Below are 106,592 nucleotides of genomic sequence, written 5' to 3' on the forward strand. Positions count from 1 at the left end.
GCGCTCCTCGCGGAACGAGACCGTCGATAGCTCGCCGCTGCGGGCGTAGCGGTTCCAGTCAACCCGCGAGAGCGGGTCGCCCCGGCGATACTCCCGGGTGGAGTGGAACTCCAGTCCCGAGCCAGCGACGTCCGTGGCGACCCGGCCCGCGTACGGCGTCGTCAGCCCGCGCAGCGGCAGGTCGCTGCTGGCCGCGAGTTCGGGGAGACAGCGCAGCGTCGTCCCCTGTTCGATTTCGACCGTTCGCTCCCGGGAGCCGCTGGCGTTGCGGACCACCGCCGTCATCGGTTCCCATTCGTGGGTGCCCCGCGTTGCGGTGACGGTGTAGCTGTACGTCGCGCGCTTGCCCGGCCGGAGCGCGGTGCCGAGTCGGGCGGTGCCGTCGGTGACCGAGAGCCCCGGCGGCACGCCGTCGATGAGGCGGAGATCCGGCAGGGTCGCCGACCCCGTGTTCTCGACGGTGATCGAGACCGTTACCTCGTCGTCGGGGGCCGGCGAGGACTCCGAGAGATCGTACTCGACGGTCAGATCGGGCTCCGGCGCGTCGCCGAGGCGGGCGTAGGCGGCGAAACCGACGCCGACCAGCGCGACGAGGAACAGGCCGGGGCGCTGGAACGGCAGGCCGAGCGCGAACGCCGCGAACGCCAGCCCGCCGATCCCGGCCCAGTGGCCGGTGTCGAGCGCGTCGGTGTAGCTCATCGCTCCCCCCCGTGATCGCTCAGTCGCGCTATCTCCCGAACAGTCCGGTCGAGCGAGGCCTTGAACTGCGAGAACGGCGCCGCGGCGAACAGGCGCGCCCGCGCGGCTGGCGGGAGGCCGACCTCCTCGCCGAGGAACCACGCCGCGACCGGGTCGTCGGTCCACTCGCCCGTACGGACGTGTTCCGCTGCCTCGTCCATCGAGCAGCCTGCCGCGTCGGCCACGGCCGCGGCAGCGGTCTCGGCGACGCGCTCTCGAACGCGGTCACGCGGCCGGTCGCCCGCACGGGAGCGCCGGCGCGCGAACGCGAGCGTCTCCGCGAGGTCGTCGCCGGGCGTCGGCGCCTCGTAGCGTCGCTCGGGGTCGCCGGTCTCGGCCGCCTGAATCGGCGTTCGTCGCCGGGAGAAGACGGTGCTGACGGTCTGGAGGCCCGCGACGACGGCGACGAGCAGCACGAACGCCCAGCTCGCCGGAATCGCGCCGGCGAGCCCCTGTTGGAACGAGACCGCCAAGCCGACGAGTACCGCGACGGCGCCGACCGCCGCCGAGAGCCGCAGCCTCATTCCTCACCCTCCGCGTAGCTCTCCTCGATCCGGCGGAGGGCGTCGGCGGCACGGCGCTCTCGCTCCGCAGTCACCGCGCGGTCGCCGTAGCGCACTTCTTCGAACAGGTCCGTGAGTTCGCGCACGTCATCGGGCGCCATCCCGGCGTCGACGGCCGCGGCCGCGAACTCGGCCGGTGTCGAGGACTCCGGGTGCTCGACGGCGAGATGCTCAGTCATCTCTGTCCACGCACGGTACACTTCGTTCCCGAACGCCTCGTCGCCCTCGATGCGGTCGGCTGCCTCGCCGGCCACGCGCCCGACCGCGGCGATATCTGTCTCCTCGTGGTGCTCCGGAACCGGGTCCTCTTCGACGGCGTCGACGACGTCGTCCGCGGAGGCCACGTAGACCAGAATCACTGCCGCGATGATCAGGACGGCCAGTACGACCGCCAGCAGCACCGATGGCTGGCTGGTCGCCGACTCCGCGGCGGCGCCGAGCGACCCGCCGCCAGCCTCACCCGTCGGCGTCTGGGTCCGGTTCGCCGGCTGGCGCGACTGGGGCACCGCCTCCCGGAGCGTCTGACAGCCCGCGAGCGCGAACCAGACGAGGTAGACCAGCGGGCCGTAGAGAATGGCCGTCAGGACGCCGAATCCGAGCGAGTCGGTGCGCCACCAGACGTAGCCCGAAACGGCGGCGACGAGCCCGATCAGCAGGAGTTTCGCCGGGAGGGTCTGCAGGATCTGCATACAGGCGCCGCTGAGTTCGCCGGTCCACTGCATCCCGCCGCCGCTGCTCGCGCTGCCGTTCTGACCGCCGCCGCCGCCGCTCCCGAGGCCGCCGCCGCTCCCGGCGCCGAACCCGGAGCCGGCGTCCGCGTCGGCCGGGTTCTCGAGCGTGGCGCCCGCGGCGCCGATTGCGAGGAGGGCGAGGAGGGCAAGGACGACTGCCACCGCGGTGTCCCGCTGCACGGGGTATGCTAGTCACAACCGAGGTATAGTGGTTTCGTTGACGGGTCTCAGAACGTGAGGATCTCGATGCCGTCGGTCTCGTAGGTGGACATCGCCGCCAGCCGGTCGGAGACATCCGCGAGCCCCACTTCCCGGCCCACGAGCGCGCCCGGGTCCAGCGTGCCGTCGTCAACCATCGCCAGCAGTTCGCCGAAGCGCGCCGGCGGCATCCCGCGGGAGCCGAGCCAGTCGATCTCCCAGCGGGTCATCCAGTCGGTCGGCAGCGAGATTTCGCCCTTCTCGGCGTCGGTGGTCAGCCCGACCTGCACGTGGGTTCCCCGAGAGCGCAGGCACTCCACGGAGTTCCGAGCGGTCTCGGCCCGGCCGAGGGCGTCGAGGCTGACCGCGGCCCCACCGTCGGTGATCTCGTGGATCCGGTCGACAACGGGGTCGACGGCGCTCTGTCGGCCGTCGTCGACCACGTCGGCTTCGCTCCCGTCGACGACTTCACTGGCGCCCACGTCCGCCGCGCGGGCGAGCGCGTCGGCGTTCACGTCGACGGCGATGGGCCGGGCACCCAGCGCGTCGGCGATCTGGACCGCCGAGAGGCCGACGCCCCCGCAGCCGTGGACCGCGACCCAGTCGCCGCCCCCGACTTTGGCACGGTGAGCCAGCGCGTGGAACGCGGTCATGTACCGGCAGCCGACCGCGGCCACGTCGCGGAAGCTCACGCCGGCGGGGAGTTGTTGGAGGTTGTGGTCGGCGTGGGGGACGCCGACCTGCTCGGCGAACGCGCCCGGCACGTCGGCCTCGAACCCCAGCGCGTGGCCGTCCTCGCAGGTGTTGCCGTGACCAGTTCGGCACTCCCCGCAGACCCCGCAGCCGAGGCTGAACGGGACGACCACGCGGTCGCCGACCGCGAAGCGATCCACGTCCTCGCCGACCTCGACGACCCGGCCCGCTGGCTCGTGGCCGAGCACGTAGTTCAGCGGCACCTGATCGTCGGCCCACTCGCCGTGACCCTGCCAGGCGTGCCAGTCGCTCCGACAGATGCCGCAGGCCTCGACGTTGACGACGGCGCCGTCCGGTGCCGGATTCGGCTCTGGCACCTCGGTCACGTCGAGCGGTTCGCCGTACTCGCGGAGCACTGCAGCGCGCATTGTCTGGCCGTTCGGGTGGAGTGTGGGTAGAGTTGTCGGTGGGGGTCACGAGCCTTTAACCGACAGCGGGCGAACAGGGCCACCATGTACGACGGCGTCCTCGCCGAGTACGCCACGGAGCGCGGCGCCGACACGCTCGTCGCCGGCGCACACAAGAAACGTGCGCTCGACCGGTTCCCCACCGGAACGCCGTCGAGCGCGTGGTCCGGACCGCCGACTGCCCCGTGCTGACGGTGCCGGAGCCGAACGGCGACTGAGGCGACCGGCCCCCCCGTCACAGTTTTCAGCGATACGTTCTCCGTCAAAACCCTTAAACCAGATAGCGATCCAACGGGTTCTAACCCCACCATGTCCGCCCCCAAACCCCGGTTCGACCGCGCGCCGGCGCCAACGCCGCCCCAGGACGGCGACGCGTGGTACGCGCCCGAGACGCTGGCCCAGTACGAGAGCGCACCCGGCGTCGTCGCCGCCGTCTCGCGGCGCGGTAGTGACGGCGACAGTCACGACCGCACAACCGAGTTCGCCTACGACGCCCGCGAACCGCCGCTCTCGCCGAGTGAACGGGCGGATCTCGACCGCGTCCGCGAGCACTTCGCCGACACCCAGCGCCGCCGGCCGATCACGCGGCAGGGCGCCGTCGAGCGCGCCGAAGCGGGGTTCTCGCCCAAGTACGAGCGCACCCTCGACCGCCTGCTCTCCGGCGGCCCGGGCGCGCGTCGACGGCTGAACTACCACGCGCTCCGGGAACTCAGACTGCTCGGCGACGCGACGCCGCTGGCGCTGGACGACGACGTGGGCGTCGCCGACAGCGAGGCCGCCGCGGACGGGAGCCTGGTCGTCCACACCACCGATTTCGCGCCCGCGATCACGGATCTCGACGCCGACAGCGCGTTCGTCGACCGCGTGGCCGCCGAACGCCTGCGGCGCTACGAGGTCGAGTTCGCGGGCTACCCGGTTCCGGTGGTGGTCTACCGCGACGGCCTGCTGGGGAGCGACCGGTTCGCGACGCGCTACGCGGTCCTGGAACCGGATCTGCTCCCCGGCGACGACCAGCTAATCGCCGAGTGCAAGAAGCGCGTCTGGGAGGCCAGCACCGAGGACGTGATCGGCGGCGGCACGGACCGCCACGCGTTCGTCGCTGACCGGGCTAGACAGCTCCTCTCCCGGCGACTCGCCGGCCGGAACACCCGCGAGTGGCTGGCCTCGACGCGCTACCGCCTGCGCTCTGCGCTGGCGGATCTCGGCGTGGGGCTGCCGCCCATCGACGACCGCTACGCGGAGGACCGACTGGACGACCTCGTCTACCACGTGCTCCGGGACTACGTCGGCGAGGGGCCGCTGACAGTGCCGATCCGGGACCCGAACCTGGAGGACATCGAGGCCAACCGCGTCGGCGAGCGCGTGAAGGTGGTCCCGCGGGACGATATCGTCGACGGCGGGCGCGTGCCGACAAACCTCGCGTTCGACGCCGAGCGCTCGTTCGTCAACGTCGTCACGCAGTTGGCGGCGGGCGACGGCGTCGAACTCAACGCCTCGAACCCCAGCGCGAAGGTAAACCTCGACCCACCGGGCGTCGCCGAAACGGTGCGTTGTGCGGTCGCGCTCCCGACGATCAGCGAGGGCGGGCCCCACGTCTCGATCCGCAAGCAGGCCGCTGAGGCGATGACGCCCGTGGATCTGCTGCGTTCGGGGACGCTCTCGACGGATCTGGTGGCGCTGCTGTGGCTCTGCTACGAGCACCGCGGTATCGTGCTGTTCTCCGGCCCGACAGGGGTGGGGAAAACGACGCTCATGAACGCGCATATGCCCTTTGTCCCGTTCGACGACCGCCCGGTCTCCATCGACGAGGGCTCGCGCGAGGTCCGCCTGCCCCACGAGACCGGCGTCTCGCTCACTACCCGCGACCACGAGAGCGAGTACAAACGGGTCACGATGGCGGACCTGATGACCGAATCGAACTACCTCAACCCCGATGTCGAGGTGATCGCGGAGATCAACACGCCCGAGAGCTTCGAGACGTTCGCCGAGATCGTGAATACGGGCCACGGCGTCGTCGGCACCACCCACGCCGAGGACGTGCGCACGCTCGTGAACCGGGTCGTCGAGCAGGACCTCCCCGCCTACCTGCTCGAGGAGATCGACCTCGTGGTGTTCCCGCACCGCGCGGACGGTCAGCGCTACGTCGCCCGCGCGGTGGAGTTCCTCTCGCCGGAGCAGGCCGAGCGACTCCCGCCCGGATCGGGCGAGACCATCGAGAAAGGTGACACCGAGATCCACTTCAACGAGGTGTTCAGCCGCGACATCGACGGCTCGTTCTCGCTCTCCGGGCCGGCCGACCCAGCCAGCCCGGACGACCGCGGGTTCAGGCTGCTCCACCGGATCGCCACCGCGACTGACCGCTCGCCCGAGAGCGTCGAGCGGGAGTTCCGGCGCAAGCGCCGCTACGTGGAGTTCCTCGACACCGAGGGCGTCACCGACTTCGACGCGCTGTTCGACCTGCTGGCGGACCTCCGAACCGACGAGGCCGCGACCGTCGAGCGTCTCCAGCGCACCGCAGTCGCCGACGGCGGGGACGAGGGGGAGCAATGAGCACCGAAACGGGAGCGGACCCACGCCCCACGGGCGACGGCAATCCAAGCTCCCGACTATCGGTGCTCGACCGGACGCTGTACACGTTGTTCGCCAGCGAGGCCGACGCCGCGCGCCACGGCGCCCACCGCGAGCAGTACCGCGGCACGGACCTCGGCGTCGGCTTCGACGTGTACGTCGCGCGACTCCACGGTCTGGCCTGGCTCGCGGCGCTGCTGGCGGTGCTGCCGACGCTCACGCTGGCGATGGCGATGCCCGCCGGCGCGTACGACGCGCTCGCGCGCCTGCTCTCCCGGGTCGCGCCCATCGCCGCCGTCCCCCGCCCGCCCCGACTCCTCGTCGGCGTCGCCGTCGGGAGCGTCGTGGGGTTCGCCACGCGGCGTGGCGTGGTCGCGCTGGGTGGGCGTTATCTCGGCTGGCTGGCCGACGCCCGGCAGGCCGACATCGAGCGCACGCTCCCCGGCGCAGTCCGCTACCTCCACGCACTCTCCTCGGGCGCCGATGGGCCCCGAGAGATGCTCCGGAAAGTCGCCGAGAACGACGCCTACGGCGAGACGGCCGTGGCCGCGCGGAAGGTACTCAACACTGCCGCGCTCACCGGGAGTCTCGGCGAGGGACTGCGGCGTGTCGCCCGCGACACGCCCTCCCGGGACACGCTCGCGCCGTTCCTGCTGAAGTTCCGCGAGCACGGCCAGCAGGGCGGTGACGCGCTGGCGAACTACCTCGGCCTCGAGGCGCGGATGCTCGGCCACCAGCGCTCACAGGCTCAGCGTCGTAACGAGGGGTTTCTCGAACTGATCGCGGAACTGTTCGTGGTGCTGCTAGTGATGCCGGCGCTGCTGGTGGTGGTGCTCACCGTGATGAGCGTGCTCGCGCCGGGGCTCTCGACGCCTACCGCGACGCCGTTGGGATCGATCACCCCGCGGGCGGCGCTGATCTACGGTGCCGCTGGGTTCGTGCTTCTCGTCGGCGCCGGCGCGGCGTCGACGGTCGGCCGCCTGCGCCCGACCGAGCGGCAGGTGACCTATAACTGCCCAGACAGTGTGCTGGGAACGCTCCGGAGCGCTCTCACCAACCCCGCGAGCGCCGCCGTCGTGCTGGCGCCGCTGGCGGTTTTGGGAACCACTGTGGGCCACGTTTCGGGGCTCCACCCGCTAGCATCGCTGCTCGCGGGGTACGTCACATGGGGTGTCCCCGTCGGCGCTGTCGCGATCCGCCGGGCGCGCATCGACGACGCGAAAGATCGGGAGATTCAGGAGTTCGTCCACGCTGTCTCGGGCCACGTGGGGCTGGGGAAGCCGTTCGGCGAGGCCGTCGAGTTGGTTGCCGAGGACGTGGATCTGGGGCCGCTCGGGCCCGACGTGGCGTCGCTGGCGTTCGATCTTTCCTTATCCGACAGCCCGGGCGGGACCGACCGCCGGACGGCGGCGCTGGATCGCTTCGTCGACCGCGTCGGGACGCCGCTGGCGGCCCAGACGATGGGGCTCGTGACGGGCGCACTCGACGCCGGCAGCGACACCGAGGCGGTGTTCGAGACGCTCCAGACCGAGGTCGGGCAGCTCTACCACGAGAAGCAGGCGCTGCGCAGCGATCTGGCGGTGTACGTCGCGGTGGGGTGGGTGACCGCGCTGCTTGTAGTCGCCATCGTCGTCGCCGTCGACGTGTACGTCCTCGACGGGTTCAGCCAGCTATCGGCGATGCCCGGCTCCGCGGGGTTCGCACTCGCCCCGGACGCGATTCAGCCGGCCCGCGAGCGGTTCCGTTTCGCCGTCGTCGCCGTTGCCACCGCTATCGCCGCGGGCTGGTTCGCCGGAATGGCCAGCCGCGGCCCCTACGATGCGCTGCTGCACTCCAGCCTGCTGGGTGCGCTGGCCGCCGCGGTGTTCGCGGGGGTGGGCCTGGCGTGAGCGAGACCACCTGCCGTCGCGCGCAATCGCACCGCGACGGCGACAGCACCACCTGCCGTCGCGCGCAATCGCACCGCGACGGCGACAGCACCACCTGCCGTCGCGCGCAGTCGCACGTCGTCGGCGTCGCGCTCCTCCTCGCCATCACGACCATCTCGATGGGCGCACTCACCGCGGGCGTCGGCACCGTCGTCGAGGGGAACGCCGCGGCCGCCGACGCCGACCGTGTCGCAGACTCGCTGGCGGCAATCGAACCATCGGAGGCGACGGGCGTCGAGCGCCACGAACTCGCGTTCGGCGACGGGCGCCTCACTGTCGAACCGCGGACCGTCCGCCTACTCGACGACGAGGGCGTCGTCGCCAGCCACCGCGCCGACGCGCTGGTGTTCGAGGCCGACGACCGGCGGGTGACCTACCTCGCCGGCGGCGTCGCCCGCGGCGCCGGGAACGCCTCGCTGCTGAGCGAGACGCCACCCATCGCGACCGGCGATGGCCTGCTGCTGGTCGGTCTCCCCGTGCTGAACGCCAGCGGCACGGCCTCCGTCGGGGGGCAGAGCGTGACTGCGACGCTGCGGACCGACACCAGCCACGAGCGACGCGAACTCGGCGATGGCGAGTACCGACTCGCCGTCGAGACGGCGACGCCCGGCGCGTGGGAAGCGTACTTCGTCGACGAGAACGCGAGCGTCAGCCGCCGGACGTTCGCCGGCGACGACCACGCGAGCGTCGTGGCCGCGTTCCCCGGCGAACGGACGGGCTATCTGGTCGTTCACGACGCGCGACTGGAGGTGGAAACGTGAGCCGAGCACCCGGCCTCCGGGATGATGACCGGGCGCTCACCCCCGCCGTGGGGAAGGCGCTGGAGGTCGGCCTCGTCGTGCTGTTCCTCGGCGCGCTCACGACCGCGCTCTACGGCGGCGCCGTCCCCGACTACCGCGACGCCGTCGGCGGCGAAGTGGGCGACCGTGCCGTCGTCGCCGCGGTTGAGCGCGTCGAGAACGCCGTTCCACCGAGCGCGACGCAGGTCCGGAGCGCCCACGCCGTCGACCTCCCGCGGTCGATCCGGGGCGAGAACTACCGGCTCCGGGTCGAGGACCGGACGCTCGTCCTCGACCACCCGTCGCCAGCCATCGGCGCCGAGACCGCCCTCGCGCTGCCGGATCGCGTCGCGACAGTGGAGGGCGAGTGGCGAAGCAGCGACGACGCGGTTGTGCTGGTGACGGGCGACGACGATGGGCTTCGGGTCGAACTCACCAGCCGGAACGAACTCGGAGGGGGACGATGACGGCCGCCCGCGCGCAGGCGAACCTGCTCTCGCTGGCCGTCGCGCTGACGGCGCTGGTGTCGGCGACGGCGCTCGGCCTCGTCGTCGCCGATGGCGCGCTGGCGAGCGCCGACCGGGAGCCGGGCGAGCGTCGGGCGGCCGGCGCCGCCGCGGAACGGCTGGTGAGCGCCGAGGCAACGGCCGTCCGACAGAACGTGCTCGACCAGTCGGCGGTCACCGGGCTCTCCGCGGCCGACCTCGATTCGCTCGCGCCACCAGTCGCGAACCGCTCGGTGCGGGTCCGACTCGGCGGCGAGACGCTGCTTCGACGCGGCGACCCGACCGGCGGCGCCACCGTCGAACGAGTAGTGCTGGTCGCCGAGCGGACGACCCGCTCGCGCTCCGAAGCCGTCGGCGACGGGGACCAACTCACGCTGCCGCGCCGGACTGACCGCGTGAAGTTGACGTTCGGCTCCGAGTCGGGCATCGAGACGGTTCGGGCCAACGACCGGGTCGTACTCCACGACCCCGGCGGACTAACGGGGCAGTTCGTGGTCGAACCCTCGCGCTACGAGACCACGACGCTCTCGTTCGCTGGCGGGACGGCGCGCGTGGTCGTCGAGTCGACGCCGCTGCGGACCGAGAAGGCGACGCTTCGGGTGACCGTCGATGGCTGAAGGGGATCGTGGGCAGCTATCGCTCACGCTGGTCGAGGCCGGTATCGGCGTGCTGTTGCTGTTCGCGGCGACGGCGACGTTCGCGCTTGGCCTGCCGGCTGTCGGCGCCGACGAGGCGCAGTTGGACGCCTACGCCGAGGACGCCGGGACGGTGCTCTCCCGTGAGCCGCCGCGTCACGAGGGGCTGACCCGGCTCTCGGAGGTGACTCGCTCGGGGAGTGCGTTCGAGCGCGAGCGGGCGGCGCTGGCCCACCGCGTCGAACGCATCCTGCCGGGGAACCTGATGTACCGAGTGGTGACGCCACACGGCGCCGTCGGCTTCCCGCGGCCGACAGACGCGCCGACGGGGCGGGCGACGGTGCCGACCGTCGGCGGCCGAGTGACCATCTGGGTGTGGTACGCATGACTCGGACCGACCGGGGGCAGATGGTGCTCGTCGCGGCGGCGATGCTGGCGCTGGCGCTCGTGCCGCTTGGGTTCGCCTATCTCCAACTGGGGTACAACGCGGACGTGGCGGCGACGAGCGAAGCCGAACGCCCCGGCAGCGAGACGATCCGGCTGCTGGAGCGCGCGGTGTACGACGCCGGCGGCGAGACGACCGGCCACCCGTGGGCGGGCCGGGAGGGCGCGGCGCGACAGGTCGACGCCGCACTGGCGCCGCGAGAGCGAGAAATCGAGGCCGCACAGGTCGAGCGCGGCGTCGCCGCCCGGATCGAGCGCAACGAGAGCGCCGCCGCGGCGTGGCCGGCGTCGAACTGCCCGCGCGGCCCGGGTCGAATGTTCGGGGACTGCGAGGCGATTGGCGGCATCGTGGTGCAGGAGCGCGCCGACGAGACCCACCTGCTCGCGGTCGCCTACGACGTGCGGGTCGTCGACGACCGCGGGGAGACGGCGCTGACAGTGGTCGTTCGGGCGTAAAAACGGCGGTCGGTGGCGGGGCGGCTACTCGTCGTCGATCTCGTCGACCACACCCGTCGTCTCTTGCTTGGTCTCTGCGATCTCCTTGCGTTCGGTCTCGGCGGGCTTCGCGTGCTTGCCCTCGCCGAGTTCCTCGAGGATCGCCTCGCGGGCGGTCTGAGGGTCGTCGTACTCGTCGTCGAGACGGTCGAGCACGCTCCCGAGTGACTCCTCCTCGCCGACGACCTCGTTGGGGGCGTCGTGGTACTCCGCGGCGATCTCGGCGGAGTGGACCGGGAACTTCACGTCCTCGACGGTCTCCTCGAACTCCTGGATGATCTCGTCCTGTCGCTGCTGGCGGTCGCGCTGGCGGCGCTCTGCCTGCTCGTCAGGGGGGATATCCTCGGCCATACAGAACGCTTCGGGGCCGACCGTCAAGGGAGTGGCGGCCGGCGAGAACGGGAGCGGTGCTGAGCGGTGGCGGCTTAGTTCACTTTCCGGGCGAACACGAGGTTGCCCGAGACGTTGTTGACGCGGGCGCGGACGGTCTCGCCCTCCTCGGCGCCGGTGACGAACATGGTGTAGTCGCCGCGCTTGGCGACGCCGTCGCCCTTCCGGCCGGTGTCGGTGATCTCGACTTCGTAGGTCTCGCCCTCCTCGATCTCCGTGGTGGGCTGCTGGCTGGTGGAGGTGGACTGCTTGGTGACCGGGCGGAACGCCCCACAGGCCTCACAGCGCAGCATCATCGTGCCGTCCTCGTTGACCAGCCGGGTGTCGGGCAGGCCACACTCCGAACAGCGCACGAACTCCTCGATGTAGCTGTCGATGGCGCCCTGCAGGTCGCGCTGGGAGAAACTGCCGTTGTAACGCGAACGGCCCTCGCCGAGCTGGCCGGCAGTCCCGAGTTCGCTCTGGATCTCCCGGTGGAGGTGCTCCTCCTCCCGGGAGAGCGCGTCGGCGATCTCCTTGAGGTTGGTGAGTCGGGTGAACGCCCCGTCTTTCTGTACCGTCGGGTCGGGGACGCTGAGACGCTCGTCGCTCCCGCCGAGTTCGGGCACGAGCTCCAGCGCCCGATCGAGTTTCGTCTCGTACTCCATACGTCCAGTAACCGGTGCAGGGGGTTTAGGGCTTCCGAGGAGGCGCCGTTATTTCTCCGCGTACGCGGGCGCGACGTAAACGCCCGAAGGGGCGGTGCTGGGCCGTTCTGGGGCCGTTCTGAGGGCGTTCTGGGGAAATTACTTATAGGTCCCGCCCTACAGTCCCGTGTGAGCAAGATCACCTTCCGCGCCGACGACGCGCTCGTCGAGCGCTTGGACGGTCTCGACGCCTCGAAGAGCGAGGTGATGCGCGAGGCGCTTCGGGAGTTCCTCGACCGACACCCGTCGGTCGACCAGGAGCGGGAGGTGGCGGCAGCCGACGGCGGCGCGCAGGGCGCCGAAGTGAGCGTCGAGGGCGGCGAGGATGCCCGCTCCGGCCTCACCGTCAACATCAACTTCGACGGCGTCGCCGACGCCGCCGACGCGGTCGCCGACACGGCTGCCGACGCCGACGAGGAGAGCACGTGTAAACAGTGCGGAGCGGACGTGAGCGCCGATCATTCCTTCTGCCCCAACTGCGGGGAGGAACACCGGCAACCCCCCCACTGTGAGTGTGGCGAGGAAATCCGGCCGGACTGGGCGTTCTGCCCGGGTTGTGGGCGACGGAGCCCCACCTCCGAGGTGTTCGACCGTGCGTAGCCGCTGTTAGACACTCCCCGGCAAAACGTCTTACACCGGGTCGGGGGCGCCGGTAATTTTTTAATGGATAGCTACGTTGGTCTGCGTGCGTAAGACGGTCGTCTTACAGAGCCGGACGGGGCGGGGACCCCGACCGGTCGGAGCTGTGGGCGACGGCTCGCGCCGGTTCGTCTTACCGGGGGAAACCAACCATGGAGCGTGTCACACTGCGAATACCACGACAGCAGGTCGAAGAGGTCGAACAGATGGTCGAGACCGGGGAGTTCCCGAACCGGAGCGAGGCGATCCGCTCGGCTGTCCGCGAAATGATCGACGAGAGCGACGCGACCGACGGCACGGGGCGTCGTGACCGCAGCTGGGCCAAGGTGTAATACATGCAGGACATCGTTCAAGACGCATTAGACAACGCGGAGGCCGAGCAGCGATCGATGCAGGACGTCGACACTGACGACGACGAGTTCGGGGATCCCCGGATCGTCATCGTCGGGGCGGGTGGTGCCGGGAACAACACCATCAATCGACTGTACAACATCGGCGTCGACGGCGCGGAGACCGTCGCGATCAACACGGACAAGCAGCACCTCAAGATGATCGAGGCCGACACGAAGATCCTCGTCGGCAAATCCCTGACCCAGGGGCTCGGTGCGGGTGGCGACCCCGAGATGGGCGAGCGCGCGACCGAGATGGCCCAGGGGACGATCAAGGAAGTGCTGGGCGACGCGGACCTCGTGTTCGTCACCGCCGGGATGGGCGGCGGGACGGGCACCGGTGCCGCACCCGTCGTCTCCAGCATCGCCAAGGAGCAGGGTGCCATCGTCGTCGGCATGGTCTCGACGCCGTTCAACGTCGAGCGTGCCCGCACGGTGAAAGCCGAAGAGGGGCTGGAGAAGCTCCGCAACGAGGCCGACTCGATCATCGTACTCGACAACAACCGCCTGCTGGACTACGTCCCGAACCTCCCGATCGGGAAGGCGTTCTCCGTGATGGACCAGATCATCGCGGAGACGGTGAAGGGGATCTCGGAGACGATCACCCAGCCGTCCCTGATCAACCTGGACTACGCGGACATGTCCACGATCATGAATCAGGGCGGCGTCGCGGTGATGCTCGTCGGCGAGACCCAGGACTCGAACAAGACCGACGAGGTGGTCAACGACGCGATGAACCACCCGCTGCTCGACGTCGACTACCGCGGCGCCAGCGGCGGCCTGGTCCACATCACCGGCGGCCCCGACCTCACGTTGAAAGAGGCCGAGGGTATCGCCGACAGCATCACCGAGCGCCTCGAGGCCTCGGCGAACGTGATCTGGGGCGCGCGGATCCAGGAGAACTACAAGGGGAAGGTGCGGGTCATGGCCATCATGACCGGCGTCCAGTCCGCGCAGGTGCTCGGCCCGAGCACCCAGAAGCAGGCCAACGCCTCCAAGGAGGCGCTCGGCCAGGACTTCGACGAGACGGACTTCGACGCGAAGAGCAACGCGAAGACGGGGTCGCCCGCCCGCGACGGTGGGAGCCAGTACGACGACAGCGACAACGACCTCGACGTCATCCGCTAAGTCGTCCCCGTTTCTTCCGTTCTTTTTCGACCGCGAGCCGTGGCTATACGACGTCGCCGCGAACCGTCACGCCGGTCTGTTCGGCACGGCGTTCGTTCACCGCTTCCGCAGCGACCCGCGCGTCCGCCTCGTCAGCGCCGAGCATCCCCAGCGCCTCCGACAGCGTCGGGAAGGCGAGGTCGCCGGCCCGGAGTTTCTCGAGCGTCTCGGCATCGCGCTCGCCGTCCTCCCAGAGACAGGCCCCACGCGGGTCGAGCACCTGTTCGTAGGCCTCACGGTCCAGCGCACCCCGGAGTCGCTGGGTGACGTTGTCGCCGAAGGAGGCGTTACAGACTTCGAGGTGGATCGGTTCGTCGGTGTCGGTGAGGTGGGCGCCGAGACATTTCTCGGGGGCAGCGTAGCCGTTCTCGCTAGCCCGGAGGGAGTCGGGAAACTGCTCGGCCCACTCGGCGCGGACGGTGCTGCCCACGCCTTTCACGCCGTACTCGCGCTCGAAGCGCTCGGCGGCCTCGTCGTCGCTCTCGAGGAGGATGTCCTTGGTGAGGTAGATGTCGAGGCGCTCGACCGGGTCGAGGCCGAGCGCGGCGTCGCCGTAGAGCCAGACCTCCCGGACGGGGACGGGCATGGGTTCGGTCTCGATGGTGTCGAGCAGGGCTTCGACGCGGTCCAGCGCGGCGGCACGCTCCATGGGTGAGCGGAGCGGGGCTGGGAGCAAGAGGGTGTCGCAGGTGTCGACGGCGATGGACGGCCGTCGTCGACGAAGGTGGCACCGGCGATGGACAGCCGTCGTCGACGAAGGTGTCGACGGCGATGGACGGCCGTCGTCGACGCAGGTGTCGCCGGCGACGGTCGGCCGGCGCCGACGCAGGTGTCGCCGGCGACGGTCGGCCGGCGCCGACGAAGGTGCCTCCTCGGGAGCCGTTACTCGCCCACGAGATCCAGCACCGCTCCAACGTCGGCGGCGACCGACTCCGGCTTCCCGCCCGCGGCCGCGGCGGCCTCGGGGTCCTTGAGCAGGTGGCCGGTCGTGAGACAGACGACGCGTTCGTCGGCGTCGATCTCGTCGCGCTCGCGGAGTTCCCGCAGGCCGGCGATGGAAGCGGCGGAGGCGGGTTCGACGCCGATCCCCTCGCGAGCGAGGTTGCGCTGGGCCTGCGTGATCGCCTCGTCCTCGACGGCGACGGCGGTGCCGCCGGTCTCGCGCACGCCGGGGAGCGATTTGGGCGCGTTCACGGGTTCGCCGATCCGGATCGCGGTCGCGACCGTCTCGACGGAGTCCCAGCGCTGGACGGACTCGGCGCCGGACTCGATGGCCTCGACGAACGGCGCGGCGCCCGCCGCTTGGACACCGGTGAGTTTCGGGACCTCGTCGCGGTCGAGCGCGCCGGCCTGCACGAGTTCGCGGAAACACTTGTACAGCGCCGAGGTGTTTCCCGCGTTCCCGACCGGGAGCACGATGCGGTCCGGGAAGCCCCCCTCCTTGTCGCGGAACTGTTCGAGGATTTCGAGGCCGATGGTCTTCTGGCCCTCCAGACGGAACGGGTTGAGCGAGTTCAGGAGGTACGCCTTTCCGCGGTCCGCGAGGTCCTGCACGATATCGAGACAGTCGTCGAAGTTGCCGTCGACTTCGAGAATCCGGGCGTCGTGGAGCGCGGCCTGTGCGACCTTGCCGGCGGCGACCTTCCCCGCAGGGAGGAGCACGAGCGTCTCGAGACCCGCGCGGGCGCCGTACGCGGCGAGCGCGGCGGAGGTGTTGCCCGTCGACGCGCAGGCGAGTCGGTCGACCCCGACCGCGGCGGCGGCGCCGACGCCGACGGTCATGCCGCGGTCCTTGAAGCTCCCGGTGGGGTTCATCCCCTCGTGTTTCACGCGCAGGCGGTCGAGGCCGAGTTCGTCCTCGATTCGCGGGACTTCGTAGAGCGGGGTGTCGCCCTCGGGGAGGCTGACGCCGGAGGGGTCGGCGGCGCGCTGTCGGCCGCCGTCGCCGCAGGGGTCGGCGGCGCGCTGTCGGCCGCCGTCGCCGCATGGGTCGGCGGCGCGCTGTCGGCCGCCGTCGCCGCAGGGGTCGGCGGCGCGCTGTCGGCCGCCGTCGCCGGAGGACTCGTCCGTGTCCAGCGGGCCGGTTCGGCCCGTCTCGAAGGGGAGCGCGGCGGCGTAGCGCCAGACGCCGCGGCCGGAGAACTCGTCCCAGTCCGGCAGGTCGGCGTAGCGGACCTCCAGCAGGCCACCGCAGTCGTCGCAGTCGTACCGCACCGCGGCGAACGGCGCGTAGGTGGCGCCACAGTCGATACAGGCCAGCCAGCAGTCGTTGTCGATCCCCTCGGGCCGGGTGGGCGCGGGGGCGTCGAGCGAGAGCCCGTCAGTCATCGACCGTGGCTGGGAGCGCGGGGCAGAAAAGTGGGCCGGGCCGTCACTCGGTGCCGAACGCGTCGATGCGGCCGTGGACCGTGTCGACCCACTCATCGAGCGCCTCGTGGAGCATCTCCTTGGCCTCGGGAAGCGGGACGGCGGTGTACTCGTAGACGTAGCCGCCGGGGTCGAGCAGGCGTCGACGCCGCTCGACGAGGCCTTTATCGAGTAGCGTGGTCAGCGAGCGGTTCACGTTGCTGCGGTCACGGTCGAGGGCCTCGGCGAGTTCGGCGACGGTGCTGTCCGGGCGGTCCAGCAGTGCGAGATACGTGCGGCTCTCGTGGTCCTGTACGCCGAACACACAGGATAGCACCTGCCGGAAGTCCGGGTGCTCGGTCTCGAGCAGGTCGGATATCGCTGGCCGGTCGGCGGTGTGGCTCATACCTCCCTCTGGGTGGCCGAGCGCTAAAAGCCGGGTGCCCGCGGCATCGCCCTGTGTACCCTGAGAACACGGACTGCGGGGACTTATGTATCGTCACACCATTCGTTCCGGCGAGATGGAAGAGAGCATCGCCGGCTTCAAGCAGCGCGGGTCGTGGGGCGACATCGTCGAACACGGCGAGCGCATCAGCCGCGCGCTGCGCGACGCCGGCGTCGAGGACGAGGCGTTCGAGGAGTGGGACGAGTGGCGTCCCAAAGCCCACGAGACCCTCGACGAGGACGTCGAAGAGAAGACCGCGGCGCAGGCGAGCATCCAGGAGGGCCCCGGCGAGCGCGAGGGGAAGGATCCCGAGGACGACATCAAGTCCGCCGGCGAGAAGCTGAGCGAGTCCTACGAGAAAGTCGAGGAGGGGGACAACGACGGCGCCATCGAGCGCTGGCAGGACTCCATCAACTACGCCACCCGCGCGGCGGACTCGGCGGGCCGGAAGGCGATCCGGACCGTCGAGGACACCGTCTACCGGAAGGTGATGACCCAACTCGCGCCGTACTACTTCGACAACGAACTCGTCAGCGCGAACGTCCAGCAGAGCTCCCGGGGCGACGAGTCGGAGTTCGTCTTCGAGGTGAACATCAACGACGACGAACTCAAAGGGGAGGTCAGCGACCGACTGGCCTCGTACGACGACGAGGTCGACCGCTGGCACGTCGACACCGAGAAACAGGTCGAGACCGCCGAGGTCGCGGAGGGCGCCGAGTTCTCCTCCCCCGACAACGAGGGGGAGTCGAAGTCGACGACGAACTGAGGCTGCGACGGCGACCGTGATTTCTGAGACCGCTTCGCCCCCGAGCGCCCGCGAGGCCCCTGCGGACGGCCGTTCGAACGGATGGACAGCGTTTTACGTCGAGCGGCGGAACTCTCGGCCACTATGGGGAAGAAGTCGAAAGCACAGAAGAAGCGACTCGGGAAGAAGGAGAAACAGAACTCGCGTGTGCCCGCGTGGGTCATGATGAAGACCGACATGGAAGTCACCCGCAACCCGAAGCGGCGCAACTGGCGGCGCTCTAACATCGACGAATAATGAGCGCGAGCGACTTCGAGGAGCGGGTCGTCACCATCCCGCTCCGCGACGCGAAGAACGCACCGAAGCAGGAGCGCGCCGACGCCGCACTCGCCATCGTCCGCGAGCACCTCGCGAACGCGTTCTCCGTCGAGGAGGACGAGGTCCGTCTGGACCCGGCGGTCAACGAGACTGTCTGGGAGCGCGGGCGCAGCAAGCCCCCGAGCTCCGTTCGCGTTCGAGCCGCACGGTTCGACGAGGACGGCGAGACGGTCGTCGAGGCCGAGCCGGCGGAGTAACACGCCGTGTTCCGCGCGGCTTTCGCCGGCTCCTCGTACGTCGGGGTGTTCGCGCGAGCGACTGACGACTGTCTGCTGATCCGTCCCGACGCCGAGGAGGACGTGATCGAGGGGATGGCCGACGAGCTGTCGGTCGACGCCCTGCCGACCACCGTCGCCGGCTCCAACACCGTCGGCGCGCTGGCGGTCGGCAACGAGAACGGCCTGCTGGTCTCCGGTCGAGTCACCGAGCGCGAGCGAGACCGGATCGAGTCCGCGACCGACCAGTCCGTCTACGGGCTGCCGGGGAGGATCAACGCCGCCGGCAACGTCGTGCTGGCAAACGACTACGGCGCCTACGTCCACCCGGACCTGACCGACGAACAGGTCGACGTGGTCGAGCAGGCGCTGTCGGTTCCCGTCGAGCGCGGCTCGCTGGGGGACGTCGACACGGTCGGCACCGCCGCGGTGGCGACCAACGATGGCGTGCTCTGCCAGCCCGGCTCCCGGGAGGCCGAACTGGAAGCCGTCGAGGAACTGCTCGACGTGTACGCCGACGTGGGGACGATCAACTACGGCGCCCCCCTCGTCGGCTCGGGGCTCGTCGCCAACGACGACGGCTACGTCGTCGGGCGCGACACCACCGGGCCGGAGCTGGGGCGTATCGAGGACACGCTGGGCTACCTGGAGTAAGCCACGGCGCGTGACCGGGAGTGACCGTCGTGTCACTCCACGGAGCTCGATGCCGTGGCTGTACTGAGCCCACTTCTCGACCGAGAACCCTTTCGGAAGCTACTTCCCGCTCGCCCGGCGTTTTTCGGGTATGAGTCAGTTTACTGTGAGCGGTACGTTCGAGGCCCGCGACGGGCGACAGGCCTTCGAGCGGAGCCTCGACGCGGAGAACGAATCGGTCGCACAGGAGCACGTGCTCTCCCAGTTCGGTGCCGAGCACAACCTCAAGCGGACGCAGATCGAGATCAGCGAGGTGACCGCCGCATGATGGGTGGTGGCCAGCAGCAGCTGCAGCAGCTCTCCCAGGAGCTCGAGGAGATCGACCTCGAGATCGAGGAGAAAGAGGAAGAAATCGCGGAGTTCCAGGAGGAGAAGTCCGGCGTCGACGACGCCATCGAGGCGATCAACACGCTCGAGAGCGGCGACACGGTGCAGGTCCCCCTCGGCGGCGGCGCGTACGTTCGTGCCGAGATCGAGGACATGGACGAGATCATCGTCGGCCTCGGCGGTGGCTACGCGGCCGAGCAGGAGGGCGACGACGCCGTCGACGCCCTCGAGTCCCGAAAGGACCTGCTCGACGACCGCATCAGCGAGGTTCGCTCGGAGATCTCCGACCTCGAGGAGGAGAGCGCCGAGATCGAGCAGCGCGCCCAGCAGATGCAGCAGCAGATGCAGCAACAGCAGATGCAGCAGATGCAGCAGCAGGGCGAAGAAGGCGGTCAGTAAGGTCCCATGTTCGACGGACTGAAGGAGAAACTCGGCTCGTTCCGCGAGGACGTCGAGGAGGAGGTCGAGGAGAAGGAGGCCGACGCCGACGCTGCGGCGGACGCCGAAGCGGCTGAGTCGGCCGACGACGAAGCCGAGCCCTCGACGCCCGCCGCGGCACCGGAACGCGAGTCGAGCGACGAGGACGGCGAGAAGCCGGGGCGCCTGCGGCAGGCAGCCGCGATGGCCACCGGCCGCGTGATTATCGAGGAGGACGACCTCGAAGAGCCGCTCTGGTCCCTGGAGATGGCCCTCTTAGAGAGCGACGTGGAGATGAGCGTCGCCGAGGAGATCCTCGATTCCGTCCGGGAGAAACTGATCGGCGAGAGCCGCAAGCAGGTCGACACCACCGCCGAACTCGTCGAGGACGCGCTCCACGACGCGCTGGTGGAGGTCATCTCGGTTGGCCAGTTCGACTTCGAGCAGCGCGTCGCCGAGGCCGAAAAGCCGGTGACGGTCGTGTTCACGGGCGTCAACGGCGTCGGCAAGACCACCTCCATCGCCAAGATGAGTGAGTGGCTCGGCGAGCGCGGCTACAGTTCGGTGCTGGCAAACGGCGACACCTACCGCGCCGGCGCGAACGAGCAGATCCAGAAACACGCCGAGAACGTGGGTCGGAAGCTGATCTCCCACGAGCAGGGCGGCGACCCCGCGGCGGTCATCTACGACGGTGTGGAGTACGCCGAGGCCAACGACGTCGACGTGGTGCTTGGCGACACGGCCGGTCGCCTCCACACCTCGAACGACCTGATGACCCAACTGGAGAAGATCCACCGCGTGGTCGACCCCGAGATGACGCTGTTCGTCGACGAGGCCGTCGCCGGCCAGGACGCCGTCGAGCGAGCCAAGGAGTTCAACGACGCCGCCGAGATCGACGGCACGGTCCTGACGAAGGCCGACGCCGACTCCTCGGGCGGCGCCGCCATCTCCATCGCCCACGTGACGGGCAAGCCGGTCCTCTTCCTCGGCACCGGGCAGGGGTACGAGGACCTGCAGGAGTTCGACCCCGAGGAACTGGTCGAGGACCTGCTCTCGGAGTAGCGCGCCGTTTCTCCGTTTTTCAACGCCGTTGTTCAGCGGCGCGACCAACGCCGACAGGGGCGGAGCGTTTTCCGTCGCCGCGCCCAACGTGACCCCATGCCTACTGTTGTCGCGTTCGAGACGGACGGAGGCGCCGTCGTCGCCGCCGACCGACTGGTCGTCGCCGACGGCACCGTCAGCAGCAAACACGCCGAGCGGATCGCCGACTTCGGCGAGTGCGGCGGCGCGGCCGTCTCCGATTCCGACCAGTTCCGGCGCGAACTCGACGGGAAGCGCCGGGCCTACGAGACAGACCACGGCGAGATCCCCGCTATCGAGCCGTTCACTCGCATGGCGACCGAAGTGGCAAGCGACGTTGGGACCGACGCCGCCGTCGCCGCGCGGGACGAGAGCGGCGAGGCGCTGGTCCGGGCGGTGTACGCCGACGGGAGCGTCATCGAGGACTCGCCCGTGGCGCTCGGGACCGGCGCGGAGTTGGCGTTCGGTCGGCTGGAGAACGGGGTACCGGCGGACCTCGACGAGGCCGCGGCGTTCGCTCGGGACCTGATCGAGGGCGTCGGCGGGCGGGACACCCGGACCGGCGACGAGGCGGACGTGTGGACGCTGCCCGACGAGTGAACCCGGCCGAAACACTGTTGCGCACCTGACTGGTTCTCTCGGCATGGACGACGGCCGAGTTGGGCAGTCGGTGAGTCGGCGGGGCGAACTTAGCTACCGCCGGACTGAGCGGGAGAGCGACTGCGATGGGGGCGAGGACGTGGCGGCGACGTTCGTCCGGGTGCCGGCCCGCTTCGAGCAGGTGACGCGGTTCGGGTTCGGCGTGTCGTAGCCTCGTTCGGACGGACAAGGGTTTATGGGTCCATCGCCAAGGATGGGGTAAGATGGTACTCGACAATCTCGGGAGCTCCCTCCGGAGCACGATGGACACGCTCCGGGGCAAGTCCCGCCTGGACGAGGAGGACGTCCAGGAGATCGTCAAGGAGATCCAGCGCTCGCTGCTGCAGGCCGACGTCGAAGTCGGCCTCGTGATGGATCTCTCCTCGAACATCGAGGAGCGCGCGCTCAACGAGGAGCCGCCGGGGGGCACCTCCGCGCGCGACCACATCCTCAAGATCGTCTACGAGGAGATGATCGAGGTCGTCGGCGAGTCGACCGAGCTCCCGCTGGAGTCCCAGACGATCATGCTCTCGGGGCTGCAGGGCTCCGGGAAGACGACGACCGCCGCCAAGATCGCCTGGTGGTTCTCGAAGAAGGGCCTGCGCCCGGCGGTCATCCAGACCGACACGTTCCGGCCCGGCTCCTACCAGCAGGCAAAGCAGATGGCCGAGAACGCCGAGGTGCAGTTCTACGGCGACCCCGACGCCGAGGACCCCGTCAAGATCGCCCGCGACGGCCTCGAAGCCACGGAGGACGCCGACGTGCACATCGTCGACACCGCGGGGCGGCACGCACTGGAGACCGAACTCATCGACGAGATCGAGGAGATCGAGGAGACGGTCGACCCCGACCGGAACCTGCTCGTCCTCGACGCCGCCATCGGACAGGGCGCCAAGGAGCAGGCCCGGGAGTTCGACGACGCCATCGGCGTCGACGGCGTCACGATCACCAAACTCGACGGGACCGCCAAGGGTGGCGGGGCGCTGACGGCTGTCAACGAGACCGACTCCTCCATCGCCTTCCTCGGGACCGGCGAGACCGTCCAGGACATCGAGCGCTTCGAGCCCGACGGCTTCATCTCCCGGCTGCTCGGGATGGGCGACCTCAAACAGCTCTCCGAGCGCGTCGAGCGCGCGATGCAGGAGACGGGCGAGGAAGAGGAGGACTGGGAGCCCGAGGACATGCTGCAGGGGAGTTTCACCCTGAAGGACATGCAGCGCCAGATGGACGCGATGAGCAAGATGGGGCCCCTCGACCAGGTAATGGACATGATACCCGGCATGGGCGGCGGGATGATGGACCAGCTTCCCGACGACGCGATGGACGTGACCCAGGACCGGATGCGCAACTTCGAGGTCATCATGGACTCGATGACCGACGAGGAACTGGAGGAGCCCCGCTCCATCGGCGCCCAGCAGGTCCAGCGCATCGCCCGCGGCTCGGGCACCGACGAGGAGACGGTGCAGGAGCTGCTCCAGCAGCACAAGATGATGGACCAGACCCTGAACCAGTTCCAGGGGATGGGCGACGGCGACATGCAGCGCATGATGAAGAAGATGCAGGGCGGCGACGGCGGCGGCGGGATGGGCGGCATGGGCCCGTTCGGGTAGACTCGCCGCATCCGCGCCGTTTTTCCCCAGTCGGGGGGTAGCCCGCACCGAATGGAGCTTCGCCGCCTCGCGCGCTACGACGCGCTGATTCTCACGTCGCTGCTGTGGTTCATGGCGAAGTTCGTCCGCTACCTGTTCCCGCCGCTGTTCGAGCCGTTTCAGGCGATCTACGGCGTCTCGAACACCGCGACCGGGCTGGCGTTTTCCGCGCTGATGACCGTCTACGCGCTGATGCAGTTCCCCTCCGGCGTCATCGCCGACCGGCAGGGACCGGTCAGGGTCATCGCCGGCGGCGCCGTCGTCGCCGCCGCGGGCGCGTTCGCGCTGGTGGTCCCAGTGCCGCTCCCGGACCTCTCGCTGCCGCTCGGCGGCGTCGACGCGGTACCGGGTGAGTTCCTCGCTATCGTCGCCGGGATGCTCCTGATCGGGCTCGGAACCGGCGCGCACAAAACCGTCGCCGTGCGCCTGCTCGCTGCGGTCCACGAGGAGCGAACGGGCCGGGCGCTGGGCGTGCTCGACACCGTCGCAGCCTTCGGCGGCGTCGTCGCGCCGCTGGCGGTTACCTACGCGCTGCCGGACTGGCGCGGTCTGTTTCTCGCCACCGGCATCGTCGTCGCGGCGCTGACCGTGCTGTTCGTCCGCCGGACCCCTCGCCACCTCGCGGGCACCGGCGCCGTCGCCAAACCCAGCGGCGACGACGATAGCGGGATCGACGGCTCGCTGCTCGGCTACCTCGGCTTGATGAAGGCGCCGCGAGTCGCGCTGTTCGTCGGCGTCACCGTCGCCTTCGCCTTCGGCTACAACGGCGTGGTCGCGTTCCTGCCGAGCTATCTCGCCGCCGACGCGGGGCTGGGACTGGAGACGAGCGTCGCCAACACCATCTACTCCGGGCTGTTCGTCGTTTCGCTGGTCCAGTTGGGCACCGGCGAACTCACCGACCGCGTGGGTCGCCTGCCGATGCTCTTTGTCACCGTCGGCGCCGCCGTCGCCGGCGCGGCGGCGCTGCTCTCGGTGCAGGGCGTCGCCGCCGTCGCCGCCGCCGTCGCGCTGTTCGGGCTGGGCTGTCACGGCTTCCGGCCCGTCCGGAGCGCCTTTTTGATGTCGCTGCTGCCCGACGAGGCCGCCGGCGGGGGGTTGGGTGTCGTACGGACCGTGCTGATGACTGCCGGCGCGGTTGCGCCGGGGGTGACGGGGTTCCTGATCGACACACAGGGGTACACCGTCGCGTTCGGGGCGCTCGGGGGCGCACTCGCCGTGGGGCTGGCGCTGCTCGGCCTGATCGCGGTACTGGGCGGCGAGGAGTGATCCCCGCTCGCGGTCTTTTTCACGCCCCCGACTGTTGGCTCCGGTAATGAGCGTTATCGGCGTCGCGCGCGAGGCCTACGAGGCGGCGCTGCCCGCGCTGTCGGCCAGCCTCGTCGGGGGGCTGATCGCCGGCGTCGTCCTCGGCGGGATGGAGGCCGAACTCCGGGCGGTGCCGGGGCTGCTGGTCGCCGTCCCCGCGTTGCTGGCGACGCGCGGGAACGTCTACGGCAGCCTCGGCGCGCGACTCTCGACTGGGCTCCACCAGGGGCTGATCGAACCGTACGTCGACGCCGGCGACCCGCGCCTTCGGGGGGCTGCGGCGGCCGCGCTGGTCAACGGCCTGCTGGCGTGTGCCGTCGCCGCCGTCGCGGTGTTCCTGATCCTGACTGCGCTGGGTGATACGGTCGCGCCGCTTTCGACGCTGGTCGCGATCAGCCTTCTCTCAGGGCTGCTCTCGGGCATCGCGCTGACGGCCGTGGTCGTGGTCGTCGTCTTCACGGGCTACCGCCGCGGGCACGACCCCGACTCGCTGGTCGGACCCGTGGTGACGACGACCGGTGACGTGTTCGGCGTCGCCTTCCTGCTGCTCTCGGTGCGACTGGTGCTGGCTGCGGGAGGTGGTGGATGACGGCCGACTGGTCGGTCCGGGGGATCACTCGGGCGATGCTGCCCGTGTTGCTCGTGATGACGATGGTCGAAGTCGGCTCGGGGCTGGTGCTGGGGGGGTTCGAGGCCCAACTCTACCAGTACCCGACGCTGCTGGTGCTCGTGCCCGTCACCATCGGCACCGCGGGGAACCTCGGAAGCATCCTCGCCTCCCGGCTCTCGACGGCGTTCCACCTCGGGACGTTCGCGTTCGAACCGACCGACGAGACGCTGGCTGGCAACGCCGTCGCGACCGTGGCGCTTGCGGTGACGCTGTTCCCCGTCGTCGGCGCCGGCGCGTGGCTGCTCCGACTGCTGCTCGGCGGCGTGCAGTTGACGGTCGGGACGGTGGTCTGGATCTCGCTGCTCAGTGGGGTGGTGCTCGCGGTGCTCGCGGTGGTGCTTACGATTCTTGCGACCTACGGCGCCTACCGGTTCGGTCTTGATCCGGACGACGTGGTGATCCCGGTGGTCACCAACACCTGCGACGTGCTGGGGGTGGTGGTGCTGTTCGCGGTGGTGCAGGTCACGCTCTAGTCGCCCGCACCGTCCTCGCTGTTCCCCTCGTCAAGCGCGAACAACGGCCCCTCCTGCTCGCGGCGGGGCTCCTCAGTCCCGACGAAGCCGACCGAGGGGCCGACGACGAACGAGGCGAGGCTCCCGAGGAACACCGGGACGATAGCCGCGCCGTTGGTCAACGAGATGGCGATCAGCGCGGAGGACAGCGGCGTCCCCGTGACCGTCGCGTTGAACGCCGCCATCCCCACCAGCATCGCGATGGGGGCGGGCAGGCCGGGGACGACCAGCGAGAGCGCCTGTCCGATCACCGCGCCCATGAACATGTGGGGGATGATGAGGCCGCCGTGCCAGTTCCCCTGAATCGTGAGTGCCGCAGCGACCATCTCTCCGCCCAGTACCGCGACCAGCAGGCCGAGCGAGTGCTGGCCGTTGAGGACGGCGTTGATCTGGGTGCCGCCGTAGAAGTAGGTCAGCGGGAGCGCGTAGCCCAACAGGCCGATTCCGAACCCGGCGACCGTCGTGCGGACGATCAGCCGGGGGGAGTAGCGATTGAGTATTCGCCCCACCGCCGAGAACACGCGGTCGTAGATGTGGGCAAGCGGGACGACGGCGACCCCGACCAGCAACGCTGCTGCGAGGTGCCACGGCGCGTACTGGTAGAGGAGGTCCGCCTCCCAGACGGTGAACAGCGAGAGCCCGCTGAGCGAGACCATCACCAGATAGCCCGAAAAGCTCGCGACCAGTGTCGGCACGATGGCCTCGTAGTACTCGATACCGCGGCGGTGGGGGAGTTCAAGCCAGAGCAGCGAGCCACCGATTGGCGCGCCGAGGATCGTCCCGAAGCCCGCACCCATCCCCGCGAGCGTGAGCAGTTTGCGCCCGCCGGCGTCGAGGCGGTCGCCGACACGCGTCCCCAGCGAGCCGCCGACGACGCTCATCATCCCCTCCGGGCCGGCGCCCTGCCCGGCGATCAGGCCGAGAAAGTTCGAGGGGACGACGGGGATGTTGTCGCGGGCAGGGATCGCCCCGTGCTCGTGGAAATCCCGGACGACAGCGGCGAGCGAACCGGGGTAGTGGCTCAGCGTTCCGATGGCGCCGATGAGGACGCCGGCGACGGTGCTGACGACGATCCGGTGCCACGGGACGACAGTTCCACCCCAGAGCAGATCGAGGCCGGCCTTCCACGCGAGTCGGAACCCCGTGGCGAACAGGCCGACGCCGATGCCGACGACGGCTGCGAGAACGAGGGTGCGGTGGTACCGACCGAGGCGCATCTATCGGTCCGATGCGTCGCTAGCGGGGCCGTGGTAGTCGTCAGTGTCCCGCCGGCTCGTACCGGATTCGACCGGGCGCCCCTCCTCGGTCTCCGGGGCGACGTAGTCGATGAACGACTCCACGTCGGGTTCGCGCACGTCGACGCGGACGTGGATATCGCCGAGTTCGTCCTCGGAGCCGACCGCGAAGTTGACGACGCCCTCGAAGGCGGGCTGTTTCTTCAGCGAGAACTCGAAGCCGCCCTCGTCAACATCGTCAGACTCCGTCTGACTGGCCGACGAGCTTCGCTCGTCGACGCCGTTGTAGAACTGTCGACGGGCGGTGTCGAGGATCTCCTGTTCGTGGAGCACGTCCGAGAACGCGTCGAGCGAGTGGGTCTCGGCGACGAAGCGGTCTGGTTCGCGGTGGAACTCCGCCTCCGGGAAGAGGTTCGTCACCGCGTCCTCGACGCGGTCGGCGACCTCCGTGTTCTGTACCGGTGCCTCGATCGTGACATCGATGCTGTAGATCATTCGTGCTCACCTCCGGCGTGTTGCTCGTCGACGGCGTCGGCACCGGCTTCCAGCACCGCCCGGACCTGCTCGCGGAACGCCTCGAGGCTGTCGTCGTTGTGGATGGTGAGGTCGGCAGCGTCAATCACCTCGCCCATCCCGAAGCCGAGTTCGCGCTCCTCGCGTTCGCGGAGTTTCTCGCGGTCGAGATCCGTCGCCTCGCGCCCGCGGGCGCCCAGCCGTTTCGCCCGGAGGTCGAAGGGCGCCTCGATGGAGACCAGCAGGAAGTCCTCGCCGAAGGCGTCGACGAACCGCTCGACTTCGGCCATCGAGCGCAGGCCGTCGACGAGCACGACCGGTTCGCCCGACTGGTCCTCGGCGGCCTCCCGGACCATCGGGATACAGCGGTCGGCGATGGCGGTCTCGCCCTCCTCCTCGCGGAGTTTCCCCGCGATCTCACCGTGGTTCTCGGTCGGGTCGAGCCCTCGCCGGCGGGTTTCGGCCCGGATTACGTCGCCCATCGTGACGACCGGGATGTCCTCTTCCCGGGCGACGGCGGCCGCCTCGCCCTTGCCGCTTCCCGGAAGCCCGACGGTGCCGATGATTCGCATCGGATCGGGCTTCTCGGCTTGCGGGGTTAAGGGCTACGGGACGAACCCGACCGCTTTTGCGCTCGGAGGCAAACAGTTGGGTGAGGGCGCGTAGCTCAGTTGGACAGAGCGTCGGACTTCTAACCCCGGTGGGTCCCTCGGGGGGAGCCATCCGGTGGTCGTGGGTTCGAATCCCACCGTGCCCGTACGACCGTCGAGCGACAGCGAGACGTGTCGTTCGACGCACGCAGGGGATTCGAAGCAGGGAGCGGGAGGTGAGCGAGCGATAGCGAGCGAACGGGAGCGACCGTGGTTCGAATCCCACAATGACCACCCTGAAGTCTGATTTCGAGTTTTGGTGAAAACGAACCTAGACAGCCGTTCTGAATGTCTCCCGACGCCGCAGTAGATCGCACGCTTTCGGGCCGAACGTACCGCAGTGCGATTGCTCCCCTTACAGGGCTTCATTCCGAGAGATCGTCAACTGTCACTGCATAACTCTAGGGACCTCCTCAGTGGCGACTGTACTGGGCAGTGATTATCATACCAGATGGCTAATGCTATCAAAGTGGCGCTGTTAATTATGAAGGGTTACTGACTAGCCAATCACCAGTTAAGAATTGAGAACTCTCCTAGATAAATGCCAAAAATATAATCAACGTGGGCAGTAAGCAAACATCATGGACGGAACACCCGATGATAATTTTTCACTTTCGTCAGTGTTTAGCCAGTCGTATTTCGTAATTCCCGACTATCAGCGGGATTATGCCTGGGAAAAGTCAAACGTCAAGGACCTTCTCGATGACGTCGGGTTTGTCTACCGACAGAACAATAAAAAGGACAAAAAGGTAGACCATTACTTTGGAACGCTCGTGTTCGAAGAACGAGGGTCAGTTGAACCAAGTGATTTTGAAGACTATGATGTCTATGGGATTGTTGACGGCCAACAACGATTAGCAACGGTCGCAATCGTTGTGTCCGCAATTGTCGAAGAAATGTCAACAATCGAAAATAGTGATGAGGTTAGCGGTGACATTTCTTCTACGATAAGCGACAGGAGGGAGGATATTGAAGAGAAGTATATTCAGTATGAAGGTGTAGAAAGAATCCGATTAGGTGGCCTAGCAGAAGATGCCTATACAAGTGTGATTCTGGAAGGGAACAACCCAGAAGATTACTTGGAAAGTGATGATCGGGTAGAAGCTGAGAGAAAGATTGCTGGCGCTAAGCAGGCTACGATTGAGCGACTTCGAAAGTGGAAGACAGAAAAATATCAAAACGGTTCAACTGATCATGCGGGTTATTATAAATTCCTAAATAACATAGTAAAGATCCTAACTCAACGTTTTGAGGTGAATATCAAAGTTGTCGAAGACGTTGACGAGGCAGCTCGAATGTTCAAGGTTATAAACGATCGTGGTCGAGATTTAAGATTACATGATAAGGTTCGGAGCCATCTTGTCTACTGTGCTTCTCAGTCAGATGAACTGGAGTCTGAGGACATATATGAACAGTTCAATAGGATTGTTCGAAATATAACAATACATGACGGCCTTTCTGACTCAGAAGTTGATGACTTGATTAGGATTCACTGGGAGGTATTTACAAGTGAGCGATCAGATTCACGAGCTAAGCGTCACGGACCATCCGAGATACATCGACGCCTTTCTGATCTAAATGATTTTGCGAGTGTGCAACGTGACGACTTTGAAGTCTTCATTACACCATATTTAAACTCTCTCGAGAAATTCTCAGAGCGATACCCCTATCTTACAGATAGGGATAAATTTGCAGAGAGATATTTTGAGCCAAATAACGATCACAATTCAACAGTTAACGAGACAGTGAGAAAGGTTCAATTATTGTTCTTACACGCAGGAAGCCAATCCTCAACCACTCCCTTACTGATAGCCACTGCAGAAAAATTCGGTGTCCGATCCGAAGAGTTCGCAGAGATTGTGTCAGAACTAGAAAAATTAGTTTTCCGATTTAGTTTAGTTATGTCTCATGGTGCCCAGGGGTATGCAAACGCCCTCTCGTCAATTGCAAATGACCTTTACTGGTCCGATATTGATGAAGATGAGATTCATGAGATATTCAATTCAAAATCGGACCGATATGTCGGATGGCAGTCAAAGGAACTAGGTATAAAAGAGGCAGTTGAGAGAGTCAAAGAAAAACGTGACCGCATCGCACCGATCGATGAAGTCGTCTCTGATTTCCTAAGTACGCCAGATGTGCTGGATGGGAACTTTACGTCTGGATGGGGCGGGGTAAGAAAAAGCGAAGTGGTGAAATATGTTATGTATGAGTATGAACGTTCCCTTAGAGGCCCGTCCGGTCTGCTTTCACTAGCTCCCTACCATGAATTCCGGAAGAACTTCCAAGTTGAGCATCTCGTTCCAAAAAACGCTGAAGAAGGTAATAAGCTGCATAATCATCTTCAGAACCGCAATCGTATCGGCAACCTAGCAGTCTTAAGTACAGAAGAGAACCAATCGAAAGGAAATACATCATTTGAATCAAAGTACTCAGAGATATATGACAACTCCTCATTAAAAGTATTGAACGACCTCGATGGGCCAGAATTTGGGGTGGAAGATATTACAAACCGAGAAGAAGAGGAACTGCTAGAGTTTATTCGGGAGAGATGGGGATAAGCAATCTACTAGAAACATAGATTATTCGGTAGCCCTAGTTGTGTCCCGCCATCGTTTTTTGAATAGTTCAAGACCAGTAGTCGTGACAATACCGCAGTTAGAATCCAACCAGCTTCTCCGTGGGAATCACCTCACTAGGGCCTCACCCACACCTACTTCGCCACTCCCCGCCAACCCACCCCATGGTCGACACCACCAGCCCCGTCGCGTGGGCTGCCAAACCCTACCCCGAGGTCCGCGAAATCGCCGAGCAGGACGGCTCCATCCTCGTCGTCCCCGTCGGCGCGCTGGAACAGCACGGCCACCACCTCCCGACCGGGACCGACACGATCCTCGTCAACGCCGTCGCCACCGCCGGCGCCGAGCGCGTCGCCGACGCCGGCGGACAGCGTGCCGGCGAGCGCAGCGCCGATGCGGGCGCCGACGACCTCCCCATCCTCACCACGCCGCCGCTCTGGCTCGGCCACTCGCCACACCACCTCCCGTTCGGCGGGACCGTCAGCGCCGATTTCGACACGCTCTCGGACGTGCTCGCCCAGATCGCCGACAGCGCGCTGGGCAACGCCTTCGACACGCTGCTCTTCCTGAACGGCCACGGCGGGAACCGCCCGCTGCTCGCCGCATCCACCCAGCGCGTCGGCGCCGAGCAGCCGGACACCGAGGTTCTGGGGCTCACCTACTTCGAACTCGGGGAGTACTTCCTCGACGACGTGCGGGAGAGCGAACTGGGCGGGATGGCCCACGGCGGCGAACTGGAGACCTCGATGATGTTGCACCTCCACCCCGAACTGGTCGACGAGGAGCGCATGCAGGCCACCGAGTGGGAGACCGAGTACGAGCAGGCGCCGTCGGATCTGCTCGGGTCGGGCCCGCTGAACGTCACCCTCGACGTGGCGGAGTGGTCCGAATCGGGCGCGATGGGCGATGTCTCACGCGTCGACGCCGAGAAAGGCGGGCGGATGTTCCGGGGGTTCGTCGACGAACTAGAGGCGCTGCTGCGGACGGTACACAGTTCGGGCTGAGAAATCGGGAGCGCCCTCGTGCTCACGGAGGGCAACTCCAGATGATTGCGGGCCGAAGCCCGCCGGCCTGCCTCTGACAACCCGACGGACCAGTCGGGTGTTTGAAACACGGTGTGGCACTCACTAATAAATGTCGGAGAAATGTGCCGGGCGTAAACAAACGACCGGCAGGTTCCGGATCGTTTCCGGGGGGATATCTGAGCCGTTCGGAAATCGGTGCTCGGGAGGCGGTGAAAGCGGTGGTCGGAGACCGGTTTCGACTCACGGGTCACATTCGTTCCCCGTTCGTCATGACGAGGCGGTTTGCCTCGCCGAAGGCGAGTTTTCCCGCCTCGCTTACATAGCGCCGCCCATGCCACCCATACCGCCCATGCCGCCCATGCCGCCGCCGCCCGGCGGCATCTCGTCGCCACCTTCGTCGTCGCCGACCTGCCCGCCAGCGAGGTCGCCCGCGGCGATCACGTCGTCGATGCGGAGGATCATCGTCGCCGCCTCGGTGGCGGACTCGATGGCCTGCGTCTTCACTCGGAGGGGCTCGACGACGCCCTCCTCCTGCATGTCGATGATGTCGCCCGTGTAGGCGTCGAGGCCGGAGGTGAACGCGCCGCCGTCGTGGGTGGCGCGCAGGTCGACCAGCGAGTCGATGGAGTCGAGGCCGGCGTTCTCCGCGAGCGTGCGCGGGATGACCTCGAGTGCGTCCGCAAAGGCCTCGACGGCCAGCTGCTCGCGGCCCCCGACGGAGTCAGCGAACTGTCGGAGCTGGAGTGCGAGCTCGGTCTCGGGGGCGCCGCCGCCGGGCAGCACCTGCCCGTCGAGCAGCGTCGTCCGCACGACGCCGATGGAGTCGTCGATGGCGCGCTCGAGCTCGTCGACCACGTGGTCGGTGCCGCCGCGGAGGATCAGCGTGACCGAGCGGGCCTGCTCGACGTCCTCGACGAAGATGCGCTCGTCGCCGCCGATGTCCTTCTGGGCGACGGAGCCGGCGAAGCCGAGGTCCGCCGTCTCGATGTCGTCGAGCGCGGAGACGACGTTCGCGCCGGTCGCTCGACCCAGCGCCTTCAGGTCGTCGCTGCTGGCGCGGCGGACCGCGAGGATGCCGTGCTGGGCGAGGTAGTGCTGGGCGATGTCGTCGATGCCGTCGCCGACGAACACCACGTCCGCGCCGACGTCGACGAGGTCGTCGACCATCTCGCGGAGCTGCTCTTCCTCCTGGTCCATGAACTGCTGGAGCTGATCGGGGTCGGTGACGTTGACCTCGGCGTCGATCTCGGTCTCCTTGACCTCGATGGCGCCGTCGAACAGCGCCACGTCGGCGTCCTCGACCGCGTAGGGCATGTTCTCGTCGACGCGCTCCTTGTCGACGATGACGCCCTCGACCAGCTCCGAGTTCTCGATGGAGCCGCCGACGACTTTCTCGATGGAGACGTTGTCGGCGTCGATGCCGGTGTCGTCCTGCACCGCGAGCAGGGCGTCGACGACCAGTTCCGCGAGCGTGTCCTTCGCGGTCTCGGCGCCCTTGCCCGTCATCGCCGTCTCGGCGATCTTGGTCAGGGTGTCGTAGTCGTCCGCGGTGACCTCGATGGCCTCCTCGGTGAGGATCTCCTTTGCCTTCTCGGCGGCCGCGCGGTAGCCCTGTGCGATGGTGGTCGGATGCACGTCGGATTCGACGAGCTCCTCGGCCTGATCGAGGAGTTCACCGCCGACGACGACGGCGGTCGTGGTGCCGTCGCCGACCTCCTCCTCCTGGGTCTCGGCGACTTCGACGATCATGTTGGCCGCGGGGTGATCGATGTCCATCTCCTTGAGGATGGTCACGCCGTCGTTCGTCACGACGACGCCACCGGAGGAGTCGACGAGCATCTTGTCCATGCCTTTTGGGCCGAGCGTCGTCCGGACCGACTCGGCGACCGCCTTGCCGGCTGTGATGTTCATCTCCTGGGCGTCCTTCCCGGAAGTTCGCTGGCTCTCCTCGGAAAGTACGATCATGGGCTGGTTACCCATGCGCTGTCGCTGACTCATGTGTACCGAAAGATTGTCCGTGGTTCTATAAAGATGTTACGGTCAGATCGTGTGAGAACGCCACACGGCGCCGTTGTGCAGGATTGCTAACGACCCACATAGATGAGTTAAGTAGGGTGAGCCGCCGCTCGGCGGTCGGGACAGAGAGGCGTGCCGTGACGGCCTGACTGCACAGTCACGGCGACGGCTTCGGGGAGTGACGCGGGGGACCCCCGGTCACGAGCCCCGTTTCAGTCGTCCGCGGGCGCTTCCGCGGAGCCGGCCGCGTCGGCGCCGGTGTCCTCGACGTAGTACTCCTCGATGAGGTCCTCGCCGATACGGTTGAGCTCCGTCTTCGGCAGCATCGAGATGAGCTCCCAGCCGATGTCGAGCGTCTCGTCGATGTCGCGGTTGGTCTCGTAGCCCTGGTTGGCGAACTCGGCCTCGAAGCGGTCCGCGAAGTCGAGGTACTTGTTGTCCGTCTCCGAGAGCGCCTCGCGACCGACGATGTTCACGAGGTCGCGCAGGTCCTCACCCTCCGCGTACGCCGCGAACAGCTGGTCCTTGAGGTCGCCGTGGTCCTCACGGGTCAGCCCCTCGCCGATACCGTCGTCCATCAGCCGGGAGAGGCTGGGCAGGACGTTGACGGGGGGCTGCAGGCCCTTGCTGTCGAGGTCCCGGTCCATCACGATCTGGCCCTCCGTAATGTAGCCAGTCAGGTCCGGGATCGGGTGGGTGGTGTCCTCGCCGGGCATGGTGAGGATCGGGATCTGCGTGACGGACCCTTCCTTCCCGTCGATACGGCCGGCCCGCTCGTAGAGCTGAGCCAGGTCCGTGTACATGTAGCCGGGGTAGCCACGTCGGCCGGGGACCTCCTCACGCGCGGCGCCGATCTCTCGGAGCGCCTCGCAGTAGTTGGTCATGTCCGTCAGGATCGTCAGGACGTGATAGCCCTTCTCGAAGGCGAGATACTCGGCGGTGGTCAGCGCCATCCGCGGCGTGACCGTCCGCTCGACCGCCGGGTCGTCCGCGAGGTTCATGAACACGACCGAGCGTTCCAGCGCGCCGGTGCGCTCGAAGTCGGCCATGAACTCGTTTGCCTCCTCCTGAGTGATCCCCATGGCACCGAACACCACGGCGAACTCGGACTCCTCGCCGGCCTCGTCCTCTTCGGGGACGGTCGCCTGCCGGGCGATCTGGAGCGCGAGGTCGCTGTGGGGCAGCCCCGACGCGGAGAAGATCGGGAGCTTCTGGCCGCGCACGAGCGTGTTCATGCCGTCGATGGCCGAAACCCCGGTCTGGATGAACTCCTCGGGGTACTCCCGGGAGACCGGGTTGATCGCCTCGCCGACGATATCGTGGCGCTCGTCGGGGACGATGTCGGGGCCGCCGTCGATGGGGTTGCCCGAGCCGTCCAGCACCCGGCCGAGGAGATCCTCGGTCACGGGCATCTTCAGCGTCTCGCCCGTGAACCGCACGGACGCGTTCCGGTCGATACCGCTGGTGCCCTCGAACACCTGGATGGCGACGAGGCCGTCCGAGGACTCGAGCACCTGCCCACGGAGGGTGTCCCCGTCGGCAGTCTCGATCTCGACGATCTCGTCGTACCCGATGGACTCGTCGACCTCCGCGAAGACGAGCGGGCCCGAAATCTCGGTGATAGTTTGGTACTCTTTCATCAGTAGAGCTCCCGCAGTTGGGTCTCGATCTCTGCTTTCAGCTCCGCGACGTGCTCGTCGACCTCGTCGTCGGGAGTGGTGGCGATACGGTTGAGCTTCGGCGCGGCGTCGATGCTCGTGATCTCGTCGATCGGGACGCCGGCTTCGAGCGCCTCGAACGCCTCGTCGTCGAACTTCTTGATCGCCCCCAGCATCTTGAACGTCTTCTCGGGCGGACAGTACTGGTCCACCTCGATGAAGGCGTTCTGCTGGAGCCAGCCCTCACGGATGTAGCGGGCGACCTCGAGAGTCAGGCGCTGGTCGTCCGGCAGGGCGTCCTCGCCGACGAGCTGAACGATCTCCTGCAGTTCGCCCTCCTCGTCGAGGATGTCGACAGCCCACTGTCGGCGCTCGGGCCAGTCGGCGGAGACGTTCTCCTCGAACCACTCGTCGAGCTGGTCCCGGTACAGCGAGTAGGAGTCGTCCCAGTTGATCGCCGGGAAGTGCCGGCGCTCGGCGAGGTCGGCGTCCAGCGCCCAGAACGTCTTCACGATACGCAGGGTGTTCTGGGTCACCGGCTCGGAGAAGTCACCGCCAGGCGGCGAGACGGCCCCGATTACCGAAATCGAGCCCTCGCTGCCGTTGACGTTCTCGAAGTAGCCGGCCCGCTCGTAGAACTGCGAGAGACGCGCGGCGAGGTAGGCCGGGTAGCCCTCCTCGCCGGGCATCTCCTCCAGTCGGGAGGAGATCTCGCGCATGGCCTCGGCCCACCGGGAGGTGGAGTCGGCCATGAGTGCCACGTCGTACCCCATGTCGCGGTAGAACTCCCCGATGGTGATCCCGGTGTACACACACGACTCACGTGCGGCCACGGGCATGTTCGAGGTGTTCGCGATCAGGGTCGTCCGCTCCATCAGCGGGTTCCCGGTCTGCGGGTCGGGCAGGTCCGGGAAGTCCTCGATGACTTCGGTCATCTCGTTGCCACGCTCGCCACAGCCGATGTAGACGACGATGTCGGCGTCGGCGAACTTCGCGAGGCTCTGCTGGGTGACGGTCTTCCCGGAGCCGAAGGGCCCCGGAATCGCCGCCGTCCCACCCTTCGCGAGCGGGAACAGGCCGTCGAGGATGCGCTGTCCGGAGATCAGCGGCTCGGTCGGCGTCTGCTTTTCCTGCACCGGGCGGGCCTCACGAACCGGCCACTCCTGGTGCATCTGGATCTCCTCGCCGTTCTCGAGGGAGACGACGGGATCCTGAACCGTGAACTCGCCCGTTTCGACGCTCTCGACGACGCCGCCCTCGTAGTCGGGCGGGACCATGACCTTGTGGTCGATGGTCTGGGTCTCGGGGACGTTCCCGACGATGTCGCCGGGTTCGACCGCGTCGCCAGCCTCGACTTCCGGCTCGAAGAGCCACTCCTTGTCCATGTCGATCCCGGGGGCGTCGACCCCGCGGTCGAGGAACGCCGAGCCCATCTTCTCCTCGAGGACGTCCAGCGGGCGCTGGACGCCGTCGTAGATGGAGTCGAGCATCCCCGGACCCAGGTCGACGGTCAGCGGCTCGCCCGTGTTGACGACGGGTTCACCGGGGCCGACCCCGGAGGTCTCCTCGTACACTTGGACCGTCGTGACGTTGCCCTCGATCTCGATAACTTCGCCCATCAGCCCTTCGTCGCCCACGTAGACGACGTCGTTCATCCGGGCGTCGAGGTCGACGGCGGTCACGACCGGACCACTCACGCTCTCGATCTGGCCGCGTTCTTCCGCGGCGACGTCTGTTGCCTGACTCATAGTTAGTCCTCGTCGTCCATCAGGTCGATCCCGATGGCTCGTTTGATCTGGTCGCGCAGCCCGCCGCTACCGGCGCCGCCACCGAGTGTGACCAGCGTCGGTTCGACGCTCGTCTCGACGGCCTCGCGGGTCCCCCGCGAGAGGTAGTCGAGGTCGTCGTCGTGCATCACGATGATGCCCACGTCCTCGTCGCCGAGCGTCGACTCGACGGCGTCGTCGAGTCGCGCATCCTTCTCCTCGTCGGGCACGTCCTCGAACGTCCGGACGCCGGCGAGGCGGAACCCGGTCGTGAACTCCGGGCTGCCGATCACGGCGATTTCGGTGCTCATCGTACCACCATCTCCGCCCGAATCTCCTCGGGGTCGAGCCCCGCCTGGGTGCCTCGGGCGATGGCACGGATGTTGTCGGCCTCGCGCTCTTTGGCGAGCACGAAGGCGATCACTGGACAGATCGACATCGGGTGGGCGTGTGCCGCGTTCCGCGCGTGCTCGAGCAGCGCGCCCTCGAGGGCGTGCTCGAACCCGATGAGGCTGTCAGCTTCCGTGAGTTCGTCGAGCGCACCGGTAAGCTCGTCGCCGTAACGGCTCTCACGGATCCGCTCGACCAACTGGTCGCGGTTCCGCGAGAGCGCCGAGAGCTCCTCGGGGGTGAACAGCGTCCCACCCTCGATGAAGTACTCCGCCGGATCGATATCCGCGCCGCTCCGTGCGAGTCGGAGCGCGTTCCGGGCGTTCCGGAAGTCGATCTCGGCCTGCAGGAACTCCGCGTACGCCGAGTCCGCGCCAGCGCCCGCGGTGGTCACGCCCTCGAACAGGTTCTCGTAGTACGCCCGGTCGATGGCGTTTTCTAGAGCCACCAGCGTGCCCGACTCCTCGTACACCTCGTAGGCCGCCGCGAGGGGCTCGCCGAACAGCGTCCCCTCGAGCAGGTCGACGATGGCGTCGATACTCTCGGCGTCGACGAGTCGGTCGAGCAGGTCGTCGTCGAGTTCGCCGGCGCGGATGACGTCGTCCTCGATGGACTCGGCGTCCGTGTCGGCGTAGACGCCGCGGACGGCCGTCTTGACGTTCCACGCGTCGAACTTCCGCAGGTAGCGAGCGACCTGCTCGTAGAGCCGACCGTCGGCCCACGCGAGCAGTTCGTCGAACGTCTCGGCCAGCCCCGCGTTCAGGGCGTACTCGATCAGGTCGACGCCCGCAAAGCGGGAGCCGAGCCGGTTGATCGGCCCCTGGTAGGTCGACTCCTCCATGTAGCGGGAGATCTCGTCGGGACTCATCCGCAGCAGCTTCCGGTAGTCCTCCTCGTCGAACAGGGTCGCACGCCGGGCGCTCACGCGAGCGTTGACGTACTCCGGGTTGGAACTGCCGGTTGCGCTCATTCTTCGAAGAGGCGTTCGCTGATGCGTTTGAGTTCCTCGTCCCAGACCTCCTCGATCACGGAGTCGAAGGTGTTGTCCACGCTGACGCGGGAGCTCTCGCTCTCGACGACGACGCCGCCGAGGCAGTCCTCGATACCGGCAAAGGACCAGCCCTCGTACTCCGAGAGCAGGTCGGTCAGCAGCTCCTCGTCAGCCGCACGGCCGTAGACGTCGACGCTTGCGGCGGCGTCGAACTCCTCGGCCGCGTTGTCGAGCAGGGAGCGGGTGAGTTCCTCACGGCGCTCGCCCTCGATCTCGGCGACGCGCTCTTCGAGCCCGTCGCGGACCTGTTCGAGCGCGTCGCGTCGGGCCTCCAGGCGCTCCTGTTTGGCCGTGAGCTTCGCGCTGGAGAGCGCCTGCTCGCGCTCCTCCTCGATCTGTGCCTCGACTTCCTCTTCTCGTTGCTGGACGATCGACTCGGCGTCGGCTTCCGCCTCCGAGATGATCTCTTCCGCACGACTCTCGCCCGTTTCGCGTATCTCCTCGGCACGCGCGCGGGCTTCGTCTCGAACGTCCTCGACAACGGTTTCCAAGCTCATGAGCGGAAAGGGAGAGGAAAGTTTACGCCAGGATCATGGCGACCAGCGCGAAGATGAGGATAGTCTCCGGCAGGACGGTGAGGATCAGTGCCTGCACGAAGAGGCCCTCGTCTTCGGCGACGGCGCCGACGGCGGCGGACCCGATACCACGCTCGGCGTAGCCGGCACCGAGGCCGGCGAGGCCGACTGCGAGGGCTGCCATACCCGTCGAGGTGATGGCGGGGCCGCTGCTGGTTCCTTCCTGCAGTGCGAGGCTTGCGACTTGGGGTGCGATGTCGAACATATGGGTATCAACTCGGGTTCGTAGTCAGTCGTCTCCGAACAAGCCGTAGTTGGCTCCACGACGGTCATAAACCTTCCCAAAGGCGCCGGAGAGAACCGTGCGAGGCGGCCACACAGGCACGGCTGACGGGGGGGTACCAGTCGCCAAAACCCGTCAGCCAAACGGGAGGATCCGCGAGGGTGGCGTCAGTCCTGTCGGCTGAACTGACGCTCGTGGCCGAACGGTTCGTACTCGCGGCCGCCGCCGTCGAAGAACTTCGAGAAGAACTCGTAGTACTCCAGACGCACGGCCTGCAGGCCGGCGCTGGTCACACCCAGCGCGAGCACCAGCATGTGGCCCAGCACGAGGACGAGGATGCCGCCGAGCAGCGACGCCAGGCCGCCGTGCATCAGGCCGCCGAACATGATCTCGGTGACCGGCTCGCCGTGGTACATATCGCCGACGTGGTAGGCGTGGTCGGTCATGAAGTGCCACGACGCCTCCTCGCCCTCGCCGGTGACGGCGACGCCGAAGAAAAAGAGGTTGACCGCGAAGGCCATCCCCGCCTTCGCCAGCAGCACCGCCGCGAGTCGGGCGTAGGAGAGCACGTTCACCAGCGCGTCGAAAATCTCGACGAGTTCGGCGGGCGCGCCGAAGCCGAGCAGCAGGGCGCCAAGCACGAACAGGGCGATCCCTGCCTGCCCGACGATCACCGGGAAGCCGCCGAAGCCCAGCGCGAACGCGGCCTTCTCACCGCTGTCGAACACGGTGAAGATGAACTCGGGCTTCGAGTTCTCGAACCACTTGCTGGCGATGAAGATCCAGAGGCCGTTCATCGCGAAGATCCACGAGAGCTTCTCCACGACGGCCGCCTTCAGGCCGTGGAACTGAAGCTCCTCGAAGAACCCCAGCACGTAGCCGATGTTGAGGTGGACCAGCGCGGCGAGGGCGCTGATCAGGATCCAGCCGGGGACCCAGTAGCTGTACTCGGGGATGAGCCCCTTGTGTAGCGGCGCGTTGCCGCCCCAGACGTACTCGGAGACGAGGTGCAGGCCGAATATCTCGCCGTAGAAGACGCCGAACAGGATCGTCGCCAGCCCCGCCGCGATGGTCACGCCGCCCATGCTCTTGAAGCCGGGACTGTCGAACTGCGTGTAGAGGTAGCCGCCGATGGCGGTGTAGACGATCCCGTAGCCCACGTCCCCGATCATGAAGCCGAAGAACAGCGGGAACGTCAGGAACAGGAGGGCAGTCGGGTCGAACTCGCTGTAGGTGGGCCGACCGATCGCATTCACCAGCACCTCGAAGGGCTGGACGAACCCGTTGTTGTCCTGCACGACCGGCGGCTCGTCGCTGCCGATGGTGGTGCCGCCGTCGGCGACTGCCTCGCCGTGTTCGTGGACGGCCTCGCCGTCGGACTTGAACTGGGCGCGCTCGACTTCCTCGACGTCGATGCGGTCGCCGAGTTCCTCTTTGAGCGTCGCCGCGACCCCCTCGTAGTGCTCGGTGGGGACCCAGCCCTCGGCGACGAAGGCGTTCTCCGTCGTCGCGAAGGAGAGCGGCGCCTCGGCGCGCTGGGCCTCGATCTGGAGCTCCTCCTCGGCCGCCAGCAGGAACGACGCGTGCTCCTGCTCGAGGGCCGCGAGCTCGTCGGCGACGCCCTCGATTTCGGACTCGATGCCCTGTTTCTCGCTTTCGATCTCCCGGACGTAGGACTCCGGGGCGACCTCGGAATCGGGCACCTCGAGGCTCGTGAACGCCGCGCCCACGAGTGCGTCGTCGAGCACACCCTCGGCGTGCTCGCTCGGGTAGACGAACACCGCGAGCACGTCGCCGCCGGTGAAGATCTCGTACTGCTGGATCCCCTCGGCGTCGAGCAGTTCGCGCTCGACGGAGTCGTAGTCGCCGTGACCGACCGCGACCTCGAGGCTGTCGTAGCCCCCGAGGAGGTTCAGGTCGATCCCGAGTTCGACGAACGGCTCGACGGCGTCGAGGCGCTCCTCGATCCCGCGAAGCTCCTCGCGGAGCGTATCGCGCCGGTCGTCGAGTTCGTTGACCGCGTCCTGGATCTCGGGGAGTTGGGCCTCGATCTCTGCCTCGGTGATCGACTGCGGCGTCGCCGCCTCGGCGTCGACATCGAGGATGCTCTTGATCGAGCGGACGGTCACCAGCTTCTCGGACGCCGCCTCGGCCTCCGCCTCGGGGTCGCCGGGCTGGAACCCCTCCCACGAGCCGTCGTACTCCGAGACGTCGAGGACGTGCTGGTCGTGGACGAGCTCGACGACCGACCCCATCACGCGCTTGGAGCCAGTCACCGAGAGCTTGCTCATCTGCTTAGGTCTGAGCATGCACCGCCTCCTCGAACTGGTCGACCGCGTACTCGACGGCCTCCTCGACGTTCTGCTCGGCCTCCTCGGTCAGCGCCTCGCGTTCGCGCTCGCCCTCGCGGATGATCTCCTCTTTTTCGTCCTCGATCTCCGCGCGGGCCTCCTCGAGACGCTCCTCCTCGAGTTCGGCTGCCTCCTGTTCGGCCTCCTCCCGGATCTCGGTGGCTCGCTCGCGAGCCTCGGCGATCCGTTCCTCTTTCTCCCGGCGAGCCTCCTCGAGGATCTCGTCGGCGTCTTCCTCCGCCTCCTTGATCCGATCAAGAACTTCCGGTCTGGGCATTAGCTGATCGGTTCGTGGTTTTCCCGGGCCGTATAAGGTGTTTGCGAAAGCGTGCGGGTCGAACGCCCCCGAACACTCACTGTGAGCGACACTGAACGGCTACGAGGAGGGACACCGGTCACTCACCGCGAGCGAGGCCGCAGGCCGAGCGAGCGGGCCGACGAACGACCGGAGTTCCCGCGAACGAAGTGAGCGGGAGCACGGGAGAGCGAAGCTCTCCCGGAGGGAGCGAGGAGCGCTTTTGGTGAAGCTTTTGCAAGGGCCCTCCGGGGCCCGCAGCAAAAGGTTCAGTTGAATTCCTCGATCAGCGCCGGCACCACGTCGAACAGGTCCCCGACGATCCCGTAGTCCGCGATGTCGAAGATCGGCGCGTTCGGGTCGGTGTTGACGGCGATGATCGTCTCGGCGCCCTTCATCCCGGCGACGTGCTGGACGGCGCCGGAAATCCCGATGGCGAGGTACACTTTCGGCGTCACCTGCTTGCCGGACTGGCCGACCTGCCGGTTCTTCGGCAGCCAGCCGCTGTCGACGATGGGTCGCGACGAGGAGAGCGTCGCGCCCGTCGCCTCACACAGCTCCCGGATCAGGTCGAGGTTCTCCTCCTCCTCGATCCCGCGGCCGATGGAGACGAGGAACTCCGCCTCGCCGATGTCCACGTCGCCGCCGCCGACCTCCTCGAACCCCTTGACTCGGGAGCCGTCGTCGACGCTCGCCTCGTCGAACTCGAACGCCGAAACCTCGGCGTCGCCGGCGCCGCTTGCGGCGGCCCACTCGCCGCCGCGGATGCTGACGACGAACTGATCGGCCGCCACGTCGACAGTGGTCTCGACCTTCGAGCCGTACATCTCGCGAGTGACGGTCAGGCCGTCGTCGTACGCCAGCCCCACCGCGTCCGTCGCGTAGGGCAGGCCGAGTTCGTCGGCGACTGCCGGCGCGTAGTCGAGGCCGTTGACCGAGTTCGGGAACACCAGCGCGGCCGGGTCGAGGTCGGCGTGGAGCGCCCCGGTCGCGGCCGCGTACGTGTCGTGATCGAACTCCTCGCCGGCGTCGACGGTGTGGATGGCGTCGACTTCGGGCGTGTTGAGCGACTCGGCGAAGCGGTCGACCGGGCCGGAGACGACGGCGACGTGGAGGTCGCCGCCCAGCGCGTCTGCCAGTCGGCGGCCGGCGGTGATCCCCTCGTAGCTCACGTCCCGCAGGTCGCCGTGGCGGTGTTCCGCGACGAAGAGAACGTCGTGCTCGGTCATTCGCCGACCACCCCCTTGTCCCGCAGCACGCCCGCCAACTCCGCGGCCGTCTCCTCGGCGTCGCCCTCGAAGATGGTCGCGTCGGACTCGCTCTCGGGTTCGTACATGGCCGTGAGTTCCAGCGCGCCGTCGACGCTCTCGGCGTCGAGGCCGAGATCCGCGAGGTCGAACGGCGTGATCTCCTTCTGCTGGGCCTGTCGGATCCCGCGGAGGCTCGCGTAGCGGGGCTCGTTGATCCCGGTCTGGATCGAGAGCACCGCCGGGAGGTCGACTTCGGTGATCTCCTCGACGCCGCCCTCGAGTTCACGTCGAACCGTGGCCCTCTCGTCGCCGGCCGCGTAGTCGAGGTCGTTGACGACCGCCGCCCACTGGTAGTCCACGCGGTTCGCGAGCGCGACCCCAGTGGCGCCGAAGGAGTCGTCGGCGGCCTGCACGCCGGTCAGCACCAGATCCGGCTCCTCCTCCGCGACGACCTGCTCGAACACGCTCACCTTGGCGTTCACGTCGAGCAACTGCTGGTCCGCGATGGCGTCGTCCCAGACGCGCACGGCCCGGTCCGCACCCTTCGCGAGCGCCATCCGGATGGTCTCCTCGCTGCGCTCGGGGCCGATGGTGGCGGCGACGACCTCCACGTCCTCGTCGGCGGCCTCGGCGATCTGCACCGCCGACTCGACCGCGTAGTCGTCCCACTCGTTGAGGTCGTACTCGAGGTACCGCTCGTCGATGGCCAGTCCGTCGATCTCGAAGTCGTCCTCGACGGCTGCCACCTCCTTGACGGTTACCAGAATCTTCATCGCCATCGAATTCTCCTGGCTGGTGGTAAATCCTTTCGCTATGCTCACAGGCGAACGACCACGGGAAGGGGGGACGTTCGCCGGGGCGCCGACTACCGCTCCTCCTCTTCCTCGGGCAGGGAGATGACGTTCTCCCGGCCGAGTCGGAGCTTCTCGACCTGGCCCTCGTCGGCCATCCGGGAGAGCAGTTGGGAGACCTTCGCGTCGGACCAGTCAGTCTCCTCGACGATGGCGGCCTGTCGCATTCTGCCGCCGTGCTGCTCCAGCAGCGTCTCGACGCGCTCCTCGTCCGAGAGCAGTTCCGTGTCGACCGCCGGCTCCTCGGCTTCAGTTGGGCTCGGGGGCTGCCCACCGCCGGCCTCGTCCGGGCCTTCGTCGTCGCTTGCCACGGCCTCGATCGGGTTGCCGCCCCGCCAGCGCCACACGGCCAGCACGCCGATAACGAGGAACAGCAAGCCGAGCAGCCCGACGACGACGCCGTCGATACCCTGGTCAGGCGTGGGGCCGTTCGGCGTCGGCGACTCGCTGGCAGTCGGCGATCCGGACGCGGCCGCCGGCTCGTAGAGGACTACGAACTCCGTGGGGTCGAACGACTCGGGGCCGGTAACGACCAGTGAGTCGTTCACCTGCCGCGCCTCGATGCTCTGCTGGATGTCGTAGTTCGGCGGGGTGTACAGGCGGATCTCCTGGCCGGCTTCGAGCGAACTGAGCCACGTCCCGTCGGGAGTCAGCAGCGCGTCGGCGAGCCTGTATCCCTCGCCCTCGGGTGCGAGGAAGTTCGTCCACCGGAACTCGAGCTGTAGCGTCCCGGTCTCCGTCCCGAGCGAGTAGCTCCGCTCGACGTTCGTGATCAGCATCTCCCGGTCCCCTGCCGTCGAGGCCGCCGATGCCGCCGACTCGAAGAACTCGATGCCGGGGCCGGCCGAGGTCTCCCCAGCCGCGAACCGCTGCCCGTAGTTTCGGAACGCGTCGCGCTCCTCGGGTGTGTCGAGCGGAACGGTCGTCCGGACCGTCCAGTCCGCGTCGCCGTTGGCCCGGAGTTCGGCGTCGAACGTCGTCGTCGCGTTGGCGATGTCGGGCGACTCCTGGGCAACGACTCCCCCGGAGAGCGCACCGACTAACAGGAGGGCGACGACTACGTACCGCATATCCCGAGCGTGACAGCCCCCGGGCAAAACGCTTTCTATCAGTCTACCGTATCGCTCCGGCGTGTTTTAAGGTGGAGGCCCCGGTAGTGACCGCCGATGAGGTCTCTCGCACTCCTCGCGGTCCTCGCCCTCTCCCTGGCCCTCGTGGCGCCCGCAGGCGTCGGGGCTGCCGGCGTATCCGTCGATGCCAGCCCGACCGACGCCGAGACGGCCGGCGTCGACGGCGTCGTCACGCCACTGCCCGGCCAGGAATCGCCCGACGGCCAGCGCAACGAGACGCGCGTGCTCGTCGTCCCTGACGGCGCCGTCCAGAAGAGCGAGGTCGACCGGGCGACGCTGAATCTCGGCCCGGCCGCGGAGTTCAACGGCAACGTCAGCGCGGTCGAAGTCGAGACCGAAGCCGTCGTCGAACACGTCCGGGCCGCCGAGAGCGACAGCGAACGGAGCCGCCGGATCATTCAGGCCTCCTCCACGGTCGAGACGGAGATCATCACGCTCCGAGACCGTCAGCAGGCCGCCATCCAGGCGTACAACGACGGCGACATGTCGACGGAGGCGTTCGTCGTCGAACTGGCCACCATCGCCGCGAAGGCCGAAGCGCTCGAGGCCCGGATCGAACGGCTGAACCAACTCGCCGACGATATCGACGGGTTCAGCCTCTCGCGGCCGGCCGAGATCCGGTACGAACTCCGGACGTTCGGCGGCCCGGTCCGTGAACGCGCCGTCGACGCCATCCGCGGCACCGACGACTCGGTTCAGTTCTTCGTCACGACCGGTCCCGAAGGGTACGAACTCGCGGCGGTCGACGATGGCGTCTACCTCCGCGAGGCGTTCCGCGGCGCCGAGCAGTCGGGCGATTCGACCGCCACGATGGACGGGCCGGCGACGATCAACGTCACTCGGGAGAGCTACCCCGAGATCGTCCGTTCCGCCGACGCGTCAGTGAACTTCGCCGGGACGACCAACATCGTCACCGTCACGAAACAGAACCACACGCTCACCGCGTTCGTCGACAGCGGCACCGAGGACGTGTTCAAGGAGTACCAACGGTTCGGCCTCTCGCAGTACCACTCGCCGTCGACGGACTCGAACACGATCAGTGGGATCACCGTCTCGGTCAATCAGACCTACCCCGGCGGGCCGCTCCGGATCCACGTCTCCGACGCCGAATCGGGCGAGCCAATCGACCTCGCGATCACCCTGAGCCAGGGCCAATCAGAGCGCATGACCGTCGGCCGGACCGGCGAGGACGGCACGCTCTGGACCGTCTCCCCCCGCGGGAGCTACACCGTGCTCGCGGTCGGCGGCGAGACCACCGCGGCCTACCTCGAGACCAACAGCACCGACGCCCCCACCCTCGGCGCCTGACCCGGAGTTGAAGTAGGAAGCCGGGGCCAGACCCCCCGTGCTCCCCTCGCCGACTGACACTGATCGGGCCGTCTCGCCGGCGCTCGGCGCGGTGTTGCTCGTCGGCGTCACCGTCGCGGCCGCCGCCGTGTTCGGCACCGTCATGTTCGGACAGGCCGCCGCGCTGAGCGGCCCGCCACCGACCGCCACGTTCGACCTTTCCGCCGAGGGTGACCGGGTCAGCATCGACCACACCGGCGGCGACGCCGTCGACGTGCGGGCGCTGCGGGTCGAAGTCGCCGTCGACGGTGACCCGCTGGCCCATCAGCCGCCGGTTCCCTTTTTCGCGGCACGGGGGTTCCACGGTGGCCCGAGCGGGCCGTTCAACCCCAGAACCGACGTGGAGTGGGAGGTCGGGGAGACCGCGTCGTTCCGAGTCGCCGGGACGAACGATCCGGCGCTGGAACCGGGCGCGCAGTTATCGGTCGAACTGTTCCACGGGGACCAGCGGTTCGCGTCGCTGTCGACGCAGGTCGGAGGATGATGTCGGCGAAAAGTGCGCTACTCCTCGGGCACCGTCGCGATGGTGACGATGGCCCGCGGGCTCCCGGGGTTGGCCTGCATCACGACGTGTTCGCGCTCGGGGAAGCCGGCCTCGCTGAACATCCGGTCGGCCTCGTCGGCGTCGTAAAACAGCATGATGGCGTCGGCGATCTTGTGGAACAGGCTGTTGCTCGGCTCGTCGGGGCCGACGATGAGGACGGTGCCGCCGGGTTTGGTGACACGGCGGGCCTCCTCGATGGCATCGACAGGGCTGGGCCAGTACTCGATGGACCCAGAGGACCAGTAGTGGTCGAAGCTGTTGTCGGCGAAGGGCAGGCGCTCGGCGTCGCCGCGGTAGAACTTCACCTGGTCAGTCTTGCCGAACTTCGCCCAGGCTTTCTCCAGTTGGTGGACGCTCTGGTCGAGGCCGTGCACGTCGTCGGTGTGCTGGAGCAGCCCCTCGGTGCCGAAACCGGTGCCACAGCCCACGTCGAGCACGCGGTCACCCTGTTCGATGCCGGTCCGGTCGAGCGCCTCGTCGCGCATCTCCTCGTTCCAGACCAGCGGGTTGACGGTGTCGTACACCCGCGAGAGGTACTTGTAGAAGGTGCGTGCCCGTGCCTTGTCCTCCAGGACTCCCATTGGCGGCGATTCGGGCGGGCACGGCATAATGCTGCGGTTTTTCGGAACGGGAACCGATCAGCGGTTACCGTCACGTACTTGGGCAATCCTCCCCGATATGACGCTAATGGAGACGCTCGACCGTCGGGTGGAACTCGTCGACGAGCGACTGTCGACGCTCGTCGAGGACGTCGAGCCGCCCGCGCTGGCCGAGCGCCTGTCCCACGTCACGCTGTCGGGTGGGAAGCGCGTCCGGCCCGCCGTGACGCTGCTGGCCTGCGAGGCCGCGGGCGGCGACCCGGAGGACGCCGTGGAGTTCGCTGTCGGTATCGAACTGGTTCACAACGCCTCGCTGGTCGTCGACGACATCATCGACCGCTCGGAACTGCGCCGCGGCACCCCGAGCGCGTGGGCCGAGTACGGCTACGGCCCGGCCATCGTCGCCAGCGACGGCCTGCTGGGCGAGGCGTTCGCGCTGTTCTCGGCCGACGAGCACGCGATGGGCATCGTCGCCGAGGCGATGGTCGAACTCGGTGAGGGCGAGGCGACCGAACTGGTGAGCGAGCCCGAAAGCGAGGCCGAGTACATGGAGTTAGCCCGGCGCAAGACCGGCGCGCTGTTCCGCGCGGCCGCGGAGGTCGGTGCCGTCGCCGCCGGCGCCGATGGCTTCACCGTGGAGTCGATGGGCGAGTACGCAGAACGCGTCGGCGTCGCGTTCCAGATGCGCGACGACGTACTGGACGCGACGGGCGACGCCGAGGAACTCGGCAAACCCGCCGGACAGGACGCCGAGATGGATCGCCCGTCGCTGATTCAGGTGACCGATCTCTCCGCGGACGAGGCCGACGAGCGGGCCCGTGCGGAGTCAGAACGGGCGCTCGATGCGCTGGCGACGGCGACCGTCGAGGACGGCGAGGCTCGCGAGTATCTCGAGCAGTTGGCGGAGTACGTCGTCAGCCGCGAGCGGTAGGAAAAACGGGCAGCGCGGCGATCAGGCCGCCTCGGCCGTCGCCGGAAACCGGTTCTCCGCGATGGCGAACGTGAGCGTGCTCAACACGCCCAGCAGCGTCCCCGCCGTCAGCGCCAGCGCGAGGTCGGTGATGGCCATCGCCGCCTCGCCCGGGAGGAAGAAGCCCGAGACGGCGTGGAGCACGACGCTGATCGCGAGCACGTAGAACGGCGCGTTGAGGTAGCGCCAGCGGAACTCGCCGGCGAGATACTCGTCGGTCACCTGGCCGAGGCTGGAGGTGACGCCCGCGGCGGCGAACCAACTCACCGCGTGGTGGATGAACACCGCCGCCTGCCCGGGGCGAGCGAGCGACGCGGTCTCAGTGACCGCCAGATACCCCTGCCAGCCGCCGATAGCGACCAGCGCGATGGCGACGACGTAGGTGATCAGCGTCACCCGACCGGCGTACAGGAGTTGGCGCACCTCCTCGGCGGCGTCGTCGACGGCGTCCTCGAGTCCGAGCCCGCGGAACAGCGTATAGAGGCCGAGCAGCCCCGAGAGCAGCCCCAGTACGGAGACGCCCGCCACGTCGAACGCGTTGGCGACGAGGACGAGCGGGTAGACCAACAGGAGGACCCCGAGCGGGACGAGCAGCGTCCCGCGGGTCTCCTTGTCGCCCAGCACCTGCTTGATCGTGTAGTAGATGGACTCCAGATCCTGGGCCTGCCGGACGACCACGCGCCGGAGGCCGTCGATGGGTACCCGCGAGCGGATCACGGGGAGGACGGACTCGTCCTGTGCACCGTCGGTAATGACCACCGCGCGCACGTTCTCGCCGGTCGAGAGCGCCGCGAGCACGGTGTCTATCTCCTCACCCACGGCGCGGTTGGCTTTCACGTCGCTGCCGTCGACGCCCGTGACGGCGGCGACGGCGACCTCCTCGCCCTCGCGCTCCAGTTGGTCGCGGGTGTGGATCGCCTGGAACAGCACGTTCACGTCGGAGTCCTCGGGGTCGGCGGTCGCGAGACGCGTGGCGGCGTCCTCGACGTTCTCCCGGCCCAGCACGGGCGTCGAGAGCCCGGTCTTGCGACCGAGGTCGTTGTCGAGGTCGACAGCGAGGACCAACAGCATCAGCGGAACGTAGGAGACCCAGGCATATCTTCTTTCGGGGGTTGGCGTTTATCTCGGCGGCGGCCCTACCCCGGGTATGGATCGCGAGTCGGCACTGTCGACCGCCGCCACGCCGACACTCTCGTGGACAGTCACCCCCGAGACGAACCGCTGGCTCCACCTGCTCGCCTACGGCCTGATGGCGCCGCTGGGTGCTGTCGCACTCATTCTGGTCGGCGGCGCCGTCGCGGTCGCGGCGGCGTCGGTTCGCGAGGGAGCGTGGGCGGTGGTGCTCGCGCTTGGCGCAGTCGCGGTGGTCGCGCTCGCCCGGCCGCCAGTGCTGGCCGCACTGTTGAGCGAGGAGGCGTCGCTCGGACACGAGGACTGGCAGCCGAGCCGTCTCGGCGTCGCTCTCGCGTCGCTGGGCTGTGCCGTCGCGATGCTGCTGGCGTTTCAGCATTCGCCGGCGGCGGCAGGCGCCGTCGCCGCGCTGACGTTCGCTGCGGCGCTCGTCGGGATGGCGCTCAGCACGGACGCCGAAATCGACCGCGAGGCGATGGTGTTGGCCACCAAAGTTGGACCGTCGGTGTCGCTCAACGCGCTCTCCGGGGTTCGATCCGTGGCCGTCGGGTCGGTCGTGATCTACTGGCTCGCCTACGCCCGCGGTGCGGGGAGCCTGCGCGCGCCGCGTGTGCTCACGATCCCGCGCGAGCAGGCGACGGAGGTGCGCGAGGTTCTCGATGCGGGCGTCGACGCCGACTCGGGCGCCGATCCGGCCGGGCGTGCGGAGCGGGCAGTCGTCACGCTGGTCGGCCTCGGCGTGCTCGCGACGGGGCCGGCGCTGTTCCTGCTGATCGGCGACGCCGCCGCGGACGGGCTGTTGGTGATCGGCTACGCCGGGGTGTTCTCGCTCGTCTTCGCGGCGCCGATGCTCTGGTACGCGTGGAAGGGCTGAAAAGCGATCCGGCAGTAGTTCCCTCCGATGCCCGCAACGCTATACGGCCCCGAACCCGATTGGGAGCCGTAACAATGCCGAATACAGCCGACACAGACCGTCTCCCGGCGGAGACACGTATCGGACGAACCGCGCTCCGGGTCGACGATCTCGAGGAGATGACCGCATTCTACCGGGACGTGGTGGGACTCGAGACGCTCTCGGAATCGTCGTCGCGTGCAGTCCTCGGCGTCGCGGACACGTCGCTGCTCGTCCTCGACGCCGGGGCGTCGCCCCGCCCCGCGACGAGTGCCGGCCTGTTCCACAACGCCTTCAGAGTACCGTCGCGCGCGGCGCTGGGTGATGCGCTGGGCCGGATTCGGGATCGGGGGCAGTTGGACGGCGCGTCAGATCACCGCGTCAGCGAGGCACTGTACCTCTCGGATCCCGAAGACAACGGCATCGAGATATACCGGGATTTCCCGCGCGCGGAGTGGCCCCACAGCGACGACGGGCGTGTCCAGATGGGGACCGATCCGCTCGACCTCGATGCCGTGGCGCGTGCCGCCTCGGGGGAGTCGGGGCTCCCCGACGGGACGGACGTCGGACACGTCCATCTCGAAGTGAGCTCGCTCGAGGCGTTCGCCGCGTTCTACGTCGATACGGTCGGCTTCGAGCGCCAGATGATGATGCCGGATGCGGCGTTCGTCTCCGCCGGCGGCTACCACCATCACCTCGGCGCGAACACGTGGCACCGGCGCTCCGAGCCGGCGTCGGGAGCCGGGCTGTCGTGGTTCGAGGTCGTGCTGCCGGACGCGGACGCGCTCGACGCCCTCCGTGATCGGCTGGAAGCGAGCGAGTACGAGCCGACCAAAACTGACGGCGACATCGTCGTCGCGGGACCGGACGGGATCGAGGTCCGGTTCCGCACCGCGGCGTGAGCACTGCACCGGCGTCGACAGCGTGAGACGCCGCGACACGCCCGCACCGTGCCGCTTTTGGGGCTCGGCCGGGTAGCGAGGGTAACTGATGATCTCGAAGGGCTGCGAACAGTGCGCCAAGGGCGGGAAGATGGTGATGTTCGTCTACGGCTACTGTGACCAGCGGGACTGTTTCTACTGTCCCCTCGGCGAGAACCGCAAGAACGTCGAGCAGGTGTACGCCAATGAGCGGCCCGTCGAGAGCGACGAGGACGTGATCACCGAGGCAAAGCGCATGGACGCGATGGGATCCTCCATCACCGGTGGCGAACCCCAGGAGGTGCTCGAACGCACCTGCCACTACCTCGAACTGCTCAAAGACGAGTTCGGCGAGGACCACCACACCCACCTCTACACCGGCATCCCCGGCGGCCGGGAGAACATGCGCCGCCTCGCCGAGGCCGGACTGGACGAGATACGGTTTCACCCGCCGCTGGAACTCTGGGGCGACATGCACGGCACCGAGTGGGAGGAGATCCTCTACATCGCCCGCGAAGAGGGCCTGACGCCGGCGTTCGAGATCCCGGGCATCCGGCCCGAACCGGAGTTCCTGGAGTTCCTCGACGAGGGCGCCGCCGACTTCTGTAACATCAACGAGTTCGAGATGTCCGACGGGAACTACCGCCGGATGCAGGAGGAGGGGTTCGAGCGCAAGGAGGGCCACATGAGCGCTGTCGAGGACAGCCGTGGCGACATTCTGGACGTGATGGGCGACCACGAGAAGGTGTACTTCTGCACCTCGGTGTTCAAGGACGCCGCCCAGCACCGTCGGCGGCTGAAGCGGATGGCCCGGAACGTCCGCCGGGAGTTCGACGACGTGACCGACGACGGGACGCTGGTGTACGGGAAGAGCTACGCCGACCCCCGGCGCTTCGAGGACCTCGGGGTGCCCGATGAGTACTACACCGTGAAGTCCGACCACGTCGAGGTGGCGTGGTGGCTGCTGGAGGAGATGATCGAGGACGGCGACGTCGAGGAGGGTGAGATCGTCGAGCAGTACCCGAACTACGACGGAACCGTGGTCGAGCGGACGCCGTTGGCCTGATCTTCTGCAGTGGTGGTTCGTCGACCGCGCGAGCGGAGTCCTCGCGAACGAAGTGAGCGAGGGCACGGGAGAGCTTTGCTCTCCCGGAGCGAGCGCGGGCCGACGAGCGACTAACAGGAGTGGTTCGAAAGGTACTGCGTGCCTTTCGTCATCACGAGAGAACTTCGCTCTCTCGAACGACGAGGAGCGCTTTTGATCGAGCTTTTGCAAGGGCCCTCTGGGGCCCGCAGCAAAAGGTCGAGGAGAAAGGTCGGGCCACACAGTCCAAACACCGCACCCACTGCTCGTAAACCGTTAAGTGGTCACCGCCGACAGTGTGAGCCATGACCGGGGACTCCGGCGACATGCTCTCGTGGGACGAGTCCGTGTTCCGCGACGAGTCCGTCTTCGAAGTCGACTACGTCCCCGAGACGTTCAAACACCGCGAGAGCCAACTGGAGAGCCTGAAGTACGCGCTCCGGCCCGCCGTCCGTGGCTCCCGCCCGCTCAACACCGTGATCCGCGGGCCGCCCGGCACCGGCAAAACCACCGCGGTCCAGAAGCTGTTCGGCGAACTCGGCGTCGAGGCGCCGAACGTCCGCACGGTCCGGGTCAACTGCCAGGTCGACTCCACGCGCTACGCGGTGTTCTCGCGGCTGTTCCAGAGCGTCTTCGACTACGAACCCCCCTCCTCCGGCGTCTCCTTCAAGAAGCTGTTCGAGCAGGTGACCGACCGCCTCGTCGAGTCCGAGGAGGTACTCATCGTCGCGCTCGACGACGTGAACTACCTGTTCTACGAGAACGAGGCCTCCGACACGCTCTACTCCCTCCTCCGCGCGCACGAGACCCACGCCGGCGCGCGCATCGGCGTCGTCGTCGTCTCCTCGGATCTCTCGCTGTCCGTAATGGACGAACTCGACTCCCGGGTCCAGAGCGTGTTCCGCCCCGAGGACATCTACTTCCCAACCTACGACGCCCCCGAGATCGTCGATATCCTCCGGGAGCGCGTCGAGCGCGGCTTCCACGAGGGCGTCCTCTCCGCGCCCGAACTCGACCGCGTCGCCGAACTCACCGCCGAGAGCGGCGACCTCCGGGTCGGGATCGACCTGCTGCGCCGCGCCGGCCTGAACGCCGAGATGCGGGGCTCGCGCACCATCTCCGAGGCGGACATCGAGGAGGCCTACGAGCGCTCGAAACACGTCCACCTCGCGCGCAGCCTCCGGGAGCTATCGGACTCCGAGCGCGCGCTGGTGCGCGTGCTGGCCGAACACGGCGGCGAGCAGGCCGGCACCGTCTACGAGGCGTTCCACGAGAAGACGGATCTGGGCTACACGCGCTACTCCGAGATCGTGAAGAAGCTCGAACAGCTCGGCGTCATCGAGACCGAGTACGCCGACGTGGAGGGGCGCGGGCGCTCGCGCTCGATCACGCTGGCCTACGAGCCGGAGGCGGTTCTGGATCGGCTTGAGGACGAGTGAACCAGTCACGTTAACGAGAGCTGCAAGCTCTCGTTCGCCAACCAGAACGCTTCGCGTTCTGGTGACGGCGAGCGCGCGGCGCTGACGACGGTCAGTGCCGCCAAGCCCATGCCGTGACTGTGTAGCGATCTACGATCCCACTTCTGCCGACGCACCTTTCTCCCCACCTACCGAACGCCGGCCCATGAAGCAGACCGGCGGCAGCGACGAGGCGAAGCGACGCGCGGGCGAGTCGGCGGCCGACATCCCCGAGGACGGCGACGTGGTCGGCCTCGGCACGGGCAGCACGGCCGCCCACGCCATCCGCGAACTCGGCGAGCGCGTCGACGCCGGCCTCGACGTTCAGGGCATCCCCACCTCCTTCCAGTCCCGCGAACTGGCCCGCGAGGCCGGCATCCCGCTGACCAGCCTCGACGAAGCCGATCCGGACGTGGCCATCGACGGCGCCGACGAGGTGGCCGAATCCGGCGCGCTCGTGAAGGGCGGCGGCGCCGCCCACGCGCGCGAGAAACTGGTGGATAGTGCCGCCGACCGGTTCGTCGTCGTCGCCGACCCCTCGAAGGAGGCCGACCAGCTCTCTCACGCCGTTCCAGTGGAAGTGCTGCCCGACGCCCGCAAGCCGGTGGCCGACGCCGTCCGCTCGGCCGGCGGCGATCCCACGCTGCGGACGGCCGAGCGGAAGGACGGCCCCGTGGTGACCGACAACGGAAACCTCGTGCTCGACAGCGCGTTCGGCGAAATCGACGACCCGAGCGGGCTGGCACGGACGCTGTCGGTCACGCCGGGCGTCGTCGAACACGGCCTGTTCGTCGGGCTGGCGGACGAACTCCACGTCGGCGACGCTGACGGCGTCGCGGTCACGCTGTACTGACGGGAGCGCCGCCGCTGGGTGATTAGCACGTCAAAAAGCGGGGATCGGAAACGGGTTCCGGATTTAAAGGTCGCGCGGCTGGACCGTCTTCCGGTCGTTCTCCTCGGCGCGGCGCGCCGCGTCGTCGAGCAGCTCCTCGACTTCCTCGTCCAGGGCGTCGTAGAAGTCCGAAGCGACGTTCTTCTCATCGAGGTACTCCTTGACGGCGGCCTTGACGATAAGGTTCGACATATGCGTCCCTTGCTACTGGGCGCCACTTAATAAGATTTCCCAAATCGACCGAAGGGACCACTCCACGCCGCCGAATCGAGGGGGACGGTCCCCGTCGTGCCCTCGGCACGCGGGCGCCGACGCTAGGATGGGTCGATACAGCGGCCACCGGAGTGAACAAAACCGCCGTACGAGCCGCCGGTGGTTCGTTTCGCGGGAGGGTATGTTGAATACCCGCAAACCTATTGAGCCAGCGGTGGCGTAGCTCACCCTGCCGGTACCGGTGAAAGCCGGCCAACCGATGTCACGCTGTGACCACTGCGGGTCACACGTCTCCGAGCGCTTCGCACGCGTGTTCGCGGACGGAAAGGGCCGGCTCGGCGCCTGCCCCTCGTGTGCCGCGAACGCCGGCATCGCGGAGGTCGCGCGGGACCGGACCCGCACCGAAACCCACTGACGGGGAATCGCCACACGACTGCCTCGTGTCCGGTGTGGCCCCGGGCCATGCCGGGACCCATCCACGCATCCCACTTTTCGTCGCCGTCGACCGCGTCGCTTAGGCCCCCCGCCGCCCTGCAGTCCCCGTGCACTACGTCTACGTCCTCTCGTGTGCGGACGGCACGCTGTACACGGGCTACACCACCGACGTGGCCCGGCGCGTCGCCGAACACGACGCCGGCGAGGGCGCGAAGTACACCCGCGGCCGGACGCCCGTCGATCTGGTCCACGTCGAGTCCTTCGAGAGCAAGTCCGCCGCGATGTCCCGGGAGTACGCGATCAAACAGCTCTCCCGAACCGAGAAGGAACGGCTGGTCGAGTCCTCGCCGGCGCCGGAGATGGAGTAGGCTGTTTCTACCAACACCAGTCCGGAGTCGGCGCTACCAGTCGGGTTCGCCCTCGATCCGGATGAACTCGGGTGCGCGCCGGGCGTACGTCCCCACTCGGTAGCCGAGTTTGCAGGTGCGGGCGCGCAGGTCGTCGTCGACGAACGTGTACTGGCTCGCCGCGCCGATTTCGTCCGGTGCTGGCTCTCGGGTCCGTTCCGCGAACCGGTCGCCGGCGTCGCGCAGGCCGACCTGCGAGGGGAGCACCCAGCCGTGGACCCCGCGGACGGTGGTGCGCATGTCGTTCAGCGTATCGGCGATGGTGCCGCCGCCCGCGGCGACCAGCAGGCCGACGACCGTCTCCTCGTACTCGTCGAAGCCGCAGTAGTCGTGGAAACTCCGGAGCCCTCCCGAGTAGGAACTGTGGTAGACGGGGGAGCCGAGGATCACGCCGTCGGCCTCCCGGACCGTCGCGAGCAGCGATTCGGCGTCCCCAGCCTCGGCGGTCGCCCGGTCCGGGTCGTACAGTGGCAGGTCCGCTTCCGCCAGATCGATCAGTTCCGTCTCGACACCCGCGGTTTCGGCGGCGTCCAGCGCGTAGCGGAGGGCGGCCTTCGTGTAGCTTCCGTCGCGGAGACTCCCGCTGACGGCGACGACTCTGGTCATGCCGTCGCGGTTCACGGCTCCCCGGGAAAAACGGGTCGGTCGGCGACAGCCCCGTTTTTTCTGCCCCACCCGCGAACGCCACTGTATGACCGATCCCACCGAGGCCATCCAGTTCGGGACCGACGGCTGGCGGGCGACGCTGGACACGTTCACCGACGACCGCGTCCGCATCGTCGCCCAGGCCGTCGCCGACTACCTCCGCGAGGCGGACGCCGAGGGCCCCGTCGTCGTCGGCTACGATGCGCGAGCCTCCTCGCCCGGGTTCGCCGAGAGCGTCGCCGACGTGCTCACGAAAAACGGGTTCGACGTGATTCTCCCCGAGCGAGACTGCCCGACCCCGGTCGCGGTCTGGACCGTCGTCGACCGGGACTGTGCCGGCGCCGTCGTGCTCTCTGCCTCCCACAACCCCCCGGAGTACAACGGGATCAAGTACTTCCCCGGCGACGGCGCGCCGGCGATGCCCGACGTGACCGACCGCATCGAGGCGAACCTCCGCGAACCCGAACCACTCCCGGAGTCCGAGCACGGCATGGTCGTCCGGGACGACCTCGTGACCCCACACGTCGAGGCGGTTACGGACCTCGTCGCCTCGCTGGGGTTCTCGCCGACCGACGCCGACGGAAACCTCGACCTCTCGGGCGTGACGGTCGCCTACGACGCGATGCACGGCTCCGGTCGGGGTGTGACCGACGCCGTACTCGAACGTGCAGGGGCCGAGGTCCAGCGCCTGCGCTGTGAGGACGACCCCGAGTTCGGCGGCGGCGCCCCCGAACCAGCCGAGTCGAACCTCCACGCGATGACCGAACGGGTCGTCGACGGCGACGTTGACATCGGCCTCGCGAACGACGGCGACGCCGACCGCATCGCGGTGGCGACGCCCGCGGGCTACCTCGGCGAGAACCGCTTTTTCGCCGCGACGTACGACGCGCTGCTGGAGGAAAATTCGGGGCCGGCAGTCCGTACGGTATCGACGACGTTCCTGATCGACCGGATCGCGGATGCCCACGGCGAGCGCGTGATCGAGACCGCAGTCGGCTTCAAGTGGGTCGCCGACGCGATGGGCGAACACGACGCGCTGATGGGCGGCGAGGAGTCCGGCGGCTTCTCGATCCGCGGGCACATCCGGGAGAAGGACGGCGTGCTGATGGCGCTGCTGGCCTGCGCCGTCGAGGCCGCTGAACCGTACGACGACCGCATCGAACGTATCGAATACGAACACGGCGGTATCGTCGCCGACAAACTCAGCGTCGACTGCCCCGACGACCAGAAGGCTCGCGTGATCGACGAACTGGAGGACGTGATCCCCGACGAGATCGCCGGCGTCGCCGTCGAGCGTACCGTCACCGTCGACGGCTTCAAACTCCTCTGTGCGGACGGGTCCTGGCTGCTGGTCCGGCCCTCGGGGACGGAGCCGAAACTCCGGGTCTACGCCGAGGCGTCGACGGAGGCCCGCGTCGAGGCGGTACTCGACGCTGGCCGTGAACTCGTCGCGCCGCTGGTCTGAGTCGGCGGTCAGTCGACCGTCCGCCGGCCCCAGAACCGACTCCCCTCTCGTTCGACTTCGAACCCGACAGATTTCCAGAACCCACGCACGCCGGCCCGGAAGTCCGCGGTGACGGTGCCACCCTCGTCGGCGACGGCGGCCTGCACGAGCGCGGCGCCGATGCCCCGGCCGCGGTGTTCTCGCCGGACGGCGACGCCCTCGATATGTCCCTCGCGCATCACCAGCGCGCCGATCACCCAGTCGCCGTCCTCGGCCAGTAGGACCTCGCCTTCCGGCGCAGCGTCGCGGACGGTGGAGCCGTCGATGTCCAGTAGCGCGCCCTGCAGCACCCGCATCGCGTCGACCACGTCGTCGTTGCCGCCGCGCCGGAGTTCGATCCCGGCGGGGAGATCGACGCCAGCGGGCGTTTCCAGCGGGCGTTGGGGCTTGGGCGGCTGTTTGCGCGAGAGCACTTCCGCCCCTTGGTCCGGTTCCGGCGCGTCGTCGGGTGCGGGCGTCGAGTCGGCGGACTCGGCGGGTTCGGCGGACTCGGCGGCCGATTCAGGCGTCGCTGCCTCGCTGGTCGAGTTCGCCGAGTCTGTCGACGCTGTCGAACCAGTATCGTCGATGACCCGTTCGCTCTCCGACCGGGGGGCGATCCGGTCGATATTCGGCGAGGAGTCGGCGGCGTCGTCGGCGTCGAGGGTGGCGGCGTGGTCCAGCGCGTCGAGGATCTCGTCGATGCGCGGGCGATCCGTGCGGGAGTCCCCGCGGTGGGCGAACGTCTCGATCGGGTCGGACCAGCGCAGGTCGAGAACGATCACGGCGGGCATTCGTCCGATCACGTCGTGGATCCGGCCGAGCAGGCCGAACCGGGTCGGCTGCTCGAAGTGGTCGCCGAGTTCGGTGTCGGCGTCGGCGATCACCGGGAACGGCAGGTGGTACTGCTTCTGCCACTCCGCGGCGGTCTCGCGGTCCTCGGGCAGCACCGACAGCACCTCGGCGTTCCGGGTTTCGAACTCGTCGTAGCGTTTCTTCACGCGGCGGATCTGCTGTCGGCACTCGCTGCAGTAGAAATCCCGGTGCAACAGCAGCACCGCGAACTCCGTCTCCAGATCCGCGAACGTGAGCGGGTCGGGGCCGGGCCCGACGTTCGGCAGCACGAACCCGCTGTTCATACCCCGACGACGGGCCGGGAGTACAAAACGCCGACGCCGTTAGCCGCCGGCGATCAGGCGCAGGATTCGGACGTGGTCGACGGCGACGGGGGCGTCCTCCGGGACGGGCGAGTCGTCGACGAGCACGGTCACCTCGTGGGGGCTGTAGCCCACCTCGCGGACGACCGCGGCGTAGTCGGCGTCGTCGGGGACCGTCACGGTTCGCTCGTCCTCGCCGACGATTTCGACGCTGACCTCCATACTCGCGGGTGGACGGGCCGCGGGTTTGAGGGTTGTCCTCCTGGGTTATTGGGCTCTTTGGGGCCGATGATTGTGTCGGCAGCACCTCGTTCGTTGGACTCTGGGACCGCAGTGTGCCGGGCACGAGGCCCGGCACAGCACCGAGTCCCCACCCCTCCCCCCGCGCTCGCGACTATCGCGAGCGCGAAGCGTCCACCGCTCCGCAACTGCACCGCGGCGGCGGTGGCGCGTGACGTGAGCAGGGCGAGAGCGAAGCTCTCGCTGGCCGTGCGGGCGACGCACGGGTCGCCCGCACAACGCGTTGGCGCGAACGAGCGCGCGAGGGATGAGCGAACGAAGTGAGCGAATCGGCTGGGGAGGATGTGGGCAGTGGGTGGGACTGAAAGGGGCTGTCGGCTCGGCGAACCCGGACGAAGCAAGCACTGGAGCGGAGCGAAGCGCGCAGCGAGTCCCGGGAGCCGAGCCGACAGGGGCTTTCTCGGTGCTGTTCACCACTTCGAGAACGAACTCCACGTAATCAGTCACCACCGCTAATAACCCAGATAATCGGCCCATCTCCGGTCCGTTTATGCCCCGGCCGCGCCCGTATTCAGGTATGAGCGACGCCGACGCCGAGGAGACGGGCCGGGAGATCTGGATCGAGAAGTACCGGCCCCAGACCCTCGACGACATCCACGGGCAGGAAGAAACCATCGAGCGCGTGAAAAGCTACGTCAAGGGCGGTGAGCTGCCGCACATGCTCTTTACAGGTCCTGCCGGAGTTGGTAAAACGACGACTGCAACCGCAATCGCCCGCGAGATCTACGGCGACGACTGGCGCGGCAACTTCCTCGAACTCAACGCCTCCGACGAGCGCGGGATCGACGTGGTGCGGGACCGAATCAAGAACTTCGCGCGCTCGGCCTTTGGCGGCGAGGACTACCGCATCATCTTCCTCGACGAGGCCGACTCCCTGACCTCGGACGCCCAGTCCGCGCTCCGCCGGACGATGGAGCAGTTCTCGGACAACACCCGCTTCATCCTCTCGTGTAACTACTCCTCGAAGATCATCGACCCGATCCAGTCCCGGTGTGCGGTGTTCCGCTACTCCCCGCTCTCGGAGGAGGCTATCGCAGGCCAGATCCGCGAGATCGCGGAGACCGAGAACATCGAGATCACCGAGGAGGGCCTCGACGCACTCGTCTACGCCGCCAACGGCGATATGCGCCGCGCGATCAACAACCTCCAGGCCGCCGCGACGACCGGCGACGTGGTCGACGAGGAAGCGGTGTATACCGTCACCGCCACCGCCCGGCCCGAGGAGGTCGAGGAGATGGTCGCCGCCGCCGTCGCCGGCGACTTCCCGAAGGCCCGCGCGACGCTTGACACCCTCCTGACCGACGTGGGGATGGCCGGCGGCGACATCGTCGACCAGCTCCACCGCTCAGCGTGGGAGTTCGACCTCGACGACCGCGCGGTCGTGCGCCTGCTGGAGCGACTCGGCGAGGCCGACTACCGCATCGCCGAGGGCGCGAACGAGCAGGTGCAGTTGGAGGCGCTGCTGGCGTCGCTGTCGCTGAAGGACGAGTAACTGACCGCGAGCGAGGGCGAAGCCCGAGCGAGCGGGGCGGTTTTTTGGTCGAGCTTTTTGCGAGGAGCGGTGGGCCGCAGGCCCACCCGACGAAGCAAAAAGGTCGAGGTCCGAAGTCCTTATTCGGTCCGCTCCGAAAGCCCGGGGTATGCAGCCGCTTCACGCCCGCTACCCCTTCTTCGACGACGCCCGCGAGGCCGTCGGGGAGGTGGGGGCTCCGGTGCCCGAACTGGCCGAATCGGGCGCCCCAGCCGTCGAGCGCGGCCGCGAGCGCGTCGAGCGCGCGCTGACCGAAGGCACCACCGCGCCCGCCGAGCCGAGCCGCTGGAGCGACGAAGCCGAACTGCTCTCCTACCCCGTCTCGCGCGTGCTCGTCTCCCTCTTGGCGGAGGAGCGGGCCGTCGAGAAGTACGCCACCGCGGAGGCCGCCACCGCGGCCGCGCGCTTCGCCGACGACGTGACTGGCGGCGACGACGGCCTCCGGAGTACGACCGACGCCTCCGTCTCGCTGCCGCAAATTCTCCGGGAGTTTGACCTCGAGGACGCGGTCCGGGAGGAACGCCTCGCGGGCGCCGACCGAAACCGCAGCGCGGGCGCGACCGACCGCGACTGGTACCGCGTCGGCGTCGAGCAGTTCCTCCTGCTCTCGGGCGACTGGGGCGAGGCGTGGCGCCTCGTCAACCGCGAACTCGCCGACGGCGAGGTCCGAACCCAGCGCGGCGAACTGTACGGCTCCGACGGCCAGGGCCTGCTCGTGGAGGCCGTCCGCCGTCGGGTCTTGGCGGGCCTGCCGTTCGATTTCGGCGACGACGACGAGCGCCAGGATGCACTAGAGGACGCGCTCGCGGAACCGCTCTCCTCGCTCCGGGACCTGCTGGGCGAGCGCGTCGTCGCCGGCGACATCGACGCCGTGCTCCCCGACCTGTTCCCGGAGTGCATCGACGCCCTCCGGGAGCGCGCCGAGAGCGAGGAACTGGACGAAACCGAGTCGTTCGCGCTGCTCTCCTTCCTCGCGGCCATCGGCCTCGACGCCGAGGAGGCGGTCGCGTTCTGTGCGGAGACGACGCTCGATCCGCGGCAGGTGCGCTACGCGGTCGAGCGACTCGGCGAGAAACGCGGCGCGCAGTACCCGACGCCGTCGTGTGAGACGCTATCGGCCTACGGGATCTGTACGAACCAGAACGGGCACCGCGAGCGGTCGAACCACCCGCTGGTGCTCTACCGTGAGCGCGTCAGGGAGACCGACCCGGACGACCGGGTCGACTGGCGCGAACGGGAGTTAGCTCAGTCCTGACTCGCGAAGTAGACGCCCAGCGCACCCATCAGCAGGATGAAGCCGACCAGCGCGCCCAGCAGCGCGAGCCCGCCGGTTTCGGTGAGTCCGTCGGCGCCACCGTAGCTGGTACCGACGAAGATGAACGAGGCGATGAACAGCAGGACGGCGGCGATCGAGAGCACGATCTTTCGCCCCATGCCCTCCTCGATTTCCATACAGCGAATCGCCGGGGCGCACCCTAAAGCACTTCGATGCGGCTCACGCGAGCGCGTCGGCGGCCTCCTCGACGCTGAGGGTGCCGTCGGCGACGGCCTGCAGCAGCTTTCGGACGCCGTCGTCGGCCCCGTCAGCGTCGCCGTGGCCACCGTCGGGGTTGGCGTGCCCGCGGTCGGTGGCCTCCTCCAGCGTGACTTTCTGCGTGTCGCCAGCCAGTTCCGGGAGGTCGACGCCGTTGGCCAGCGCGGTCTCCTTTTTCACGCGGTAGTTGCCGCCATCGGTGGTGTAGCAGTCGCCGGGGTGGAAGAAGTACCAGTCCTCGCGGTCGAAGCGGACGCCGATGCGGGGTTTGGCACCGAAGTTCTGGGCGAAGTAGACGAGTGCTTGGACCTCCTCGCCGGTGAGGTAGATCGGGTCGCCGGCGGAGGATTTGGCCTCGATGGCGTAGAACGCGTCGGCGTTGCCCGCGAGCACGTCCGGGAGTTCCCGCTGGGTGGCGCCGCCGCTGGCGGGGGCCCGCATCACGGCGAAGCCGGTGTCGTCGAGGCGGTTGACGAGTTCGCGCTCCCGTCGGTCGCCTTTCCGGTTCGTGGGCATGGGTTGTGGTGTGGTGTGGGTGGGGAAAAGGTGGTCGGTGATGGGTTGGCGTCGCGGGGTTTGGTGTGTTCGGTGGGATCTGGGAGGGCGCTCACTGGAAGAACGACGACGACAGCAACAGCAGCTTGATCGTTGGCAACTTGCGGCCGCAGGGCGCCGGGGACAAGCCCCGGCGCAGTCCCGAGTCCCCACCCCTCCCCCCGCGCTCGCGACAGGCGCGAGCGCGAGGCGTCCACCGCAACCGCGGCGGCGGTGGCGCGAAGCGGACGCGACCTTGTGTCGCGACTCAGCGCGAGGGACGAGCGAGGGTTAAGCCCGAGCGAGTCGGTTGGGGAGGCTGTGGCTGCGGCGCGCGGCGGTGCGGTCACAAGTGGTCATGGGAACTCCGCGGTGCTGTTCGCGGTCGCTGTCGCAACAACCCACTCAAAAGCACGCCAAAAAGAAACGCTACAACCGAATCAGGTCCCGTGCTGCCACGAGGCCATGTACTCGACCTGCTCGTCAGTAAGCCCGTCGTGTTCCACACCCTCCGCAGCCAGTTTGATCTGTGCGACCTCCTTGTCCAGTTCGTCCGGCACCTCGTGGACGCCCGCCTCGTAGCTGTCGCCGTTCTCGACGATCTCCCGGACACAGACAGCCTGAATCCCGAAGGACTGGTCCATCACTTCGACCGGGTGGCCCAGGCCGACAGGCGCGGCCAGGTTCACCAGCCGTCCCTCCGCAAGCACGTTCAGTCGGCGGCCGTCTTCCATCTCGAACGCCTCGACGCCGTCGCGTGCCTCGTAGCGGTCGACCGCGAGGTCGTCGAGTTCGTCGAGGTTGATCTCTACGTCGAAGTGGCCGGCGTTGGCGAGGATGGCGCCGTCCTGCATCTCCTCGAAGTGGAGTTCGGTGATCACGTCGCGGTTCCCGGTGGTCGTGATGAACACGTCGCCCTGCCGGGCGGCCTCGGCCATCGGGAGCACGTCGTAGCCCTCCATGTGCGCTTCGAGCGCCTTGCGTGGTTCGACCTCACAGACGACCACGTTGGCGTCCAGACCCTCGGCCTTCTTGGCGACGCCCTGCCCGCAGTAACCGTAGCCGGCGACGACGACGGTTTTGCCGGCCCACGAGAGGTTCGTGGTCATCGCGATAGCGGAAAGCGCCGACTCGCCCGTGCCGTGGACGTTGTCGAACAGGCGCTTCATCGGGGTGTCGTTGACCGCGAACATCGGGTACTTCAGCTCGCCGTCCTGGTCCATCGCGCGCAGGCGGTGGACCCCAGTGGTCGTCTCCTCGGCGCCGCCGACGATGGAGTCGATCAGTTCGGGGTGCTCCTGGTGGATGCGGAACACCATGTCCGCGCCGTCGTCGACCGTGATCGTCGGCTCGTGGTCGATGACGGACTCGATGGCGGCGTAGTACTCCTCGTCGTCGACCCCCCGCACTGCGTAGGAGGTGACGTTGTCGACGGCGTCCAGCGCGACGGACACGTCGTCGTGGGTCGAGAGCGGGTTGCAGCCAGTGACCGCGACCTCGGCGCCGCCGATGGCGAGCGTCTCGACGAGCACGGCCGTCTTGGCCTCGACGTGCATCGCCATCCCGATGGTCTCGCCCGTGAGGGGTTTCGTGGCCGCGAAATCCTCGCGGAGCGACTGGAGGATGGGCATGTGCTGGAGCGCCCAGTCCATCTTCTGGCGACCCTCCTCGCGCAGGGCCTCGACGTCCTCGACGTGCGCGGTGACGCGCTCGTAGGAACTCATGGCTGTGGGTTCTGGGAGTGGGAGCAAAACGGTGTCGAACGCCACGCGCACACAGGACAGGAACAGGTGGTCGACAAAGACGGAGCGGCGACGCCTACGCCACCCGCTCTACCAGATCCGCGGCCTGCTCTTCCGCGCGCTCTTTCACCGCCTCGGCGTCCATCGTCTGAATTTCCTGGTCCTCCATCAGCACCTGCCCGTCACAGACCGTGTGGCGCACGTCCTGCCCGCTCGCGGCGTAGGCGAGGTGGCTCACCAGATCGTGTTCGGGCGTCAGATGCGCAGCATCCAGATCGACGACCGCCAGATCCGCCGTCGCGCCCGCCTCGACGCGGCCGGCGTCGAAGCCAAGCGCCGCCGCCGAGCCCTCGGTGGCCATCCGGACCGCCGCGCTGGCCGGCACCGCGGCGGCGTCCTCGGCGCCGAGTTTCCCCAGCATCGCGGCGTCGCGGATCTCGTCGAACATGTCCAGATCGTTGTTCGACGCCGCGCCGTCGGTGCCGAGGCCGACCGTGATCCCGGCGTCGAGCATCGCCTGCACCGGGGCGATCCCGGAGGCGAGTTTGGCGTTCGAGGCCGGGCAGTGGACCGCCGTCGCCTCCGAGTCGGCGAGTCGCTCGATTTCCTCGTCGTCGACGTGGACGCAGTGCGCGAGGAAGTCGCCGTCCTCAAGCAGGCCGATCTCCTCGGCGTACTCCAGCGGTCGGACGCCACGCTCGTCGACGATGGGGTCGACCTCGTCGGTGGTCTCGTTGGCGTGGATGTGGACCGGCACGTCGACCTCGCGGGCGCGCTCGACGGCGTCGCACAGAAGTTCCTCGTTGACGGTGGTCAGCGAGTGGGGCATCACTGCCGTCGAGATGCGGCCGCCGCCGAGGTTGTCGTACTGGTCCGCGAAGTTGACGCTCTTCTCCATGTCCGCGCGGGCGTCCTCGGGGTCCTTGCCGACGGAGACGAAGCCGTGGCCCAGCATCGCGCGCAGGCCCGACGCCTCGACGACGCCGGCGACGTGTGGCTCCTCGAAGTACATGTCCGCGAAACCCGTTGTCCCGGTGCGGATCATCTCCACCGCGGCGAGTTCGGTGCCGATACGGATGTCCTCGGCGGTGAGTTCACCCTCCGCGGGCCAGATGTCCTCCTGCAGCCACGCGTCGAGGGGTTTGTCGTCGGCGTACCCCCGGAGCAGCGCCATGGCGGCGTGGCCGTGGGCGTTGATCAACCCCGGGATGACGAGGCCGCCCTCGGCGTCGAGGGTCTCGGCAGGGTCGGTATCGGGGTCCGGGTCGGGGTCGGCGACTGACTCGATGGTACCGGTCGACTGATCGACGAGGACGTCCGATTCGGTGACGGAGTGGTCGGGGTGGAGCACGCGACCGTTCGCGATGTGGAGCGTGGGCATGGTCGAGCGGTCGGGGCGGGGGGAGCGTTAAGCCGTCGTTCCCGCTACACCGGCGCCGACCCGATCAGCACCACCAGCGCGAACAGCATCGCGCCGAGGATGACGCTCACGACGAAGTGGATCAGTACGGCGGCGGCGAGCAGCCGACGGCCGAGATCGTGGAGATAGCGGAACGCCGCGGCGTCGACGGCCAGCGCGGCCGCCAGCGCGAGGAAGGAGGGGAGTTCGAACGTCGCGGCGAGGAAGGCGATGGCCGCGATGGGCGGCCCCACGAGCGCGTGTCGGCGGAGCGACACGTCGCCGAGCAGATTCCGCGCGGCGAGAAACGCCGTGAACGAGAGGAACGCCGCGAACGCGACGTACGTTGCCAGCACGGGGAGGGTCGTGGACTGCAGCGGGCCCAAGGAGAGTACGAGCATCCCTCAGTCGAGCAGCCCGAGTTCGGCGAGGCGCTCGGAGATCACGTCGACGGCCTCGGCGGCGTCGCTGGGCGCCTTCCCGCCGGTGATCACCAGCTTCCCGGAGCCAAAGAGGAGGGAAACGACGTCCGGTTCCTCCAGGCGGTAGACCAGCCCGGGGAACTGCTCTGGCTCGTACTCGATGCTCTCGAGGCCGAGCCCGATGGCGATGGCGTTGAGGTTCAGACTCTCGCCCAGGTCGGCACTGGTGACGATGTTCTGGACCGTGATCTCGGGGTCCTCCTCGATGGGGATGCTCAGGTCGCGGAGCTTCTCGAAGACGATTTCGAGGCTCTCATAGACGGCGTCGGTTGACTTCGCGCCGGTGCAGACGATCTTGCCCGAGCGGAAGATCAGCGCGGCGGATTTGGGGTCCTCGGTGCGGTAGACCAGCCCCGGGAACTGCTCGGGGTCGTAGTCGGCGCCCTCGAGGTCCATGGCGACGCTCTGGAGATCGAGCTCCTGGCCGATGCCCGTCGAGGCAACGACGTTCTCGATGGTGATCGTCTCCTTGGGATCGGTCATCGCCTTAAGTGTCGAGGGTGAGGTTTAAATAGGTTGGTGAGTCCGGCAAGCAAGGAACCGCCCGAGGGGACGGCGTCGACTCCGCCGGGGCGGCGGAACGCCAGCCTCTTTCCCGCCGCGGGCGCACCGGGAGGCGTGTACTGTCTCGAACTCGCCGGCGAGGACGACGCGTTCGCGGCCCGCGAAGCCGAGGCCGCGGCGGCCGGCGTCGACCCCCTCGCGCCGGGGCTCGCGCTCGCGGGCCACGTCGACCGCGAGCGACTCCGGGGGCTGGCCTATACCCACGCCGCCGACGAGCTGGTGGCCCGAACCGAGGCAGGGATTCACGCTGCCGAAATTGCGCTCGAGGCGGCGGCGCCGTTCGACCGCGAGGGCACTGTGGCGGTCCGCGCACGTGACGTACGCGGGCTGACGGGCGTGAGCACCGCCGACGCCGAGCGCCGACTCGGCGGCGTGCTCGTGGCACAGGGCTACGAGGTCGACCTCGACGACCCCGATCACGAACTTCGAGCGCTGTTCTCCGCCGCGGAGGGACTGGAAGATCCGGACGGCTCGGAGGGCGCCGACGCACCCGGACGAATTCCCGCGAGCGACGGCGTCTGCGTGCTGGGCTGGCTCGGTACGGAGTCCGAGCGGGGCTTCGGCGAGCGCCGCCCCACGGACCGGCCGTTCTTCCAACCCGGGAGCATGGCGCCGATGGACGCCCGGGCACTGGCGAACATCGCCGGCGCGGCGCCTGGGCGGACGATTCTCGACCCCATGTGCGGTACCGGCGGCACGCTGATCGAGGCGGGTCTCGTCGGCGCCGACGTGGTCGGGACCGACGCCCAGTGGAAGATGGTCCGCGGGACGAAGAAGAACCTCGACGCACTCGTGGAGGGGGTCGACGCCCACGTTTCCCGCGCGGACGCGACCCGACTCCCGCTCCGGGACGACGTCGTCGGCGGCGTCGTCTTCGACGCGCCCTACGGCCGGCAGTCGAAGATCGCGACTCACCGGCTGGAGGACCTCGTCGGGGGTGCGCTCAGAGAAGTCGCACGGGTTAGCGGCGACGACGCGACCTGTGTGCTGATGGCCGACCGCGACTGGCGCGAAGCCGTGGCACCGACCGAGTGGCGGGTCACGGACCGCTTCGAGCGCCGGGTTCACGGCTCGCTGACCCGGCACGTGCACGTCCTCGAAAAGCCGCCCTGATTACGCCGCCTACGCCGCCGGATCGACGGCGACGACCGACTCGCCGGCCGTCACGTTCTCGCCCTCCTTCACCCGCAGATCCGCGAACTCGACGCGTTCGGGCAGGAGCACGTCGGCGCGACTGCCGAAGCTGATGTGTCCGAGTCGCTCGCCGCGTTCGAGGGCGTCGCCCTCCTCGATGTAGGGGTGGATCCGCCGGGCGAACCAGCCGGCGATCAGCGACACCTCGAACTCCCCACAGTCGATGTCGACGCGCTCGTTCCGGTCCGAGTCCTTCGTGAACGCCGGCTTGTTCGCGCCGGGGCGGTGGGTGACTGATTCGACGGTTCCCGACGCCGGCGCGCGGTTGACGTGAACGTCGGTGACGTTCATGAACACCCCCACGCGGATGCGGCCCTCCTCCTCGCGGATCACCGAGACGCTGCCGTCGGCGGGGGCGACGTACCCCGATTCGGGCGGCTCGCGGGCTGGGTCGCGGTGGAACAGCACCGCCGCGATCCCCAGCGCGACGAGTCCAAGGCCGAACGGGCCGGAGACGGGCGTGAGGAGGAACCCAGCGAGCAGCGGCGGGACGCCGTACTTTATCGCGCCGGGCGAAATTCCTCGGACCATTCAGGCCTCCCCCCGCAGCGAGTCGTGGCCCGCGGCCCACGCACTCAGCAGGTGGGTGAGGTGGATCGTGTCGTCGGAGCCCTCCGTGAGGTCGAGGCCCGCCTCGCCGGCGAGCTGGTGGAGGCGCGCGAGCTTCTCGCCCGAGTAGTCGCTCCGGGCGACCCGGAGGAGCTCCTGCAGCAGTTCCTCGCCGTCGTACCCCTCGTCGAGCAGGTCGTCGACGGTCGAGCGGGCTGTGGAGAAATCGCCCTCCGACGCGGCGGTGAGCGCGGCCGAGAGGTCGTCGTCGTGGCCCACGCCGTCGAGCACCTCGTAGGCCGCCTGCATCGTCACTTCCTCGTGCTGGGCGGCGGTGGTCTGGGCGCTCAACACGGCCTTCCGGAGGTCGCCGTCGGCGTAGCCCGCGAGGAACTCCAGGCCGTCCTCGTCGTACTCGGCGGCCTCGGCGTCGAGGATGTCGGCGAGCACGCCCTCGATCTCGTCGTGGGAGGGTGCGCGGACGGGGACCGGGAAACAGCGCGACCGGATCGGCGCGATCAGCTTCGAGGGCTGGCGCGTGGCGATCACGAACTGGGTGGTGCGGTGGTGCTGCTCCATCACGCGGCGCAGCGCCTGCTGGAAGTCCTCGCGGATCGCCTCGGCGTTGTCCAGCAGGATCGTCTTGAACTCCCCCGAGACGGGGGCGTAGCTGGCGGACTCCTTGAGCACGCGGTTGATCATGTCGCGTTTGGCCATCCGGCTCCGGCCCTCGAGGAACTGCGCGAACCGGGGGTCCTCCCGGATCTCCTTTTTCGTGCGGTCGAAGAAGTCCGCGACGTTGATCTCCACGAGGTCGTTGTCGGGGTCGGCGTGGGCCTCGCGGGCCAGCGCCCGCACGGCGGCGGTCTTGCCCGCCCCCGGCGGCCCCTGCACGACGAGGTTCATCGGTTCGTCGACGGCCCGCTCGAGTCGCTCGCGGGTCTCGGACTGGGGGAGGTCCGCGATGGCGGGCGCGTAGCGCTCTGTCCAGAGCGGTTCGTCCATTACTGCAGCGTAGCCGCGCGGGCGGTAAGAAGGGCTCGGTCGGGCGTTCTCGACGGGCACGCGCGCCGACGATCACGGAGTCGACAGCCGTAAATCCTCGCCGGAACGACTCCCGCCCATGACTCTCCGGACGACGTTCCTCGGCACCAGCGGCGCCGTCCCGACCACGCGTCGGGGTCCCAGCGCCGTGATGGTGCACCGCGAGGGCGAGCGGTTCCTCTTCGACTGCGGCGAGGGGACCCAGCGCCAGATGATGCGGTTCAACACCGGCTTCGACGTCGATCACGTGCTGCTGACCCACCTCCACGGCGACCACGTGCTCGGCCTCCCCGGCCTGCTCCAGACCTGGGACTTTCAGGACCGCACCGACGCGGTCGCGATCCACTGCCCACCCGGCTCCCGGAAGCAGGTCCGTGACCTCGTCACCGCCGCCGGGCACGACACGGCGTTCCCGGTCCGGATCAACGAGGTCACCCCCGGCAGCGTCGCTATCGACCGCGAGGAGTTCGAGATCCGCGCGTTCGAGACCGAACACCGCACCACCTCACAGGGCTACGCGCTGGTCGAGGACGACCGCAAAGGGCGCTTCATGCGCGAGAAAGCCGAGGAGGAACTGGGGATCCCGCCCGGCCCCGCCTACGGGAAACTCCACGCCGGCGAGACGGTCGAACTGGAGGACGGCCGCGTGATCGAACCCGAGCGCGTCGTCGGCCCGCCGCGGCCCGGCCGTTCGCTGGTCTACACCGGCGACACCCGGCCCGTCGACGCCACCGTCGACGCCGCGGAGGCGCCTGATCTGCTGATCCACGACGCGACGTTCGACGACGAGATGGCCGACCGCGCGCGCTCGACCGGGCACTCGACCGCTCGCGAGGCCGGCGAGGTCGCGGAGCGGGCGGACGCGAAACGGCTGGCGCTGACCCATATCTCCTCGCGCTACCCCGGCGACGCCCGCGAACTCGGCCGGGAGGCCAGCGCGGCGTTCGACGGCGAGTGTTTCGTCGCCGAGGACGGCCAGACGGTGGAGATTCCGTTCCCGGACAAGGAGTAGCGGGCGTCCACCCCGGCGTCGGATATTTAGCCGGCAAGCGCCAATCTGACGTGTGAACGCCCCGAGCCCCACCGACGGGCCGGTGTTCGGCGTCGACATCCAGAGCGGCGACGTCCGCGGCGACGCGCCGACCTACGCCCTCGTGATCCTGCGACCCGACGAGGACCGACTGGACCGCGACGCCGTCTCGCGCCGGAAGCTCCGCCGACTCATCGAGCAGGAGGAGCCCACCCGGCTGGCCGTCGACAACATGTACGAACTCGCGGCCGACAAGAACGCTCTCGTCGGATTCCTTCGCTCCCTCCCCACCGGCACGGATCTCGTGCAGGTCACCGGCGCGAACCGGCCGGAACCACTCTCCCGAGTCGCCAACCGCCACGGCGTCCCCTACGCCAAGAAGCCGATGAAGGAAGCCGAGGCAGCGGCGCGACTGGCCTACCGGAACATCGGCCAGCACGTCACCGCTTTCAGCGACACGACGACCGTGAAAGTCTCCCGTGGGCGCTCGACGGGCGGGGGTGGCGGGTGGAGCGAGGACCGGTTTACCCGCCGGATCCACGGCAACGTCCGCAAGGCCGCCCGGGAGGTCGAGTCCGACCTCGACGACGCGAACCTCGACTACGAGAAGGACGTGACCGAGAAGTACGGCGGCCTCTCGAACGCGGTTTTCACCGTCGAAGCGCGGCCGGAGGACATCCCCGTCTCCTCGATCCGGAACGGCGACGTACGGATCGAGATCGACCGCGAGCGCCGCGACGGCATCGAGTTCGAGCCGCTCGTCAAGCGCCGCGACCACGTCGTCGTCGGCATCGATCCCGGGACGACGACGGCCGCCGCAGTTGTGGGGATCGACGGCACCGTCCACGATCTCTACTCCTCACGCACCGGCGATACGGCCGAACTCACCGAGTGGCTGATCGAGCGCGGTCGCCCGATACTGGTCGCCGCCGACGTGACGCCGATGCCCGAGACGGTCGATAAGTTCCGGCGGACGTTCGACGCCGCCGGCTGGGCGCCCGAATCGGACCTGCCGGTCGACGAAAAGCTCCACCGCACCCGCGAGCACGCCCACGAGAACGACCACGAGCGCGACGCGCTCGCGGCGGCGCTGTACGCCGTCGACGACCACATGGACCAGTTCGAGCGCATCGCCTCGAAGGTGCCACCGAAGTTCGACCGCGAGGAGGTCATCGCCCGCGTGGTTTCGGGCGAGAAGTCGGTCGAAGCCGTGATCCGGGAGCTCTCGGACGACGACGGCGCCGAGGAGCAGGAGGACGAGGAACACGAGGAGCGCGAACTCACCGACGAGGAGCGCCGCATCCGGCAGTTGGAGGAGCAGGTCGGCCGCCTGCAGGACCACACCGAGGAACTGGAGGCCAAACTGGAGGAGAAAGAGGAGAAGATTCTGGAGTACGAGCGCGAACTCAGCGACGCCCGCAAGCAGGAGCGCCGCGAGGCCCGCGAACGCCGCGAGGTGAATCGGCTGGAGCGCCGCGCCGAACGCCTCGAACGTGAGCGCGACAAGGCCATCGCCGAGAACGAGGCGCTGCACGACAAACTCGCGCGGCTGAAGACGCTCTGGAAGCTCGACCACTCGAACTTCAGCGACGTGGCGGGCGACCGGGATCTGGTGGCGGTGAAGATCCTGCCCCAGTTCACCCGCGACGCCGTCGAGCGCGCCGACGAGGAGTTCGGCCTCGCCGCCGGCGACGTGGTCTACCTCCGGGACGCCAGCGGCGCCGGCACGTCGACGGCCGAACGGCTGGCCGAGACCGACCCGCGACTGGTGCTCAAGAACGGGAATCTCTCCGAGGAGGCCGATGCGGTGCTGTTCGACCACGAGATCCCCGTCGCACCCGCCGATCCCGTGACGATTCAGGAGATCGACGAACTGGCGGTGGCCCGCGAGAGCGAGGTCGAGGAATCGATTGCGGACTGGAAGGACCGCGCCGAGGAACGCCGGCGCGAGCAGACCGAGAGCATGATGGACCGCGTGATTTCGGAACACCGCGCGGACGAACGGCTGGGCGGCGAGGGCGCGTAGGCGTCGCCACACTGGCGCGGCATCTCGGGGAGACTTTTCACAGCCTCGTGAGAAACGGAAAACGATGAGGGAAGGCTACGTCGCGATGGGTCTCGTCTTCGTCGCCCTCGGACTCCTGATGATGGCGTACCCTCGCCGCCTCGGTCGCTTCCGGAACAGGGGCGCGGTCGATTCGGAGCCGACGTCAGGCCTCAAAAAGCAGATCCGATACCTCGGTGGGCCGCTCGTACTCGTTCTCGGCGCGTGGCTGACGGTCCTCGCGCTCTCAGGATAGCGGGGGCAGTCTCGGCCATCAGGACCGTCAACACGCATCCAGAAAGCCTAACCGCCCGCTCGAAGGATTCGGAGTATGGACGCACACGACCTGATCACCCGCAACGCCGCGGAGGTCGTCACTGAAGAGGAGGTCGAGGAGATCGCAGCCGACCTCGAGGAGCGGAGCTCCTCTGGCAGCCGGACGCAGTCCGGCGATCCCGAGGGCAAGCGCGCCTACGTCGGCTACGAGCCGTCGGGCGTGCTCCACATCGGGCACATGTTGGGCGCGAACAAACTCATCGACCTGCAAGAGGCGGGGATGGAGGTCGTGATCCTGCTCGCGGACGTACACGCCTACCTCAACGGCAAGGGCACCTTCGAGGAGATTCGCGAGACAGCGACCCGGATGCAGGAGCAGTTCGTCGCCTACGGCCTCGACGAGGAGCGGACCGAGTTCGTGCTCGGCTCGGAGTTCCAGTTCGGCGAGGAGTACACGCTGGACCTCCACGCGCTGGAACTGGAGACCACGCTCTCCCGCGCCGAGCGGGCGATGTCCGAAATCGGCTCCGGCGACTCCGTGACGGTGTCGCAGGCGGTCTACCCGCTGATGCAGGCACTGGACATCGAGTACCTCGACATCGACCTCGCAGTCGGCGGGATGGAGCAGCGCAAGGTGCACATGCTCGCCCGCGACACGCTGCCGAGCATCGACTACGAGGCGCCGACGTGTCTGCACACGCCGCTGATCTCCGAACTCTCGACGGGGATCGGGAAGATGTCCAGCAGTTCAGGCGTCACCATCTCGATGGAGGACTCGACCGAGGAGATCGAGGACAAAGTCAACGGCGCGTTCTGCCCGGCCGGCGAGGTCGACCCCGAGCCGACCGAGGAGGACGAGGCGCGCAACAACCCCGTGCTCGAAATCTTCGAGTACTTCGTGTTCCCGCGCTTCGACGAGGTGGTCGTCGCGCGCCCCGACGAGTACGGCGGCGACCTGCGCTACGACGCCTACGAGCAGTTGGTGAGCGACTTCGCGTCGGGCGAACTCCACCCCGCGGACGCGAAGTCGGCGCTCGCGCGGTACCTCGACTCGCTAATCGAGCCGGGACGGGAGAAGCTGATGGAGCAGCGAGGCGGGTAAACGCGAACGGGGCGGGACCGAAGGTCCCGCCGGCAACGGAGTGAGCGGTAAACCGCCTCGAAAGCGACCGCTGAGCGTAGCGAGGCGGGAGCAGCGAGCCTAGCCAGCCACGGGGCGTGACCAGTCGTCGACTCCGGCCGACGACGACGGAGCGGATCCCGTGGCTGTGCGACTGCCGTTCTCGCCGGTTAGAACATCCCGAACTGCTTGAGCAGGTTCCCGACGAGTGCGCGCACGACCAGCCCCAGCCCCGCGAGGACGAACGCGAGGCCGGCGGCGACGATTGGTGCCTGCCACGCGACCAGCGCGATGCCGCCGAGGACGAGGAGTATACCGACGATACCGCCGATTCCGAGTCGTTCGTACATGACCCCGACTGGGTGGGGTGCGGTGAAAACGGCGACGGTCCCACTTTTCCGAGAGTAGTGGAGGCACGTGAGACGCCGTCGCTCGCGGTTGCTCCCACAGCGCTTAACCCGGATAGCGTGTAAGGCAGGGCCGATGAGCAACGACGACCTCCCCGAGGGGATCCGGGCCCCCGAGGACGACGAGCTATTCGCCGAGGTAGTCGAGATGCTCGGCGCGAATCGGGTGCGTGTCCGGTGTGCCGACGGGGAAGAGCGAACCGCGCGCATCCCCGGGCGGATGCGCAAGCGCGACTGGATCCGCGAGGGTGATCTCGTGCTCGTGAGCCCGTGGGACTGGCAGGACGAGAAAGCCGATATCGAACACCGCTACGAGAACCGCGAAGCCGAACAGCTACGAGAAGGCGGCTACGTTACTGGAAACGTCTAACGCCGACCGCGGCGAGTGACCTGCCGGGGCCGCCGTGCACCGGCGACGGAGCGTGATGCCGTGGTCGTGTGACGACGCCGGACCATCCTTTTACGCCGCGACCACCTAGCACGGGTGAATGAGTGAGGACTACGGCTTCGTCGACGAGGAGATGGCGAAGCCCGGCGACGAGTTCGAGGAGATCGAGGTCGCCGACACCGAGGTCGACAGCACCGCCCGCCGGCAGGACCGGGAGTTCGACGAGTTCCGCAAGCGCCTGAAGAACGTCGAGCGGCTCAAAGTCGAGCAGGGCGCCTTCGACGACGCCACGCTGGCCGCGCTGTACAAACTGGTTCAGGACGGCCACGTCGGCGCCTTCGGCGGCCCGCTGTCGACCGGGAAGGAGGCCAACGTCTACGAGGCCCGGGGCGAATCGGGCAACGTCGCAGTCAAGATCTACCGCATCAACGCCTCGGACTTCCGGCAGATGCGGGAGTATCTCGAGGGCGACCCCCGGTTCGAGGGGCTGGAGAACAACAAGAAAGCGACCGTGCTGGCGTGGACGCGCAAGGAGTTCGCGAACCTCAAGCGCGCCGCGAAAGCCGGCGTGCGCGTGCCCGAACCCATTGCCGTCCAGCGAAACGTGCTCGTGATGGAACTGGTCGGGCAGGCCGACGAACGCCGTGCGCCCCGACTCGCCGAAGTCGACGTGGAGAACCCCCAGCAGGCCTACGAAGTGGTCCGGGAGTACATGCGACGACTCCACGCGGCGGGGCTGGTTCATGGCGACCTCTCGGAGTACAACATGATCGTCCACGAGGGCGAACTGGTGATCATCGACATGGGGCAGGCAGTCACCGTCCACCACCCCAACTCCGGAGAGTTCCTCACGCGGGACTGTAAGAACGTGGCGGCGTTCTTCTCGCGGCAGGGCATCGACGTGACCGGCGAGGAACTGGAGGCGTACGTCACCGAAGCCGATCCCGCGAGCGACGAATCCGCCGAGTGACGGCCTGACGAGGAACCCTTACAACCCTGCAGCGGCTAAGCGCCTTTATGCAACACGTAACGGTCCCACAGGACCGCATCGGCGTCCTCATCGGCTCCGGAGGTGAGACCATGCGCGAGATCGAGGAACGCGCCGGCGTGCGCCTCGACATCGACTCCGAGGACGGGTCGGTCGGCATCGAAACCGTCGGCGACCCCATCGACGCCATGGCGGCCCCGGACATCGTGAAGGCCATCGGTCGCGGGTTCAAGCCCGAAGCGGCCCTGGAGCTGCTCGAGAGCGACCTGCGGCGGTTCGACCTGATCGACCTCAACGAACAGACGCGTAACGACAACGACCTGCAGCGCAAGAAGGGTCGACTCATCGGCGAGAACGGCCGGACTCGTGAGCTGATGGAGGACCTCTCCGGCGCGAGTGTGGTGATCTACGGATCGACGCTCGGCATCATCGGCGAACCCGAGGAGGTCGATACGGTCCGTCGCGCGGTCGGGATGCTGATCGACGGCGCCCCCCACGGCGCGGTCTACTCCTTCCTCGAGCGCAAACACAACGAGATGCAGCAGGGCTGGAACGTCAGCGAGCAGACGTAGACGCCGTTTTTCGGCTCAGTGTCTGTCACGGGTCGTCGACTCGGCACCGTGGATCCGTTTATCGGCCCTCGCGAGCGCGCCGGCGGGACTAACAACTATTAACCCACTCCGGCCGGTACACACCCGCAAGAATGGCCGAGGACGTCAAACCGACCCGGAAGAACCTCATGGCGATCGAGGACCGCATCGAACTCTCCGAGCGGGGCCACGACACCCTCGAACAGAAGCGGGACGGCCTCATCATGGAGTTCATGGACATCCTGGACCAGGCCCAGGACATCCGGAGCGAACTCGACCAGGACTACGAGACCGCCCAGAAGAAACTCGACATGGCCCGCGCGATGGAGGGCGACGTGGCCGTGCGGGGCGCCGCCGCCGCGCTGAAAGAGCACCCCGAACTCACCACCCAGTCGAAGAACATCATGGGCGTCGTCGTCCCCCAGATCGAGGCCTCGAAGGTCCGCAAGCCCATCGACGAACGGGGTTACGGACTGGTCGGCTCCTCGGCCCGCATCGACGAGACCGCCGACGCCTACGAGGAACTGATCGACTCGATCATCCTCGCGGCCGAGGTCGAGACGGCGATGAAGAAGATGCTCAAGGAGATCGAGACCACCAAGCGCCGCGTGAACGCCCTGGAGTTCAAACTCCTGCCAGATCTCCGCGAGAATCAGGAGTACATCGAGCAGAAACTCGAGGAGCAGGAGCGCGAGGAGATCTTCCGGCTCAAGAAGATCAAAGCCAAGAAAGAGGAGGAGGAGGCCGCCCAGGAGGAGATCGACGCCGACGGTCAGGAAGGCGCTACCTCGGCGTCCCCGAAGGCCGACTGAGCCATGCGCTGCCCGGAGTGCGACGCGCCGGCGGTCGCGTTCACGGTCCCGCCCGCGCTCCGGGAGCACGCTCCCGCCGCCGAGTCGGCCATCTGTTCTCGCTGTCTCCGCACGGTTCCCGCGAGCGACGCCGCCGAACCGGACGTCGCCGACCCAGATGTCGCCGACCCCGATGCCGCCGACCTCTCGGCGATCCACGAGTCGGTCCCGAGCGGCCGCGCGGGCGTCGCGTTCGTGCTCGTGTTGGGGAAACTCGACTCGCTGGCGCTGGAACGGCAGTCGATAGAGACGCTCTGTGAGGTCGCCGAACGGGAGGGGGCGGACGTTCGGCTCGCGCTGGAACGACTGGCTGGCGCGGAGGGGCTCGCCCCCGAGTTCGACATCGAGCGTCGGACCCAGCAGTTGGCGTCGTTCCGGTAGCCACCGTCAACGGTTACACTCCAGCTTCGCGGTGACGGCCGTTCCAACATCCTCTCGCCGCCGCTGTCGGTGCACTCGAAGACGAGGAAGTGAAAGGCGGGATCCGCCGGACCAGTCAGGCGGTAACGGCTCCCTGCAGTCCCGCGAACGAAGTGAGCGGGCCGACGAACGACCGTAGGGAGTGAGGAGGCTTTTGTCGCCAGAAATCGGAAATTTCTGGTTGCTAACCAGAAGCCTCTGGCTTCTGGTGATGTCGACGAGAGCGGAGCTCTCGTCTACCAACCGGAACGCTTCGCGCTCCGGTGATGGTCGAGCTTTTGCCTGGGAGGCGCCTTCGGCGCCGACCGCAGCAAAAGGTCGGTGCTTAGACGCCAGTCTCGTAGCGGAGGATGCCCGCGACGCCACCGAACGCGTTCAGGAGCTGTTCGCCCTTTTCGAAGTCCGTACTGATGAACTTCGTGTCCGTCCCGCGCTGGTCGGCGATCTCCATCAGGTGCTCGACCACGTCCTCGCGCTCGCCCGGGTCGGCGGCCTCGCCGCACTCCGAGCAGTCCTGGCTCGGCGTGGTGTGCCGGCGCTCGACCGTCTCGTACTCGGTGTGGCCGTTGGGGCACTCGAAGGGGATCACGTCCTCGGTGAGGTCCTCCGAGAGCAGCAGGCGGTCGACCGACCCCATGATGAGGTTCTCCCGCGTGGGGCCGAACCCGTAGGTCGCCTGATTCCCGGTGTGGAGGTTCTCGAAGAACTCCTCCATCTGGTTTTTGTCCTCGACGAGCTCCTGATCGGCCAGCGCCTCCTGGCCCTTGTCGACGAGGTCGTAGAGGCCGGACTCGTCGGTGTAGGCGATGTCGAACTTCCCAAGCACCTTGTCCTGAAGCTCGTGGTGGAGGTAGTCGCCGTCGAGGAACTCGTCTTTCGTCGGCGACGGGCCGCCGACGAGGATGCCGTCGAGTTCGTGGCGTTTGGGCACCATCAGGTCGTCGGCCATCTCCGCGACCTCCTGGTAGAAGTTGTCGATGGCCTCGAGGCGGAGGCGGGCGAAACGCTGGGCGGACTGACCCCCCTTACGCTGCTTGCCCGGGACCAGCGAGGACGCTGACTTGACTGGCTCGACGCGCTTGCCCTTGAGCCAGCCGACGTTGGCCTCACGTCGGTCGAGGACGACGAGGCCGAACAGCCCGGAGTCGGCCATCATGTGCTCCAGTGGCTCGACCAGGAAGTCCGAGTCACAGTGGTAGCGGAACGACTCGACGGGGTTGGGCGGCGACTCCAGGGTCCGGGTGATCATCTCGGTCTGGCCGCCGCCGGCGTTGATGGCGCCCGAGAAGATGACCATCCCGTTCTCCGGCGGGAACGTGTCGTAGTAGCGCAGGCGGTCCTTGATGCTCGTCAGGGCGTCCTGTACGTTCGTCCGTGTCTGTTTGGACTTGATGTTGGCCGCCTCGGAGTGTTCCTGCGTGACGTGGGCGACCACGTCGGAGACCTGTCGATCCTCGGGGATGTAGATGGTGACTAACTGCGTTCCTGATCCTTCGAACTCCTCCAGTTCCTCGAGGACTTTGCGGAACTCGTACTTCCGCCGGTCCTCATTCGTCTCAGCAGCGTCGATACTCATTAGTTCACGATAGGCGCCAACGCGTGTAAGTACCTGTTGACTACCCCACCGGCGAGAGCGGCGTGAGCGCCGATCCGGCGGCTGTTCAGCGTAGTCGGCCGGCTCCTACATCGACTCGGGTGCGGCGACCCCGAGCACGTCGAGCGCGTTGCCGATCGTGTGGGCAGCGGCCGCCACGAGGGCCAGCCGCGCCGCCTGCACCTCCTCGCTCTCGGCGTCGAGGACGGGACACTCACGGTAGAACGCGTTGAAGCGCTCGGCGAACGCCCGGGTGTAGGTGGCGACGCGGTGCGGTTCGAGATCCTCGGCGACCTGCTCGATCACCGCGGGGAAGCGGGCGATAGTCCGCAGGAGGTCACGCTCCTCGGGCGCTTCGAGCACCTCGGCGTCGATGCTCTCTGGCACCGTCTCGCCGTCGAGGATGCCGCGGCAGCGCGCGTGGACGTACTGGACGTACGGCGCCGACTGGGCCTCGAAGTCGAGGGCGCGCTCCCACTCGAAGGTGATCGTCTTGCTGGGCTGTTTAGCGACGATGTCGTAGCGCACGGCGCCGATGCCGACCTGCCGGGCGATGCGGTCGACGTCGTCCTCGTCGAGTTCGTCCTCGCGGATGCGGTCGTCCATGCGGTCCTCGACCTCCTCGCGGGCGCGAGAGACCGCCTCGTCGAGCAGGTCGTCGATGTCGATGCCGGTGCCCTCGCGGGTGCTCATCCCCTCGCCGCCGGGGAGATTCACCCACGAGTAGAACTGCTGGTCGAGTTGCTCGGTGTCGTGACCCAGCAGTTCGAGGGTTTCCCGTAGCTGTTCGAACGTGAGCTTGTGGTCCTCGCCGATCACCGTGACCGCGCGGTCGAAGTTCTCGAACTTCCACTCGTGGTGGGCGATGTCGCGGGTGGTGTAGAGGGTCGTCCCGTCCGACCGCAGGAAGACGAAGTTCTTCTCGATACCGTGTTCGGAGAGGTCCAGTTGCCACGCCTCCTCCTCGTAGAGCGCCTCGTCGAGGGCCTGCAGGCGGTCGATCACGTCGTCGGTGGCACCCGAGCGCATGAACCGCGTCTCCTTGACGAACTCGTCGAACTGCGCGGGGAGGCGGGAGAGGGTCTGGGTCATGCCCTCGAGTACAGTGTCGACGACCTCGGTGACGCGCTCGTAGGTCTCTTCGTCGCCTTCCTCGAGGCCCTGCATGATCGCCTCGATCTCCGCCTCTGCGGCGGCGACGGCGGCCTCGTCGGCCGCCTCGAGGTAGCTGTTGCCCTTGCGGTAGTAGCGAACGAGTTCGTAGTCGGGCTTCTCGCGTTCTGGTTCGGGGAGGTCCGACTCGTCGAAGCGCTCGTAGGCCCAGGTGAACACCGCGATCTGGCGGCCGGCGTCGTTGACGTAGTAGTGCCGTTCCACGTCGTAGCCGGCGTAGTCGATGGCGTTGGCGATGGCGTCGCCGATGATGGGGTTGCGCGCACGGCCGACGTGGACCGGGCCGGTCGGGTTCGCGGAGGTGTGTTCGACGACGACCGACTCGCCCTTGGACGGGCGCTGGCCGTACGCCTCGTCGCCCGCGGCCGCGAGCGTGTCGGCGTAGTAGTCGTCGCTGGGCGCGAAGTTGAGGTAGGGGCCCTGCGTGGTGATCTCGCCGAGGTAGTCGTAGTCGGCGGGGTCGATCTCCGCGGCCACGTCGGCGGCCACCTTCGGCGGGGGCGCGCCCACTTCGCTGGCCAGCCGGAACGCGGCGCTGGAGGCGAGCACGGCGTCGACGCCCTCCGGCGGTTCCTCGATACCGAGGTCGTCGGTCGGGAGGTCGCGGGCCGACAGCGCGGCCGCGACGGCGCCCTCGACCGCCGACCGGAACTCGATGAACATGGGGGACCCTTCCCCCCGGTGGATAAAGGGGCTTCCGAAGCCGTGGGGCCGGGGGGCGGGCGGAACGTCCGGCTCAGCGAGTGGCTCGCGGGCAGTTTCGGCGTCACTGCTCCCAGTCGCGTTCCTCATCGTCCACGGTCTATCACGATTCTGGGATGCGTCCCGGTTCCAGTATCGTTAAGCGTCTCGGTCGTGAAGCAGGAGCCATGCAAGAGGCGACCGCGGACGTCGACGCCGCCGAGGTGGCGGCGCTGAAGGAGATCGCGCTGTCGGGCGGTGTCGACGGCGAGCGGAAGGTGTCGTGTGCGGCGCTGGGCGAGCGGCTCGACGCGTCGAGTCAGACCGCGTCGCGACGGCTCCAGCGCCTGGAAGCCGCCGACCTGCTCGAACGCGAGGTCGTCGCCGACGGCCAGTGGGTGTCGCTGACCACCGCGGGGAAGTCGCGGCTCCGCGAGGAGTACGCCGACTACCGCCGGCTGTTCGAGGACGACGCCGCGCTGGCGCTGGCCGGCAGCGTCACCGGCGGCGTCGGCGAGGGCCGACACTACATCTCGCTGCCGGGCTACAACCGCCAGTTCGAGGAACGGCTGGGCTACGAGCCCTACCCCGGGACGCTCAACGTCGAACTCGACGAGGAGAGCACCCGGAGCCGCAGCGAGCTCGCGGCCGTCGAGGGGATCCCCATCGACGAGTGGGAGGACGAGGAGCGCACGTACGGCTCCGCGACCTGCTACGTCGCGACGCTCGAGGCCGACTCCGGCAGCGTCGAACCCGTACACGTGATCGTGCCCGACCGTACCCACCACGACGCCGACCAGATCGAGGTCATCGCGCCCCAGATGCTGCGCGACGAACTGGGCCTGGACGACGGCGACCGGGTCGTCGTGGAGATCGAGGACGCATGAGTTCGACCACCGACGCCGTCGACGCCGTGGTGGCCGCCGAGGCCGCGTTCGCCCGCGGGGAGCCAGTGCTGATCCACGACGCCGCCGACCGCGAGGGCGAGGTGGACATCGTCTACCCCGCCGCCGCCGTCGATCCGGAAGCCGTCCGGCGCCTGCGGAACGACGCCGGTGGCCTGATCTGCGTGGCCATCGCCGACGAGATAGCCGAGGCGTGGGAGCTCCCGTTCCTCGCGGACGCGCTTTCCCATCCCGCCGCGGAGGCCGCGCATCTGGACTACGACGACCGCTCGTCGTTCTCGCTGCCGGTGAACCACCGCGAGACGTTCACCGGGATCACCGACGACGACCGCGCGCTGACGATCAGCGAACTCGGCATCGCCGCCGAGGCCGCCGAGAACGGCGATTTCGACGCCGACGCGTTCGCCGAGACGTTCCGGTCGCCCGGCCACGTCACGCTCCTGCGGGGCGCGCCGGACCTGCTGGCGGACCGACAGGGCCACACCGAACTCGGTCTCGCACTGGCCGCGGCGGCCGGCCGCGAGCCAGCAGTGGTGGTGTGTGAGATGGTCGACGACGAGACCGGCGGCGCCCGCACGCCCGCCGAGGCGCGGGCCTACGCCGAGCGCGAGGGGCTGACGTACGTCGAGGGGCGGGAGTTGTTGACCCGGCTCGGGTAGTGGCTGTTTCTCACGAATTTAAGACCCCGCCGTGCGGACTCAGGGGTATGAGTGCGTTCGAGGAGATGGAAGCGGACGGCACGATCTGGATGAACGGCGAGTACGTCGACTGGGAGGACGCCACGGTTCACGTGCTCAGCCACGGGATGCACTACGGCACGGGCATCTTCGAGGGGGTCCGCGCCTACGACACCGAGGAGGGGACCGCCATCTTCCGCTGGGAGGAACACCTCGACCGGTTCTACGACTCCGCGAAGCCCTACGACATGGATATCGAGTTCTCCCGCGAGGAACTCACCGAGGCGACCCTCGAGATCGTCCGCCGCAACGACCTCGACTCGGCGTACGTCCGGCCGCTCGCGTACTACGGCTACGACTCGCTGGGCGTCTCGCCCGGCGACTGTCCGACCGACGTGACCATCGCGGCGTGGCCGTGGGGCGCGTATCTCGGCGAGGAGGCGCTCAAGAACGGCATCGAGGTGAAGGTGTCCTCGTGGCGCAAGCACTCCTCGAGCCAGATCCCGACCAACGCCAAGACGACCGGGCTGTACGTCAACAGCCTGCTGGCCGGCGAGGAGGCGCGCCGCAACGGCTTCGAAGAGGCAATCGTGCTCAACAAGGAGGGCAACGTCGCGGAGGGTCCCGGCGAGAACATCTTCCTCGTGCGCGACGACGAGATCTACACCCCCGGCCTGAGCGAGTCGATCCTCGACGGCATCACCCGAGACACGGTGATCACGCTGGCCGAGGAGCGCGGCTACACGGTTCACGACAACGTGAGCATCTCGCGCGGTGAGCTCCACACCGCCGACGAACTGTTCTTCACTGGCTCGGCGGCCGAAGTCACGCCGATTCGGCAGGTCGACAACGTCGAGGTCGGTGAGGGCGGTCGCGGTCCGGTGACGGAGGAACTCCAGACCGCCTTTTTCGACCTCGTGGAGCGTCGCACCGACGACCACGAGGAGTGGTTCACCTACGTCTAAACCGCCGAGTCGGGCACGCTCAGTAGCGTGCCATCGCCCGCTCGTAGGCGGTCTGGAGCGTCGTCGCCCGCTGGACGAGGCCAGTACAGACTGCTAGTACCGGATAGGCCGAATCGTGTTCTTCGTAGAGGTACGAACAGATATCCGGGGCCTCGATGGGGAGGTCGTGACGTGACCGTCGCTCGTTGATCGCGGACTGTCTCTCCGTCGCCGCCGTCTCACAGCGCTCCCGGAGCCGGGAGAGCCGGTTCCAGCGCGCTTCGAGGGCGCCGAACGGATCGTTCTCGGGGGCGGGCCACACGAGGCCGTCGAGTTCTGCCGCGACTGGCTGCAGCGTGTCGGCGGCAGCGTCGACGGACTCGCGCTCGCGCTCACACGTCTCGATGAGGTGGTCCCGCTCCAGAACCGCTCGCTCGATAGCGGTCGTCAGCGCCGTCTTCGCGGCCGGGCCGAAACAGCCCGGGTCGGTCAGTGCGGTCGCCACCGTCGGGCCGAACTCCGCCCGCAGGCTCTCCGCGTAGTCGTCGCCGTACTCCTCCTCGTAGAAGGAGACCGCCATCACCGTCTCCTCGTAGGCGTGCCGAATCGCCTCGGTCGGGGCATCGGCGGCGACGGCGTGACTGCTCGAAACGACCGTCGCCCCGTGACCTTCTCCCACCCCGCCGTCGAGCGGTCCGGCCGGGGCGACACCGGCGAAATCCACGTCCTCGACACGATTCGCGAACGTCTCGAACGCGCGGCGTTCGGCGTCGGTCCGGCGGCGTTCAGCCCTGAGACTCGCGCGGAGCGCGGCGAACGTCTCCGCGACCCGCTCCCGGTCGAGGCTGGTGGGTTCGGACATCTCGTCTGCGTGGGCGACCCAGGGGAACTTGAACGAATATATGTGTGCTACATGGCACCACGGGGAGCTACTGCCGTCTATATAGCGCTCTCAGCGACAGGCCGAGAGGTCACGCACGACGCCCGCGTCGACAGTGAGCCACGTCTCCATTCGGTCGATATCTGCCGCGTCCGCCGGGTAGAGCGTGGCCCGGTCAGGGTTTTCGGGGACGTCGACGATTCGTAACCGCAAGACGGGGACATGAAGGCTCGGCATCCGCCGACTGTCGTTGGTCAGACCGGGGCGTTCGCCGCCGTTCGCCGTGGGGAAGGTCATGCGTCCGGACGGATACTGCGGCGGGGTCGACGTAGCCGCTGCTAATTTCTCTCTGTTCCCCGCTGGAGGAGTATATAGTGATCCAAACCGCCGTGCGAGCGATGGGCCGGCGCCGACGGCTGTCCCTGAAAAGCGTGTGAGGGTGTGGGTCCTCGCCAGTCAGGCCGTCGCGCCGACGTGAGTTCCGATTTCGTCGACGATGGCGTCGGCGTCGTACGCGTCCTCGTCGACGTCGAAGATCGTCTCGCCGTCGACGCGCACCTCGAAGACACCGCCATCGCCGGTGACGAGGCCGACACGGTCGACCTTGAGGCCGTACTCTTCGAGGACCGATTCAGCGAGGTCCTGTGCGCGCGAGCGGTGGCCGCACGGTACGCAGTACTCGATTTCGACTGAGACCATAACGTCCGATCCTTGGGGTCGGGGCGTGTTAAACCTCAGCACGCCGGAGCGTCGTGCGCTGAGTCCCGAACCGGTTCGAAACCCTTACCACCGAATCGCGACTACTCACGCCTAACTCGCTGGTCGACGGGACGCCAGTGGGCACCCGATAGCTCGGGACGAAATGTGGAGGGGTTGGCGACGACGCCACCTGCTCTGAATCGCAAGCGCCCGCATCAACACAATGGCACGAAGCTTCTACTCCCACATCAAGGACGCGTGGAAGGAGCCCGGCGACGGCAAGCTCGCCGAGCTCCAGTGGCAGCGAAAGCAGGAATGGCGCAATCAGGGCGCAATCGAGCGTATCGAGCGCCCGACCCGCCTCGACAAGGCTCGCGAACTCGGCTACAAGGCAAAGCAGGGCATCGTCGTGGTCCGCATCGCCGTCCGCAAGGGTGGCGCGCGCAAGCGCCGACACAAGGCCGGTCGCCGCTCGAAGCGCCAGGGCGTCAACCGCATCGGTCGCCGGACCTCCATCCAGCGCATCGGTGAGGAGCGCGCCTCGCGCAAGTACCCGAACCTTCGGGTGCTGAACTCCTACTGGGTCGGTGAGGACGGCTCCCAGAAGTGGTTCGAGGCCATCCTCGTGGACCCCGAACACGCCGCGATCCAGAACGACGACGACCTCAACTGGATCTGCAACGACGACCACACCGGTCGCGCGTTCCGCGGTCTGACGAACGCCGGCAAGTCCAACCGTGGGCTCCGCACCCGCGGCAAGGGTGCCGAGAAGGTCCGCCCGAGCATCGCGGCGGGCAACCGCGGCGGGAAGTAACGCCGATCGCGGCGAGCGACCAGCAGCCGACCCCGTGTCGGCTGCAGGGAGCCCACGCCGTGATCGTGTAACGCCGACTGCGGATCCGTTTTCTTTCGACGCAAATTGGCTAGCCACTGCTGAGCGGTGGCGCGAAGCGGTCGCGCCTACGTGCGCGACCCGAGCGCGAGGGATGAGCGACTGTACGGGAGCGAGTCGGTTGGGGAGGGTGAGGCTGTGGTGCGGAGCGGTGCGGTTACAAGTAGTCAAGGGAACTCCGCGGTGCCGTTCGCGGCAGTAACCATACCCGTAGACCCACTACGGGATACCCAACTAAAAACAGAATCCGATAAACCGCCCTATTCGACTTTCACGACCTGCTTCCCGATGTTCTCGCCCTCGAACAGCCCCAGGAACGCGTCGGGCGCGTTCTCGATCCCCTCGACGACGCTCTCGCGGTACTCAATATCGCCAGCAGCGACCCACTCCGCCAGATCAGCAGTCGCCTGCTCGAAGCGCGGCGCGAAGTCGCCGACGAGCAGCCCCTGCACGCGGGCCCGGGTCTCGATCAGCTTCCCCAGCTTTCGCGGCCCGGTCGGCGTCTCCTCGGCGTTGTAGAGCGCGATCTGGCCACAGACAGCCACCCGCGCGTCGACGTTGAGGTGGGCGAACACGGCGTCCGTAATCGGCCCGCCGACGTTGTCGAAGTAGCCATCGACGCCCTCCGGGGCGGCCTCGGCCAGCGCCTCGACGTAGTCGTCGGTCGTTTTGTAGTTGATGCAGGCGTCGAAGCCGAACTCCTCCTCGACCACCTCGCATTTCTCGTCGCTGCCGGCGAAGCCGACGACGCGAGCGCCCTGCAGCTTGGCGAGCTGGCCGACGACGGAGCCGACGGCCCCTGCGGCCGCACTCACGACCACCGTGTCGCCGGCGCGCGGTTCGAGCACCTCACGCGTGCCGAAGTAGGCCGTGCGGCCCGGCATCCCCAGCACGCCCAGCGCCGTGGAGACCGGGAGCGCGCCCGTCTCGATGCGCTGGAGGCCGTCAGCGTCAGCGAGGTGGTACTCCGACCACGACATGTTGCCGACGACCGTGTCGCCGGCCTCGAACTCCGTTCCCGTCTCGTTGACGACTTCGCCGACGCCGCCGCCCTGCAGCGGTTCGTCGACTTCCCACGGTTCGGCGTAGGACTCGCCGGCGTCCATGCGGCCGCGCATGTACGGGTCCACGGAGAGATAGCGAATCTTCACCAGCACTTCGCCCGGGCCGGGGTCGCCGAGTTCGACCGTCCGCAGGTCGAAGGTGTCGTCGTCCGGCACGCCGTCGGGTCGGTCCGCGAGGTAGTAGCGGTTGGTCGAGACCATGCCCGAATCTGGGTCGCGGGAGGGAAGGACCCTACGGCGGTGGCAGAGCGCCGGCGTCCGTGGCCTTATGCCCGCCCGGACCCCATACGGGCGCATGACCGACCTCTCGCTTTCCGCGACGCAGTTAGACCGCTACTCCCGGCATATCATCCTCGACGACGTGGGGCCGGAAGGGCAAAAGCGCCTGCTGGAGGGGAGCGCGCTGGTCGTCGGCGCCGGCGGCCTCGGCGCGCCGGTGATCCAGTATCTCGCGGCCGCGGGCGTGGGCCGACTGGGCATCGTCGACGACGACGTGGTCGAGCGCTCGAACCTCCAGCGCCAGATCATCCACCGCGACGCCGACGTGGGCCGGGCCAAAGCCGAGAGCGCCGCGGAGTTCGTCGCCGAACTCAACCCCGACATCGAGGTGGAGCCTCTGGAGGCCCGCATCGCGCCCGACGAGGCCCGGGAGTTGGTCGCCGACTACGACGTGGTCGTCGACTGCACCGACAACTTCCCGACGCGGTACATGCTCAACGACGCCTGCCAGATCGAGGGCGTCCCGCTCTGTCACGGCGCTATCTACAAGTTCGAGGGTCAGATCACCACGCTCACCCCCGAGGGGCCCTGCTACCGCTGTCTGTTCCCGGAGGCGCCGGAGCCCGGAACCGTGCCGGACTGTGCGAGCACGGGCGTGCTGGGCGTGCTCCCCGGCACCGTCGGCTGTCTGCAGGCCACGGAGGCCATGAAGGTGCTGCTGGGGTTGGGCGACACGCTCTCGGGACGCCTGCTGTTCTACGACGCCCGCGAACTCTCCTTCGAGACCGTTCCCTACCGCGAGAACCCCGACTGCCCGGTCTGTGGCGACGACGCCATCGACGACCTGACCGGCGTCGACTACGCGGGTGGCTGTGAAGTCGCGAGCGACTGATCGGGAGGACTGACCCGTTCCGTCGGGCGACGTGTGTGACACTTACACAAGGTTATCCCCCCTAAGTATCTGTCGGAGCCCCCGTATGGCCCGTACCTACCGAAAAAGGCCGGTAGAAGCCCGGTAAAGCGTGACACGGTGCGCGAAAGGTTTATATACTTCTCTCCCCTATCAATGAGTGAAGACAGCCCGACTGGCGATGTCGGGATCCTTCGATTCCATCAATGAGCACCAACACAACCCACCGCGAAACTGAGACCGAGCGGGCAGAGATCGACGAGGAGGAGCACCACTGTCCCGAGTGCGGTGGCAACCTCAAAACCGACGAGTCCCAGGCCGAGACCGTCTGTGAGGACTGTGGTCTGGTCGTCGACGAAGACGCTATCGACCGCGGCCCCGAGTGGCGAGCGTTCGACGCCAGCGAGAAGGACAGCAAGTCCCGTGTCGGCGCCCCGACCACGAAGATGATGCACGACGACGGGCTCTCGACCAACATCGGCTGGCAGAACAAGGACGCCTACGGCAACGCGCTGTCGGCGAGCCAGCGCCAGAAGATGCAGCGCCTGCGAACCTGGAACGAGCGGTTCCGCACCCGGGACCACAAGGAGCGCAACCTCAAGCAGGCCCTCGGCGAGATCGACCGGATGGCCTCCGCGCTCGGCCTCCCGGACAACGTCCGTGAGACCGCCTCGGTCATCTACCGACAGGCGCTGGACAAGGACCTGCTCCCCGGCCGCTCCATCGAGGGGATCTCGACGGCGAGCCTCCACGCTGCGGCCCGGATGGGGAACGTCCCCCGCAGCCTCGACGAGATGAGTGCCGTCTCACGCGTCGATCAGGCGACGTTCAAGCGCGCCTACCGCTACATCGTGCGAGAACTGAAGCTCGAGGTCCAGCCCGCGGACCCGCTGGAGTACCTCCCGCGCTTTGCCAGCGACCTCGATCTCGCCGACGAGACCGAGCGCCGCGCACGCGAACTGCTCGAAACGGCCAAGCGCCAGAACGTCCACTCGGGCAAGTCGCCGGTCGGCCTCGCGGCCGCCGCGATCTACGCCGCGGGCGTGCTCTGTAACGACGCGCTGACCCAGAGCGAAGTCAGCGCGGCGACGGACATGAGCGAGGTCACCATCCGGAACCGGTACCAGGAGCTACTCCAGGCCGCCGAGTCCGGCCGCGCCGCCGCCGTCTGAGCGAACGTCGAAGCTGACGGCCGACAGCGGTAAGCGACGCTGACGAACGGTTTTCTCCAGAATCAGTCACCGAAAAGCGGCGGCGCCGCCTAGCGAAGGCCGCCGAGGATCTCGTAGTCCTCGTCCGGCTCATAGCGGAGTCGGACGAGTCAGACGAGGCACACGCCTCCTCAGATTACCGCCACAACGGGCGGTAATCTTCGTCCGGCGTGTACCGCCGGAACAGCAGGCTGTTCCCCAGCACCGACACCGAGGAGAACGCCATCGCCCCCGCGGCGAGTACTGGCTGGAGCAGGCCCAGCGACGCCAGCGGGATCATCGCCGTGTTGTAGCCCAGCGCCCAGACGAGGTTCTGCTTGATCTTCTGCAGCGTCGCGTCGGAGATCCGGATCGCCTTCACCACGTCGACGGGGTCGTCGCGCATCAGCGTCACGTCGGCGGCCTCGATAGCCACGTCCGTGCCCGAACCGATGGCCGTACCGACGTACGCGACCGCCAGCGCCGGCGCGTCGTTGACGCCGTCGCCGACCATCATCGCCTGCCGTCCGTCATCCTGGATCACTTCCACGGCGTCGGACTTGTCCTCGGGCAGCACCTCCGCACGGACGTTCTCGGGGTTGATTCCGACTGCCTCGGCGACCGCACGGGCGGTCCGCTCGTTGTCGCCGGTGAGCATCATCACGTCGACGCCGCGCGCCTGAAGCTGGCTCACGGCGGACTTCGCGCTCTCCTTGACCGTGTCGGCATCGGCGACGACGCCCACGAGATCACCCTCGTAGGCGATCAGCATCGCCGTCTTCCCCTCGTTCTCGAGGCGTTCCATCGTCTCCGCGGCGGGGTCGGGGTCGACGCCGTTCTCGCGGAGCAGCTTTCGGTTGCCGACCAGCACCTCGCCGCCGCCGTCGGACGAGTCCGACGTGCCTCCGGCTTCGCCGGAGACGTCGACGGTCGCCCGGACGCCATGCCCGGGGACGTTCTCGAAGCTCTCGGCCGAGCCGATTTCGATCCCGCGTTCCTCGGCGCCGTCGACGATGGCGCGAGCCAGCGGGTGCTCGCTGCCGCTCTCGGCCGTCGCGGCGAGTCGGAGCACGTCGTCCTCGCTGAGTCGCTCGCGTTCGGCCAACTGGCCGCCGTCGGATCGGTGATCCGACGAGGATCGCGAACCGTCGGTTCGCTCACCACCGTCGGCTCGAGCCCCCTCCGGGCCGTCGAACACGACCACGTCGGTGAGTTCCATCTCGCCCTCGGTGAGCGTCCCGGTCTTGTCGAAGACGACCGTGTCGACGTCCTTCGCGCGCTCGAGCACGTCGCCGCCCTTGAACAGCACGCCGTTCTGGGCGCCGATGGTGGTCCCGACCATCGTCGCCGCGGGCGTCGCCAGACCCAGCGCGCAGGGACAGGCGATCAGCACCGCCGAGGCGAACACGATGACCGCGAACTCGAACACCGAGACCGTCCCGCCGGCGACCGCCGGGCCGCCGGCGACCAGCCCCCACAGCGGCAGCGCGTCGACGAAGCCAGCGAGCGCCTGGGGGAACAGGAACCAGACGGCGCCCCAGAACACCGCGTTCACGATGACTGCCGGCACGAAGTACGCGGAGATGCGGTCCGCGAGGTTCTGGATCTCCGGCTGGCGGGACTGGGCCTCCTTCACCGTCCGGACGATCTGCTGGAGCGCCGTGTCGGCGCCGACTTTCGTCGCCTCGACGATCAGCATCCCGTTCTCGTTGATCGTCGACCCGACCACCTCGTCGCCCTCGGTCTTCTCGACGGGGACGGACTCGCCGGTGACCATCGACTCGTCGACGGCGGACTGCCCCTCGACGACGACGCCGTCGGTGGGGATCTGCTCGCCCGGCCGGACCTTCATCAGGTCGCCGACTTCGACGTCCTCGAGGGGAATCTCTTCCTCGTTCCCGTCCGTATCGACGGCTTCGCCGTCTGCCTGCGGCGTCTTCGACGCCGCTCTGTCGATGACGGTCGCAGTATCGGCCTCCATCTCCAGCAGCGTCCGCAGCGCCTCGCCGGCCTGCCCTTTCGAGCGAGCCTCGAGGTAGTTCCCGAGCGTGATGAACACGAGGATCAGCGCCGCGGTGTCGAAGTAGACGCTGCCGGCGATCAGGTCCGCGAGCACGGCGACGGAGTAGGTGTACGCCGTCGTGGACCCGAGCGCGATCAGCACGTCCATGTTGGCCCGGCCGTTCCTGACGAGCGCGTTGTAGGAGTTCCGGTAGAACGGCCGGCCGAGGACGATCTGGACGGGCGTCGCGAGCGCGAACATCACCCAGCCCAGCGGGACGCCAAACAGCGAGTCGGCGAGCAGGCTGTCGAACAGGAAGTGTTCGAGCAGGAAGAACAGCAGCGGCGCCGAGAGCACGGCGCCGAAGATGGTCAGCCGGCGCTGTTTACGGATCTCCTCGTTGCGGGCGGCGTCGCGGGCGGACTCGCCCTCGTCGTCGCCGCCCTCCCGGACGGGCGTGTACCCCGCATCCTCGATGGCGTCGTACATGGCTTCTCGCGAGGCGTCCTCGGGGTTGTAGGTGACCTGTGCCTCGTCGGTTGCGTAGTTCACTTCGGCGTCGACGACGCCCGGGAGGCCTTCGAGTGCCGCCTCGTTCGTGTCGGCGCAGTTCGCACACGACATGTCCGAGATGGCGATGGACACCGTCTCCGAGACGACGCCGTAGCCGGCGCTCTCGACGGCGGCGTAGATGTCGCCCAGCGACACCGTCTCGGGGTCGTACTCGACGGACCCCTCGTCGGTGGCGTAGTTGACGGTGGCCTCGACGACGCCGTCGAGGTCCTCCAGGGCCTCCCCAACAGTCGCCGAACAGTTGGCACAGGACATGCCCGTGATGTTCAGCTGTGCGGTTCGTGTTCCCATAGTGTTCTATAGTACGGGTTCCTCCCTTAGTGGGTTTGCGCCTTGGGAACAGCGCCTCGGACGGGTGTCGAACTTTGGAAACCAAACCGAGAAGCCGATCGGACTGCGCGAATCGCCCCGCGGCGACCGACCGATCCGGCCACGTCGACGGATCATCCTGCCCCCGCGAGCGAAACCCGTATGCCCGGCGGTCGGCTAGCGCCAGCAAATGGACTGTGACCGGTGCGGTTCCGAGGCGGTGATGAACGCCGCCTACTCCGGGGCGCATCTCTGTGAGGAGCACGTCACCCGGTCGGTGGAGAAGCGGGTGCGCCGCCGGATCCGGGAGGACGACATGCTCTCCGACGAGGCGACGCCCGAGAACCCCGAGACGTGGGTGATCGGCCTCTCGGGCGGGAAGGACTCGGTGGTGCTCACCGAGATCCTGGCGGACACGTTCGGCAAGGACCCCCGCGTGGAATTGGTGGCGCTCTCGATCCACGAGGGGATCGAGGGCTACCGCGACGAGTCACTCGCCGCCAGCGAGGAGCTGACCGCGGATCTCGAGATCGCCCACGAGGTCGTCGGCTACGAGGAGGAGTTCGGCGTCCGCATGGACGACGTGGTCGAGGACGACCCCGAGAACATGGCGCCCTGCGCGTACTGCGGCGTGTTCCGGCGTGACCTGCTGGAGGACTACGCCGAGCAACTGGGCGCCGACAAACTCCTGACGGGCCACAATCTCGACGACGAGGCCCAGACGGCGCTGATGAACTTCCTCGAGGGCGACGTGAAGCAGGTCGCCAAACATTTCGACGCCTCCATCGGCGGCTTCGAGGACCGCGAGGAGAGCGACTCGTTCGTCCCGCGGGCCAAGCCGCTGCGGGACATTCCCGAGAAGGAGGTGGCACTCTACGCGCACCTGAACGACCTGCCGGCCCACATCACCGAGTGTCCCCACGCCAGCGAGGCCTACCGCGGGGAGATTCAGGAACTGCTGTTGAAACTGGAGGAGAACCACCCCGGGACCCGGCACTCGATCATGGCCGGCTACGAGGAGTTGGCGTCGCTGGCGGCTGACTCGTACGACGACGACGGAAACGGGAAGGATCTGGGCGAGTGCGAGCGCTGCGGGTCGACGACGTCTGGGGACGTGTGTCGGAAGTGTCGGCTGTTGGCGTCGATGGAAGCAGTCTGAGGAGCAGTTCGTTTTGCGGGTAGTGCTTTCTGGGACGTGATGGCGTCGACGACGGGTAGCGCTGCAGCCGCGACGGCGACCACGACCGCGGAATTCCCATGACCTCTGGGACCGCCGGGCGCCGGGGATGAACCCCGGCACAGCGCCGATTCCCCACCCCTCCCCCCGCGCTCGCCGACCGCTGGCGAGCGCGAGGCGTCCACCGCATCCGCCGCGGCGGCGGTGGCGCGAAGCAGGCGCGACCTCGTGTCGCGCCATCAGAAATCTCCGATTTCTGATTGGCAGACGAGAATCTTCGATTCTCGTCGACGCCTCAGCGCGAGGGACGAGCGAGGGTTAAGCCCGAGCGAGTCGGCTGGGGAGGCGTGAGGCCGCGGAGTGGTCAGCGGTGCGGTCACAAGTTGCCAACGATAGAGATGCTGTTGCTGTCGCGGAAAACCGTATCCCTCGTAAAACCACCAAACCAGCAAATTCCAACCTACACCCGCCCAACAGTAACCTCGAAGGGCACCACCTCGCGCCGCCGGTACCCCTCCTCACCCATCGCCCGCACCACATCCCGACCCATCTCGCGCCACGCCGCCCGGAGCGCGTCGTAGTCGGCGCCGCCGGCCCGCAACTCCCGCTCGTGCTCCGCGATCCCCGCGCCGCTCGCTTTCCGCGCGGCGCTCTCCATCGCCGGCTCCGAGTACGGCGGTTCGACGAGCTTCTCGTGGTAGTACGTCCGCTGCTCGACCACCTCCAACCCAGTGTCCGCAAACAGATCGGCGACGCGCTCGCCCATCGCCACATCCGTCTCGACGCCCTCGAGGTACGCCTCCCGGACCTCCCGCTCCAGTCGCTCCTCGGCGTCGACGGTCGAACTGACCTCCACAGCCGCGTTGTTCGGCTCGATAGCCGCCACGAGGTCCGAAGAGACCCGGGCGAGTTCCCGGACGGCCCCGGCGGGGTCGGGGAGGTTGATCAGCAGCGCCTGACAGACCACCAGATCGGCGACGCCGTCGCGGAACGGCAGGCGAGTGGCGTCGCCGGCGACTGCCGGGAGGCCGGCCTGCTCGTGCGCGACCGTGAGGAGGTCCGTGGCGGCGTCGACGCCGATCACCTCGCCCGGCGTCTCGGCTGCGAGCACGCCGGAGAGTTCGCCCGTGCCACAACCCACGTCCAGCACGCGCTCGCGGCTGTCGAGGGCCAGCGGTTCGAGCGCCGCGGTCGACTCCCACATCCCGCGGCGGGTGTGTTCGAGATACTCCGGCGTGAACTCCCGCACGGGCGAGAGTCGGACCGGCGGGAGGAAAAGCGAGTCGGTCAGTCCCGTCGCGCGAGCGCCGCGCCCGCGAGGCCGGTCAGCGCCACCAGCGCCGCGGGCAGGCCGAAGCCGGGAATCTCGGTCTGGGTCGCCTCAGTCGGGTAGCGCACGCGAACCTTCGCCGACGAGGTGACGGGGTGGGTGTCACTGCCCGAGAACGTGGTCAGTTCGTACGTCTGTGCCGAGTCGTTGATCGAGCCGATAGCGACGAAAATCCGAAACGACGCCTCGACGGTCTCGCCGGGTTCGACAGTGCCCCAGGTGAACGTCCGGTTGTCCTCGTGGAACGTCCCCGTCTCGGAGGACGCCGAGACGAAGTTCCAGCCCTGCGGCGTCGTTAGCGAGAGCGAGAGCCCCTCGACTGCCTGCTCACCCGTGTGTTCGAGCGTGAACGGGATCTCGGCACGCCCGCCGGGTTCAGCGGGGACCGTCGGCGACTCGAAGCTGAGTGCGGTGGTCGTTCGGATGGTGAGGTCCAACTCCCCGGCGACGTAGTTCCGGGGTCGGCTCGCGCCGTCCGCGGCGACGGCGACGACGGTTTCGGCGTTCACGCCGCTGCCGACGGTCATCTCGTAGCCACCCGACTCGTTGGTGGTCGCGGTGACGACGTTATCCGGCGGGTCAGCAGCCAGTTCGTGGAGTTCGCTCTCGGAGGCGTTGGCGAGGCGGGCCTCGCTGCCGACCAGTACCGTCGCGTTGGGGACGGCGGTGCCGTTGAGGTAGGAGACGGTCCCAGTGAGCGTGGTTTCGGACTGGATCGCCGGGCGGTCCGGGGCGGCGGCGTCCGGCGCCGCGGCACCCGCGGCCGGCGCGACGAGCAGCGTGAGCAACACGGCGAGGAGGAACGGTCGCATAGCGGGCGTTGGGCCCGGGGTCGTAAGTCAGCCTCGGAAGCGGGCTACTCCGAGAGCAGTTCCTCGATGGACGGTGGCGTCGCCGTCGCGGTCGGCCGCCAGTCCACCTCAAGGATCGTGTCGCCCGCAACGAGATCCGCGAGGGTGGCGGCGGAAACGGGGCCGTCGAACTGTTCGACGGTCCCCGTGAGCTGATAGCGGTCCTGCGAGGGATCGAGCCGAGTCGCGATGATCTGCCCGAGTGTGTCGTGCTGGTCGGTGTCGAGGCGGGCCAATACCTCGTATGCGTCCGGTTCCTGCCGGCGGACGTCGTAGACGAGCGGTGCGTGACCGGTCGGTCGACGCGTCATCGAGAGCGTCGCGTCGCCGAGACAGCGAGCGTGCTCCACGCCGGCCAGATCCGCGCTCGTCGCCACCGACCGGCCGACAGCGAGGTAGATGCCGAACTGCGCGAGCGCGTCGGCGTCGGCCGACTCCTCGAACAGGCACGCAACCGTTGCCACGTCGTGGATCCCCACAAGCGACGCCGTCGGCGCACGCGGCCACTCGAAGGAAATCGCACCCACGCCGCCGTCCGGGAGGTCCTCGAACGCGAGAACGCCGTCCGAACAGACGAACCCCTCCTCGGTCACCTGATCCCCGTAGTGGACGTAAGCGTACGGTTCGGCAAGCAGCGACCGGAGTTCCTCGCGGGAGACCGACCGGCGGAAGTCGACTGTCGGCGTCCCGCCGAGTTCGAACCGTTCCCAGTCGAGCCCGTCGAACTGTTCCGGACCGGGGGCGTCCTCGCCGACGAACAGCAGCGTCGCCTCCCCCGCCGCCCGCCGGTCGTGACGGCTCGCGCGCTCGCGGGCCGCGGGCGGGAACGCGGCGACGCCCGGCGGAACGTCGAGGCTGCACGCGAGGTCGACCGGCTTGTCGAGCGTGGAGGGCTCCCGTGGGAGGCCGTCGTCGGTGACGTGGACCCGCAGGAGCGTGTTCAGGAGGTACGGCACCGTCTCGGCGTCGTCGGCGGTGGGTCGGAGCGTGCCGACGGCCGGCCACGTGGAGACGTACGGCGCGACCGTCTCGAAGGACACTTCGAGATACTCCAGTAGCTGCCGGTGGATCGGCTGGTCGTACAGTTCCGGCGGGTAGAACGGGAGTTCGGCCGCGAGTTCGTCGTACTCGTAGCGCGGCATCGAGTAGTAGCCGCCGATGCGGACGAGGCTGTCCAGCACCAGCGCGTGGCCCAACAGGTCGTCGACCGACTGCTCCAGTTCCTGTCCCGAGCCCAGCGGTTCGACGTGCTGGGCGCCGAGGCGGAGTTCGGCCTGCTCGCCCGGCACTACGTCGGCGCCGAAGTAGTGTGCCAGCGGCATCACCCGCAGCACGTCGCCGATGTCGCGGGGGACGGCGACGGTCACCTCGGTGCCGGGCTTCGAGAGACTGTCGGGGATGTGGAGTTCGTCGCCGTACTCGATTCCGGGCGGGTGGCCCCGCAGCGTCGGCCAGGAGCGCTCGGCCGACCACTCCTTGATCGAGGAGCCGAGGTACGACGCCGCCGTCATCAGGTCCTCGGGGTCGTCGGTGACGGTCATCGTCGCGACTGGCTGTTCGTGGTGGGAGCGCGCGCCGATGACGACGCGTGTGGGCTTTTCGAACGTCAGCAGGAGCGACCCCGGAGTGGGGCCGTTCTCGATGAGCGACCCCTCCATCGGCCCCTCCTCGACGTAGAGCAGTAGCTTCAGCGCGCCGTCGATATCGACGTACGTGCCGCCGCCGACGGTGAACTCCCCGTCCAGAATCGAGCCGTAGTGTTCGCCGTCGTCGGTGCGTATCTGGGTCGACGTCCCCTGCCGGACCTCGATTTCGGTCGTCTCGACGCTCACCGCATCGTCAATCGGCACGTTGAACCAGGCGTCGGTCGCCGGAGTGAGCGACGCCGCGCCGTCGACCTCCATCGCGATCTCGCCGCCGCCGGCCTCGTCGCGGACGGTCAGCACGTCTCCCTCGAGCGAGAACGAGACGGGACCGGACGCTGTCTGCTCGCCGGTCGGCCCCTGTGTCATAGCCGAACTGAATCGGCTGACGCGTATATGCCTACTGCCTGACTCGTGGCTACTCGCGGAGCTCTCGGACGTGCTCGACGTTCCAGGCGAAACTGCGGCCGTCCTCGGTCGGCGTCTCGAGCACGAACGGCACGTCGCGCCATTCGGGGTGGTTGATGATCCGCTGCATGCCGTCGTCGCCGATGTAGCCGTCGCCGATGTGGGCGTGTTCGTCCTTGTTGGTCCCACACTCGTGTTTGGAGTCGTTGAGGTGGATGCAGTGGAGGTACTCGGTGCCGACCACGTCGTCGAACGCCGCGACCGTCTCGTCGACGGCCTCGGGGGTCGAGAGGTCGTAGCCCGCCGCGAACGTGTGGGCGGTGTCGAGACAGACGCCGATCTCCTCGTCGGTCAGGTCGATCACGTTCGCGAGATGCTCGAACTGGTCGCCGAGTTTGGTGCCGCTGCCGGCGTCGCTCTCGACCAGCACGGTGACGTCCTCGGGCACGTCGAGGCTGTCGATCACGCTCGCGGCGTTCTCGATGCCGCCGTCGACGCCCGCGCCCGTGTGGGCGCCGAGGTGGACGTTCACGTACTCGATGCCGAGTCGGTCGGCGGCCTCGACCTCCTGCTGCATCGAGTCGCGGCTCTTCTCCCGGAGGTCCTCCTTGGGCGTACAGAGGTTCACGAGGTACGAGGAGTGAATCACCCACGGGCCCGCGAGTTCTTCCTCGGTCTCCTCGCGGAAGCGTTCGGCCTCCTCGTCGGTGATCTCGCCGTGATCCCAGACCTGCGGCGAGTGGGTGAACACTTGGCCGCAGTTGCCGTCGATCTCGACCTGTCGCTCGACTGCGTTGTCGACCCCGCCCGCGATGGAGACGTGGGCGCCGATTTTGAGCATGGTCCGAATCCGCAAGCGACCGGCAAAAGCGGTTCGCTATCGGGGACGCGAGGCAAAGCTCCTTGAGGATTCGCGCCGATGCGGTTCTCGCGGCTACTCTCGTCACCGTCATCGGCGTCAGCAAGTCCGGCCCGGCGCTCCACCGGCAGTTCATCGACGCGCCCGCCGCTCCTGCTTTCTGGTCGATCAGGACCGCACGATTCGATACAAGTGGCTCGCGGACCACTGGCTCGACCCGACGCGGGACACGCCGCCGGTCGGCGAGATTCACGAAGCAATCGTCGAGGAACTGGGTGGCGAGGAGACGCCGGCGTTCTGACTACCGCTCGGCGTCCCGCTCCCGGATCCACGCATCGTTTCGGTACTTCTGGTCGGCGATTTCCTCTGCGCGCTCTAGTTCCGCATCCGTCCATTCGCCTTCCTCGGCGTCGGCCCACTCCTGCAGCGCCGTCTCGAAGGCGTCGACGGCCTCCTCGCGGCTCACTTCGACGATGTCGGTGATCCCCGCCACGCGCTCCTCGAACTCCTCGACGGTCACGCCCGAATCCGCGAACACCGCGAGGTGATCCTCGGGCCGCGAGTCGTAGGTGATCGAGCCGTGCTGGATCACGGCCTCTTTCCGGCGGTACTGGGCATTCCCGGCCAGCTTTCGCCCGGCGCCGCCGTCGCTCACTACGTCGTGGGCGGGGTGGAGCCCTCTGAGGTAGCAGGCCGGCTGGTAGATGCTGGGACGCTCGTTCTCCACGAAGTCGGCGTCGACGCCGAGGCGGGCGAACGCGTCCAGAATCGGCGGGCAGAGTTCGTGGTAGCTCTCGATGAGTTCGCCCGGGAGTTCCGCCGCGGGCGCGGCGATGGAGTAGGCGATGTCGCCCTCGTTGTCGTGGTAGATGCCGCCGCCGCCGGTCTGACGCCGGGTGACATCCACCCCCGCCGATTCGCAGTGGTCCCAGTCGACGGTCTCGACGGCCTGCCCGTAGCCCATCGAGAGACAGGAGGGCGCCCAGCGGTACACGCGGACCGTGCGCGGCCCGCCCGCGGCGGCGGTCTCGGCGGCCACCTCGTCCAGCGCCATCTGTAGCGGGCCGGGACGGGCCTCCTCACGGATCAGGCGCCACTCCCGGTCGGCATGGTCGGTCATGGCCGGGAGTGGGCGGGGGAGGTGAAAAGCGGTTGCGGTGGGGCGTGGCGCGGCGTCGACGTTTCCCGTGCAGTCGGCGCGAAGCGTTCGCGTCGTCGGACGCGAACCGAGCGCGAGGGTCCCGCGAGCGAACGGAGTGAGCGAGTGGGACCACGAGGGAGCGAAGCTCCCTCGGAGGACGAGGGAGTGTCAGCGACCGAGTCGGCTGGGGAGGTTCGTGGGCGGTGCGGCCGGGGGGACTGAAAGGGGCGCCGCGCTCGGCGACGGACGACGACGCAAGCACGCGACCAACGGGAGCGCGCGCAGCGAGTCGCCCGAGTCGAGCGCGGCGGGGCTTTCGAGGTGTTGCTGACCCAGATCACCAACCCAAACCGAACGAATCCGACGAATAACGCGGCACCCTTTTTCGCACGGAACCCCCACACTACCCATGGTCGGCAACGTCGCGAGCGAGATGGCCGAGTTGGAGGACGAGGACTTCTACCTCCTTTCGGGCCTCGAACAGGGGATGCGGTTCAGCGAGTGGGTCCAGCGCGAGAAGCTCCCCGACTACGCCGACATGACCAAAGAGGAGGTCGACTACCGGCTGGACCGGTGTTCGGACCGCGATCTGGTCGAGCGCAAGACCATCCAGTACGAGGGCTACCGGCTCACCTTCGAGGGGTACGACTGCCTCGCGCTCCGGGCGTTCTCCCAGCGGGGCACCATCGAGGGGATGGGTGCCCCGCTCGGCGTCGGCAAGGAGAGCGACGTCTACGAGGTGCGATCCTACGAGCCGATGGCGCTGAAGTTCCACCGCGAAGGCTACACCGAGTTCCGGAAGGTGGACAAGGAACGCGAGTACACCGCCGACCGCAACCACGTCTCGTGGTTCTACACCGCCCGGAAGGCCGCCGAGCGGGAACACGAGATCCTCGCGGAGCTCTACCCCGACGTGTCGGTCCCCCGACCCGTCGACCAGAACCGCCACGCCATCCTGATGGAGAAGTTCGAGGGCGTCGAACTCAAGCGGGCCGCACTCCCGGAAGAACAGGTCGTCGGCGTCTGTGACCTCGTGTTGCGGGCGGTCCGCGACGCCTACGACGCCGGCTACGTCCACGCCGACATGAGCCAGCACAACGTCGCCGTCGCCGAGAGCGGGATCACTGTCTTCGACTGGCCCCAGGCGGTCGACACTGACCACGAGAACGCGATGGAGTTCCTCGAACGCGACGTGACGAACGTCGTCGGCTTCTTCCAACAGAAGTACCCCGGCGAGATGCCCGAGGACGTGAACTGCCGTGCACTCGCCGAGGCCATCACCGAGGGCGCGTTCGGGAGCGTCACGAAGTTCGGAGCCCAGTAGCGACCGTCGCTCGGGTCGCCGCCAGTAGGCCTACTACGCCGGCGCCCGAACGGCGGGTATGGAGCTCACAGACCACGTCTACAGCCTGCCGATCACCATCGACTTCGGCGACACCGAGCGGACGTTCACGCCGACGGCCGTCGAGACCGAGACGGGCCTGATCCTGTTCGACACGACGCTGCCAGGCCACATCGACGCCCTCGAGGACGCGCTGGGCGAGCACGGTTTCGACCTCGACGACGTGCGGTTCGTCGTGATGACCCACCATGACGGCGACCACGCCGGCGCACTCGCCACCGTACAGGAGGAGACGAACGCACCGACGTTCGCGCACTGGGCCGAGGCGCCGTATCTCGACGGCCGGAAGTTCCCGATCAAGTCCGGGGACGAGCGCTACCCGCCGGCCCGCGTCGACGTGGAGGTGCTCGACGGCGTCGGCTTCAGCACGCTCGCGGGGCCCCTCGAACTGGTCGAAACGTTCGGCCACACGCCGGGGCACTCCTCGTTCCACCTGCCGGAGGCCGGCGTGCTGATCGCCGGCGACGCGCTGACCGCCGCCGACGGCGAACTCCACGGGCCCGCCGAGCAGCACACCCCCGAGTACGAGCAGGCGATGAAGTCCGTCGCCAAACTCGGCGAACTCGAGTTCGAGCGGATCGTCTGCTTCCACGGCGGCGGCGTCGACGCCGGCGACGAGCGCGTCAGCGAGATCGCGGACGTCGAGTAGCGCGTCGGTCGTCGTTTTTTACCGTCGCCGGGCCAACGCCGAGCCATGACCGAGGAGCCGCCGGCGGACAACCCCTACGTCCGCGAGCCGGACACCGATTTCGCGCCGGCAGGGGGACTATCCGCCGCCGACGCCCGCGAGCAGGCCGCACAGCTCCGGGAGGCGATCCGCTACCACGACTACCGCTACTACGTCGAGAACGACCCCGTGATCTCGGATCGGGCGTACGACGACCTGTTCGAGCGCCTGCAGACGCTGGAAACGGAGTTCGACCTCGAAACGGAGGACTCGCCCATCCGGCGCGTCGGCGGCGAGCCCGTCGAGGACCTCGAGGACGTGGAACTGGTCGTGCCGCTGCTCTCCATCGACTCCTCGGGCGAGGCCGACGAAGTGCGGGAGTTCGACGAGCGCGTCCGGCGGGAGCTCGACGACGGCGCCGATGTCGACTACGTCTGCGAGCCCAAGTTCGACGGGCTCTCGATCGAGATCATCTACGTCGACGGGCGCTACGAGCGCGCGGCCACGCGGGGCGACGGCGAGGTCGGCGACGACGTGACCGAGAACGTCCGGACCATCCCCTCGGTCCCACAGCGACTCCGCGGGGACTACCCGCCGGTGCTCGTGGTTCGCGGGGAGGTCCACATGCCGCTGGCGGCGTTTCAGGAGCACAACGCCGAGCGCGTGGAGCAGGGCCAGGACCCGTTCGCGAACCCGCGGAACGCCGCGGCGGGGACGCTGCGACAGTTGGACCCCTCCGTCACGGCCGAGCGACCGCTGGACTGTTTCTTCTACGACGTGCTCTGGGCCAGCGACGAGGTCGCGCCGGTGGAAGAGATCGGCCCGACGGGCGCCGATAGCGAGGACGCCGCTTCCGTCGGTGGCGCGGAACTCGACGGACTCGACACCCACTGGGACGAGCACCAGCAGCTACCCGATTGGGGGCTGCAGGTCAACGAACGCCACCGGCTGGTCGACGATATCGAGGGCGCCATCGCGTTCCGCAACGAACTGCAAGAAGTTCGGGAGGATCTGGACTACGAGATCGACGGCACGGTGCTGAAGGTCAACGACCGCGAGCAGTGCCGGCGGCTGGGCACCACCTCGCGACACTACCGCTGGGCGTACGCCTACAAGTTCCCCGCCCGGAAGGAGGAGACCCGGATCGCCGACATCGTCGTGCAGGTGGGTCGGACCGGCCGGCTCACCCCGGTCGCGCTGCTCGATCCCGTCGACGTGGGCGGCGTGACGGTGTCGCGGGCGAGTTTGCACAATCAGTCCGAGATCGCGGCGTTGGGCGTCGACGTGGGCGACGTGGTCCGGGTCGAGCGCGCCGGCGACGTGATCCCGTACGTCTCCGAAGTCGTCGAGTCGAACTCCGAGGGCTACTTCGAACTGCCCGATAGCTGCCCGGTCTGTGGCAGCGATGTGGAGGCAGACGGCCCGCTGCAGTTCTGTACGGGCGGGCTCTCCTGTCCGGCACAGCTGAAACGGTCCGTCGAGCACTACGGCAGCGACAGCGGCCTCGATATCGAAGGGCTGGGGGAGGAGGCCGCCGGGCAGTTGGTCGACAAGGGGCTGATCGAGGGCTCCGTCGCGGACCTCTACGAGATCGACGCCGAGGACCTCGCGGAACTCGAAGGGTGGGGCGAGAAGAGCGCCCGGAAACTCCGCGAGGAGATCGAGCGGACCAAATCGCCGTCGCTGGGCGCATTCCTCTCCGCGCTGGGGGTGCCGGAGGTGGGACCGACGATGGCACAGGACCTGGCCACGGCGTTCGGCGGCCTTGACTCGCTGCTAGCGGCCGACGAGGCGGATATCCGCGACGTGGAGGGGTTCGGCCCGACGGTCGCCTCTCACGTCGTGGAGTTCTTCGACAACGAGCGCAACCGACGGGTGATCGAGCGCCTGCGCGAGGCGGGCGTCGAACCCGAACCCCCCGAGTCGCTGCAGGTGGGCGACGAGCTCGCGGGGCTGACGTTCGTGTTCACGGGCACGCTCTCGGTCACGCGCGACGAGGCCGAGGAGCTGGTCGAGGCCCACGGCGCGAACGCGACCGGGTCGGTGTCGGGCAACACCGACTACCTCGTGGCTGGGGAGGACCCCGGGCAGACGAAACGGTCGGACGCCGAAGCCGAGGGCGTCCCGATCATCGACGAGGCGGAGTTCGCGTCGCTGCTGGCCGAGCGGGGTGTCGCGTACCCGCCGTAACCGGCGGCAGTGACGCGCGGAATCACAACCACCTTAACCCAGGCAGTCGATATCCCCGGTATGGCTGTGAACACGACCGCGCTGGGGCTCGCCGTGCTCCTCAGCGGGATCACCGCGGTGCTCCACTTCGTTCGCGGGTCGGAGTGGGAGGCCGCCCCGGACATCTCCGAGCAGGTGCTCGAACGCCGGGCCGCGAGCGTGCCCGAGACGGACTTCCCGGAGCCGTACAACCGATCGATCGGCGGCGGCGCGCCGGCGGCCGCGGTCGGCGGCGAGGCCGAGGAGGGCGAACTCGAAGGCGAGGCCGAAGAGGGCGGCGCCGGCCCCGGCGATATCCCGGAGGACGAGGTCGAGTACTTCGAGGTCGAGTTCGTCAAGCAGGGCGAGACGGTCGAACTCCCGAACAACGAGCCGATCCTCGACGCCGGCGAGGAGGAGGGGTTCGACCTCCCTTACGCCTGCCGACAGGGTCAGTGTGTCTCCTGTGCGGCCCACATCGAGGAAGGGCCCAGCGAGGAGTACATCGAACACGACGACCAGGAGATGCTCTCGGATAGCGAACTCGACGACGGCTACACGCTGACCTGCGTTGCCTACCCGCGTGCGGAGTTCACGCTGGAGACGGGCGAGGCGCCCTGAGGCGGCGGCCACTTCTCCCAGTCACATCGCACTGACGCTTCTCTCAGGCTCGTTCTCTCAGTGACCAGTCGCTGGTGTCGCCGCGTATCTGCCGATAAGCCCTTGCGACAGCGCCCACGAAAGAGCCACATGGACGTACACGGCCACACGGTCCGGGGCGTCGAGGTCGGTCCGGAGACACGGTGTCGCCACTACGACAGTGAGTTGGACGTGATCGCGATCCGGTTCCCGTGCTGTGGCACGTTCTACCCCTGCTACGAGTGTCACCTCTCGGCTGCGGACCACGAGCCGGGACGGTGGGGGCCGGCGGACGGCGACGCACCCGCGGTGCTCTGTGGGATCTGTGGCTCGGTGCTAACCGTCGACGAGTATCTGGCCTGCGACGACCACTGTCCCGAGTGTAACGCGGAGTTCAACCCAAGCTGTCGTCGTCACTACGCGCGCTACTTCTCGCCCGCACTGTTCGAAGAAGGGAACTGAGGCGGCGTCAGTACCGCGAGGGCATGTAGCCGATCCCGATCAGGAGAATGGCGACGATGCCGCTGAGGATGGTCACGCCCCAAAGCCCGTTGGTGTGGGTGTGGTACTGCTCGGTGTCGTAGTTGTGCTGGCGGAGCTGCTGGGTGTCAGCCGAGAGAACGACCTCCTCGCCCGACTCGAAGTGTGCGAAGAACTCATCACCGGAGAGCGTTACCGTGCTGTGCTGGCCCAGCGACGTGCTCTGGGTGCCGCTCTCGGTTTGCCACTCGATCACGGCCTCGTACGTCGTCCCGCCCCCGCCGCCGTGGCCACCGCCGGAAGACTCGCTCGCCTCGATGCTGGCAACCGTGTAGGTCTGTCCCCCGTAGGTGAAGCGGTCGTTCTCTTGGAACACGTTGTCGTCCTCGAGATTCAGTTCCGGCGCGTCCGCGGTGAGGACGAGGCCAAGCGACAGCGCCCCCACGACGAGGAAGAGGGCGGCGGCGACTGCCACAGCGCGTCGTTGCATGCCTGATGGTGGTGCACCCGGCGTAAAAACGGTTCCTCTTTCGAAGACGGTGTGGCCGTCGGGTCCGGCCGTCGATGGCACGACAGACCGGGCGGTCGGCGGCGAAAATCGCAAAGCGGACGGATAGTTCGTCGAAGTAAGCCAAGGGCCGGATTTGAACCGGCGATGGGCGGCTCTGCAGGCCGCTGCGTTAGGCCGAACTCTGCCACCTTGGCGCGGTTTGGCGTTGGGTACTCAGTCGTTTAAGCGTACCGTATCGAGCGCTCTCGATTACGTATGTGAGCGGTCGCGAACGCTACCGCTCGAACAGGTTGGGAATACCGCAATGAATGGAGAGACAGCGAGTCGTGTTTTCCAGCGGGTCGCCCACGCCAGTACTCCACCACACGTGGGTGAGCTTAACTTCCGTGTTCGGGATGGGTACGGG

Annotated in this window: 114 protein-coding genes, 2 tRNA genes and 1 rRNA gene (1 of these 117 cut by a window edge); 63 read left to right on the forward strand and 54 right to left on the reverse strand. The window is 67.9% G+C overall.

All coding sequences use genetic code 11. The features are described from left to right. The 4 genes in view from J2753_RS04055 to J2753_RS04070 are tightly spaced (at most 47 nt apart) and all read right to left on the reverse strand, a layout consistent with a single transcriptional unit that may run on beyond the window. Nucleotides 1–699: the 5' portion of a DUF58 domain-containing protein gene (locus J2753_RS04055; protein ID WP_209490629.1), read on the reverse strand. Its footprint begins 576 nt before the window's first position; 699 of the gene's 1,275 nt are visible here — the first part of the coding sequence; its start codon is at nucleotides 697–699; its stop codon lies off the left edge, out of view. Further along, entirely contained in the window at nucleotides 696–1,262 is a 567-nt protein-coding gene (locus tag J2753_RS04060) for a DUF7269 family protein (protein WP_209490630.1), read from the reverse strand. Before J2753_RS04060 ends, J2753_RS04055 begins: the two co-directional genes overlap by 4 nt. Further along, nucleotides 1,259–2,212: a DUF4129 domain-containing protein gene (locus tag J2753_RS14530; RefSeq protein ID WP_209490631.1), complete on the reverse strand. Its 954-nt coding sequence runs from the start codon at nucleotides 2,210–2,212 to the stop codon at nucleotides 1,259–1,261. The genes J2753_RS04060 and J2753_RS14530 overlap by 4 nt, the downstream gene beginning before the upstream one ends. A gap of 47 nt (nucleotides 2,213–2,259) precedes the next feature. Continuing rightward, complete coding sequence (locus J2753_RS04070; protein WP_209490632.1) at nucleotides 2,260–3,351, reverse strand: zinc-dependent alcohol dehydrogenase family protein; 1,092 nt, start codon at nucleotides 3,349–3,351, stop codon at nucleotides 2,260–2,262. Nucleotides 3,352–3,435: 84 nt separating this feature from the next. Between J2753_RS04070 and J2753_RS04075 the strand changes: the two genes are divergently transcribed. The 8 genes from J2753_RS04075 to J2753_RS04110 all read left to right on the forward strand — a co-directional run bounded on the left by J2753_RS04075 (nucleotide 3,436) and on the right by J2753_RS04110 (nucleotide 10,706). Next, the gene (locus J2753_RS04075) at nucleotides 3,436–3,582 is read left to right on the forward strand and encodes a hypothetical protein (protein WP_209490633.1); all 147 of its coding nucleotides are present in this window, start codon (nucleotides 3,436–3,438) and stop codon (nucleotides 3,580–3,582) included. A 117-nt stretch (nucleotides 3,583–3,699) separates the two neighbouring features. Beyond that, on the forward strand, nucleotides 3,700–5,940 hold the full coding sequence (locus J2753_RS04080) for a type II/IV secretion system ATPase subunit (protein WP_209490634.1): 2,241 nt from the start codon (nucleotides 3,700–3,702) through the stop codon (nucleotides 5,938–5,940). Then, nucleotides 5,937–7,847: a type II secretion system F family protein gene (locus J2753_RS04085; protein ID WP_209490635.1), complete on the forward strand. Its 1,911-nt coding sequence runs from the start codon at nucleotides 5,937–5,939 to the stop codon at nucleotides 7,845–7,847. Before J2753_RS04080 ends, J2753_RS04085 begins: the two co-directional genes overlap by 4 nt. After that, complete coding sequence (locus J2753_RS04090; protein ID WP_209490636.1) at nucleotides 7,844–8,647, forward strand: DUF7289 family protein; 804 nt, start codon at nucleotides 7,844–7,846, stop codon at nucleotides 8,645–8,647. Before J2753_RS04085 ends, J2753_RS04090 begins: the two co-directional genes overlap by 4 nt. Beyond that, a complete protein-coding gene (locus J2753_RS04095; RefSeq protein ID WP_209490637.1) occupies nucleotides 8,644–9,132 on the forward strand; it encodes a DUF7266 family protein in 489 nt (162 codons plus the stop codon). The genes J2753_RS04090 and J2753_RS04095 overlap by 4 nt, the downstream gene beginning before the upstream one ends. Then, nucleotides 9,129–9,788, forward strand: coding sequence for a DUF7263 family protein (locus J2753_RS04100; RefSeq protein WP_209490638.1), 660 nt, complete (start codon nucleotides 9,129–9,131; stop codon nucleotides 9,786–9,788). The genes J2753_RS04095 and J2753_RS04100 overlap by 4 nt, the downstream gene beginning before the upstream one ends. Continuing rightward, entirely contained in the window at nucleotides 9,781–10,194 is a 414-nt protein-coding gene (locus J2753_RS04105) for a DUF7262 family protein (protein ID WP_209490639.1), read from the forward strand. Before J2753_RS04100 ends, J2753_RS04105 begins: the two co-directional genes overlap by 8 nt. Beyond that, nucleotides 10,191–10,706, forward strand: coding sequence for a DUF7261 family protein (locus J2753_RS04110; RefSeq protein ID WP_209490640.1), 516 nt, complete (start codon nucleotides 10,191–10,193; stop codon nucleotides 10,704–10,706). The genes J2753_RS04105 and J2753_RS04110 overlap by 4 nt, the downstream gene beginning before the upstream one ends. A gap of 24 nt (nucleotides 10,707–10,730) precedes the next feature. On the opposite strand, the gene J2753_RS04115 is transcribed toward J2753_RS04110, so the two are convergent. Continuing rightward, a complete protein-coding gene (locus tag J2753_RS04115) occupies nucleotides 10,731–11,096 on the reverse strand; it encodes a DUF5789 family protein (RefSeq protein WP_209490641.1) in 366 nt (121 codons plus the stop codon). A gap of 74 nt (nucleotides 11,097–11,170) precedes the next feature. Further along, nucleotides 11,171–11,782: a translation initiation factor IF-2 subunit beta gene (locus J2753_RS04120; protein ID WP_209490642.1), complete on the reverse strand. Its 612-nt coding sequence runs from the start codon at nucleotides 11,780–11,782 to the stop codon at nucleotides 11,171–11,173. A gap of 168 nt (nucleotides 11,783–11,950) precedes the next feature. Here J2753_RS04120 and J2753_RS04125 point away from each other — a divergent pair, with 168 nt between their 5' ends. The 3 genes from J2753_RS04125 (at nucleotide 11,951) to ftsZ (ending at nucleotide 13,977) form a co-directional block, all read left to right on the forward strand. Further along, entirely contained in the window at nucleotides 11,951–12,421 is a 471-nt protein-coding gene (locus J2753_RS04125; RefSeq protein ID WP_209490643.1) for a double zinc ribbon domain-containing protein, read from the forward strand. Between the two features lie 191 nt (nucleotides 12,422–12,612). Beyond that, nucleotides 12,613–12,792: a ribbon-helix-helix domain-containing protein gene (locus J2753_RS04130; RefSeq protein WP_209490644.1), complete on the forward strand. Its 180-nt coding sequence runs from the start codon at nucleotides 12,613–12,615 to the stop codon at nucleotides 12,790–12,792. Between the two features lie 3 nt (nucleotides 12,793–12,795). Beyond that, nucleotides 12,796–13,977, forward strand: coding sequence for a cell division protein FtsZ (ftsZ, locus tag J2753_RS04135; RefSeq protein WP_209490645.1), 1,182 nt, complete (start codon nucleotides 12,796–12,798; stop codon nucleotides 13,975–13,977). A gap of 43 nt (nucleotides 13,978–14,020) precedes the next feature. Here the strand turns inward: ftsZ and J2753_RS04140 are convergent, their stop codons facing one another. From J2753_RS04140 to J2753_RS04155, 3 genes are all read right to left on the reverse strand, one after another. After that, nucleotides 14,021–14,665, reverse strand: a complete 645-nt coding sequence (locus tag J2753_RS04140; RefSeq protein ID WP_209490646.1) for a DUF7095 family protein — start codon at nucleotides 14,663–14,665, stop codon at nucleotides 14,021–14,023. A gap of 233 nt (nucleotides 14,666–14,898) precedes the next feature. Next, nucleotides 14,899–16,344: a threonine synthase gene (gene thrC, locus J2753_RS04145; RefSeq protein ID WP_245334421.1), complete on the reverse strand. Its 1,446-nt coding sequence runs from the start codon at nucleotides 16,342–16,344 to the stop codon at nucleotides 14,899–14,901. 43 nt (nucleotides 16,345–16,387) lie between these two features. Next, nucleotides 16,388–16,768 (reverse strand): helix-turn-helix domain-containing protein, encoded by a 381-nt coding sequence (locus J2753_RS04155; RefSeq protein ID WP_209490647.1) that lies wholly within the window; start codon nucleotides 16,766–16,768, stop codon nucleotides 16,388–16,390. A gap of 115 nt (nucleotides 16,769–16,883) precedes the next feature. Here J2753_RS04155 and J2753_RS04160 point away from each other — a divergent pair, with 115 nt between their 5' ends. The 13 genes from J2753_RS04160 to J2753_RS04220 all read left to right on the forward strand — a co-directional run bounded on the left by J2753_RS04160 (nucleotide 16,884) and on the right by J2753_RS04220 (nucleotide 25,398). Next, nucleotides 16,884–17,573: a DUF5828 family protein gene (locus J2753_RS04160; RefSeq protein WP_209490648.1), complete on the forward strand. Its 690-nt coding sequence runs from the start codon at nucleotides 16,884–16,886 to the stop codon at nucleotides 17,571–17,573. A 123-nt stretch (nucleotides 17,574–17,696) separates the two neighbouring features. Continuing rightward, complete coding sequence (locus J2753_RS04165) at nucleotides 17,697–17,849, forward strand: 50S ribosomal protein L39e (RefSeq protein WP_209490649.1); 153 nt, start codon at nucleotides 17,697–17,699, stop codon at nucleotides 17,847–17,849. Next, nucleotides 17,849–18,127, forward strand: coding sequence for a 50S ribosomal protein L31e (locus J2753_RS04170; protein WP_209490650.1), 279 nt, complete (start codon nucleotides 17,849–17,851; stop codon nucleotides 18,125–18,127). Before J2753_RS04165 ends, J2753_RS04170 begins: the two co-directional genes overlap by 1 nt. Before the next feature lie 6 nt (nucleotides 18,128–18,133). Further along, nucleotides 18,134–18,799 (forward strand): translation initiation factor IF-6, encoded by a 666-nt coding sequence (locus tag J2753_RS04175; RefSeq protein ID WP_209490651.1) that lies wholly within the window; start codon nucleotides 18,134–18,136, stop codon nucleotides 18,797–18,799. A 130-nt stretch (nucleotides 18,800–18,929) separates the two neighbouring features. Next, nucleotides 18,930–19,106 carry a 50S ribosomal protein L18Ae gene (gene rpl18a, locus J2753_RS04180; protein WP_209490652.1) on the forward strand — a complete coding sequence of 59 codons (177 nt, stop codon included), beginning with the start codon at nucleotides 18,930–18,932 and terminating at the stop codon, nucleotides 19,104–19,106. After that, nucleotides 19,106–19,564 (forward strand): prefoldin subunit alpha, encoded by a 459-nt coding sequence (pfdA, locus tag J2753_RS04185; RefSeq protein ID WP_209490763.1) that lies wholly within the window; start codon nucleotides 19,106–19,108, stop codon nucleotides 19,562–19,564. The genes rpl18a and pfdA overlap by 1 nt, the downstream gene beginning before the upstream one ends. Before the next feature lie 6 nt (nucleotides 19,565–19,570). Further along, the gene (gene ftsY / locus J2753_RS04190) at nucleotides 19,571–20,644 is read left to right on the forward strand and encodes a signal recognition particle-docking protein FtsY (protein ID WP_209490653.1); all 1,074 of its coding nucleotides are present in this window, start codon (nucleotides 19,571–19,573) and stop codon (nucleotides 20,642–20,644) included. Between the two features lie 96 nt (nucleotides 20,645–20,740). Then, on the forward strand, nucleotides 20,741–21,262 hold the full coding sequence (locus tag J2753_RS04195; RefSeq protein WP_209490654.1) for a hypothetical protein: 522 nt from the start codon (nucleotides 20,741–20,743) through the stop codon (nucleotides 21,260–21,262). Between the two features lie 43 nt (nucleotides 21,263–21,305). Next, entirely contained in the window at nucleotides 21,306–21,473 is a 168-nt protein-coding gene (locus tag J2753_RS04200; RefSeq protein ID WP_209490655.1) for a hypothetical protein, read from the forward strand. A gap of 52 nt (nucleotides 21,474–21,525) precedes the next feature. Next, nucleotides 21,526–22,911, forward strand: coding sequence for a signal recognition particle protein Srp54 (locus J2753_RS04205; protein ID WP_209490656.1), 1,386 nt, complete (start codon nucleotides 21,526–21,528; stop codon nucleotides 22,909–22,911). A gap of 51 nt (nucleotides 22,912–22,962) precedes the next feature. Further along, nucleotides 22,963–24,216 carry an MFS transporter gene (locus J2753_RS04210; RefSeq protein ID WP_209490657.1) on the forward strand — a complete coding sequence of 418 codons (1,254 nt, stop codon included), beginning with the start codon at nucleotides 22,963–22,965 and terminating at the stop codon, nucleotides 24,214–24,216. A gap of 46 nt (nucleotides 24,217–24,262) precedes the next feature. Continuing rightward, nucleotides 24,263–24,844 (forward strand): magnesium transporter, encoded by a 582-nt coding sequence (locus J2753_RS04215; RefSeq protein WP_209490658.1) that lies wholly within the window; start codon nucleotides 24,263–24,265, stop codon nucleotides 24,842–24,844. Next, nucleotides 24,841–25,398, forward strand: a complete 558-nt coding sequence (locus J2753_RS04220) for a magnesium transporter (RefSeq protein WP_209490659.1) — start codon at nucleotides 24,841–24,843, stop codon at nucleotides 25,396–25,398. Before J2753_RS04215 ends, J2753_RS04220 begins: the two co-directional genes overlap by 4 nt. Here J2753_RS04220 and J2753_RS04225 read toward each other — a convergent pair. From J2753_RS04225 to J2753_RS04235, 3 genes are read right to left on the reverse strand one after another with little or no spacing between them, the layout of a single operon-like run. Continuing rightward, the gene (locus J2753_RS04225) at nucleotides 25,395–26,654 is read right to left on the reverse strand and encodes a chloride channel protein (protein WP_209490660.1); all 1,260 of its coding nucleotides are present in this window, start codon (nucleotides 26,652–26,654) and stop codon (nucleotides 25,395–25,397) included. The two genes, J2753_RS04220 and J2753_RS04225, sit on opposite strands and share 4 nt — an antisense overlap. Beyond that, nucleotides 26,655–27,167, reverse strand: a complete 513-nt coding sequence (locus J2753_RS04230) for an RNA-binding domain-containing protein (protein ID WP_209490661.1) — start codon at nucleotides 27,165–27,167, stop codon at nucleotides 26,655–26,657. After that, entirely contained in the window at nucleotides 27,164–27,757 is a 594-nt protein-coding gene (locus tag J2753_RS04235) for an AAA family ATPase (protein ID WP_209490662.1), read from the reverse strand. The genes J2753_RS04230 and J2753_RS04235 overlap by 4 nt, the downstream gene beginning before the upstream one ends. Nucleotides 27,758–27,841: 84 nt before the next feature. On the opposite strand from J2753_RS04235, the gene J2753_RS04240 reads away from it, so the two are divergent. The 3 genes from J2753_RS04240 to J2753_RS04250 all read left to right on the forward strand — a co-directional run bounded on the left by J2753_RS04240 (nucleotide 27,842) and on the right by J2753_RS04250 (nucleotide 31,418). Then, nucleotides 27,842–27,942 (forward strand) — tRNA-Arg (locus J2753_RS04240). 474 nt (nucleotides 27,943–28,416) lie between these two features. Continuing rightward, nucleotides 28,417–30,396, forward strand: a complete 1,980-nt coding sequence (locus tag J2753_RS04245) for a DUF262 domain-containing protein (protein ID WP_209490663.1) — start codon at nucleotides 28,417–28,419, stop codon at nucleotides 30,394–30,396. Nucleotides 30,397–30,578: 182 nt separating this feature from the next. After that, nucleotides 30,579–31,418: a creatininase family protein gene (locus J2753_RS04250; protein ID WP_209490664.1), complete on the forward strand. Its 840-nt coding sequence runs from the start codon at nucleotides 30,579–30,581 to the stop codon at nucleotides 31,416–31,418. Nucleotides 31,419–31,754: 336 nt separating this feature from the next. Here J2753_RS04250 and thsA read toward each other — a convergent pair whose 3' ends face one another. The 12 genes from thsA to J2753_RS04310 all read right to left on the reverse strand — a co-directional run bounded on the left by thsA (nucleotide 31,755) and on the right by J2753_RS04310 (nucleotide 44,935). Next, complete coding sequence (gene thsA, locus J2753_RS04255; RefSeq protein ID WP_209490764.1) at nucleotides 31,755–33,404, reverse strand: thermosome subunit alpha; 1,650 nt, start codon at nucleotides 33,402–33,404, stop codon at nucleotides 31,755–31,757. A 263-nt stretch (nucleotides 33,405–33,667) separates the two neighbouring features. Continuing rightward, a complete protein-coding gene (locus J2753_RS04260) occupies nucleotides 33,668–35,095 on the reverse strand; it encodes a V-type ATP synthase subunit B (protein WP_209490665.1) in 1,428 nt (475 codons plus the stop codon). After that, nucleotides 35,095–36,861: an ATP synthase subunit A gene (locus J2753_RS04265; RefSeq protein ID WP_209490666.1), complete on the reverse strand. Its 1,767-nt coding sequence runs from the start codon at nucleotides 36,859–36,861 to the stop codon at nucleotides 35,095–35,097. Before J2753_RS04265 ends, J2753_RS04260 begins: the two co-directional genes overlap by 1 nt. A 2-nt stretch (nucleotides 36,862–36,863) precedes the next feature. Further along, nucleotides 36,864–37,190 (reverse strand): V-type ATP synthase subunit F, encoded by a 327-nt coding sequence (locus tag J2753_RS04270; protein WP_209490667.1) that lies wholly within the window; start codon nucleotides 37,188–37,190, stop codon nucleotides 36,864–36,866. Beyond that, nucleotides 37,187–38,239 (reverse strand): V-type ATP synthase subunit C, encoded by a 1,053-nt coding sequence (locus J2753_RS04275; RefSeq protein WP_209490668.1) that lies wholly within the window; start codon nucleotides 38,237–38,239, stop codon nucleotides 37,187–37,189. Before J2753_RS04275 ends, J2753_RS04270 begins: the two co-directional genes overlap by 4 nt. Beyond that, complete coding sequence (locus J2753_RS04280) at nucleotides 38,236–38,817, reverse strand: V-type ATP synthase subunit E (protein ID WP_209490669.1); 582 nt, start codon at nucleotides 38,815–38,817, stop codon at nucleotides 38,236–38,238. The genes J2753_RS04275 and J2753_RS04280 overlap by 4 nt, the downstream gene beginning before the upstream one ends. 22 nt (nucleotides 38,818–38,839) lie before the next feature. Further along, a complete protein-coding gene (locus J2753_RS04285) occupies nucleotides 38,840–39,100 on the reverse strand; it encodes a F0F1 ATP synthase subunit C (protein ID WP_209490670.1) in 261 nt (86 codons plus the stop codon). 185 nt (nucleotides 39,101–39,285) lie between these two features. Then, nucleotides 39,286–41,427 (reverse strand): V-type ATP synthase subunit I, encoded by a 2,142-nt coding sequence (locus J2753_RS04290; RefSeq protein WP_209490671.1) that lies wholly within the window; start codon nucleotides 41,425–41,427, stop codon nucleotides 39,286–39,288. After that, nucleotides 41,414–41,746, reverse strand: coding sequence for an ATP synthase archaeal subunit H (ahaH, locus tag J2753_RS04295; protein WP_209490672.1), 333 nt, complete (start codon nucleotides 41,744–41,746; stop codon nucleotides 41,414–41,416). Before ahaH ends, J2753_RS04290 begins: the two co-directional genes overlap by 14 nt. A gap of 287 nt (nucleotides 41,747–42,033) precedes the next feature. Then, nucleotides 42,034–42,993 (reverse strand): electron transfer flavoprotein subunit alpha/FixB family protein, encoded by a 960-nt coding sequence (locus J2753_RS04300; RefSeq protein ID WP_209490673.1) that lies wholly within the window; start codon nucleotides 42,991–42,993, stop codon nucleotides 42,034–42,036. Beyond that, on the reverse strand, nucleotides 42,990–43,787 hold the full coding sequence (locus J2753_RS04305) for an electron transfer flavoprotein subunit beta/FixA family protein (RefSeq protein ID WP_209490674.1): 798 nt from the start codon (nucleotides 43,785–43,787) through the stop codon (nucleotides 42,990–42,992). The genes J2753_RS04300 and J2753_RS04305 overlap by 4 nt, the downstream gene beginning before the upstream one ends. Nucleotides 43,788–43,879: 92 nt before the next feature. Further along, complete coding sequence (locus J2753_RS04310) at nucleotides 43,880–44,935, reverse strand: helix-turn-helix transcriptional regulator (RefSeq protein ID WP_209490675.1); 1,056 nt, start codon at nucleotides 44,933–44,935, stop codon at nucleotides 43,880–43,882. Nucleotides 44,936–45,031: 96 nt separating this feature from the next. On the opposite strand from J2753_RS04310, the gene J2753_RS04315 reads away from it, so the two are divergent. Together J2753_RS04315 and J2753_RS04320 are read left to right on the forward strand one after the other, a co-directional pair. Continuing rightward, nucleotides 45,032–46,303 carry a DUF7096 domain-containing protein gene (locus J2753_RS04315; RefSeq protein ID WP_209490676.1) on the forward strand — a complete coding sequence of 424 codons (1,272 nt, stop codon included), beginning with the start codon at nucleotides 45,032–45,034 and terminating at the stop codon, nucleotides 46,301–46,303. Nucleotides 46,304–46,340: 37 nt separating this feature from the next. Further along, nucleotides 46,341–46,826: a type IV pilin gene (locus J2753_RS04320; protein ID WP_209490677.1), complete on the forward strand. Its 486-nt coding sequence runs from the start codon at nucleotides 46,341–46,343 to the stop codon at nucleotides 46,824–46,826. Nucleotides 46,827–46,843: 17 nt separating this feature from the next. Here the strand turns inward: J2753_RS04320 and J2753_RS04325 are convergent, their stop codons facing one another. Continuing rightward, nucleotides 46,844–47,467 (reverse strand): methyltransferase domain-containing protein, encoded by a 624-nt coding sequence (locus J2753_RS04325; RefSeq protein WP_209490678.1) that lies wholly within the window; start codon nucleotides 47,465–47,467, stop codon nucleotides 46,844–46,846. 106 nt (nucleotides 47,468–47,573) lie between these two features. Between J2753_RS04325 and J2753_RS04330 the strand changes: the two genes are divergently transcribed. After that, complete coding sequence (locus J2753_RS04330) at nucleotides 47,574–48,416, forward strand: polyprenyl synthetase family protein (RefSeq protein WP_209490679.1); 843 nt, start codon at nucleotides 47,574–47,576, stop codon at nucleotides 48,414–48,416. Nucleotides 48,417–48,437: 21 nt separating this feature from the next. Here J2753_RS04330 and J2753_RS04335 read toward each other — a convergent pair whose 3' ends face one another. Then, nucleotides 48,438–49,526 (reverse strand): DUF373 family protein, encoded by a 1,089-nt coding sequence (locus tag J2753_RS04335; protein WP_209490680.1) that lies wholly within the window; start codon nucleotides 49,524–49,526, stop codon nucleotides 48,438–48,440. 76 nt (nucleotides 49,527–49,602) lie between these two features. On the opposite strand from J2753_RS04335, the gene J2753_RS04340 reads away from it, so the two are divergent. The 5 genes from J2753_RS04340 (at nucleotide 49,603) to rpiA (ending at nucleotide 54,792) form a co-directional block, all read left to right on the forward strand. Then, nucleotides 49,603–50,460 (forward strand): hypothetical protein, encoded by an 858-nt coding sequence (locus J2753_RS04340; RefSeq protein ID WP_209490681.1) that lies wholly within the window; start codon nucleotides 49,603–49,605, stop codon nucleotides 50,458–50,460. Between the two features lie 74 nt (nucleotides 50,461–50,534). Then, on the forward strand, nucleotides 50,535–51,380 hold the full coding sequence (locus J2753_RS04345) for a VOC family protein (protein ID WP_209490682.1): 846 nt from the start codon (nucleotides 50,535–50,537) through the stop codon (nucleotides 51,378–51,380). A gap of 88 nt (nucleotides 51,381–51,468) precedes the next feature. Further along, the gene (locus tag J2753_RS04350; protein ID WP_209490683.1) at nucleotides 51,469–52,464 is read left to right on the forward strand and encodes a radical SAM protein; all 996 of its coding nucleotides are present in this window, start codon (nucleotides 51,469–51,471) and stop codon (nucleotides 52,462–52,464) included. A gap of 323 nt (nucleotides 52,465–52,787) precedes the next feature. Continuing rightward, entirely contained in the window at nucleotides 52,788–53,921 is a 1,134-nt protein-coding gene (locus J2753_RS04355; RefSeq protein WP_209490684.1) for an ORC1-type DNA replication protein, read from the forward strand. A gap of 184 nt (nucleotides 53,922–54,105) precedes the next feature. After that, entirely contained in the window at nucleotides 54,106–54,792 is a 687-nt protein-coding gene (gene rpiA, locus J2753_RS04360) for a ribose-5-phosphate isomerase RpiA (RefSeq protein ID WP_209490685.1), read from the forward strand. Between the two features lie 63 nt (nucleotides 54,793–54,855). On the opposite strand, the gene J2753_RS04365 is transcribed toward rpiA, so the two are convergent. Continuing rightward, nucleotides 54,856–55,023 carry a DUF1931 family protein gene (locus J2753_RS04365; protein ID WP_053946871.1) on the reverse strand — a complete coding sequence of 56 codons (168 nt, stop codon included), beginning with the start codon at nucleotides 55,021–55,023 and terminating at the stop codon, nucleotides 54,856–54,858. A gap of 280 nt (nucleotides 55,024–55,303) precedes the next feature. On the opposite strand from J2753_RS04365, the gene J2753_RS04370 reads away from it, so the two are divergent. After that, the gene (locus J2753_RS04370) at nucleotides 55,304–55,459 is read left to right on the forward strand and encodes a DUF7563 family protein (protein WP_209490686.1); all 156 of its coding nucleotides are present in this window, start codon (nucleotides 55,304–55,306) and stop codon (nucleotides 55,457–55,459) included. Nucleotides 55,460–55,586: 127 nt separating this feature from the next. Further along, nucleotides 55,587–55,847: a GIY-YIG nuclease family protein gene (locus J2753_RS04375; RefSeq protein ID WP_209490687.1), complete on the forward strand. Its 261-nt coding sequence runs from the start codon at nucleotides 55,587–55,589 to the stop codon at nucleotides 55,845–55,847. Nucleotides 55,848–55,880: 33 nt separating this feature from the next. Here J2753_RS04375 and J2753_RS04380 read toward each other — a convergent pair whose 3' ends face one another. Next, the gene (locus J2753_RS04380; protein WP_209490688.1) at nucleotides 55,881–56,492 is read right to left on the reverse strand and encodes an NADPH-dependent FMN reductase; all 612 of its coding nucleotides are present in this window, start codon (nucleotides 56,490–56,492) and stop codon (nucleotides 55,881–55,883) included. A gap of 85 nt (nucleotides 56,493–56,577) precedes the next feature. Here J2753_RS04380 and J2753_RS04385 point away from each other — a divergent pair, with 85 nt between their 5' ends. Next, a complete protein-coding gene (locus J2753_RS04385; protein ID WP_209490689.1) occupies nucleotides 56,578–57,996 on the forward strand; it encodes a phosphoglucomutase/phosphomannomutase family protein in 1,419 nt (472 codons plus the stop codon). 8 nt (nucleotides 57,997–58,004) lie between these two features. Here the strand turns inward: J2753_RS04385 and J2753_RS04390 are convergent, their stop codons facing one another. Next, nucleotides 58,005–59,153: a GNAT family N-acetyltransferase gene (locus J2753_RS04390; RefSeq protein WP_209490690.1), complete on the reverse strand. Its 1,149-nt coding sequence runs from the start codon at nucleotides 59,151–59,153 to the stop codon at nucleotides 58,005–58,007. A 39-nt stretch (nucleotides 59,154–59,192) separates the two neighbouring features. Next, nucleotides 59,193–59,393: a ubiquitin-like small modifier protein SAMP2 gene (samp2, locus tag J2753_RS04395; protein WP_209490691.1), complete on the reverse strand. Its 201-nt coding sequence runs from the start codon at nucleotides 59,391–59,393 to the stop codon at nucleotides 59,193–59,195. Between the two features lie 595 nt (nucleotides 59,394–59,988). Between samp2 and J2753_RS04400 the strand changes: the two genes are divergently transcribed. Both J2753_RS04400 and J2753_RS04405 read left to right on the forward strand, forming a co-directional pair. Continuing rightward, a complete protein-coding gene (locus J2753_RS04400) occupies nucleotides 59,989–60,963 on the forward strand; it encodes a replication factor C small subunit (RefSeq protein WP_209490692.1) in 975 nt (324 codons plus the stop codon). 148 nt (nucleotides 60,964–61,111) lie between these two features. Next, nucleotides 61,112–62,257: a DNA primase gene (locus tag J2753_RS04405; protein ID WP_209490693.1), complete on the forward strand. Its 1,146-nt coding sequence runs from the start codon at nucleotides 61,112–61,114 to the stop codon at nucleotides 62,255–62,257. On the opposite strand, the gene J2753_RS04410 is transcribed toward J2753_RS04405, so the two are convergent. From J2753_RS04410 to J2753_RS04435, 6 genes are all read right to left on the reverse strand, one after another. After that, nucleotides 62,248–62,454, reverse strand: a complete 207-nt coding sequence (locus J2753_RS04410) for a DUF7472 family protein (protein WP_209490694.1) — start codon at nucleotides 62,452–62,454, stop codon at nucleotides 62,248–62,250. The genes J2753_RS04405 and J2753_RS04410 overlap by 10 nt on opposite strands. A 43-nt stretch (nucleotides 62,455–62,497) precedes the next feature. After that, nucleotides 62,498–63,052, reverse strand: coding sequence for a Holliday junction resolvase Hjc (hjc, locus tag J2753_RS04415; RefSeq protein WP_209490695.1), 555 nt, complete (start codon nucleotides 63,050–63,052; stop codon nucleotides 62,498–62,500). A gap of 458 nt (nucleotides 63,053–63,510) precedes the next feature. Further along, a complete protein-coding gene (locus J2753_RS04420) occupies nucleotides 63,511–64,794 on the reverse strand; it encodes an adenosylhomocysteinase (protein ID WP_209490696.1) in 1,284 nt (427 codons plus the stop codon). Nucleotides 64,795–64,888: 94 nt separating this feature from the next. Continuing rightward, nucleotides 64,889–66,193, reverse strand: coding sequence for an amidohydrolase (locus tag J2753_RS04425; RefSeq protein ID WP_209490697.1), 1,305 nt, complete (start codon nucleotides 66,191–66,193; stop codon nucleotides 64,889–64,891). Nucleotides 66,194–66,237: 44 nt separating this feature from the next. Then, nucleotides 66,238–66,612, reverse strand: a complete 375-nt coding sequence (locus tag J2753_RS04430) for a DUF7473 family protein (RefSeq protein ID WP_209490698.1) — start codon at nucleotides 66,610–66,612, stop codon at nucleotides 66,238–66,240. A gap of 3 nt (nucleotides 66,613–66,615) precedes the next feature. After that, nucleotides 66,616–67,176, reverse strand: coding sequence for a TATA-box-binding protein (locus tag J2753_RS04435; protein ID WP_209490699.1), 561 nt, complete (start codon nucleotides 67,174–67,176; stop codon nucleotides 66,616–66,618). A 135-nt stretch (nucleotides 67,177–67,311) separates the two neighbouring features. On the opposite strand from J2753_RS04435, the gene J2753_RS04440 reads away from it, so the two are divergent. Next, the gene (locus tag J2753_RS04440; RefSeq protein ID WP_209490700.1) at nucleotides 67,312–68,370 is read left to right on the forward strand and encodes a methyltransferase domain-containing protein; all 1,059 of its coding nucleotides are present in this window, start codon (nucleotides 67,312–67,314) and stop codon (nucleotides 68,368–68,370) included. A gap of 9 nt (nucleotides 68,371–68,379) precedes the next feature. Here J2753_RS04440 and J2753_RS04445 read toward each other — a convergent pair whose 3' ends face one another. Both J2753_RS04445 and J2753_RS04450 read right to left on the reverse strand, forming a co-directional pair. Further along, nucleotides 68,380–68,982 (reverse strand): protein sorting system archaetidylserine decarboxylase, encoded by a 603-nt coding sequence (locus J2753_RS04445; RefSeq protein ID WP_209490701.1) that lies wholly within the window; start codon nucleotides 68,980–68,982, stop codon nucleotides 68,380–68,382. Beyond that, complete coding sequence (locus J2753_RS04450) at nucleotides 68,983–70,005, reverse strand: AAA family ATPase (protein WP_209490702.1); 1,023 nt, start codon at nucleotides 70,003–70,005, stop codon at nucleotides 68,983–68,985. It lies immediately after the preceding gene. Between the two features lie 118 nt (nucleotides 70,006–70,123). Between J2753_RS04450 and rnz the strand changes: the two genes are divergently transcribed. The 4 genes from rnz to J2753_RS04470 all read left to right on the forward strand — a co-directional run bounded on the left by rnz (nucleotide 70,124) and on the right by J2753_RS04470 (nucleotide 74,496). Next, nucleotides 70,124–71,056, forward strand: a complete 933-nt coding sequence (gene rnz, locus J2753_RS04455; protein WP_209490703.1) for a ribonuclease Z — start codon at nucleotides 70,124–70,126, stop codon at nucleotides 71,054–71,056. Nucleotides 71,057–71,108: 52 nt separating this feature from the next. Next, nucleotides 71,109–73,100, forward strand: coding sequence for a DUF460 domain-containing protein (locus J2753_RS04460; protein WP_209490704.1), 1,992 nt, complete (start codon nucleotides 71,109–71,111; stop codon nucleotides 73,098–73,100). Nucleotides 73,101–73,164: 64 nt separating this feature from the next. Then, on the forward strand, nucleotides 73,165–73,374 hold the full coding sequence (locus J2753_RS04465) for a hypothetical protein (RefSeq protein WP_209490705.1): 210 nt from the start codon (nucleotides 73,165–73,167) through the stop codon (nucleotides 73,372–73,374). Between the two features lie 75 nt (nucleotides 73,375–73,449). Beyond that, nucleotides 73,450–74,496 (forward strand): tyrosine--tRNA ligase, encoded by a 1,047-nt coding sequence (locus J2753_RS04470; protein WP_209490706.1) that lies wholly within the window; start codon nucleotides 73,450–73,452, stop codon nucleotides 74,494–74,496. Between the two features lie 188 nt (nucleotides 74,497–74,684). Here J2753_RS04470 and J2753_RS04475 read toward each other — a convergent pair whose 3' ends face one another. Then, complete coding sequence (locus tag J2753_RS04475; protein WP_209490707.1) at nucleotides 74,685–74,864, reverse strand: DUF7470 family protein; 180 nt, start codon at nucleotides 74,862–74,864, stop codon at nucleotides 74,685–74,687. Nucleotides 74,865–74,997: 133 nt separating this feature from the next. On the opposite strand from J2753_RS04475, the gene eif1A reads away from it, so the two are divergent. From eif1A to J2753_RS04500, 5 genes are all read left to right on the forward strand, one after another. Further along, the gene (gene eif1A, locus J2753_RS04480) at nucleotides 74,998–75,291 is read left to right on the forward strand and encodes a translation initiation factor eIF-1A (protein ID WP_209490708.1); all 294 of its coding nucleotides are present in this window, start codon (nucleotides 74,998–75,000) and stop codon (nucleotides 75,289–75,291) included. Between the two features lie 118 nt (nucleotides 75,292–75,409). Continuing rightward, on the forward strand, nucleotides 75,410–76,279 hold the full coding sequence (gene rio1, locus J2753_RS04485) for a serine/threonine-protein kinase Rio1 (protein ID WP_209490709.1): 870 nt from the start codon (nucleotides 75,410–75,412) through the stop codon (nucleotides 76,277–76,279). A gap of 47 nt (nucleotides 76,280–76,326) precedes the next feature. Further along, nucleotides 76,327–76,869 carry a KH domain-containing protein gene (locus tag J2753_RS04490; RefSeq protein ID WP_209490710.1) on the forward strand — a complete coding sequence of 181 codons (543 nt, stop codon included), beginning with the start codon at nucleotides 76,327–76,329 and terminating at the stop codon, nucleotides 76,867–76,869. Between the two features lie 131 nt (nucleotides 76,870–77,000). Further along, nucleotides 77,001–77,699, forward strand: coding sequence for a V-type ATP synthase subunit D (locus J2753_RS04495; protein ID WP_209490711.1), 699 nt, complete (start codon nucleotides 77,001–77,003; stop codon nucleotides 77,697–77,699). Nucleotides 77,700–77,702: 3 nt separating this feature from the next. Next, nucleotides 77,703–78,119: a DUF6276 family protein gene (locus tag J2753_RS04500; protein WP_209490712.1), complete on the forward strand. Its 417-nt coding sequence runs from the start codon at nucleotides 77,703–77,705 to the stop codon at nucleotides 78,117–78,119. A gap of 364 nt (nucleotides 78,120–78,483) precedes the next feature. Here the strand turns inward: J2753_RS04500 and prf1 are convergent, their stop codons facing one another. Continuing rightward, nucleotides 78,484–79,734 carry a peptide chain release factor aRF-1 gene (gene prf1 / locus J2753_RS04505; protein WP_209490713.1) on the reverse strand — a complete coding sequence of 417 codons (1,251 nt, stop codon included), beginning with the start codon at nucleotides 79,732–79,734 and terminating at the stop codon, nucleotides 78,484–78,486. Nucleotides 79,735–79,839: 105 nt separating this feature from the next. Further along, on the reverse strand, nucleotides 79,840–81,588 hold the full coding sequence (argS, locus tag J2753_RS04510) for an arginine--tRNA ligase (RefSeq protein ID WP_209490714.1): 1,749 nt from the start codon (nucleotides 81,586–81,588) through the stop codon (nucleotides 79,840–79,842). A 206-nt stretch (nucleotides 81,589–81,794) separates the two neighbouring features. On the opposite strand from argS, the gene J2753_RS04515 reads away from it, so the two are divergent. From J2753_RS04515 to J2753_RS04525, 3 genes are read left to right on the forward strand one after another with little or no spacing between them, the layout of a single operon-like run. Next, nucleotides 81,795–82,493, forward strand: coding sequence for a DUF120 domain-containing protein (locus J2753_RS04515; protein ID WP_209490715.1), 699 nt, complete (start codon nucleotides 81,795–81,797; stop codon nucleotides 82,491–82,493). Continuing rightward, nucleotides 82,490–83,170, forward strand: coding sequence for a 3,4-dihydroxy-2-butanone-4-phosphate synthase (gene ribB, locus J2753_RS04520; protein WP_209490716.1), 681 nt, complete (start codon nucleotides 82,490–82,492; stop codon nucleotides 83,168–83,170). The genes J2753_RS04515 and ribB overlap by 4 nt, the downstream gene beginning before the upstream one ends. A gap of 47 nt (nucleotides 83,171–83,217) precedes the next feature. Then, nucleotides 83,218–84,153, forward strand: coding sequence for a branched-chain amino acid transaminase (locus tag J2753_RS04525; RefSeq protein WP_209490717.1), 936 nt, complete (start codon nucleotides 83,218–83,220; stop codon nucleotides 84,151–84,153). Between the two features lie 19 nt (nucleotides 84,154–84,172). Here J2753_RS04525 and J2753_RS04530 read toward each other — a convergent pair whose 3' ends face one another. From J2753_RS04530 to J2753_RS04540, 3 genes are all read right to left on the reverse strand, one after another. After that, complete coding sequence (locus J2753_RS04530) at nucleotides 84,173–84,994, reverse strand: DUF7260 family protein (RefSeq protein ID WP_209490718.1); 822 nt, start codon at nucleotides 84,992–84,994, stop codon at nucleotides 84,173–84,175. Nucleotides 84,995–85,084: 90 nt separating this feature from the next. Continuing rightward, nucleotides 85,085–85,309 carry a DUF7511 domain-containing protein gene (locus J2753_RS04535; protein ID WP_209490719.1) on the reverse strand — a complete coding sequence of 75 codons (225 nt, stop codon included), beginning with the start codon at nucleotides 85,307–85,309 and terminating at the stop codon, nucleotides 85,085–85,087. A 159-nt stretch (nucleotides 85,310–85,468) separates the two neighbouring features. Further along, nucleotides 85,469–85,711 carry a SelT/SelW/SelH family protein gene (locus tag J2753_RS04540; protein ID WP_209490720.1) on the reverse strand — a complete coding sequence of 81 codons (243 nt, stop codon included), beginning with the start codon at nucleotides 85,709–85,711 and terminating at the stop codon, nucleotides 85,469–85,471. Nucleotides 85,712–85,934: 223 nt separating this feature from the next. Here J2753_RS04540 and J2753_RS04545 point away from each other — a divergent pair, with 223 nt between their 5' ends. Beyond that, nucleotides 85,935–86,525 carry a 50S ribosomal protein L15e gene (locus J2753_RS04545; RefSeq protein ID WP_209490721.1) on the forward strand — a complete coding sequence of 197 codons (591 nt, stop codon included), beginning with the start codon at nucleotides 85,935–85,937 and terminating at the stop codon, nucleotides 86,523–86,525. A gap of 338 nt (nucleotides 86,526–86,863) precedes the next feature. Here J2753_RS04545 and J2753_RS04550 read toward each other — a convergent pair whose 3' ends face one another. Further along, nucleotides 86,864–87,868 carry an NADP-dependent oxidoreductase gene (locus J2753_RS04550; protein WP_209490722.1) on the reverse strand — a complete coding sequence of 335 codons (1,005 nt, stop codon included), beginning with the start codon at nucleotides 87,866–87,868 and terminating at the stop codon, nucleotides 86,864–86,866. A gap of 94 nt (nucleotides 87,869–87,962) precedes the next feature. Here J2753_RS04550 and ubaA point away from each other — a divergent pair, with 94 nt between their 5' ends. Both ubaA and J2753_RS04560 read left to right on the forward strand, forming a co-directional pair. Then, the gene (gene ubaA, locus J2753_RS04555) at nucleotides 87,963–88,778 is read left to right on the forward strand and encodes an SAMP-activating enzyme E1 (RefSeq protein ID WP_209490723.1); all 816 of its coding nucleotides are present in this window, start codon (nucleotides 87,963–87,965) and stop codon (nucleotides 88,776–88,778) included. A 224-nt stretch (nucleotides 88,779–89,002) separates the two neighbouring features. Continuing rightward, nucleotides 89,003–89,968, forward strand: a complete 966-nt coding sequence (locus tag J2753_RS04560; RefSeq protein ID WP_209490724.1) for a transcription initiation factor IIB — start codon at nucleotides 89,003–89,005, stop codon at nucleotides 89,966–89,968. A gap of 175 nt (nucleotides 89,969–90,143) precedes the next feature. Here the strand turns inward: J2753_RS04560 and J2753_RS04565 are convergent, their stop codons facing one another. Next, entirely contained in the window at nucleotides 90,144–92,852 is a 2,709-nt protein-coding gene (locus tag J2753_RS04565; RefSeq protein ID WP_209490725.1) for a heavy metal translocating P-type ATPase, read from the reverse strand. A 208-nt stretch (nucleotides 92,853–93,060) separates the two neighbouring features. Between J2753_RS04565 and ncsA the strand changes: the two genes are divergently transcribed. Further along, nucleotides 93,061–94,029: a tRNA 2-thiolation protein NcsA gene (gene ncsA, locus J2753_RS04570; RefSeq protein WP_209490726.1), complete on the forward strand. Its 969-nt coding sequence runs from the start codon at nucleotides 93,061–93,063 to the stop codon at nucleotides 94,027–94,029. 478 nt (nucleotides 94,030–94,507) lie between these two features. On the opposite strand, the gene J2753_RS04575 is transcribed toward ncsA, so the two are convergent. Genes J2753_RS04575 through J2753_RS04590 form a run of 4 tightly spaced genes read right to left on the reverse strand, consistent with a single transcriptional unit; the run spans nucleotide 94,508 to nucleotide 99,120 of the window. Beyond that, the gene (locus J2753_RS04575) at nucleotides 94,508–95,296 is read right to left on the reverse strand and encodes a class I SAM-dependent methyltransferase (RefSeq protein ID WP_209490727.1); all 789 of its coding nucleotides are present in this window, start codon (nucleotides 95,294–95,296) and stop codon (nucleotides 94,508–94,510) included. 38 nt (nucleotides 95,297–95,334) lie between these two features. Further along, nucleotides 95,335–96,189 (reverse strand): NEW3 domain-containing protein, encoded by an 855-nt coding sequence (locus J2753_RS04580; RefSeq protein WP_209490728.1) that lies wholly within the window; start codon nucleotides 96,187–96,189, stop codon nucleotides 95,335–95,337. Nucleotides 96,190–96,233: 44 nt separating this feature from the next. After that, nucleotides 96,234–98,240, reverse strand: a complete 2,007-nt coding sequence (locus J2753_RS04585) for a hypothetical protein (RefSeq protein ID WP_209490729.1) — start codon at nucleotides 98,238–98,240, stop codon at nucleotides 96,234–96,236. A 49-nt stretch (nucleotides 98,241–98,289) separates the two neighbouring features. Next, nucleotides 98,290–99,120 carry a deoxyribonuclease IV gene (locus tag J2753_RS04590; protein ID WP_209490730.1) on the reverse strand — a complete coding sequence of 277 codons (831 nt, stop codon included), beginning with the start codon at nucleotides 99,118–99,120 and terminating at the stop codon, nucleotides 98,290–98,292. On the opposite strand from J2753_RS04590, the gene J2753_RS04595 reads away from it, so the two are divergent. Further along, a complete protein-coding gene (locus J2753_RS04595; protein WP_209490731.1) occupies nucleotides 99,119–99,439 on the forward strand; it encodes a hypothetical protein in 321 nt (106 codons plus the stop codon). The genes J2753_RS04590 and J2753_RS04595 overlap by 2 nt on opposite strands. Here J2753_RS04595 and J2753_RS04600 read toward each other — a convergent pair whose 3' ends face one another. Next, nucleotides 99,440–100,258, reverse strand: coding sequence for a lipoate--protein ligase family protein (locus J2753_RS04600; RefSeq protein WP_209490732.1), 819 nt, complete (start codon nucleotides 100,256–100,258; stop codon nucleotides 99,440–99,442). Between the two features lie 430 nt (nucleotides 100,259–100,688). Between J2753_RS04600 and J2753_RS04605 the strand changes: the two genes are divergently transcribed. The 5 genes from J2753_RS04605 to J2753_RS04625 all read left to right on the forward strand — a co-directional run bounded on the left by J2753_RS04605 (nucleotide 100,689) and on the right by J2753_RS04625 (nucleotide 105,657). After that, nucleotides 100,689–101,603 carry a serine/threonine-protein kinase RIO2 gene (locus tag J2753_RS04605; protein WP_209490733.1) on the forward strand — a complete coding sequence of 305 codons (915 nt, stop codon included), beginning with the start codon at nucleotides 100,689–100,691 and terminating at the stop codon, nucleotides 101,601–101,603. Between the two features lie 58 nt (nucleotides 101,604–101,661). Then, on the forward strand, nucleotides 101,662–102,330 hold the full coding sequence (locus J2753_RS04610; RefSeq protein WP_209490734.1) for an MBL fold metallo-hydrolase: 669 nt from the start codon (nucleotides 101,662–101,664) through the stop codon (nucleotides 102,328–102,330). A 45-nt stretch (nucleotides 102,331–102,375) separates the two neighbouring features. Beyond that, nucleotides 102,376–104,538, forward strand: a complete 2,163-nt coding sequence (gene ligA, locus J2753_RS04615; RefSeq protein ID WP_209490735.1) for an NAD-dependent DNA ligase LigA — start codon at nucleotides 102,376–102,378, stop codon at nucleotides 104,536–104,538. A 60-nt stretch (nucleotides 104,539–104,598) separates the two neighbouring features. Next, nucleotides 104,599–105,177, forward strand: coding sequence for a 2Fe-2S iron-sulfur cluster-binding protein (locus J2753_RS04620; RefSeq protein WP_209490736.1), 579 nt, complete (start codon nucleotides 104,599–104,601; stop codon nucleotides 105,175–105,177). 129 nt (nucleotides 105,178–105,306) lie between these two features. Then, nucleotides 105,307–105,657: a CHY zinc finger protein gene (locus J2753_RS04625; protein WP_209490737.1), complete on the forward strand. Its 351-nt coding sequence runs from the start codon at nucleotides 105,307–105,309 to the stop codon at nucleotides 105,655–105,657. A gap of 7 nt (nucleotides 105,658–105,664) precedes the next feature. On the opposite strand, the gene J2753_RS04630 is transcribed toward J2753_RS04625, so the two are convergent. The 3 genes from J2753_RS04630 to rrf form a co-directional block, all read right to left on the reverse strand. Further along, the gene (locus J2753_RS04630; RefSeq protein ID WP_209490738.1) at nucleotides 105,665–106,165 is read right to left on the reverse strand and encodes a hypothetical protein; all 501 of its coding nucleotides are present in this window, start codon (nucleotides 106,163–106,165) and stop codon (nucleotides 105,665–105,667) included. 139 nt (nucleotides 106,166–106,304) lie between these two features. Continuing rightward, nucleotides 106,305–106,380, reverse strand: a tRNA-Cys gene (locus J2753_RS04635). A gap of 117 nt (nucleotides 106,381–106,497) precedes the next feature. Further along, nucleotides 106,498–106,592 (reverse strand): 5S ribosomal RNA (gene rrf, locus J2753_RS04640); the annotation flags it as partial.

Origin of the sequence: Halolamina salifodinae, from assembly GCF_017874235.1 — an archaeon.
In the GTDB taxonomy this organism is placed as follows: domain Archaea; phylum Halobacteriota; class Halobacteria; order Halobacteriales; family Haloferacaceae; genus Halolamina; species Halolamina salifodinae.

Excerpts from the sequence above, each read along its gene's own strand:
- J2753_RS04060 (WP_209490630.1), bottom strand. The coding sequence starts at position 1,262 with ATGAGGCTGCGGCTCTCGGCGGCGGTCGGCGCCGTCGCGGTACTCGTC.
- J2753_RS04070 (WP_209490632.1), bottom strand. The coding sequence starts at position 3,351 with ATGCGCGCTGCAGTGCTCCGCGAGTACGGCGAACCGCTCGACGTGACC.
- J2753_RS04075 (WP_209490633.1), top strand. The coding sequence starts at position 3,436 with ATGTACGACGGCGTCCTCGCCGAGTACGCCACGGAGCGCGGCGCCGAC.
- J2753_RS04080 (WP_209490634.1), top strand. The coding sequence starts at position 3,700 with ATGTCCGCCCCCAAACCCCGGTTCGACCGCGCGCCGGCGCCAACGCCG.
- J2753_RS04085 (WP_209490635.1), top strand. The coding sequence starts at position 5,937 with ATGAGCACCGAAACGGGAGCGGACCCACGCCCCACGGGCGACGGCAAT.
- J2753_RS04100 (WP_209490638.1), top strand. The coding sequence starts at position 9,129 with ATGACGGCCGCCCGCGCGCAGGCGAACCTGCTCTCGCTGGCCGTCGCG.
- J2753_RS04105 (WP_209490639.1), top strand. The coding sequence starts at position 9,781 with ATGGCTGAAGGGGATCGTGGGCAGCTATCGCTCACGCTGGTCGAGGCC.
- J2753_RS04110 (WP_209490640.1), top strand. The coding sequence starts at position 10,191 with ATGACTCGGACCGACCGGGGGCAGATGGTGCTCGTCGCGGCGGCGATG.
- J2753_RS04115 (WP_209490641.1), bottom strand. The coding sequence starts at position 11,096 with ATGGCCGAGGATATCCCCCCTGACGAGCAGGCAGAGCGCCGCCAGCGC.
- J2753_RS04120 (WP_209490642.1), bottom strand. The coding sequence starts at position 11,782 with ATGGAGTACGAGACGAAACTCGATCGGGCGCTGGAGCTCGTGCCCGAA.
- J2753_RS04130 (WP_209490644.1), top strand. The coding sequence starts at position 12,613 with ATGGAGCGTGTCACACTGCGAATACCACGACAGCAGGTCGAAGAGGTC.
- ftsZ (WP_209490645.1), top strand. The coding sequence starts at position 12,796 with ATGCAGGACATCGTTCAAGACGCATTAGACAACGCGGAGGCCGAGCAG.
- J2753_RS04140 (WP_209490646.1), bottom strand. The coding sequence starts at position 14,665 with ATGGAGCGTGCCGCCGCGCTGGACCGCGTCGAAGCCCTGCTCGACACC.
- thrC (WP_245334421.1), bottom strand. The coding sequence starts at position 16,344 with ATGACTGACGGGCTCTCGCTCGACGCCCCCGCGCCCACCCGGCCCGAG.
- J2753_RS04155 (WP_209490647.1), bottom strand. The coding sequence starts at position 16,768 with ATGAGCCACACCGCCGACCGGCCAGCGATATCCGACCTGCTCGAGACC.
- J2753_RS04160 (WP_209490648.1), top strand. The coding sequence starts at position 16,884 with ATGGAAGAGAGCATCGCCGGCTTCAAGCAGCGCGGGTCGTGGGGCGAC.
- J2753_RS04165 (WP_209490649.1), top strand. The coding sequence starts at position 17,697 with ATGGGGAAGAAGTCGAAAGCACAGAAGAAGCGACTCGGGAAGAAGGAG.
- J2753_RS04170 (WP_209490650.1), top strand. The coding sequence starts at position 17,849 with ATGAGCGCGAGCGACTTCGAGGAGCGGGTCGTCACCATCCCGCTCCGC.
- rpl18a (WP_209490652.1), top strand. The coding sequence starts at position 18,930 with ATGAGTCAGTTTACTGTGAGCGGTACGTTCGAGGCCCGCGACGGGCGA.
- pfdA (WP_209490763.1), top strand. The coding sequence starts at position 19,106 with ATGGGTGGTGGCCAGCAGCAGCTGCAGCAGCTCTCCCAGGAGCTCGAG.
- ftsY (WP_209490653.1), top strand. The coding sequence starts at position 19,571 with ATGTTCGACGGACTGAAGGAGAAACTCGGCTCGTTCCGCGAGGACGTC.
- J2753_RS04195 (WP_209490654.1), top strand. The coding sequence starts at position 20,741 with ATGCCTACTGTTGTCGCGTTCGAGACGGACGGAGGCGCCGTCGTCGCC.
- J2753_RS04200 (WP_209490655.1), top strand. The coding sequence starts at position 21,306 with ATGGACGACGGCCGAGTTGGGCAGTCGGTGAGTCGGCGGGGCGAACTT.
- J2753_RS04205 (WP_209490656.1), top strand. The coding sequence starts at position 21,526 with ATGGTACTCGACAATCTCGGGAGCTCCCTCCGGAGCACGATGGACACG.
- J2753_RS04210 (WP_209490657.1), top strand. The coding sequence starts at position 22,963 with ATGGAGCTTCGCCGCCTCGCGCGCTACGACGCGCTGATTCTCACGTCG.
- J2753_RS04215 (WP_209490658.1), top strand. The coding sequence starts at position 24,263 with ATGAGCGTTATCGGCGTCGCGCGCGAGGCCTACGAGGCGGCGCTGCCC.
- J2753_RS04220 (WP_209490659.1), top strand. The coding sequence starts at position 24,841 with ATGACGGCCGACTGGTCGGTCCGGGGGATCACTCGGGCGATGCTGCCC.
- J2753_RS04225 (WP_209490660.1), bottom strand. The coding sequence starts at position 26,654 with ATGCGCCTCGGTCGGTACCACCGCACCCTCGTTCTCGCAGCCGTCGTC.
- J2753_RS04230 (WP_209490661.1), bottom strand. The coding sequence starts at position 27,167 with ATGATCTACAGCATCGATGTCACGATCGAGGCACCGGTACAGAACACG.
- J2753_RS04235 (WP_209490662.1), bottom strand. The coding sequence starts at position 27,757 with ATGCGAATCATCGGCACCGTCGGGCTTCCGGGAAGCGGCAAGGGCGAG.
- J2753_RS04245 (WP_209490663.1), top strand. The coding sequence starts at position 28,417 with ATGGACGGAACACCCGATGATAATTTTTCACTTTCGTCAGTGTTTAGC.
- J2753_RS04250 (WP_209490664.1), top strand. The coding sequence starts at position 30,579 with ATGGTCGACACCACCAGCCCCGTCGCGTGGGCTGCCAAACCCTACCCC.
- thsA (WP_209490764.1), bottom strand. The coding sequence starts at position 33,404 with ATGATCGTACTTTCCGAGGAGAGCCAGCGAACTTCCGGGAAGGACGCC.
- J2753_RS04260 (WP_209490665.1), bottom strand. The coding sequence starts at position 35,095 with ATGAAAGAGTACCAAACTATCACCGAGATTTCGGGCCCGCTCGTCTTC.
- J2753_RS04265 (WP_209490666.1), bottom strand. The coding sequence starts at position 36,861 with ATGAGTCAGGCAACAGACGTCGCCGCGGAAGAACGCGGCCAGATCGAG.
- J2753_RS04270 (WP_209490667.1), bottom strand. The coding sequence starts at position 37,190 with ATGAGCACCGAAATCGCCGTGATCGGCAGCCCGGAGTTCACGACCGGG.
- J2753_RS04275 (WP_209490668.1), bottom strand. The coding sequence starts at position 38,239 with ATGAGCGCAACCGGCAGTTCCAACCCGGAGTACGTCAACGCTCGCGTG.
- J2753_RS04280 (WP_209490669.1), bottom strand. The coding sequence starts at position 38,817 with ATGAGCTTGGAAACCGTTGTCGAGGACGTTCGAGACGAAGCCCGCGCG.
- J2753_RS04285 (WP_209490670.1), bottom strand. The coding sequence starts at position 39,100 with ATGTTCGACATCGCACCCCAAGTCGCAAGCCTCGCACTGCAGGAAGGA.
- J2753_RS04290 (WP_209490671.1), bottom strand. The coding sequence starts at position 41,427 with ATGCTCAGACCTAAGCAGATGAGCAAGCTCTCGGTGACTGGCTCCAAG.
- ahaH (WP_209490672.1), bottom strand. The coding sequence starts at position 41,746 with ATGCCCAGACCGGAAGTTCTTGATCGGATCAAGGAGGCGGAGGAAGAC.
- J2753_RS04300 (WP_209490673.1), bottom strand. The coding sequence starts at position 42,993 with ATGACCGAGCACGACGTTCTCTTCGTCGCGGAACACCGCCACGGCGAC.
- J2753_RS04305 (WP_209490674.1), bottom strand. The coding sequence starts at position 43,787 with ATGAAGATTCTGGTAACCGTCAAGGAGGTGGCAGCCGTCGAGGACGAC.
- J2753_RS04310 (WP_209490675.1), bottom strand. The coding sequence starts at position 44,935 with ATGCGGTACGTAGTCGTCGCCCTCCTGTTAGTCGGTGCGCTCTCCGGG.
- J2753_RS04315 (WP_209490676.1), top strand. The coding sequence starts at position 45,032 with ATGAGGTCTCTCGCACTCCTCGCGGTCCTCGCCCTCTCCCTGGCCCTC.
- J2753_RS04325 (WP_209490678.1), bottom strand. The coding sequence starts at position 47,467 with ATGGGAGTCCTGGAGGACAAGGCACGGGCACGCACCTTCTACAAGTAC.
- J2753_RS04330 (WP_209490679.1), top strand. The coding sequence starts at position 47,574 with ATGGAGACGCTCGACCGTCGGGTGGAACTCGTCGACGAGCGACTGTCG.
- J2753_RS04335 (WP_209490680.1), bottom strand. The coding sequence starts at position 49,526 with ATGCTGTTGGTCCTCGCTGTCGACCTCGACAACGACCTCGGTCGCAAG.
- J2753_RS04340 (WP_209490681.1), top strand. The coding sequence starts at position 49,603 with ATGGATCGCGAGTCGGCACTGTCGACCGCCGCCACGCCGACACTCTCG.
- J2753_RS04345 (WP_209490682.1), top strand. The coding sequence starts at position 50,535 with ATGCCGAATACAGCCGACACAGACCGTCTCCCGGCGGAGACACGTATC.
- J2753_RS04350 (WP_209490683.1), top strand. The coding sequence starts at position 51,469 with ATGATCTCGAAGGGCTGCGAACAGTGCGCCAAGGGCGGGAAGATGGTG.
- J2753_RS04355 (WP_209490684.1), top strand. The coding sequence starts at position 52,788 with ATGACCGGGGACTCCGGCGACATGCTCTCGTGGGACGAGTCCGTGTTC.
- rpiA (WP_209490685.1), top strand. The coding sequence starts at position 54,106 with ATGAAGCAGACCGGCGGCAGCGACGAGGCGAAGCGACGCGCGGGCGAG.
- J2753_RS04365 (WP_053946871.1), bottom strand. The coding sequence starts at position 55,023 with ATGTCGAACCTTATCGTCAAGGCCGCCGTCAAGGAGTACCTCGATGAG.
- J2753_RS04370 (WP_209490686.1), top strand. The coding sequence starts at position 55,304 with ATGTCACGCTGTGACCACTGCGGGTCACACGTCTCCGAGCGCTTCGCA.
- J2753_RS04380 (WP_209490688.1), bottom strand. The coding sequence starts at position 56,492 with ATGACCAGAGTCGTCGCCGTCAGCGGGAGTCTCCGCGACGGAAGCTAC.
- J2753_RS04385 (WP_209490689.1), top strand. The coding sequence starts at position 56,578 with ATGACCGATCCCACCGAGGCCATCCAGTTCGGGACCGACGGCTGGCGG.
- J2753_RS04390 (WP_209490690.1), bottom strand. The coding sequence starts at position 59,153 with ATGAACAGCGGGTTCGTGCTGCCGAACGTCGGGCCCGGCCCCGACCCG.
- samp2 (WP_209490691.1), bottom strand. The coding sequence starts at position 59,393 with ATGGAGGTCAGCGTCGAAATCGTCGGCGAGGACGAGCGAACCGTGACG.
- J2753_RS04400 (WP_209490692.1), top strand. The coding sequence starts at position 59,989 with ATGAGCGACGCCGACGCCGAGGAGACGGGCCGGGAGATCTGGATCGAG.
- J2753_RS04405 (WP_209490693.1), top strand. The coding sequence starts at position 61,112 with ATGCAGCCGCTTCACGCCCGCTACCCCTTCTTCGACGACGCCCGCGAG.
- J2753_RS04410 (WP_209490694.1), bottom strand. The coding sequence starts at position 62,454 with ATGGAAATCGAGGAGGGCATGGGGCGAAAGATCGTGCTCTCGATCGCC.
- hjc (WP_209490695.1), bottom strand. The coding sequence starts at position 63,052 with ATGCCCACGAACCGGAAAGGCGACCGACGGGAGCGCGAACTCGTCAAC.
- J2753_RS04420 (WP_209490696.1), bottom strand. The coding sequence starts at position 64,794 with ATGAGTTCCTACGAGCGCGTCACCGCGCACGTCGAGGACGTCGAGGCC.
- J2753_RS04425 (WP_209490697.1), bottom strand. The coding sequence starts at position 66,193 with ATGCCCACGCTCCACATCGCGAACGGTCGCGTGCTCCACCCCGACCAC.
- J2753_RS04430 (WP_209490698.1), bottom strand. The coding sequence starts at position 66,612 with ATGCTCGTACTCTCCTTGGGCCCGCTGCAGTCCACGACCCTCCCCGTG.
- J2753_RS04435 (WP_209490699.1), bottom strand. The coding sequence starts at position 67,176 with ATGACCGATCCCAAGGAGACGATCACCATCGAGAACGTCGTTGCCTCG.
- J2753_RS04445 (WP_209490701.1), bottom strand. The coding sequence starts at position 68,982 with ATGGTCCGAGGAATTTCGCCCGGCGCGATAAAGTACGGCGTCCCGCCG.
- J2753_RS04450 (WP_209490702.1), bottom strand. The coding sequence starts at position 70,005 with ATGGACGAACCGCTCTGGACAGAGCGCTACGCGCCCGCCATCGCGGAC.
- rnz (WP_209490703.1), top strand. The coding sequence starts at position 70,124 with ATGACTCTCCGGACGACGTTCCTCGGCACCAGCGGCGCCGTCCCGACC.
- J2753_RS04465 (WP_209490705.1), top strand. The coding sequence starts at position 73,165 with ATGAGGGAAGGCTACGTCGCGATGGGTCTCGTCTTCGTCGCCCTCGGA.
- J2753_RS04470 (WP_209490706.1), top strand. The coding sequence starts at position 73,450 with ATGGACGCACACGACCTGATCACCCGCAACGCCGCGGAGGTCGTCACT.
- J2753_RS04475 (WP_209490707.1), bottom strand. The coding sequence starts at position 74,864 with ATGTACGAACGACTCGGAATCGGCGGTATCGTCGGTATACTCCTCGTC.
- eif1A (WP_209490708.1), top strand. The coding sequence starts at position 74,998 with ATGAGCAACGACGACCTCCCCGAGGGGATCCGGGCCCCCGAGGACGAC.
- rio1 (WP_209490709.1), top strand. The coding sequence starts at position 75,410 with ATGAGTGAGGACTACGGCTTCGTCGACGAGGAGATGGCGAAGCCCGGC.
- J2753_RS04490 (WP_209490710.1), top strand. The coding sequence starts at position 76,327 with ATGCAACACGTAACGGTCCCACAGGACCGCATCGGCGTCCTCATCGGC.
- J2753_RS04495 (WP_209490711.1), top strand. The coding sequence starts at position 77,001 with ATGGCCGAGGACGTCAAACCGACCCGGAAGAACCTCATGGCGATCGAG.
- J2753_RS04500 (WP_209490712.1), top strand. The coding sequence starts at position 77,703 with ATGCGCTGCCCGGAGTGCGACGCGCCGGCGGTCGCGTTCACGGTCCCG.
- prf1 (WP_209490713.1), bottom strand. The coding sequence starts at position 79,734 with ATGAGTATCGACGCTGCTGAGACGAATGAGGACCGGCGGAAGTACGAG.
- argS (WP_209490714.1), bottom strand. The coding sequence starts at position 81,588 with ATGTTCATCGAGTTCCGGTCGGCGGTCGAGGGCGCCGTCGCGGCCGCG.
- J2753_RS04515 (WP_209490715.1), top strand. The coding sequence starts at position 81,795 with ATGCAAGAGGCGACCGCGGACGTCGACGCCGCCGAGGTGGCGGCGCTG.
- ribB (WP_209490716.1), top strand. The coding sequence starts at position 82,490 with ATGAGTTCGACCACCGACGCCGTCGACGCCGTGGTGGCCGCCGAGGCC.
- J2753_RS04525 (WP_209490717.1), top strand. The coding sequence starts at position 83,218 with ATGAGTGCGTTCGAGGAGATGGAAGCGGACGGCACGATCTGGATGAAC.
- J2753_RS04530 (WP_209490718.1), bottom strand. The coding sequence starts at position 84,994 with ATGTCCGAACCCACCAGCCTCGACCGGGAGCGGGTCGCGGAGACGTTC.
- J2753_RS04535 (WP_209490719.1), bottom strand. The coding sequence starts at position 85,309 with ATGACCTTCCCCACGGCGAACGGCGGCGAACGCCCCGGTCTGACCAAC.
- J2753_RS04540 (WP_209490720.1), bottom strand. The coding sequence starts at position 85,711 with ATGGTCTCAGTCGAAATCGAGTACTGCGTACCGTGCGGCCACCGCTCG.
- J2753_RS04545 (WP_209490721.1), top strand. The coding sequence starts at position 85,935 with ATGGCACGAAGCTTCTACTCCCACATCAAGGACGCGTGGAAGGAGCCC.
- J2753_RS04550 (WP_209490722.1), bottom strand. The coding sequence starts at position 87,868 with ATGGTCTCGACCAACCGCTACTACCTCGCGGACCGACCCGACGGCGTG.
- ubaA (WP_209490723.1), top strand. The coding sequence starts at position 87,963 with ATGACCGACCTCTCGCTTTCCGCGACGCAGTTAGACCGCTACTCCCGG.
- J2753_RS04560 (WP_209490724.1), top strand. The coding sequence starts at position 89,003 with ATGAGCACCAACACAACCCACCGCGAAACTGAGACCGAGCGGGCAGAG.
- J2753_RS04565 (WP_209490725.1), bottom strand. The coding sequence starts at position 92,852 with ATGGGAACACGAACCGCACAGCTGAACATCACGGGCATGTCCTGTGCC.
- ncsA (WP_209490726.1), top strand. The coding sequence starts at position 93,061 with ATGGACTGTGACCGGTGCGGTTCCGAGGCGGTGATGAACGCCGCCTAC.
- J2753_RS04580 (WP_209490728.1), bottom strand. The coding sequence starts at position 96,189 with ATGCGACCGTTCCTCCTCGCCGTGTTGCTCACGCTGCTCGTCGCGCCG.
- J2753_RS04585 (WP_209490729.1), bottom strand. The coding sequence starts at position 98,240 with ATGACACAGGGGCCGACCGGCGAGCAGACAGCGTCCGGTCCCGTCTCG.
- J2753_RS04595 (WP_209490731.1), top strand. The coding sequence starts at position 99,119 with ATGGTCCGAATCCGCAAGCGACCGGCAAAAGCGGTTCGCTATCGGGGA.
- J2753_RS04590 (WP_209490730.1), bottom strand. The coding sequence starts at position 99,120 with ATGCTCAAAATCGGCGCCCACGTCTCCATCGCGGGCGGGGTCGACAAC.
- J2753_RS04600 (WP_209490732.1), bottom strand. The coding sequence starts at position 100,258 with ATGACCGACCATGCCGACCGGGAGTGGCGCCTGATCCGTGAGGAGGCC.
- J2753_RS04605 (WP_209490733.1), top strand. The coding sequence starts at position 100,689 with ATGGTCGGCAACGTCGCGAGCGAGATGGCCGAGTTGGAGGACGAGGAC.
- J2753_RS04610 (WP_209490734.1), top strand. The coding sequence starts at position 101,662 with ATGGAGCTCACAGACCACGTCTACAGCCTGCCGATCACCATCGACTTC.
- ligA (WP_209490735.1), top strand. The coding sequence starts at position 102,376 with ATGACCGAGGAGCCGCCGGCGGACAACCCCTACGTCCGCGAGCCGGAC.
- J2753_RS04620 (WP_209490736.1), top strand. The coding sequence starts at position 104,599 with ATGGCTGTGAACACGACCGCGCTGGGGCTCGCCGTGCTCCTCAGCGGG.
- J2753_RS04625 (WP_209490737.1), top strand. The coding sequence starts at position 105,307 with ATGGACGTACACGGCCACACGGTCCGGGGCGTCGAGGTCGGTCCGGAG.
- J2753_RS04630 (WP_209490738.1), bottom strand. The coding sequence starts at position 106,165 with ATGCAACGACGCGCTGTGGCAGTCGCCGCCGCCCTCTTCCTCGTCGTG.